Raw genomic sequence first — 112,499 nt, 5'->3', positions numbered from 1 at the left:
CCTGGAAGCCCTCCGAGGGATCGAACAACATGTACCGCAACAGCGTGATGCCGATGTCGATGACGGAGTCGTTCCCGCCCGCGGACGGCCCGAGCGCCACCGAAGAGGGTGTGCCCGACGAGATCAAAGAGGCCCTGCTCAACCCTTACGCCCACCAGGGCCGAGGCTGACCGATCAGGTTCGACGGGAAAGCGACCATGACCACCGGCCTCGACGACGAGATCGACCGCAGCGACCCCGAGGGGGAGATCTCCCGGCGGGCATCCGCCTATCGCAACTGGGGTCGCTGGGGTGAGGACGACGCGCTCGGCACGCTCAACTTCATCGACGACGACAAGCGCGTCGAGGCCGCCGGGCTCGTTCGTCACGGACGGGTGGTGTCGCTCGCCCAGCGCTTCGACACGGACGGGCCGCAGAAGGGCTGGCGGCGTCGCACCAATCCGGTGCACACGATGACCGACACGGGCGTGGACGCCGAACGCGGCAACCAGGGCTTCCCCCACGGGATGGGCGGGGCGGACGACGTGATCGCGATGCCGCTGCAGTGCTCGACCCAATGGGACGGACTCGGCCACATCTTCGATCACGGCCGCGCGTGGAACGGGCGGAGGGCCGGCGACGTGGTGACCAGTGAAGGCGATCTGGTGACCGGTATCGAGCACGCCGCCTCGGTCGTCGTCTCGCGGGGCGTTCTGCTCGACGTGGGCCGGCACCTCGAGCCGGCCACCGGAGAGCTGCCCGACGGCTTCGCCATCACGGCCGCGCACCTCGACGACTGCATCCGGGCCCAGGGGCCGAGCGCGGCCGTCGGCCGCGGCGACATCGTGCTCGTGCGCACGGGCCAGTACGCCCGCGCCCGCCGCGAGGGCTGGGGCGACTACGCGGGCGGTCCGGCCCCCGGGCTGTCGATCACCACGGCCGGATGGCTGCACCGGAGCGAGATCGCCGCGATCGCCACCGACACCTGGGGTTTCGAGGTGCGGCCGAACGAGTTCGACGCACCCGCGTTCCAGCCACTGCATCAGATCGTGATCCCCAACTTGGGGCTGACGATCGGCGAGATGTGGAATCTCGACGAACTGGCCGACGCCTGCGCAGAGCAGTCGCGATGGGACTTCCTGCTCTCGGCGCCGCCGTTGCCCATCACGGGCGCGGTGGGGTCGCCCATCAATCCCGTCGCGCTCCTCTGAACGATCGTCACCACCCACCCACCTGCAGAACAGAGAGGTTCTGAACATGACCGCAGTATCCAAAGTCGCCATCGTCGGCAGCGGGGTCGCCGGACTCGCCGCCGCCATCCAGCTCGCCCGAGCAGGGGTGGCGGTGGATCTGTTCGAGGCGAAATCCGAGCTGAGCGTGCTCGGTTCGGGCATCACGCTGCAGGGCAATGCGCTGCGGGTCTTCGATGCGCTGGGCGCGTGGGACGACATCCGTGCGGCCGGCTATCCCTTCGTGGGTCTGACTCTGCGGGCTCCCGGGCCGGGGGCGCCGGCCGTGGCCGAACTGCCGGACGTGAAGTCGGGTGGCCCGGACTATCCGTCGACCATGGGGATGCCGCGTCCCGAGCTGGCGCGCATCCTGCTCGAGCACGCGGTCGCGGCGGGCGCGGTCGTGCACTTCGCGTCGCGGATCACCGATCTCTCCACCGATGAGGAGGGCGGTGTGGGCGTCGTCATCGACGGTCAGCCTTTCGATCGCTACGACCTCGTGATCGGAGCCGACGGTGTGAACTCCACCGTGCGCGGGCTGATCGGCATCGACACCAAGCCGGAGTCGACGGGCATGGGAATCTGGCGCACGTTCGTCTCCCGCCCCGCATCGGTGGAGCGCAGCGAGCTCTACTACGGCGGCCCGATGTACATCGCCGGCTACACGCCCACGAGTGAGAACACCATGTACGCGTTCCTGGTCGAGAAGGCGCAGGACCGGTTCGGGGTGACCGACGAGGATGCGGCGCGCATCATGATCGAGGAGAGCCGCGCCTACGACGGCCCGTGGAACGACATCCGGGCCGATCTGGAGGCGGGGGCCACCGCCAACTACACCTGGTTCACCAAGCACATCGTCGATGGCGCCTGGAACCGCGGACGGGTGGTGATCATCGGCGACGCCGCCCACAGCTGCCCGCCCACGATCGCCCAGGGCGCAGCCCAGGGGCTCGAAGACGCCCTGGTGCTGACCGAGCTGCTCGTGGCGCGCGACGCCCTCGACGACTCGCTCTGGGCGGAGTTCCACGAGCGCCGGGTGCCCCGGGCCACCGCCGTGGTCGAGGCCTCGGTGCAGCTCGGTCAGTGGCAGATCGACGGCGACCGCGATGCCGATGCCGGTGGCCTCATCTTCGGCATCGCCCAGAAGATGGCGGTGCCTGCGTGAAGATCGCCCGCTGGGAGAGCGCGGCGGCCTCCGGGGAGCTGGTGCACGGCTTCATCGAGGAGGGCCGCGCCATCCCGTTCGGCGGCGGACGCACCGTCGGCGAGGTGCTGGCCGCCGGGCTGGACGGCCTGGCCGGCGAAAGGTCGGCCGCCGATGAGGCGGCCGCGTCGCCGTTGGCCGACGTCGTGTTGCGGGCGCCTCTCGACCCGGCATCCGTGCGGGACTTCGTGGCGTTCGAGGAGCACGTCGAGGGCGTGAGCGCCGGTGTCGAGGGCCGCAGCCACGTGGCTCCGGAATGGTACGAGGCCCCCACCTTCTACTTCACCAACCCGCACACCATCACCGGACCGTTCGACGTGCTGCACCCGCCCGTGACCGAGCGGCTCGATTTCGAGCTCGAGCTCGCGGTGGTGATCGGCGGGGTCGACGGGTCGGACGGAGCGAATCTCGACGCCCCCACGGCGACGCGGCACATCTTCGGCTACACGATCATGAACGACTGGTCGGCCCGCGATCTGCAGGGTCGCGAGATGAAGGTGCGCCTCGGCCCGGCGAAGGGCAAGGACTTCGGCATGACGCTGGGCCCCTGGATCGTGACGGCCGACGAGCTGTCGGGCTACCAGGACGCCGAGGGCTTCCTCGCCGTGCGCGCCGAGGTCTACGTCAACCACCAGCTCATCGGGCACGACCTGGTGTCCAACGCGGGCTGGCCGTTCGCCGAGTTCGTGATGTACGCCTCGCGCAACTCACGAGTGGTGCCGGGCGATGTGCTCGGGTCGGGCACGGTCGGAAACGGCGGATGTCTCGCCGAGCTCTGGGGCCGCAACGGCTCCCTCACCCCTCCGCCGCTCCGCGAGGGCGACGAGGTGCGGATGGTGGTCGAAGGCGTCGGCGAGCTGATCAACCGGGTGGGTGCGCCGGTCGCCGCCCCACCCGTGCCGGCCGCGCGGCCCCGGCCGCGCATCCGCCACCGCGTCTAGAACCACAACCACGAGGAGCAACACCGTGTTCATGTACTTCCCCACCAACTACGTCTGGAGCCTGGCGGCGGTCGCCACGCTCAACAACGGCGGCTTCATCGACGAGGTCGACCGGGCGTGCAAGCCCGTGCTGCTCGCGTCGCAGAACGGCGACGATGCCGGAACGGCCGAGCTCTACGCCTCATGGGCCGCCGTGGCCGACCGCCTGGTGGCCAAGGCGCAGGACGACGAGGCCCGCGGCCGACGCGTCGGTGCCGGCGAGACCTACTACCGCGCCTCGCTCTACACCTCGCAGGCCGAGCGCCTCCAGTCGCCGAAGTGGGAGGGGCGCAATGCGGCCTACCAGAAGTCGATCGACCTGCTGCTGAAGCACGTGGAGCTCTCGCAGATCCCGGTGACCCGGGTCGAGGTGCCGTACGAGGACTCCTCGTTGCCCGGCTACTTCTATCGCGCGCCCGGTGAGGGGCCTCATCCGGTGATCATCCAGTGGAACGGCCTCGACTCCACCAAGGAGATGATGTACTACTCCGGCTTCCCCCGGATGCTGGCCGAGCGCGGTATCTCGACGCTCATGATCGACACGCCCGGCTCCGGCGAGGCCCTGCGTCTGCGCGGGCTGAAGGCGCGCCACGACACCGAGGTGTGGGCTGCCGCGATCATCGACCACCTCGAGGCGAATGCGCAGGCGCTGGCCGTCGACCCGCAGCGGATCGGCATCGTGGGCTGGTCGCTGGGCGGCCACTACGCCCCGCGGGCGCTGGCCTTCGAGAAGCGGCTCGCACTCGGGGTGGCCTGGGGGGCGAACCACAACTGGGCCGAGGTCCAGGAGGCGCGCCGCAACCGTGAGGGCGAGAACCCGGTGCCGCATTACTGGGACCACGTGAACTGGGTGTGGGGCGCCACCGACATGGACGACTTCATCGAGAAGACGAAGGACATGCACCTGAACGGTGTGGTGGAGCAGATCACCGTGCCCTTCCTCATCACGCACGGAGCGGGCGACCGGCAGATCAACGTGAAGTACGCACACCAGTCGTACGACCAGGCCGTCAACAGCCCGAAGCGCGAGCTGCGGATCTTCGACGACCCCGAGGGCGGCACCGAGCACATCTCGATCGACAACATGCCCTACGTCGCGGGGATCATCGCCGACTGGGTGGCCGAGACCTTCGCCGGTCTGCAGCCGCGGTGACGCGAGGGAACTTTGGTCAATTTCAGGCATAAGTCTGATACCCTGGAAGGGACGTCGGGGCTCTGTGAGCCCGTCCCTGGTCGTGATGTGGCGAACAGGGCACACCGAGTCGCGTCGACTGCCCGATCGTTCGGGTGACTCCATGACTCTCACTCCCGTGCGCCTGCGCATCCTCGTCGCCTCGCTGCTCACCGTCTCCTTCCTCGGCGCCCTCGACCACACCGTGGTCTCGACATCCCTCGCCACCATCGCGGGCGACCTGGGCGCGCTCGAACACATGAGCTGGGTCGTGGTGGGCTACACGCTCGCGAGCACCGTGCTGCTGCCCGTCCTCGGCAAACTCGGCGACAGGATCGGGCCGCGCGCGGTCTTCCTCAGCTCGCTGGTGCTGTTCCTCATCGCGTCGCTCGCTTGCGGATTCGCACCCACCATGGAGTGGTTGGTCGTGGCACGCGTGCTGCAGGGGATGAGCTCCGCCGGCCTCCAGCTGATGTCGCAGACGATCATCGCGCAGGTCACCACACCCCGCGAGCGGCCGAAGTACCTGGCGGTGATCGGAGCGGCGTTCCCCATCGCCATCCTGATCGGGCCGGTGATCGGAGGGCTGATCACCGACTTCTGGGGCTGGCAGTGGGTGTTCTGGGTGAACATCCCCGTCGGAGCCGCGGCCCTCGTTCTCGCGATGGTGGCTGTACCGCACGTCGAGGTGCTCGAACGGCGGCGCTTCGACGTCGCCGGCGCGGTGACGTTCACCGTCGCCCTCGTGGCTCTGGTGCTCGCGGTCACCTGGTGGACCGACCCCGCGGCGGCCGTCGCGGCCCTGACGGCGTCGGTGGTCTCCGCCGTGGCGTTCGTCATCTTCTTCATCGCCGAACTGCGCGCCGTCGAACCGGTGCTGCCACTGGCCTACTTCCGTGATCGCACCATCTCGGCCGGTACGGCGCTCTCGGCCATCATCGGCATCGGCCTGTTCTCCATCACCTTCTATCTGCCCACCTACTTCCAGATGGCCTACGGCACGAGCGCCACCATCTCCGGCCTGGTGCCGATCGCGACGGTGTTCGGGATGCTCCTGAGCAATCTCGCCACCGGCTTCATCGTGAGCCGCACGGGGCGGTATCGCGCCTTCCCGATCGCGGGCACGACATTGGCCGCCGTGGGGCTCGTGGTGATGTCGCAACTGCCGGTCGGCCTGCCCCTCTGGGTGCCAATGATCGTGATGTTCGCCGTCGGCGTCGGCACCGGGGCGTTCATGAGCTTGATCGTGGCGATCGTGCAGGGCGCGGTCCCGCGTTCGGAGACGGGCACCATCACCGCCACCCTCAACCTCGTGCGCCAGGTGGGATCCACCGTCACCACCGCCGTCATCGGAGGGGTGATCGGCTTCGGGGTGGCGGCGCTCCTGCCGCCGGGTCTGGACGCCGCGACCCTCACGCCCAAGTCGGTGCTCGCCGCGGACACCGCGACGCAGACCCAGATCGCCGCGATCTATCATGACGTCTTCGCACCGATCTTCATCGCACTCGCCGCGGCCTATGCGATCGGCATCGTCGCCGCCATCCTGTTGCCCGGCACGCCGTTGTCGGACGAGCCGGCGCCCGAGCCGGCCACCGAATCCGCTTCCGTCTGACCCACCGAGGAGAGAACAATGACCAACCAGCCCACCGCCGTCGTCGTCGGCAGCGGACCCGTCGGAGCGGCCTACGCCCGCACCCTGCTCGAGAGCAATCCGGATGTGCGCGTCGTGATGTTCGAGGCCGGGCCGCAGCTCACGGAGATCCCGGGTGAGAGTGTGCGCAACATCCCCGATGCGGCCGAGAAGGAGCGTGCGCGCGAACGTTCGCAGGGTCCGCTCTCGGGTTCCTACCGCGAGTCGCTGGGGATCCCGCAGGCCTTCGTCGTCGAGGGCATGTTCACCGCACGCCAGGGGACGTACCTGCTCGACTTCGGTGGCGAGGGTTCCGCCCACGCCCCGACCTTTCCCGCAGCGGCGGCGGCCACGAACGTCGGCGGTCAGGGAGCGCACTGGACGGCGGCGATCCCCCGCCCGGCGTTCAGCGAGAAGATCCCGTTCATCGGCGACGAGGAGTGGGAGGAGCTGATCGGCCGGGCGGAAGAGCTGCTGCACAAGCAGAGCGCCGCGTTCGCCGACTCGGCGCTCGGTGGCGCCATCCGGTTGCTGCTCGATGAGGAGTTCGGCAGCGAGCTGCCCGACGGATACGGAGTCAGCACTCTGCCGGTCGCAGGCGACCCTCAGCCCGATGGCACGATGCGCTGGGCCGGCGCCGACTCCGTGCTGGGCCCGCTGATCGACCCCGACTCGCCACTGTCCTCCCGGTTCGAGCTGCGCGATCTCTCGCTGGTGCGCCGGGTCGAACTCGACGGCACCCGGGCGACCGGTGTCACGGTGCAGGACCTGAGAACCAGCGAGACCTCGACGTTCCCCGCGGACATCGTGGTGGTGGCTGCCGATGCCTTCCGCTCGCCGCAGCTGCTCTGGGCCTCCGGGGTTCGGCCGGCCGCCCTCGGGCACTACCTCACCGAGCATCCGGTGGTCATCTCGACGGTCGCGCTCGATCCCGCGAAGATGCAGCGCTTCGCCACCGAGACCGATCTCGATGCCGAGAAGGCGCGCCGGGCGCTGAACCCCGCAGACCCGGTGGCGGCGGTGAACCGCATCCCGTTCTCGGAGCCCGAGCACCCCTTCTCCGTGCAGGTGATGTATGCGGATGTGCCGCCCTTCCAGCTCGACCCCGCCAACCCGCTCGCCGGCAATCGGTGGGGCTACGTGAACATGGGCTACGGCATGCGCAAGCACCCGCGTTTCGAAGACGGTGTCACGTTCGACGACGCCGAGCTCGACTTCAGTGGCTTCCCGAACATGCGCATCAGCTACTCCCTCACCGAGCGTGAGGAGGCGGAGATCGCGGAGGCGACCGAGCGTCTCCGCCGCGCCGGCAACGCACTCGGCACCTTCGTTGCGGAGCCCCGGCTGATGCCGAACGGGTCGAGCCTGCACTACCAGGGCACGATGCGCGCCGGCGAGGCGGACGACGGCACCTCGGTCGCCGACCCGTACTCGCGCGTCTGGGGCTACCAGGGCCTGTACGTGGCCGGCAACGGTCTCATCCCGACCGCCACCACGATGAACCCGACACTCACAAGTGTGGCCATCGCGGTGCGCGCGGCGCGGAAGGCCGCTCAAGAACTCTGAGTGCCGGCCGGCCGGTGATCCCCCGGCGGCGAAGATCAGAAGGAGGCGTTCGATGGAGAACGAGATTCAGGGCATCACGGCGGTCGCAGCGGTCGTGCTGGCCCTCGCCGGTGTGTCGTTCCTGCTCCAGCTGGCGTTGTGGCGCGCGCTGTCGGCAGCCGACATCGCCGATGCGCCGGCCTTCCTGCGGTTCGGTCGAGGCCTGCTCCCGTCGGCACTGGTCGCCCTCGTGGCGGTCGCTGTGATCGTGCTGCTCCGACGCTGACGATGCCGAGCTGACATGTCCTTCTTCGAACCCGGGGTCGAGAGCGCTCGATCGGTGAACATGGCCCTCATCTTGCGCGCGGTGGTGACACAGGGCGCGATCTCTCGCTCCGAGCTGGTTCTGCAGACCGGTCTCAGCCGCAAGACCGTCGGAGCCGTGGTGGGCGAGCTGGCGAGGAGGAATCTGGTCGAGGAATCCGACACCGCTGCTCGCGGTGTCGGGAGGCCCAGCTTCACGGTGCGACCGGCCGACTCCGTCGCCGCGCTCTCCGTCTGCCTCACCCTCGGCTCCGTGCGGATCGCGGTCGTGGGGCTCGACGGAGTGGTGCAGGAGCGCGTCGACTACCGGTCGGACAGGTCGGCGACGCCCGACGAACTGGTCAATGCGATCGTCGCGGTGGCAGAGGCCATGGGCCTCTCGCGATCGCGGAAGGTGATCGGCATCGGGCTGGTGGTTCCGGAGCCGGGTCTGGGTGGCGACGAAGCCGTCGGGGACGCCGCCGCATCCGCGCTCGGGATCCGGCTCGGCTTGCCCGTCGTGCTCGCCACCGCGGGGACGGCCGGTGCGCGGGCGGAGAGCATCTTCGGAGCGGCATCCGGGGCGCAGGAGATGATCTATCTCCGCTGCGGCCCCGACGGCCGGCTGGCGGGTGGCATCGTGACCGGGGGCGCGATCGTTCTGGGCCATCGCGGTCGCGCGGGATGCTTCACCCCTGTCGCCGGCCGCACGGCGTCGACGGGTCGGGCGCAATCCGTCGAGGACAATGTGCTCTCGGTCCTCGACGTCCTCGGTCCGGTGCTCGACCCCGAGGTGGTCGTGCTCGGCGGCTCCCTCGTCCGCTCCGTGGAGGCGGTGCGGGCAGGCGTCGAGCGGCGCAGGTCCGCTGCCGACGACACCCGCGGGGCGGGGCCGGCCATCATCGGTTCGGCCCTCGGTGACGACGACCTGTTCATCGGTGCCGCGCAGTCCGTCTTCGAGGGGGTTCTCTCCGACCCCAGGAATTTCGACGCGGGCCGTCTCGGGGCCGAGGGCGCCCATCCGATCGACTCCGCACCCGCCCTCACCCGTGTGTAGTATTAGTTCACACGTACACCTGGACCGTACAGCACAACGGTTGTGCTGCAAGGCGGGTGGGGGAGCGCACCTCGATGACGAAGATCGCTGTGGTAGGAACGGGCGCGAACGGCGCCGGAATCGGTGCCGACATGGCACGGAACGGGCTCGATGTGACGTTCATCGAGCAATGGCCGGCCCACGTGGAGGCCATCCGCGAACGCGGAATCGAGGTGCGGATGCCCGCCGGCCGCACCGAGATCACCCCGGTGAGGGCCTTCCATCTCTGCGACGTCGCCACCCTTCGCGAGACGTTCGACCTCGTGTTCGTGGGGGTCAAGGCTTACGACACCCGCTGGGCCTGCGAGCTCATCAAGCCTCTGCTGCACGAGAAGAGCCTCGTGGTGGGTCTGCAGAACGGGATGTCGATCGATGACGTGGCCGATGTGGTCGGCATCGACCGCACGATGGGCGCGGTGATCGAGCTCGCCTCCAACATGTGGGAGCCGGGAATCACGAACCGCCAGAACCCGCCCGAGGACTCGTGGTACGCGGTGGGCAGCATCTCGCCCGCCACGCACGGGCGGGAGGAGGAGGTCGCTGCGGCGCTCCGCTTCGCGGGCACCGTCGAGATCTCCGACGACATCCGCTCGTCGAAGTGGATGAAGCTCATCGTCAACGCCGCCGAGCTGGTGCCCTCCGCCCTGCTCAACCTCGAGCTCAACACCGCCGCCGAGGTGCCGGGCATGTACGAGTTCATGATGGCCTGCGGCAAGGAGGCGGCCCGAGCCGCTCTCGCCGACGGCAATCGCCTCCGCCCCATCTTCGGCATGGAGGGCGCCCTGCTCGACGACCCCGACGCGTTCGCCGAGCAGCTGTTCGAGATCGTGCTCACGAAGTACTCGCTGCCCGACACCAAGACCACTTCTCTGCAGGACTGGCTCAAGGGCCGCCGCAGCGAGGTCGCGGAGATCAACGGACTCGTGGTGGATGTGCTGACCCGCGCCGGCGAAGCGGCGCCGTTCAACCAGCTCGTCGTCGACCTCGCCCGCAAGGTCGAGTCGGGAGAGCTGCCCGCCGACCCGGCCAATCTCGAACTGCTGCTCACCGGGGTGCCGGTGCGATGACGGGCGCGAAGCGCATCGCCGTGCTCGGCGCGGGGGCGAACGGCGCCTCGATCGGGGCCGACCTCACCCGCGCCGGACTCGACGTGACCCTCATCGAGCAGTGGCCGGAGCACGTCGCCGCCATGCGGGCGCACGGCCTCACCGTGAACATGCCCGGCCGCTCGGAGAACACGGCGGTCTCCGTGCTCAACCTCTGCGAGGTCGCCACCCTCACCGAGCCCTTCGACGTGGTGCTGATGCTCATGAAGGCCTACGACAGCCGCTGGGCCGCCCACCTGATCGAGCCGCACCTCGCCGCCGACGGGCTCCTCGTGGGCGTTCAGAACGGCATGACCGTCGACGTGATCTCGGAGGTGGTCGGCGCCCATCGCACGCTGGGTTGCGTGATCGAGGTGTCATCGACCATGACCGAGCCGGGGGTCGTCGATCGGCACTCCGGACCCGATCGTTCGTGGTTCGCGGTGGGCAGCCTCACGGATGCGACGCGAGGCCGCGAACGGGAGGTGGCCGACCTGCTCGCCCACGCGGGCACGGTCGAGGTGGTCGACGACATCCGGGGCGCGAAGTGGATGAAGCTCGTGAGCAACTGCACGACGCTCGTCACCACGGCGAGCCTCGGCCTGCCCATGATCGCGGGCCTCGAGCATCCCGGCATGCGCGACCTCATGCTGCGCTCGGGCCAGGAGGCGCTCGATGTGGCGCGTGCGGCGGGGTTCCGGATCATGCCCATCTTCGGCCTGACCGCCGACGACGTGAGCCGGCCCGACGCGGTGGTGGAGACCCTCCTCGACACCCTCTACCGCGGGTTCGTGCTGCCGAACACCACGACCACGATCCTGCAGGACTGGACGAAGCGCCGGCACAGCGAGGTCGATGACCTCAACGGCTACGTGGTCGCCGAAGCGGCTCGGCTCGGCCTCGACGCGCCGGTCAACGCCGCGGTCACCGAGGTCGCCCACCGCATCGAGCGCCACGAGCTCGAGCCGTCGCCCGAGAACGCCGCGCTGGTGTCGCGTCTCGCGGGGGTGAGCGGGTGAGGCCGCCCCGCTGGCCATCGCTCAGCGGAAGATGTCGGGATGCTTCTCGAGTTCCAGCCGCGTGCGCTGGATGTGCATGACGAGCACACGCTCGGCGTCGTCGGCGTCTTGTCTGCGGATGCAGTCGACGAGCAGGTGGTGCTCCATGTGCGTGACCCCGATCGACGGGGCCCGCACCAGATTGGCGTACGCGCGGCGGTAGTGCTGCGTCGTGTTCCAGAGCCGGTGGATGAGGTCGGAGAGCATCGACGGAGGAGCACCCGCGTAGGTGGCCAGGTGGAAGTCTCGGTCGGTGCGCATGAAGAAGTCGACGTCGTCGTCGGCCTCCATCGCGTCGACCATCTGCTGCAGGCGGTCGATGTCGTCGTCGTCGAGCGACGGCATGCTCGTGCGCAGCAGAAGCGGCTCCACGCGCTCGCGCACCAGGTAGGCCTCGATGCACTCGGCCAGAGAGAGCTTGGCGACCCAGGCGCCCGAATTGGCCACCAGCGTCACGAGTCCATCGGAGTGCAGCAGCCGCAGCGCTTCCCGCACCGGGATCCTGCTCGCCCCGAACTGATCGGCCAGATCGCCCTGCCGGATCCTCGTGCCGGGCGCGAGTCGACCGTCGAGGATGGAGGTGCGCAGGCTGTCGGCGATGCGGTGGCTGGCCACGTTGTCGAGCGTGTCGTCGATGGTCATGAGTCTCCTCGCCTCGATTGTAGCCACGGGGCGCGGGCGGGCCGGCTCACTCGCCGGGCTGCGCCGGATGCCAGAGCCGCACCGCCGCATCCTGCTCGTAGGCCTTGCCGCCGGGGTAGCTCACGAGTTCGAACTGCATGCCCCAGGGGCTCAGGAAATAGACCCAGCGCTGACCGGCCGAGGCGTTTCCGCTCGCGGTGGGCTCACCGAGCACACGGATGCCGAGCTCGCGAAGGCGGCCGACCGCGGCGTCGAGATCGTCGACGTAGAACGCGATGTGGTGACCGCCGAGATCGCTGTTGCGCGGCTGGGGCCGCTGATCGGGGGCCACCGAGTACTCGAACACCTCGAAGTTCGGGCCGTGGCCGCAGCGGTAGAACCGGATCTCCTTGATCGCCGCGCGCGGATCGACGTTCAGGTGGTCGCGCATCCACTCGGAGTCGTCGTGGCGCATCCCGGGCAGCGAGTAGACGTACTCGCAGCCGATGGTGTCCACGAGGAACCGGTGGGCCTCCTCGAGATCGGGAACCGTGAAACCAAGGTGTTCCGCGCCGCGCAGACCGGGCAATGCCATTCAGGACTCCTTCGTCGAATGTATCCAACCAACGTAGATCATCCGGCTTGAGAGCACAATCAGGCTTGCAATGGATACATTGATGCCGTAGCGTGCCACTCAGAGCGCATCAGTAGCGCCGCCAGCATTTTGCAAAGGAGCAATTCGCATGCCCCGCACCACGCGTCTGAAGCCCGGGTCTCCCTGGGTCGAACTGCAGACGACCGCGGCGGATTGGAAGAACGCCGATCCCGCCCTCCTGACGACCATGCTCGCCCAGCTCCACCTCATCCGTGCCTTCGAGGAGACCGTGCTCGAACTGGCCGGCGAAGGCCTCGTGCACGGCCCGGCGCACTCGAGCATCGGCCAGGAGGGCGGCGCGGTCGGCTCGATCGTGGGTCTTCGCTCCAGCGACGGCGTGAACGGATCGCACCGGGGTCACCACCAGTTCCTCGCCAAGGCGCTCACCCACGTCGCTCCCGAGGGGTTCGACCTCGAATCACTCGTGCCGCCCGCCGTGCAGGAGGTGCTGCAGCGCACGCTCGCCGAGATCCTCGGCCTCGCCCAGGGCTACTGCCGGGGCCGCGGCGGCTCGATGCACCTCCAGTGGTTCGAGGCGGGGGCGCTCGGCACGAACGCCATCGTGGGCGGAGGAGTGCCGCTCGGGGCGGGCAACGCCTGGTCGCAGAAGCACGCGGGAACCACGGATGTCACGGTCAGCTACTTCGGCGACGGTGCCACGAACATCGGCTCGGTGCTCGAGAGCATGAACCTCACCGCCGCGTGGGATCTCCCGCTCTGCTTCTTCATCGAGAACAACCTCTACGCCGTGTCGACCCACGTGAGCGAGGTCACCAAGGAACCGCGCCTGTCGGCGCGCGCCCTCGGCTTCGACATCCCCGCCTGGCGCGTCGACGGCATGGACCCGCTCGCCGTGCACCTCGCCATGGAGCAGGCGCTCGAGCACCTCCGCTCGGGCGGCGGTCCGGTGGTGATCGAGGCCGAGGTGTATCGCTACTTCCACCAGAACGGGCCGTACCCGGGGAGTGCTTTCGGCTACCGCTCCAAGGAGGAGGAGAAGCAGTGGCGCGAGCGCGACCCGCTGCTCCGGATGGCCACCGAGCTCACCCGTCTCGGCCTGATCGATGACGCCGGCGTCGCCGCGGTGCGTGCGCAGGCCCAGGAGGCCATGCGCCTCGCGGCCGCCCAGCTCGTCGAGCCCGACCCCGACGCGAAGCCGGGCATCCGGCGGATCATGCCCGCACTCTGGCCCGACCCCGCCTTCGTCGACATCGGCATCCGCGGCGACCTGTCGGAGCTCTCCGGCGGCACCGTGGTCGAGGAGGCCGACTACACCGGTGCCACCACGACGGGCAAGTTCATCGACGCCGTCGCCGCCGTGATGGACCGGCGCATGGGCGAGGACGACCGCATCGTGGTGCTCGGCGAAGACATCCACCGCCTCAAGGGCGGTACGAACGGCGCGACGAAGGGACTCTCCGAGAAGTACCCCGGCCGCGTGCTCGGCACCCCGATCAGCGAGAACGCGTTCGCCGGACTCGGCGGCGGCATCGCGCTCGACGGCCGCTTCCGCCCCGTGGTGGAGTTCATGTACCCCGACTTCATGTGGGTGGCCGCCGACCAGGTGTTCAACCAGATCGGCAAGGCTCGCCACATGTTCGGCGGAGAGAACCCGGTACCGCTGGTGCTGCGCACCAAGATCGCGATGGGGTCGGGCTACGGATCGCAGCACCTCATGGACCCCGCCGGCATCTTCGCCACGAGCCCCGGCTGGCGCATCGTCGCCGCGTCGACCCCCTACGACTACGTGGGCCTGATGAACACCGCGCTCGACATGAACGACCCGGTACTCGTGATCGAGCACGTCGACCTCTACTCCGAGACGGGTGAGATCCCGGCCGACCTCGATGTGCGCATCCCGTTCGGCACGGCGGCGATCCGGCGCGGCGGCAGTGATGTGACGGTGATCAGCTACCTCTCGATGGTGCGGCACTCGCTCGAGGCCATCGAGCAGACGGGCATCGACGCGGAGCTCATCGACCTGCGCTTCCTCGACCGCGCCTCGATCGACTGGGACACGATCGGAACGAGCATCCAGAAGACCAACAGTGTGCTCATCGTGGAACAGGGTGCCCAGGGCACCTCGTACGGCGGGTGGCTCGCCGATGAGATCCAGCGCCGGTTCTTCGACTGGCTCGATCAGCCGGTGCAGCGCGTGACCGGGTCGGAAGCGTCGCCCAGCATCTCCAAGGTGCTCGAGCGCGCCGCGATCGCGCGCACCGAAGAGGTCGTCAGCGGTCTCGAGCGCGTGCGCGCCGCATTCGGACGGGAGGCCTGAGATGGTGTCGATCGTGCGGATGCCGAGCGTGCTCGCCGGCTCGGAGGAGGCCGCCATCGCGAACTGGCTGGTGAGCCCCGGCGACACGATCGCGGTGGGCGAACCGCTGGCCGAGATCGAGACCGAGAAGGCGATCGTCGAGTACAACGCCGAGGAGTCGGGCGTGGTCGGCCGCCTCGTGCTGGCGGCGGGCGCCTCGGGCGAGATCGGAGCACCCATCGCGGTGCTGATCGCCGACGGCGACTCGGAGGCCGACATCGATGCCGCGCTCGGCGGGGCAGTGGAGGCCGACGGTCCCGCTGGTGCGCCGGATGCCCCGGTACCGGCGCCCGCGCCGGAGTCCGCGGTGGCGACGGATACCGCCGACCCCGAGTCGGGTGCTCCCGTGATCGAGGCCGACTCGGTGACGGATGCGCCTGCCGCCGCCGGTGCCCCGGTGACGAGCGAGCCCACCGCGACCGCCCCGGCGCCGCGGCCCGCCGGAGAGCGCGCCTTCATCAGCCCCATCGCGCGCAAGCTCGCCCGCGAGTCGGGCATCGACCTCGCGAGCCTCACCGGTACCGGCCCGAGCGGCCGGATCGTGCGCCGCGACATCGAGGCGGCCCGCGACAGCGGGGCAGGGGCGTCGGCTCCGGTCGGCACGCCTGCCGCCCAGCCGGTCGCGGTGCCCGCATCCGCACCGTCGTCGGCGAACGACTCCTACGACCTCGTTCCGCACACGGGCATGCGCAAGGCGATCGCGCGCCGGCTCACGGAGAGCAAGGCGACCGTTCCGCACTTCTACCTCACCGCGGAGTGCCGGGTCGACGAGCTGCTCGCGCTCCGGGCGCGGGTGAACGAGACCTCGCCGGTGAAGATCTCGGTGAACGACTTCGTGGTGAAGGCCGTCGCGGCCGCCTTCGCCGATGTGCCCGAGGCCAATGTCACCTGGAGCGACGAGGGGATGCGGCAGCACCGCACCGTCGACATCTCGGTGGCGGTCGCGACCGACGGCGGCCTCGTGACCCCGGTCGTGCGCGACGTCGCCGGATCGAGCCTCTCCCAGGTGAGCGCGGAGATCTCGGCACTCGTGCAGAAGGCGAGAGACAAGCGCCTGAAGCAGGACGAGCTCGAGGGCGGGAGCTTCTCGGTGTCGAACCTCGGCATGTACGGCACGGTCGAGTTCTCCGCCATCCTGAATCCGCCTCAGTCGGGCATCCTCGCCGTGGGCGCGGCGAAGCCCCAGCCGGTGGTGATCGACGGCGAGCTCGCCGTGGCCACCGTGATGCGCTGCACGCTCTCGGTCGACCATCGCGCGGTCGACGGAGCGCTGGCGGCGCAGTGGCTGGCCGCCTTCACGCGGCGCATCGAGAATCCTCTCGGCATCCTGATCTAGGACCCACCCGACCACCATCTCAATGAGGAGAATCATGGCAGCACCAGGTGAGGCGACTCCCGCCTTCGAGGCGGGACGGCCCATCGTCTTCCGCTCGGCCACCGTGGTGACCGTCGACGCGGCCGGCGTTCTCGAGAACTCCGACGTGCTCGTGATCGACGACCGCATCGCGGCGGTCGGGCCGCAGCTGGAGGTGCCCCAGGGCGCGATCGAGATCGACGCGAGCGGGGGCATCCTGATGCCCGGCATGATCGACACCCACCGTCACATGTGGCAGTCGATGATGCGCGGCTACGGAGGGGACTGGGCGCTCAGCCAGTACTTCAACTTCTACTACCTCAACCACGGCTCGGTCTTCCGGCCCGAGGACATCCGTGCGGGCAACCGGCTCAGCGCCCTCGAGTCGGTGGACACCGGGGTCACCACCACGGTCGACTGGTCGCACGGTCTGCGCACGATCGAGCACGCCGAAGCCGCGGTGGATGCGCTGCGCTCGATTCCGGGCCGGTTCGTGCTCGCCTACGGCGACTACCTCGGCGCGCCCTGGGAGTGGTCGACGAGCGCCGACCTGCGCTCGTTCGCCGAGCACACCTTCTCGTCCGCCGATTCGCTGCTCACCCTCGAGCTGGCATTCGACGTCACCGGTCAGCCCGGCTTCCCCGAGGAGGCCGCCTTCCACGCCGCCCGTGACCTCGGGGTGCGGGTGAGCACCCACGCGGGAGTGTGGGGTGCCACCACCGACGTCGCCATCGATCAGATGTACGACGCCGGTGTGATGACCGACGAGGTCGACTACGTGCACTGCGCCACCCTGGCGCCCTCGAGCTACCAGAAGATCGCCGCGACAGGCGGCAGCGCCTCGGTCGCCACCGAGAGCGAGCAGAACGCCGGGCAGGGATACCCGTCGACCTGGCAGCTGCGCAAGTTCGGCATCCCCACCTCGTTGTCGATGGACACGAGCGTGTGGTGGGGCGCCGACTTCTTCTCGGCCATGCGTGCGACGCTCTCGAGCGACCGCTCGCGCGAGCACCTCGAGGCGCAGGCGCGCGACCAGACGGTGGTGGCGAACGCCCTCCGCGCCGAAGACGTGGTGCGCTACGCGACCCTCGGCGGCGCCCGCGCGATCGGCATGGAGGACAGCCTCGGCTCGATCACCGTGGGCAAGAAGGCCGACCTCGTGCTCGTGAAGAACGACGAGTCGCCGGCCATGACGCCCGTCCTCAACCCGTACGCGCACCTGGTGTTCCAAGCCGGCACGGCCGACATCCACACCGTCGTGATCGACGGACGCGTCGTGAAGTTCGCCGGCACGCGCATCGGTCTGCCCCTCGCCCCCGTGCGCGACGAGGTGGCGGCGAGCGTCGAGTACGTGCGCCGGAGCATCGGCGATGCGGCCTGGTTCGAGGGCATGCACCCCGAGCTGCCCGCCGACGAGGAGATCCCGAACCCCTACCTCTACTCCGAGTGGGATGGCGGAGACCAGAAGGTGAAGGCCCAGGCATGAGCGCCACGATGACGGACACGATGACCGCCGCGGTCTTCCGCGGCGCCCACGACGTGCAGATCGAAGCGCGTCCGATCCCGGTCCCCGGGCCGGGCGAGGTCCTGCTGCGCGTGACGGCATCGGGCATCTGCGGCACCGACTCGGCCGAGTGGGCGAGCGGGCCGCACCTCGCGGGCCGCGACCTCTCCGGCGAACCGCGCGACACCGTTCTCGGCCACGAGTTCGTGGGCACCGTTGTCGACCGCGGCGAAGGCGTCGAGGGCTTCCCGGTGGGCGCGACCGCCGTCTGCGGCGCCGGCGTCTCATGCGGGCACTGCGTGATGTGCCGTGCGGGTCGCACGAACGTGTGCCGCACCTACCACTCCCTCGGTCTGCAGGATGACGGGGGGCTGGCCCAGTACACGGTCGCGCCGGTCGGGATCCTCTTCGACGCCACCGACTCCGGGCTCTCCTCCGACACGCTCGCGCTGTCGCAGCCGCTCGCCGTGGCCGTGCACGCCGTGCGGCGAAGCGGCCTGCACGCCGGCCAGGATGCGGTGGTGATCGGGGCGGGCGGCATCGGCGGCTTCCTCGCGTACGTCGCCGCCGCCACCGGCGCCCGCGTGCTCGTGCTCGACCTCGATCCGTCGCGGCTCGACCTCGCCACGCGCCTCGGCGCCTCCGACACCGCGCTCGCCTCCGATGCCCCGCTCGGAGACGTGATCGCCCGGCTCGGCTACGAGCCGGAGGTGTTCTTCGAGGTCAGCGGATCGGCCCAGGGCCTCGCTTCGATCTTCGACGTCGCCGCCCCCGGAGCGGTGATCGTGCCGGTCGGCCTGCAGAAGAAACGCACCGAACTCGATCTCTCGCGCTTCACCCTGGCCGAGTTCACTCTCGTGGGCACCGTCGCGCACGTCGTGGCCGACGACCTGCCCGAGGCCGTGCGGCTGCTGGCCGCGCGCGCCGACGGCTGGAGTGACATCGCCTCCGAGGTGCTGCCGCTCGATCTCCTCGTGGAGCGAGGACTGCAGCCCCTGGCCGACGGATCGCCCACTCAGATCAAGACGCTCGTCGACCCCTGGATCGACGTGCCCCGCCCAGCCGACCACGCGAGCACGCCTTCCGCCACCGACCCGAACACCGCGGAGGCACTCTCATGACCACCCGCCTGCTCATCACGGGTGCATCCGTCGCCACGGTCGACCCCTTGCTCGGCGACCTCGAGCGTGCCGACATCCTCGTCGAGGATGGCCGCATCGCCGCCATCGCGCCCGATCTCGGCGACCTCGACGCCGAGACCATCGATGCGAGCGAGATGATCGCCATGCCCGGCATGGTCGACACCCACCGCCACACCTGGCAGACCGCGCTCCGGGGCATCCTCGCCGACGGGAACATCCCCGACTACCTCCGGGGCATCCGGCTGCAGATGGCCATCCGCTACCGCCCCGAGGACATGTACGTGGGCAACTACGCCGGCGCGCTCGACGCCCTCAACTGCGGCATCACGTCGATCGTCGACTACTGCCACAACATCCTCGACCCCGACTGCGCCCACGCGGCCGTCACCGGCCTGCTCGACTCCGGCATCCGCGGTCTCTACGGGCACGGGATGACGCCGGTGACGAGCAACACCTGGTCGCAGAGCGAGGGCGGCCGCGAGGGCGAGGTCGACCCGGCCGAGTTCGAGCCCCGGGCGCGCCTGGCCCGCGAGATCCGCGATCAGTACTTCCGCGACGAGTCGCAGCCGCTGCGGTTCGGTCTCGTGCCGCAGGAGCTGCCGATCGCGCCGGTCGCCGACGTGGCGGCCGAGTTCCGGCTCGCACGCGAACTCGGCGCCCGCATGACCATGCACGCCAACCAGCTCGCGGTGCGGCAGCTCTTCCAGGACGTGAAGGTGCTGCACGAGCACGACCTGCTGGGGCCCGACCTGCTGCTGGTGCACTGCTCGTTCAACACCCCCGAGGAGTGGGAGCTGCTGCGCGGCACGGGCACCACGGTGTCGGTGTGCGCCGAGACCGAGATGCAGATGGGGATGGGATTCCCCGTCATCCGCGAGGCCACCGAGTTCACCCCGGGGCCGAGCCTCGGCATCGACTGCGTGAGCGGCGACTCCGGCGACATGCTCTCGCACGCCCGGCTCGTGCTGCAGGCCACGCGCTGGCGCGACGACAGCGCCGGCTACGAGCGCCTCGTCGCCCCGCAGCAGATGAAGTGGACCACGAAGGACGCCCTGCGCTGGATCACCGCGAACGGCGCAGTGGCCGCCGGGATCGGCGACCGTGTGGGAACCCTCACCCCCGGCAAGCAGGCCGACATCGTGCTGCTCGACATGAGCGGCATCAGCCAGGCCGGCTGGAACCGGCGCGACCCCTCCGGTGCCACCATCGCGCAGACCAACTCGGGCAACGTCGACACGGTCGTGCTCGACGGGCGCGTGGTCAAGCGCGGCGGCCGGCTGGTGCACGTCGACCTGGAGGCGGCGCTGCGCCGCACCCGCGAGTCCCACGACTACCTCTACGAGCAGATGGACCGCCACGGCGGCTTCATCCCCCAGCCGCCCATCGACATCCCCCTCTACCGGGAACGCGCCTGACGGCGCCTCCCTCCCCTCCATCCCACCCGATTCCGCCCCACCCCCTGAAGGAGCCGACCCACATGACCGACAAGAAAGACATCCTCATCACCGGAGGCACCGTGCTCACCGGCCGGGCCGGCGACCCGGCCGTGGTGAACGATGTCCTGATCCGTGACGGCAAGGTCGCCGCGATCGGACGCGAGCTCGACGCCCCCGGCGCCGAGATCATCGACGCCACCGGCAGCATCGTGATGCCGGGCTTCGTCGACACCCACCGCCACACCTGGCAGGCCATCGTGCGCAACGTCGCGTCGGACTGGTCGCTCGACGAGTACATGGCCGGGCTCCACGTGGGTCTCAGCCGCCACTTCCGGCCCGAGGACACCTACGTCAGCAACTACCTCGGCGGCCTCGAAGCACTCGACTCCGGCATCACCACCCTCGTCGACTGGTCGCACAACCTGCGCACCGAGCAGCACACGGATGCGGCGATCGAGGCGCTGGAGGACACGGGGATGCGCGCGGTCTTCGCCCATGGCGGCGGTGCGGCGCAGTGGGGCGGCGAGATGCCCTCGCCCGTGGTGCACCCGCGCGAGGACGCCACACGTCTGCGCGAGGGCAAGTTCTCCACCAACGACGGCCTCGTCACCATGGCGCTCGCCCTGCGCGGCCCGCAGTTCACCACCCGCGAGGTCAACCGCGAGGACTACCGGCTGGCCAAAGACCTCGACCTGCGCGTGACGGTGCACGTCGGCGACGGCCACTGGGGCAAGATGCGCCCGATCATCATGCTGCAGGAGGACGGTCTGCTCTCCGACACCACGACGTATGTGCACTGCACGACGCTGAGCGACGAAGAACTGCGCATCATCGCCGCCACGGGTGGCTCCGCGTCGGTGGCGCCGGACGTGGAGGCGCAGATGGGCCACGGCTACCCGGCCACCGGGCGGCTGCTGGCCGCCGGTGTGCGCCCGTCGTTCTCGATTGACGTCTGCAGCTCGAACGGCGGCGACATGTTCGGCACCATGCGCACGGCCATCGGGCTGCAGCGGGCCGCCGACAACAAAGAGCTCGTCGACGCGGGTGCCGTGATCGAGCGCATCAGCCTCGAGTGCCAGGACGTCATCCAGTTCGCCACCCTCGACGGCGCGACCGCTGCCGGCCTCGGCGGCATCACCGGTTCGCTCGAGGTGGGCAAGGCGGCCGACGTGATCGTGGTCGACGGCACGACGCTCGCGATGTCCCCGCTCAACAACCCCTTCGGCAGCATCGTCTACAACGCCCACCCGGGCCTCGTGCACACGGTCGTCGTCGACGGAGTCGTGCGCAAGCGCGACGGCAAGCTCGTCGACGTCGACCAGAGGAAACTGCGCGCGGATGCGGCGAACGCCCGCGACTACATCCTGTCGCAGATGCCGACCGCGTCGGTCGACGGCGCCTGGCACCCCGAGGTCGTGCACGCATGACAGTGGACACACCGCGCGCGGCCGAGACCGTGACCGGGCGGCCGACCATCAAGCCCGTCACCCCGTGGGCGCGGGTGGCCTCCTGGCCTGCGGCCCGGGCGCTGCTGGCCGTGCTGGTGCTGTTCGCGATCAGTCCGCTGATCGCGCCGGGCAGCGTCTCCGCCACCGCCATGTCGTCGATGCTGCCGTTCGCGGCGCTCACGGCCGTGGTGGCCGTCGGTCAGACCCTCGTCATCCAGCAGGGCGGCCTCGACCTGTCGGTGCCCGGTGCCATCACGCTCGGTGCGCTCATCGTGGCGAAGTTCGGGGGTCCCGACCAGCTCGGCCTCGGCCTCGCGATCGTGCTCGCCCTCGTCGTCCCGGCGCTGTTCGGCCTCGTGAGCGGCCTCGTGATCGCATTCTTCGGGCTGCCGCCGCTCGTGGTCACCATCGCGAGCAACGCGCTCATGGTCGGCACGGTGCAGGCCGTCTCCGGTGGCTACGGCGCCCAGGTCGTCGACTCGCTGTCGGGCTTCTCGATCTCGCGCTGGCTCGGCATCCCCGTGCTCGTGATCATCGCCACGATCGTGGTCGTGGTGGTGCACGTGGTGCTGAAGGCGCTCCGCACCGGCCGCCGGTTCGAGCTCGTGGGTGCGAATCCCCGCGCCGCCCGGATCATCGGACTCACCACCAACGGCTACGTCGTGGCCGCCTACACGCTCTCGGCCCTTCTCGCCGCCGGGTGTGGAGTGCTGCTCGCCGGCCTGCTCCGCTCACCCACCCTGACCGCGGGAGACGCCTACCTGTTGCCCTCGATCGCCGCCGTGGTGCTGGGCGGAACCGCCCTCACCGGGGGCAAGGGGAGCGTCATCGGCACCGCGCTCGGTGCCCTCTTCCTCGGTCAGCTCGGCCAGCTCGTGCAGACCTTCACCCAGACCACGGCGGCCCAGAACATCATCCAAGCCGTGATCATCGCCGTCGGGATCGTCGTCCAGCTGAAGCTCGGCGGCAACACCTCCCGGCTCAAGGCCATGGTCAACCGCCGAAAGACCCCTGCCCAACCCACCGCACTCAACGAGGAGTCATCCTGATGAAGAAACCCGCACCACGCTCACGCACCACCCTCGCCATCGGCAGCATCGCCACGGCTTCGGCCCTGGCCCTGCTGCTCGGCGGTTGCTCGTCGACCAATGCCAGCGGAGGCGGCTCCACGGCCGGCGCCGCCGACATCGCCGTCGGGTCCGTCGGCACCATGGACCAGTTCGCCGACATCTCGAGCATCTGCCCGAGTGACGGCGACATCTCCCTCGGTGTCGTCGACGGCTACGGAACGAACTCCTGGTCGAAGACCGTGCGCGCCGAGATCGAGGCCGAAGCGGCCAAGTGCCCGGCGATCACCTCGATCGACTACGAGGCCGGCCGCGGTGACCTGCAGGCCACCACCGCCGCCATCACGAGCATGGCGGCCAAGGGCACCGACATCGTGCTCGTGATCCCCGACGCCGGACCCGGCGAGGCCCACCTCTCCGCGCTCCGAAGCGCGGTGCAGTCCGGCTCCACCGTGGTCGCCTTCGCCTCCGACCCCGAGGGTCAGGCCGGCTCCGACTACCTCGACTACACCGACTGGTCCCCCCAGTTCAGCGGCCGGACGTGGGCGCAGTGGGTGGTCGACCAGCTCGGCGACGCCGGCGGCAACGTCGCCTTCCTCGGCGGGCCGGCCGGTAGCGCCGTGTCGTCGCAGGAGCTGGAGGGAATCAAGGAGGTGCTGGCCGACAACCCGCAGGTGACCCTGCTCACCGATGACCCGGTGACCACGAACTGGGACCCGGCCCAGGCCCAGCAGGCGATGAGCGGACTGCTGTCGCAGTACCCGAAGATCGATGCCGTGATCTCCGACTACGGAGCGTCGACCGACGGTGTCATCCGCGCCTACGAGGCGGCCGGCATCTCACTGCCCGCCATCGCGACCACCGATCAGAACAGCCTGAGTTGCGGATTCGAGGCTCTCAAGGCCACGAACCCGAGCTACGAGCTGGCCACCGTGTCGTCGCGCACCTGGGTGGGCCGTGTGGCGCTCCGCAAGGCGCTCGCCTCGATCGGCGGCGTCTCCGACACCGAGCCGTCGATCTACGACCTGTCGCTCGCCGAGGACTCCTCGGGCAAGACGGATGGCGCCAAGACGCCGTCCGAGGTGTGCCAGAGCGGTGCCCCGGATGACGGATCCCCGTCATCGCTGCTCACCGCCGACGAGGTCAAGAAGGCGTTCTCCAACTGATGAATGAAACAGTCGACCAGCCCGTGCCGCTCCTCACGCTCTCGGGCATCGGGAAGCAGTACCCGGGTGTCCGCGCCCTCGACGACGTCGATGTCACGGTCTACGCGGGCGAGGTGCACGCGATCCTCGGAGAGAACGGGGCCGGCAAATCGACGCTGGTCGGCGTCGCCGCCGGGTCGGTCGTTCCCAACACGGGAACGATCGACCTGGCGGGGGAGACGCGCACCCGGATGCATCCGCGCGATGCCCGGGAGCGCGGTCTCGCCATCGTGTACCAGATCCCCGCTCTCGCCCCCTCGTTGACCGTCGTCGACGCGATGCTCCTCCTGCTCCCCGATTCCGTCCGGCCCTCCCGCCGCGCCGCGACCACCTGGACGGCGGAGCTCTTCGCCCGCCTGGGCCTGGACGTCGACGTGCGGCAGCGGGTCTCGGCCATCTCGCAGCGCGAGGCCCACCTCGTGGAGATCGCGGCCGCACTCGCCTCGGAGCCGAAGGTCCTCGTGCTCGACGAGCCCACCGAGGCGCTCGGCGCCGACGAGACCGAGTGGCTCTTCGCCCAGGTGCGGGCTCTTCTCGCGAAGGGCTCCGCCGTGGTCTACATCACCCATCGCATCCCCGAGGTGATGGCGATCGCCGAACGGATGACGGTGCTCCGTGACGGCAAGGTCGTGGGGCGGGGCCGCGTGTCCGACTACGCGGCCGACGAGATCGTCGAACTCATCGTGGGCCGCTCGCTCGAGACGACGTTCCCCGACAAGGCGACGGACCCCGACCGCCCCCTCGTGCTCGCCGCGGCGGGCTATTCGGGCCGCGCCTTCCGCGACGTCGACTTCGTCGCCCGCGGCGGCGAGATCGTGGGTCTCGCGGGCGTCGAGGGCAACGGCCAGCGGGAGTTCATGAAGGCGCTCGCCGGGGTCGTGCGCGGAAGCGGGGACCTCCGGTTCCGAGGCCGCGACATCAGCGGCCTGAAGTCGAAGAGGGCCGCAGCCAACGGCATCGTGTACCTGCCGGGCGACCGGCTCGGCGAAGCCATGTTCGGCCAGCTCAGCGTTCGGGAGAACGTGATCGCCCCCAACATCTCGCTGGCCATGCCCGCGGGCTTCGTGTCGCCCCGCACCGAGAGCTCCTTGGTGCACGAGGCCATGGGCGGCCTCGCGGTGAAGACACCGACGATCGAGACCCCGATCACCTCGCTGTCGGGCGGCAGCCAGCAGAAGGTGCTGCTCGCGCGTGCACGGCTCGGCAGCCCCTCCGTGCTCCTCGTCGAAGACCCCACCCAAGGCGTCGACGCCGGCGCCCGCGTGGAGATCTACGCGTTCCTCCGCGCGATGGCCGACGACGGGATGGCCGTGGTCATCCTCTCGACCGATGCCGTCGAGCTCGAGGGCCTCTGCGACCGGGTCGTGGTGTTCTCGCGAGGTCGCGTGCAGGCCGAACTCGAGGGCGACACCCTCACCGAGCGGCGTATCACCGGCGCGGCCGTGCTGTCGACCGAGACATCCATCAGCGAAGACGCGGATGCGGGTGAGCTCCGGTCGAAGAAGGGTCTCCCGTTCTACCAGCGCGGCGAGGTGCAGACGGTGTCACTCGTCATCATCACGATCGCACTCGTGTTCGTGACCGCGGGCGTCGCGCCGTCGTTCCTCAGCCCGCTCAGCATCGGCCAGCTGCTCGCGGCCGCGGCCATCCTCATCCTCGTGGGACTCGCGCAGCTCGCGGTCGTGATCACCGGCGGCATCGACCTGTCGATCGGGTCGGTGGTGGCGCTGTCGGCGGTGATCGTCTCGTTCTTCGGGGGAAGCGGACCGGGCGTGCTGGTGCTCGGTATCGCCGTCGCCGTCGTGGCCGGGATCGTGGTGGGCCTCGTGAACGGCCTGCTCGTCACACGGCTCGGGATGCCGCCCGTGATCGCCACCCTGGTCTCGTCGATCGCCGTTCTCGGCACCGCCCAGCTCCTCCGTCCCCAGCCGGGTGGACAGGCGAGCGCCGACCTCATGACCGCGCTCGGCACGGCCGTGGCCGGCATCCCGCTGGTGCTCATCGTGGCCGTGGTGATCGCCGTTCTGCTCTGGCTCGGTCTGAACAACACGGCGGTGGGCCGCGGCTTCCGGGCCGCGGGCTCCGATGCGGTCAAGGCCAACCGGATGGGCGTCGACGTCCCCCGGATGCGCCTGCTCGCCACCGTCGCGTCGGGGGTGCTGGCCTCGATTGCCGGTGTCGTGCTCTTCACCAAGACCGGCATCGGCGACGCGGGGGTGGGCCAGGCGCTGACCCTCACCTCGGTGACCGCGATCGTGATCGCGGGCGTGAGCATCTTCGGTGGATCGGGATCGGCGCTCGCCGTGGCCGCCGCCGCGCTCCTGCTGCAGACGATCACGAGCTCGCTGCCCTTCCTCGACGTCGACCTGTCCTGGCAGTACTGGTTGCAGGGCATCTTCGTGCTCGTGGCCGCGGTTCTGCCGATGGCCGTGCGCCTGCGGCGGAGGAGGAGGATCCCGCAATGAGCGACGACAAGCGGAACGACACGGCTGCGGCCGACCGCGAGCGGGTGCTCGCTCTCGACGCGGAGCGGTACGCGGCATTCCTCGGCTCCGACGTCGGCCGGCTGGATCAGCTGCTCGACGATCGACTCGGCTACGGCCACTCGAACACGCTGCGCGACACCAAGGCGGCCTTGCTCGACAAGCTCGCGAGCGGGAGTCTCCGGTACAGCCGGCTCGATCACGGTGTGCTCGACGTCACCGTGGCGAACGCGGACACCGTGCTCGTGCACGGCACCATGAACGCCTCGGCCGTCTCCGCGGGCACGGCGCTCGAGCTCGACAGCGTCACGCTGTCGGTGTGGGTGCGCGCAGATGCCCGCGCGGGCGCCGACTGGCGACTGCTGGCCTTCCAGCCGACGCCGCGGCCGAAGGTCTGACCGCCGGCGCCACGGAGCGCCGCGGTCCTCGAGCGGGGGTGGGGAACTACAGGGGATCCCCACCCCTCCGTTTCGCCTCGCGGGCTGACGTTCCCTCTCGGATACCCTGGGAGACATCGACCTGAGCGAAGAGGTGACATGACACGATCCGGTTCGCCGAAGGAGCGTCTGATCGACGCGGTGCGGGAGAACGGCGCACCCGGCATGGGCGCCGCGATCCGCGAAGCGCGATTGGCCTCCGGCATCTCGCTGCGCGAACTCGGCCGGCGTGTGGGCGTCTCGGCCAGCTTCATCTCGCAGGTCGAGCTCGGGCGCGCGACACCCTCCATCGGCACGCTCTACACGGTGGTCTCCGAGCTCGACCTGTCACTCGACTCGCTCCTGGCCACCGCGGTCACCGGTGCACCGATGGTGCCCGGTTCGGCATCCGCCCCCGAGGCCGAGGCCCTGCCGGCGGCCGAGAGGCTCACCTCGACCGGCATACCGGGGCTGCAACGGGCGGCGACGGCTCCCGACATCCGCGTCGAAGGAGTGCGCTGGGAGCGGCTGACGGTCACCGACGACCCGCTCGTGGAGTTCCTGCGCGTCACCTACTCGGCGGGCAGCGAGTCGAACCCGCCGGAGAACATGATGCGGCACGCCGGGTGGGAGTATCTGCACGTGCTGACGGGTCAGATGGATCTGCAGGTGGGCTTCGACAAAGACACCGTGCAGCCGGGCGACAGCCTGTCGTTCGACTCCACGATCCCGCATCGCATCAGCAACCCGTACGCCGTCGACTGCGTGTCGATCTGGGCCGTCGTGGGGCGCCACGGGTTCGCCCACCCGCGGGACATCGCCGAGCGTGTCGCTCGACTCGGCCAGAACAGCGGCGGCGAGGGTTTCGACTACGGAAGCCACTACGGCGCCACGGACTGAGCCGGGCGATCACGTCGATGACGTGGTCAGGATGCCGTGGGCTCGGTCACCAGGCGCCGCGTGACCTCCGCGATGGCCGACCAGTCCTGGCCACCGAGATCCGACCCGAGAGCCTGCTCGAACACCGAGCGGAGGGCGGGCACGGTCGGCAGGGTCACGCCGTACTGCTCGGCCGCCGATTCGACCAGGGAGAGGTCTTTCAGCCCGAGTTCCACGGTGAACCCCGGCGGGGTGTACCGGCGCTCGGCGATGAGCTTGCCGTAGCCGGTGTACGCCGAACCGGTGTAGGCGGCATCGGTGAGGATCTCGACGAACGTGGAGGGGTCGACACCGGCCGTCTCCACCAGCGTCACCGACTCGGCGAGGGCCTGGAGGGTGTGGATCAGGTTGAAGTTCACCCCGATCTTGACGAGGCTCGCGGTGGCCGGGTCGGTGCCGAGATACCAGGTGCGCTTGCCGATCGCGTGGAGGATCGGGTCGACCTGCGCCACGGCCCCTTCGGGCCCGGCCGTCACGATGTTGAGCTTGCCTGCCGCCGCCACCTCGGGCCGGCCCAGCACCGGCGCCGCCACGTAGTCGATGCCGAGCTGCGCGTGCCGGTCGGCCAGGCGGCGCGAGGCCGAGACGCTCAGCGAGGAGAGGTTCACGTGGATGGTGCCGGGCCTCGCGTGACCGAGTGTCCCGACGGTGAACACGGCGTCGGCCGCCTGGTCGTTCGCCACCATCGACAGCACGGTTGCGTGTTCGAAGGCCTCGCCGGCCGACGCGAGCGGCACGGCGCCGAGGTCGCGCATCCGTTCCACCGGTTCCGGCGAGCGATTCCACACGTGCACCTCGTGCCCGGTCTCGAGCAGGCGTGCCGCGAGGGCACTGCCCATCGACCCGAGGCCGACGAAGGCGACGGACGGCATCAGGCGCCGGGCCGGTTCAGATGCGACTGGCTGCTGCGCAACGGGTTGAGCGGGCCGTTGATCGTGAAGTACCGGTTGCCGCCGGCCACCAGCAGGTCTTCGGCGGGGAACTTGGTGATGACCTCGCATCCGTTCTCGGTGACGACCACCTCTTCCTCGATGCGCGCGGCGCCGATGCCGTCGGCCGAGGGCCAGTAGGTCTCCAGAGCGAACACCATGCCGGCCTCGAGCACCTCGGGGTGATCGAACGAGACCAGCCGCGAGAAGATCGGCTTCTCCCAGATCGACAGGCCGACGCCGTGCCCGTACTGCAGGGCGAACGCGGCCTCTTCGTCGGGGAACCCGAACTCCTCCGCCTTGGGCCACACCGCCACGATGTCGGCGGTCGTCGCCCCGGGGCGCACGAGAGCGATCGCGTTGTCCATGTACTCGCGGGCGCGCACGTACGCATCCCGCTGGGCTCGGCTCGCCGACCCCACCGCGAAGGTGCGGTAGTAGCAGGTGCGGTAGCCGTTGAAGCTGTGCAGGATGTCGAAGAACGCCGGGTCGCCCGGGCGGATGATGCGGTCGGAGTAGACGTGCGGATGCGGGGAGCAGCGCTCGCCCGAGATGGCATTGACCCCCTCCACGTACTCGGAGCCGAGGTCGTAGAGCGTCTTCGCCACGAGGCCCACGGTCTCGTTCTCGCGCACACCCGGCCGGAGGAACTCGTAGAGGTTCTCGTACGCGGCGTCGACCATCGACGCCGACTGGGTGAGGAGGGTGATCTCGTCCTGAGTCTTGACGCGGCGGGCCTCCATGAACACCTGCTGGCCGTCGACCACGGTGATTCCGGCGCGCTGGAGGGCGAACATGATCGGCAGCTCGATGACGTCGACACCGAGGGGCTCGTTCAGGAGCCCGAATTTCTCGAGTTCGCGCTTGATCTTCGCGGCCACCTCGTCGGCGATGCCGGCGTCGGGATGGAACGCGCCGCGGAGGGTGGAGATGCCGGCACGGGCACCGCTCTCGGCCCGCGGGCGGGTGGCGCCGTGATGCGGGGCGTGCGGATCCGCATCCATCTCGGAGTGGGTCTCGTTGAGCCACGGGTTGTGCAGCCGGTGGTGCTTCGCCGCCGAGCCGAAGTCCCATGAGATCGGGTCGGAGTTGCGCGTGAGGAGCGAGAAGCGGATGAGCTTGTCCATCGCCCAGGTGCCGATGTGCGTCGCGGTCATGTACCGGATGTTCGAGAAGTCGAACGCGAGCACCGCGCCGAGGTCGGAGGCCTCGAGCTGCGCCCGGAGGCGGCCGAGCCGCTCGTTGCGGAGGCGATCGAAGTCGGTTCGCGCCTCCCAATCAACTGCCATCGTGCCGGTGGTCGCCGTACTGATCACTGTCAGCCTCCTGAAACGTCGCTGTTTCACCTAGGACTTCACAAGGTGTGTACTAATACTACACACCTCGGGCCGGCGATGATCAGCTGATCAGTCGAGCGCGCCGTCGATGGATCGACCGCCGCGGTCGCGGCGCACGCGGAGGATCCGGCGCACCACGAGCCAGGCGATGAGACCCGCGATCGCCGCGTAGACCGCGTAGTTGAGGTACGACGAGTACTCGTCGATCAGGTCGTACTGGGATCCGAGGGCGGCGCCGAGCCCGATCAGCAGCCCGTTCCAGAGCGCGCTGCCGGCGAGGGTGAACACCGAGAACGTGAGCAGATTCATCCGCGACGCCCCCGCGGGCAGCGAGATCAGGCTGCGTACGCCCGGGATGAGCCGGCCGAAGAAGATCGCGGCCCGGCCGTGGCGCTCGAACCACGACGCCGCCTTCTCGAAGTCGTCACGATCGACGAGGGGCAGCTTCGACAGCATCCGGATGCTGCGCTCGAGCCCCAGCGCAGCGCCCAGCGCGTAGAGGATGAGTCCTCCGACGTAGGCGCCGAGGGTGCTCAGCACGACGACGAGCACGATGTCGAGGTCGCCCTGCGCTGCGAGGAACCCGGCGAGGGGGAGCACGATCTCGCTCGGGATCGGCGGGAACACCGTCTCCAACAGGGTGAAGACGCCCACTCCCCACTCCCCGATGCCCTTCATGAGGGTGGCGGCGAGGCCGACGAGGCCACCCGCCTCGCTGAGATCCGCGGCGGGGTCGGTCGCGGCGGCGGCGGGCGTGGCGAGCGCGGGGGCGGCGAACACAGGGCCTCCAGGAACGTGGGGTGTCGGGTGATCCGTCTCCTCCAGTGTCCCGCACACCGCCGTGCGGACCTGGGTATCGCCTGGATTCAGAGGCCCTGCGGCATAATCGACGCACAGCACCCAACGAAGGAGAGCGGATGTCGTTCCAGGCCTATCTCGACACGATCGAGGAGAAGACGGGGCTCACCCCGCGTCAGCTCATCGCCCTGGCCGCCGAGCGCGGGCTCGACACCCCGCCGGTGAAGGCCGGGCCCATCATCGAGTGGCTGAAAGACGACTACGGCCTCGGCCGCGGGCACGCGATGGCCCTCGTGGCCGTGATCAAGAACGGCGGCACCATCAGCGACAAGCATGTCGGCAGCGAGGGTGTGCACCGAGACGAGTCCACCGAGCTCTGGCTCGACGGCAAGGCCTCGAAGCCCACCCCCGCCTGAACGATCAGTGCTGAGCGGGCAGCTTCTTCACCGAGTCGAAGAGGAAGCGGTAGCTGAAACCCGCGATGAGCGCGCCCACGATCGGGAACACGATGAACACCCAGATCTGCGCGAGCCAGTCGCCGCCGCCGTAGATCGCCGTGGCGATGGAGCGGGCGGGGTTGAGCGACGCGTTGTCGATCGGGATGGTGACGAGCAGCATGATCGTGAGCGTGAAGCCGATCGCGATCGGCGCGAAGCCGGCCACGGCACGGGCGTGGGTCACGCCGAGGATCACCAGCAGGAAGAGGAAGGTGATGATGATCTCGGCCGCGATGGCGGAGCCGAGACCGAAGCCGCCGGGCGAGAGCTCGCCGTAGCCGTTCGACACGAAGCCGCCGGCGAGGGCGTTGTCGAGGAAGCCCGCGGGACCACCCGACGCGAGCGCGAACACGCCGGTGGCGCCGAGGATGGCGCCCACGAGCTGGGCCACGATGTAGAGCGGCGCATCCTTCCAGGCGAAGCGGCCGCCGGCGGCGAGGCCGAGGGTGACGGCCGGGTTGAAGTGGCCGCCGGAGATCGGGCCGAACGCGTAGGCGCCGATCATGACGGTGAGGCCCAGAGTGAGCGCCACGCCGAGGAAGCCGATGCCGAGCGGCGTGCCGTCGGCGAAGCCGAAGGCGGCGGAGAAGGTGGCGGCGCCGACGAGGGCGAACACGAGCAGGAAGGTGCCCGCGAGCTCGGCGATCAGCTTGGCGACGAGCGACGGCTCGGTGGGCTGGGGCGCAGCAGGATAGGACATCGGTTTCCCCCTAGGAGTAGATGGTGATGCGCGCTGAGGCGACATCGCCGGGCCGAACGGATGCGCGCGCCTCCCAGGATATCGTCAGGTTCGGGTCGGTTCAGGCCGACGCGGCGCGCGCCTGGAGTGCTGCTTCGCGCAGCATCCGGAGTCGTCGGTAGTACGCCGCCAGCCGCGAGACCAGGATGGCGGCCAGAACGATCGAGATCGACGAGCCGAGCAGCACGGCGAGCGTGCCCTCGTCGGCCACCTCCGGCGAGTTCGCGAATGCGAGCTCGTTCATGAGCAGTGACACGGTGAATCCGACACCACCGAGGGCGCCCGCCGTGATGAGGCCCTGGAGGGTGAGGTGCGGGCGGCGCTCGCGTGGCCCCACGAAGCCCGACAGCCAGCCGCCGAGGGTGATACCGATGACCTTGCCGACGGGCAATGCGATCAGGATGCCCCAGAACGGCGCGGCGAGCTCGGAGGGCGCGACCTGAGGGATGGCGACCAGCGCCGCGGAGAACGCGAAGAGGGGCAGGACCACACCGTTGGTCACCGGTTCGAGAGCGTGCCGCACGTGCATGCCGGGCACACGGGCCATGGCGAGTCCGAGCGCGACGCCGGCGATCGTCGCGTGCACTCCTGAGAGGTACACGAGCGACCACGTGACCAGAGCGACCGCCACCATCGCGACCGCGACCAGCACGCGCAGTGCGGGGCGTTCGGCGGCCGCGCCGCGGAGGAGCCGGCTGAGCAGACCGAAGGCCACCACACCGAGGGCCGCGCAGGCGATCAGCAGCAGATCGGGGTCGGCCGTGAAGAACACGGCGATGATGAGGATCGCCACGATGTCGTCGAGGATGGCCAGGGCCAGGATGAAGATGCGCAGCCGCGACGGGATGCCCTTGCCGAACACGGCGAGCACCCCGAGCGCGAACGCGATGTCGGTGGCGGTGGGGATGGGCCAGCCGCCCTCGTACCCCGAACCGGCCGTGATCGCGAGGTAGACGAGCGCGGGGACGGCGACCCCGCCGAGCGCCGCGATCGCGGGGCGAACCGCCTTCGACACCGAGTTCAACTGACCCACCGCGAACTCGTTCTTGAGTTCGACGGCCACCACGAAGAAGAAGACCGCGAGCAGGCCGTCGCTGATCCAGTGGCCCACGGAGAGGTCGAGGGGGGTGCCGGGGATGGCGAGGTGCGCATCCTGCAGGTTCATCAGCGCAGGTCCGAGAGGGGTGTTCGCGGCCAGCAGTCCGAGGGCGGCGGCCACGAGGAGCAGAACGGCGGCAACCCGTTCGGAGCGGATGATCGTCATGCGGTGTCCTTGCTGCCGCCGTCGCGGCGCGGTCGAGGGTCTGAGGCGATCGAGCGATCACCTGCCGACCAGACTTCCCGGCACTCCTTCTTCTGATCCTATCCTCAGGGAGCTTCGCGGGATGAGGCCGCCGCTAGACTCCCGTTCGTGGCCGACAGCGAACCGCAACCCGGTATCTACCAGCACTTCAAGGGCGCGCTCTACGAGGTGGTCGGCGTGGGCCGGCACAGTGAGACGGAAGAGCGCCTCGTGTTCTACCGCAAGCTCTACGACGACTACTCCTTCTGGGTGCGGCCGCTCGCGATGTTCGTGGAGCAGGTCGAGCGCGACGGGTATCGCGGCCCGCGGTTCACGCGCGTGGCCTGAGACGGCGGCGCACGCAGCACGCCCATCAGCGCAGGTACGCGTTCACGATGAGGTCGCCGCGCAGGGCGCGCAGGCGGTCGAGCACCGTGTCGACCACCCGGTCGGTGACTCCGGATGCCTCGACGTCGTGCGGACCGAGCGCGCGAAGCGGCCGGCACCGGATGCGCACCACCTCCCAGCGCGCCTCCCGCAGCAGCGCGTCTTTGCGTCGGTCGGAGTGCTCGCGCGGGCCGACGTGCTCGAGACCGAAGCGCCCGGCCGTGTCGTACTCGATGGCCACCCGGAACTCGGCGAGCACGATGTCGGGCCACACCTCGAGCCGGCCGAAGAACGGGCGCCCCACGGCGACCGCGTTCGGGGTGAGGTCGACATCGAGCCGCAGGTCGAGACGGCGGCGTAGTTCGGCTTCGGCGGCCGAGGCTGGCTTCGGCGCGTCGTGGCTGAAGAACGCCGTGCCAGGCGGGATCGAGGTGATGGCGGAGGTGACGACGTCGCGGCGCGCGGGTGGGCTGGGGCGGCGCGCATCCGCCGGCCTGATGCGCGTCGGGGAGGCGAGCTCGCTGCAGGTCGGGCACCACGCCGAGCGCCGGCGCCTGCCGCCCGGCCGGCCGCGCTGCTCGGCCGGCGTGGCCACGAAGAAGTGGCCCGCGTCGCACTGCCACACCAGGTACACCTCGGCCACGGGCGGGATCTGCGAGAGCACGATTCCCCGGTTGAACCCCGGATGGTACTGCCGCACCAGCATCGGAAAACTCGACCACTCCGCACGGTACTGCCCGAGCGGATAGGGCACAGCCCGGCCCTTCGAGCGCTGTCGCCGCGCCCACCAGGCCTCGATGTTCTCGGGCATGCTCCTCTTCGGTGCTCCTCTTCGGTGTCGCCTCCAATGGCGCCGAGATTACGGCCCACCACCGACACGTGAGCCTCCGGCGTCGGTGGTGCCGCTTAGCGTCGCCCCATGGGTGATGATCCGAACCACAGGCGGTGCGGCATCCGGGTGCGGGGTGAGCGCGGTGACGGGTGCGGGCAGCTCGTCGCCGCATCCGCTCCCCTCGACCTCTGCGCCGAGCACCTGCTCGAGGCTTACGAGCACGTGGCCGGCGAGGTGGGGGTCACCGATGTGCTGCCGGTGCCGTGCCCGGCGTGCGCCTCGCGGCTGGGCGTGCGCTACCCGAGCGGGTGGTTGTGCGCGGTGTGCGAGTGGCGCCTCGGCGATCGACCCGATCAGGAGGGCCGTGCGGTGCGGGTCGACGTGGTCTACTACCTGCGCTGGCGCGATCGCGTGAAGATCGGAACCTCGTCGAATCCCCGCGCGCGGCTTGCTCAGCTGCGCTTCGACGAGCTGCTGGCCTTCGAACGGGGAGACAGGATTCTCGAGCACCATCGGCATGTGCAGTTCGCGCCCTATCGCCTGGGCGGGGAATGGTTCGACTGGGCCGCGCCCATCGCGGAGCACGTGCGACTGCTCGCCGAGGGGATGGGCGATCCGTGGGATCTCCATCGGCGCTGGCGGAGCGAGAGTGCGGCGCTCGCGAAAGAAATTCGGGAGATCGTCGAGAAGTGACGTCATGATCCGGTCTGATCTGCGTCTTCTTCAGTGAGAGGCGCGGTCGGTCACTGTTCCATCCCCCCACCCGGCCGGCCGCGCCCCTCAATCCGGCGACGAGGGGGCCACGGCACACATGAACCGAGAGAACTGTTCCGAAGAGGCATCCGATGACTCCGGATTCGGCCTGCCGTATCTGCAGGGTGATGCCCCGGAGCGCTCGATCGCCGCGGTCGGCCACGGGGGCATGCGCGACGTGTCGGCGTCTGGCACGCGGGTGTTCCGTGCGAACCCGTTCCGGCTGGTGCCCTCGGTGTTCTTCGCACTCTTCTCCGACCACAACGAGCGCATCACCCGCATCGAGGTGAGTGAGGTGTGGGTGTACGTCACGCTGGGCTGGCACCAGACCTTCCTGTGGCACCGCGGCCAGGTGCGCTTCCGTGTCGATGCCCGGCGCAAGACCATCACGGTCGACAGCTTCGGTGAGCGCGTGGAGCTGTCGTGCCCTTATTTCTCCCGTGCCCTCATGGCCGAGGTGGAGCAGAGCCTGCCGAATCTCATCTGACGGCCGGCGGTGCTCCGTGCGCGCGCCCGGAGCGCCCGGCGTCAGCCGCGGCTGAGTGCGACCACGACGAGAACGGATGTTCCGCCCACCAGCAGCGCCGCTCCCGCTCCCTGTACCACGCGACTTGCGGCGAGGCGTTCGCCGAGGGAGTGCAGCCCGGGCCGCTGGAAACGCGGCCGTTCGCGCCGGGCGAAGAGCGACCGGCGTGGGGCGGGCCGGGGCGCCCGTGGCTGTACCGAACGTGGCTGTACGGATCGCGGCTGTACGGATCGCGGCTGCACCGACGAAGGGTCGACCAGAAGCGGCTGCACGGGCGGCGGATCAGCCGACGGCGCGTGCGTCCACCGCGCACGGGTGCGTGGATGCGGCGCGTCCGCGCGTCGGTCGGACGCGGCCGGTCTCGGTCGCACGCTCGTCACGTCGAGTTCCCAGAGCAGGTCGTCGAAGGCGTCGTCGGATTCGCTGGCGCGGGACATCCGGTGCTTCCTCACTCTCCCCGCGCCCTGGTCTGGCCGGCCGTCGACGCGTGTGCCGAGCCTAGGCAGGCGCCCGGCCGAGTGCGATGGGGAGAACTCCCCATGCGCCCGATCAGTCGGCGGCCGGTGCGCCGAGCATCGCCGCGTAGGCCGTCATCGACCGTGCGTAGCGGGGGAGGTGGCCCGCGAGCGCGGTGAGGGCGAGCGACACGGCCTCGCGCTCCCGGCCCGCGTCGGTGAGTGCCAGCGCGAGGAACGCCACGACGGCGTCGTCGAGCTCGTCGGATGCGGCCTCCCGCTCGGTCTCGAGCAGGCGCACGCTCTCCTCGACCTCACCGAGGGCGCGCAGCGAGCTGGCGAGCTGGATGGTGGCCTGCCGGCGCCTTGAGGCATCCAGTCCCGTCGCGAGCGCCTGCCGGTAGAGGGGGATGGCGAGCTCGGTGCGACCGGTGGAGTCATAGGCGCCGCCCCGCTCGTAGGCGGCGAGGGCGCTGCCCTCGGGGAGCTCTGCCGTCAGGCGATCCATCGCATCGAGGAACCCCTGCTCGGTGTACTCGTCGAAGGAGTCCCAGAGGCGGGCCGCCCGGTCGTGCCAGTCGCCCGTGCGGGCGTCGTCGGTGCTCATCGGTCCAGTGTCACACGCCCGTGTCACACGAGGCGGCGCGCTCCCGAGCTGCCCTGAGCCCGGCGTGGCCGCTTGGAATGTCGGAGGTGCGGCGCACAATGGCGTCATGGAGAACATGATGATCTGCGAGCGGTGCGACGGTTCGGGTGCCGACCCGATGCAGAGCCACGTCGACGACGACGTGCTGCTGTGCATCGAGTGCCGGGGCGATGGGGTGCAGGTGTGGGTCGAGGCCGAACTCGTTCACGAACTGCGCCTGAGTGCCTGATCGGTTCCCGTGGTGTGCGGGAGCCCTGTCCACATGACACGAACTGATAACGAAGGCTTCGGCGACGTGCGAAATCGAGCCGCACGGGAGACGATTTCTTAGGGGAGGGCACGATGGGATTCAGCAGATATCGCCGATCCCGCCCCGAGAGCGCCGATCCTGTGGCGCCCGACCCGAACGATCCCTACGCGGCCTACCTCTCCTGGGTGGCCGAGGGCAGGCCCGCTCTCGCGGCCGCGGGTGTCGGCAGCGGTGTGGCCGTTCCGCTTCCCGAGGCCTCCACGGTGCGCCTCGCCGATCATGTCCAGGTGCAACAGGTCGGCGCGGCCGTCTCGCAGCCACGGCCATCCGCCTGGCAGCGCGTCACGGGCGCCTTCCGCCGCGACCACTGAGCTGCCGGCGCACCGACTCGTGACGCGGGGCCGTCGCCGCATCCGCGTCGCGGACTTCGCCACTCCTCGCGTCGACCGCGGCCGAGAGCGCCGCGCTCGCCGCGATTCGTGGAGAAGTCCGCACACAGCGCAGCGACCCGCCCCTTCACGCCGGCCCGAGGGCCGGGAGCAGAAGGGACGGGTCGCGGGCGACGCGGTGGCGTCAGACGGTGTGCGCGAGCGAGAAGCGCACGGCGCCCTCGGCGTCGACCTGGGCGTCGAGGATCTTGTCGTCGAGGGCGACGGCGGCCGCCTCGTCGATGTACACGCGGGCTCCCGAACTCTCGACCACCTGGTCGTCGGGCTCCGGATGCGGCGCCACGGCCACCTGGAACTCGTTGCCGTCTTCCGCGCTCGAGATGCGCAGGCCCGTCTCGGTCACGTCGGGGGAGGCGGCCGCCGTGCGGTCCGCGATGTTCTTGACGACTGCTCCGGCGTTGTCGGTGAGGGTGAGCATGGGCTCTCCTTCCGTTGCGATTGGAGGTACCAACCCTTGTCGGGTGCAGAGGAGGCCGCAAGGCGAACCCAGGTGCCTCTGCGGGAACACCCAGGAGAATCGGATGCCGGCCCGCTCGGCGATCGGCCGTGATCGCCTGCGCCCGGCGAGCCGGCGGCGCCGTGCGCCCCGCTCCTTGGAACCGATGCTCACCGGTTGCGGGGAGGGCGTCCTTCGCGGAGGTCGCCCGCTCCGGCGGCGCCTGACCAGCCGGCACTGCCCGACCCGGTCGCGTCGTGCTCCCGGGCGGCCGAGCGCGCGTCGTACTCCCCGATCAGCTGCCACACCGTGCCCGTGAGCCCCGGGTGATCGAGTGCGATCTGACGCAGCACCCGGTAGTTGCGCACCGACGAGGGCCGTTGGCCACCGTTCTCGGTGATGGTGTCGGCGCGCAGCAGGTAGACCACGAGTTCGTCGACGGTCGGCAGCTCCTCCATGAACTCCCACGGGTCTTCTCCCGCGAGCAGTCGCTCGTGCACGATCGTGTCGAGTTCGTCGGCCGCTTCGGCGCGCAGCACCTCGAGGCTCGCGCGCCCACGGGGAAGATGCTCGCTCGTCACCCTTCGAGCCTAGACACGGCACTCGCAGAGTTCGAATCGGCGCCGAACCGCATAAGAAAACGACCCTTCATCGACACTATGTCGATGAGACCCCCGATTCTTATGCGATTCGGAGCGCACGGCGGCAGCTAGAGCTGCGCGGCCGACACCGCGAACGTGTCGCACGCGCCTGTTCCCAACGAGAGCCCCGCCTGGAACCACTTCTGCCGGGACTCGCTCGACCCGTGCGTCCACGACTCGGGGTCGACCCCGCCGCCCGACTGCTGCTGGATGCGGTCGTCGCCGATCACCGACGCCGCGTTCAGCGCATCCGCGATCTGTGCGTCCGTGACGGGCTCGAGGAAGGTGACGCCGTTCTCGTCCTCGATCGTGGAGGCGGCGCCCACCCAGGCGCCCGCCAGGCAGTCGGCCTGCAGCTCGGTGCGCACCGAATCCGAGGCCGGACCGGTGAGCGAGTGGTCGGTGTTCGACAGGATGCCCGACAGCTGCTGGATGTGGTGACCCCACTCGTGCGCCACAACGTACATCTCGGACAGGGTGCCGCCCGATGCCCCGAAGCGGGTGCGCAGCTCGTCGAAGAAGCTGGTGTCGATGTAGATCGTCTTGTCGGGCGGGCAGTAGAAGGGGCCGGTGGCGCTGGAGGCCTGGCCGCATCCGGTGCTCGTCGATCCGTCGAAGAGGATGACCGACGGCGTGCGGTAGTCGACCTGCAGCTGCGGGCTCTCGCCGACCCAGTAGACGTCGAGGGAGTTCGCCGCGCCCACGATGAGGCAGTCGACGTTCGAATTCGCGTCGGCCCCGGTGGAGCATTCGAGCGACTGGTCGGGTTGCGAGGCCGACTGGTCGCTGCCGGTCAGCCCGGCGAGGCCGGTGAGGTCGAAGCCCACCAGCTGCGAGAGGATCACGAGGCCCACCACGACTATCGCGCTTCCGCCGCCGATGGCGGCGTTGCGACCACGTTTGGAGACCTTGCCCGAGTCGAGCTTGGAGTCGGGGTTGAACGTCATACCGAGAAAGCTACTGCGTCACGGCGTGGCCGGCTTGTTGTCGGTGCTGCGCACCACCCAGGCGTCGCCCACGCGCTCGAGCAGGTTCCAGCTCGCGGTGTCGACCACCAGTTCGGTGAGCGACGGGTCGATCGCCTGCAGCACCGGACGGATGACGGCATCGTGTGTGACGACCACGAGCGGCCCGTCGGCCACCACGTCGGCGAGCGCGGGCAGCACCCGCTCGAGCACGTCGGAGGTCGGCTCGACTCCCGGTGCGGCGTCGACGCTGCCGAACTCGGCCACCACGTCGGTCTTCGGATGCCCGGTCCACGCACCGTAGTCGCGGTCGTTGAAGCGCGGGTCGGCTTCGTGCGGCACGCCCAGAGTCGCGGCGATGGCCTCCGCCGTGCGGGTGGCTCGTTGCAGCGGACTCGACAGAACGCGCGTCGCCGTGAATTCCGGGATAGCGGCAAGAGCCACCGCCAGCCGCGACGCCTCGGCCTCTCCGACGCGATCGAGCGGGGGATTCGCGAGTCCCCGGAGACGGCCCTCGGCGTTGAGCGCGGTGCGGCCGTGGCGGGCGAGCACGAGGAGGGTCATGCGCCCACCTTCCCGTGCGGGAGGCGGCACGTCAACCGTTCTCAGATCGTGCCCGGCGACCGGGCCAGGGCCGATACGATCGTGCTCGACACACCAGGGATGCTGCGGCGGAAGGAATCACCATGAGTTCTGCGACCTCCTTCGATGGCCGTGCGTTCCACTTCGAGGTGGAGCAGGATGCGCGGCCCGCGGCCGGGGCGTTCGTCACCTTCACGACGGCCGACGGCGTGCGGCGGCTCGGCCAGGTGCTCGAGTCGGTGCCCGCTGAGTCCGGCACGGTGGGCATCGTGGGGCGCGTGCTCGGCGAGGTCGATGGAGATGGCGCGTTCCTGGGCCTCTCGGGTCTGCCCTTCACGGATGCCGACGTGAACCCGGCTGACGAGGGCACGATCGACCGGGTGTACGCGGCACCCGGTGCCCGCCTGACGATCGGCGCCCTCGAGGCCTCTCCGGGGGTTCCCGCCCGGCTGCTGCCCAACCGCTTCAACCGGCACACGTTCTGGTGCGGTCAGAGCGGATCGGGAAAGACCTACGCCCTCGGCGTCGTGCTCGAAGAACTGCTGCTGCACACCGAGCTGCCCATGGTGGTGTTCGATCCCAATGGCGATTTCGTGCGGTTGCGCGAGCTGCGGGCGCCGAAGGTGCCGCAGGGCGAGGATGGTGGCGCCGCCTTCGACCGCGAGGCTCTGGCGGGCCGCGACATCCGCATCCGCCGGCCGCTGGGCGCGGTCGGGGCCCCGGCAGCCGAGGCCGGCACCGCCCCTCTGCTCGTGCGCTTCACCGAGCTGCGGATGCGCTCTAAGGCCGCCGTTCTCGGCATCGACCCGTTGGTCGACCGCGAGGAGTACAACGCCCTCCTGCACTACGAGAGCCGCATCGCGAGCGAGAACCCCGAGCAGATCGTGGTCGACCTGCAGGCGAGCGCCGACCCGGCGGCGCGGGCCCTCGCCCTGCGGGTCGAGAATCTGCGGCTGATGGACTGGGAGCTCTGGGCGGGGAACGAGGAGGCCATCACCGACACGCTCGACGGGCGTCCCGACGCCCTGATCCTGGATGTCGGCGGCTTCACCTACCCCGATGAACACCTCGTGGCGGCGCTCGCCGTGCTCGACCGGCTCTGGGCCGAGCGGGAACGCCGTCGCCCGGTGCTGATCGTGATCGACGAGGCGCACAACTTCGCGGGTCCCGACGCGGAGTCGCCGCTCGCCCGAGCCGTGCGCGACCGCATCGTTCAGATCGCGGCCGAGGGTCGCAAGTTCGGGCTCTGGCTGCTGCTGTCGACTCAGCGGCCCTCCAAGGTGCATCCGGGCATCCTGTCGCAGTGCGACAACCTGGCGCTGATGAAGATGAGCTCGCCCGTCGATCTCGCCGAGCTCGCCTCCGTCTTCGGCTTCGCCCCGGCTGCCCTGCTCGAGCGGTCGCCGCTCTTCCGCCAGGGTGAGGCCCTGTTCGCGGGCGGCTTCGTGCCCGCGCCCACGATCGCCCGGATGCGCGAACGACTCACGGAGGAGGGTGGCGCCGACGTACCGGTTCCGTTGCGCTGACCCTCCTGTGTATACACGGGACTGCCAGGAGCCTTGATTCGCGGCGCCCACCGCGGTACATTGGCACCAATGTATACACGAGAGGGTCGGGCGTAGTGGCCCGCGCGAGCGACACGGCCTATGAGGCTCTGCGGTCGCAGATCATCTCGTGGGAGCTCGTGCCCGGCACGGTGCTCGCGGAGGTGGAGCTCTCGAGTCGGCTCGGCATCTCCCGGACGCCCGTGCGCGAGGCCCTCGCGCGCCTGGTGGCCGACGGCCTCGCCGAACCCGGCGGCCGGGGGCTCGTGGTCTCGCCGGTCTCGGCCGAGAACGTCACCGAGTTGTTCGAGCTTCGCCAGGCCCTCGAGGCGCAGGCCGCGTCGATCGCGGCCGAGCGTCGTGATGCCGAGCCGTTCCTGGCCCTGCAGCGCGAACTGCGCGAGGTGCCCGCACTGCTCGCCGACCACGATCCGGCCCACCATGCCTACTACGACCTCGTCGCGCGCTTCGACGACGCGGTCGACGAAGCCGTGGGCAACCAGTTCCTCGTGCAGGCCCTCGACGGGGTGCGCACGCACCTCGCGCGCATCCGTCGCCTCTCGCGGGACAACCCCGCCCGCCTGCTCGATGCCGCCCGCGAGCACCTGCTGATCGTCGACGCCATCGTCGACGGCGACGCGCGCCTGGCAGCGGATGCGACCCGGGTGCATCTCCACCGCAGCCTGCACGCCACCCTCGACTCCCTCGTGAGCGACGAAGCCCTCACCCCCGAGGCATCGATCCCAGAAGCATCGACCCCCTCGACATCGACCCCCTAGAGAAGGACGCACCAGCGCAATGAACCTGCACGACGTACGCGTGTACAAGAGCGACGAGAACCTCGCCCGCGAAGACCAGCTCGCCTGGAAGATCGCGGAGGTCGCCGCCGATCCCGTGGCCGTGAGCCCCGAGGTCAGCGAGATGGTGATCAACCGCATCATCGACAACGCCTCCGTGGCGGTGGCCTCCATCACCCGCGGTCCGGGCATCGCCGCCCGCGCCCAGGCTCTCGACCACCCCTACGCCCCGGGCGCATCCGTCTTCGGCGTCACCGGCGGCTACAGCCCCGAGTGGGCTGCCTGGGCCAACGGCGTGGCCGTGCGCGAGCTGGACTACCACGACACCTTCCTCGCGGCCGAGTACTCGCACCCGGGCGACAACATCCCGCCGATCCTCGCGGTGGCCCAGCACACCGGATGCACGGGAGCCGCCCTGCTCCGCGGCATCGCCACGGGCTACGAGATCCAGGTCGACCTGGTGAAGGCCATCAGTCTGCACAAGCACAAGATCGACCACGTGGCCCACCTCGGCCCGTCGGCCGCCGCCGGAATCGGAACGATGCTCGGGCTGCCCGTCGAGACCATCTTCCAGGCCATCGGCCAGGCGCTGCACACCACCACCGCCACCCGCCAGTCGCGCAAGGGCGAGATCTCCACCTGGAAGGCGCACGCCCCCGCGTTCGCCGGCAAGATGGCGGTCGAGGCCGGCGACCGGGCGATGCGCGGCCAGACGTCGCCCACCCCGATCTACGAGGGCGAGGACGGCGTGATCGCCTGGTTGCTCGATGGCCCGGATGCGCACTACGAGGTTCCGCTGCCCGCCCCCGGTGAGGCCAAGCGCGGCATCCTCGACACCTACACGAAGGAGCACTCGGCCGAGTACCAGGCGCAGGCCTGGATCGACCTCGCCCGCAAGCTGCACCACGAGCATCCGGAGCTCGCCGACCCGGCGAACGTGGGAAGCGTCACCATCCACACGAGCCACCACACGCACTACGTGATCGGCTCGGGCGCGAACGACCCGCAGAAGTACGACCCCACCGCGAGCCGCGAGACGCTCGACCACTCGATCCCCTACATCTTCACGGTGGCGCTGCAGGACGGCGCGTGGGACCACGTGGGCTCGTACAGCCCCGAGCGCGCCGGCCGCCCCGACACGGTCGAGCTGTGGAACAAGGTGCGCACCCTCGAAGACCCCGAGTGGACGCGCCGCTACCACTCGAACGACCCCGCCGAGAAGGCGTTCGGCGGCCGGGTCGAGATCATCCTGCACGACGGTTCCACCCTCACCGACGAGATCGCGGTGGCGGATGCGCACCCCCTGGGGGCGCGGCCGTTCGCCCGCGAGGACTACATCCGCAAGTTCCGCACGCTCGCCGCCGGGGTGGTGGAGGATGCCGAGGTCGAGCGCTTCCTCGCCCTGGTGCAGCGTCTGCCCGAACTCACCGCCGACGAGGTGCGCGAGCTCAACGTCGTGGCCGCGCCCGGGGTTCTCGAGGCGCTCGCACTCCCGAAGGGACTCTTCTGATGCTGTACACCACCACACCCGCCCACGAGAAGCGGGCCGCCTTCCGTCAGGCCCTCGACTCGGGCGTTCTTCAGCGGATGCCCGGGGCGTTCAACCCCCTCTCCGCGCGCCTGATCGAGGAGAAGGGCTTCGAGGGCGTCTACATCTCCGGCGCCGTGATCGCGGCCGACCTGGGGTTCCCCGACATCGGACTCACGACCCTCACCGAGGTGGCGGCCCGCGGCGGCCAGATCTCACGGATGACGAACCTGCCGACGCTCATCGATGCCGACACCGGGTTCGGCGAGCCCATGAACGTGGCGCGCACCGTCCAGACCCTCGAAGACGCGGGGGTCTCGGGCCTCCACATCGAGGACCAGGTGAACCCGAAGCGCTGCGGCCACCTCGACGGCAAGGCCGTGGTCGACGCCGATACCGCCGTGAAGCGCATCCGGGCGGCCGTGGATGCGCGGCGCGACCCCAACCTGCTCATCATGGCGCGCACCGACATCCGCGCGAACGACGGGCTCGGGGCGGCGATCGATCGCGCCAAGCAGCTCGTCGACGCGGGCGCCGACGCGATCTTCCCCGAGGCGATGGCCGACCTGTCGGAGTTCGCGGCGATGCGCGCGGCGATCGACGTGCCGTTGCTCGCGAACATGACCGAGTTCGGCAAGAGCGAGCTGTTCACCGAGCAGCAGCTCGCCGACGTCGGCATGAACCTCGTGATCTATCCCGTCTCTCTGCTGCGCATCGCGATGGGTGCGGCCGAGCGCGGACTCGACCAGTTGGTGGCCGAAGGTTCACTGAAAGGCCAGGTGAGCGGGATGCAGACCCGTGCGAGGCTGTACGAACTGCTCGACTACTCGGCGTACAACAGCTTCGACACATCCGTGTTCAATTTCGACGTTCCGACCGCCCGCTGAACGAGCGGCTTCACGAAGGAGTGACTGACATGACCGATGCGACAGAGATCCGCAAGGGGCTCGCCGGCGTGGTGGTGGACTACACCGCCGTCTCGAAGGTGAACCCCGAGACCAACTCGCTGCTCTACCGGGGCTATCCGGTGCAGGAGCTGGCGGCGAACTGCTCATTCGAAGAGGTGGCGTACCTGCTCTGGAACGGCGACCTGCCGGATGCCGATGAGCTCGCCGCGTTCCAGAAGGAGGAGCGGTCGCAGCGGGCGCTGGATCCTGCCGTGAAGCGCGTGATCGACGAGCTGCCGCTGACGGCGCATCCGATGGACGTCGTGCGCACCGCGGTGAGCGTGATCGGCGCGCTCGACCCCGCGTGGGACGACGCGTCGCCCGAGGGCAATCTCGCGAAGTCGGTGTCGCTGCTCGCGAAGCTGCCCGCGATCGTGTCGTACGACCAGCGTCGTCGGCGTGGCCAGGAGGTCGTGGAGCCCGACGAATCGCTCGGCTACTCGGCGAACTTCTTGAAGATGTCGTTCGGCGAGGTGCCGTCGGATGTCGTGGTGAAGGCCTTCGACGTGTCGATGATCCTTTACGCGGAGCACTCGTTCAACGCCTCGACGTTCACGGCCCGGGTCGTGACCTCGACGCTCTCCGACCTGTACTCGGCCGTGGTCGCGGGCATCGGCGCGCTCAAGGGCCCGCTGCACGGCGGGGCGAACGAGGCCGTGATGCACATCTTCGACGAGATCGGGTCGGCGGATGCCGCGGAGGCCTGGCTCGAAGACGCCCTGGCGAACAAGAAGAAGATCATGGGCTTCGGCCACCGGGTCTACAAGAACGGCGACTCGCGGGTGCCCACCATGAAGGCCTCGCTCGACCTGCTGGTGGAGGAGTACGACCGGCCCGACCTGTTGGCGCTGTACGACGCGCTCAACGACGCCATGCAGTCGCGCAAGGCCATCCAGCCGAACCTCGACTACCCGTCGGGCCCGGCCTACCACTTGATGGGCTACGACACCGAGATCTTCACGCCGCTGTTCGTGGCGTCGCGGATCACCGGCTGGACGGCGCACATCATGGAGCAGCTCGCGTCGAACGCGCTCATCCGCCCCCTCTCGGCCTACAACGGAGTCGACGAGCGCCACCTCCCCCACTAACCTCCTCGCGACTCGCCAAAATCCGGTCCAATTCGAACGAGATGGGCCGGATTGTGGCGAGTCGCGAAGAGGGGATCGTGTTTACTTGCCTGAGGGTCGGGGCTAGGGGGAACTGTGGACGGCACGAGTATCGCGGCGATCGTGCTGGTGCCGCTGCTGGCGGTGCTCGCGCCGATCGTGGCGGCGCTCATCGGGCGGGTGGCGAAGGTGCCGCTCGTGGTGTTCGAGATCGTACTCGGGCTGGTGTTCGGGCCGAGTCTTCTCGGCTGGATCCCGGAGAGCGGATTCGCCGAAGCCCTCGCCCAATTCGGTCTCGCCCTGCTCTTCTTCATGGCGGGCAACGAGATCGATTTCACGGCCATCAAGGGCCGTCCCCTCAGGCGGGCCGGCCTCGGCTGGCTGATCTCGCTCGTGCTCGGGCTCGTGGCGGGCATCGCGCTCGCACCCTCGGTGGAGGCGGGCGTGTTCATCGGGATCGCGCTCACCTCCACCGCGCTCGGCACCATCATGCCGATGCTGCGGGATGCGGGTGAGCTGAGCACGCCGTTCGGCCGCGCCGCCACCGCGGTGGGCGCCGTGGGGGAGTTCGGGCCGCTGATCGCCATCTCGCTGTTCCTCAGCGGACGCTCGCCGGGTCTCGCCGCCGTGGTGCTGATCGGCTTCGCGGTGATCTCCGGCCTCGCCATCTGGCTCGCGTCGCGCGGACCGTACAAGTGGCTCCACTCCATCGTCACCGCCACGTTGCACACGAGCGGTCAGTTCGCGGTGCGGCTCGTGCTGCTCGTGGTGGCCGCTCTGGTGTGCCTCAGCATCGCGCTCGGCCTCGACATGCTCCTCGCGGCGTTCGCCGCCGGCATCCTCTACCGGTTGCTGCTCTCGGGCGCCAACAAGCCTGACCTGGAGTTCATCGAGTCGAAGCTCGAGGCCGTGGCCTTCGGCTTCCTCGTGCCGGTCTTCTTCATCTACACGGGTGTGACGTTCGATCTGAACTCGCTGCTCACCGAGCCGAACGCGCTGCTGCTCCTGCCGATCTTCCTCGTTCTGCTGCTCGTGGTGCGGGGGCTGCCGGGCCTGCTGGCGGCACCGGTCGGTGCCTCGGGCAACGATCGCATCGCTCTCGGCCTGTTCAGCGCCACGGGTCTGCCGATCATCGTGGCGGTCACCTCCATCGGCCTCGAGGAGGGCGTGCTGGAGGCGGGCACCGCCTCGGCTCTGGTGGGCGCCGGGATGCTGTCGGTGCTGGTGTTCCCGCTCATCGCGCTCACCCGGCGCCGCAAGTCGCTCGGCGGCGCAAAGCGGCCCCCCGACGTCGACGCGCACATTCCCGTGGAGGGCTGACGCGCATCCGCTGGTCGTGCCCGTCGCTGCGGGCTCGCGGAGCCGCGGCTAAGCGGTCATCGTGTCGAGGATCATGGTGAGGTCGTCGAGGGTGGTGCGCGGGTTGAGGATGGCGAAGCGGGCATTCGTGCGGCCGTGGTGCGCGCTGGGGGTGACGAAGGCGACCTGGTCGTCGAGCAGCCGGGTCGACCAGGCGTTGTAGTCGGCCTTCTCCCAGCCGACGCGCTCGAAGACGACCACCGAGAGCTGCGGCTCGCGCACGAGGGTGAACTCGCGGCGGCCGTCGATGATGCGGGCGATCTGCTGAGCGAGATCGAGGGCGTTCGTGATGGCATCCCGGTAGACCTGGGCGCCATAGCTGGCGAGGGAGAACCAGAGCGGCAGGCCGCGGGGGCGCCGGGTGAGGTGGGCGGCGAAGTCGGAGGGACTCCAGTCGCCGGTCTCGGTGAGGGTGTCGAGGTAGTCGGCGTGCTGGGTGTGCGCCCGCCGGCCGAGCTCGGGGTCGCGGTAGAGCAGCGCGCAGGCGTCGAAGGGGGCGAAGAGCCACTTGTGGGGATCGACCACGAGCGAATCGGCGCGTTCGACTCCCGCGAAGCGAGGGCGGGCGAGAGGGGAGAGCATCGCGGAGAGGCCGTAGGCGCCATCGACGTGGAACCAGACATCGTGGCGGGAGGCGGCATCCGCGATCCCCGCGAGGTCGTCGACGATGCCGAAGTTCGTGGTGCCCGCGGTGGCGACGACCGCGAACACGCTGTCGCCGTGCACGTCGAGGGCCTCCTCCACGGCGGGGCCGCGCAGAACGCCGTCGGAATCGACCGGCACCGCGACGATCTCGATGTCCATCACCCGGGCGGCGGATGCGATCGAGGAGTGCGCTTCGGCGCTGCAGACCACTCGCCACCGGTCGGGAGCCGGCCGGCCGGCCGCGGTGCGGGTGGCGCGAGCCGTCTCGCGGGCGGCGACCAGGGCGGAGAGGTTGCCGAGGGTGCCGCCCTGCACGAACACGCCGCCGGCACCTGCCGGGAGACCGAACTCCGCGGCGAGCCAGCGCAGCACCTCGTTCTCGGCGTGCACCGCGCCGGCACCCTCGAGCCACGATCCGCCGTAGAGAGCGGATGCCGACACCACGACGTCGAACGCGGCGGCCGCCTTCGACGGGGCGCTGGGGATGAACGAGAGGTACCGGGGGTCGTCGGTGGTGATGCACGCGGGGGCGAGGATGTGCTCGAAGATCGAGAGCGCCTTGGCCCCGCCGATGCCGTTCTCGGTGATCGTGGTGCCGGCGAGGCGGGTCAGCTCGGCGGGGGTCTGCGGCTTGTCGAGCGGCGCATCCGCCATCAGCAGGCGCTGCCGCGAGTAGTCGAGCACCCGATCGACGATGTCGCGGTTCTCGTCGGTCACCTCGTGCATGCGGGCCGGGAAAGGGTTCGTGGTCATGGAGTCCTCCGGAGCCTCACCCTACCCAGGGGAATCAGGCGGAATGCAGCGTATCCGCGCGACCTCCGCCGTATTCGGCCCAGGTCACGCGGATTCGCTGCGTAGGGGCCGGTTGCCGCTGTGCCAAGCTGGAGCGGTGAGCGCACTCGACCCCGCCGACCTCGTTCCTGCCGACCTCGCGCATCTCGAGCACGCCGTCGCCCTCGCCCGGGCAGCGCGCGATCGTGGCGATCATCCGTTCGGGGCGATCATCGTCACGGCCGACGGGCGAGTGATCGAGGGGCTCAACGACGTCATCACCGGGCACAACCCCATCGGGCACGCCGAGACCAACCTCGTGCGCGACGCCGGTCAGCAGCTCGAGGTGGCCGAGCTGGCCGGCAGCACGCTGTTCACGAGCACCGAGCCCTGCGTCATGTGCACCGGCGCGATCTACTGGTCGGGCATCCCGCGCGTGGTGTTCGCGCTGTCGGAGGGCGACCTGGGTGCGATGGTGAGCGATCAGTCGGGTGTGCCGACCCTGTCGCTACCGAGCCGCGAGGTGTTCGCGCGCGGCGGGCGCCCGGTCGAGGTCGTGGGGCCCGTGGCGATCCCCGAGGCGACCGACGTGCATCGGGGATTCTGGGACGCCGGATGACGGCGGTGAGACCACGTGCATCCTTCTGGGCGCTCTGTCTGATCGGTCTGGTCGCGGGGTTCCTCTCCGGTCTGTTCGGTGTCGGCGGCGGTATCGTCGTGGTCCCGGCGCTCGTGAGCATCCTCGGATTCCCGCAGAAGCTCGCGACGGGGACGTCGTTGCTCGCCATCGCTCCGGTCACCCTGGTGGGTGCCTTGAGCTACACGGTGCTGGGCACGACCGATTGGGCTTACGGCCTGCTGCTGGCCGCGGGCGCCGTGGCCGGCGGGCTCGTCGGGAGCTGGCTGCTCACCCGGCTGCCCTCCCGCGCGGTGGCGCTGCTGTTCGTGGTCTTCCTGCTCGTGGTGGCTGTTCGCCTGGTCTTCACGCAGCCCTCGAGCGACGCCACACCCGACCTCACCCTCCTGGGCGGCGTCCTGCTCGTGGTCGTCGGCTTCGTGGCCGGAGTGCTCTCCGGGGTGATCGGCGTGGGCGGCGGGATCGTGATCGTTCCGGCGCTCGTTCTGGGCGGGGGTGTCGGTGACCTCGTGGCGAAGGGGAGCTCCCTGATCGCCATCGCCCCGAGCAGCATCACCACGTCGGTCGCCAATCTGCGCCGGCGCAACGCCGATCTGCGGGCCGGGCTGATCATCGGCATCGCGGGCTGCGCATCCACGGTGGCCGGGAGCTATACGGCGAGCGTCACACCCACGCGCGTCGCCGCTGTGGCATTCGCGTGCTTCCTGGTGCTCGTCGCCGCCCAGATGCTGTGGCGGCAGTTCCGCCGGCCGACGGTCGACAACTAGGGCGGCGCACCGCCCGGCTACCCCGTGATCGGCTGCGAGGGGGCATCGAGGTAGGAGAGCCAGCCGCCGAACTCCGTGATGTCGGGGCCCTGCGCCCAGGAACAGCCGAACCCGAGCACCTCGCGGTGGTCGGCCAGCTCGATCCGGCCCAGCGTCATCGGCTGCGGCAGCGCGGCGAGGAATCTGCCGAGCGCGGCAGGCGGCACCAGCCAGGCCTCGCCCGCGAGAGAGCGGCCGGCTCCCTGTTCGACGCGCACCACACCGGGCTTCGGGGTCGGGCCGGGCAGCGCGTGCATCCGGTAGGCGTCCGAAGTCTGCACCGCCGTGAGAAGCCGTGCACCGGCCGACACCAGCTGGTGGTTGAGCGGCTGACCGCTCAGGTGGGCGCCGAAGACCGCGAGCTCGATCCCGCCCGTGGGCAGCACCAGCGGTGTCTCGTCCACCAGGAGGGCGGCGACGTCGATGGCGACCTGGTCGGCGAACGCGCGCACCACCACGGTCACCCCGAAGAGGCCGTCGTGGGTCTCGCCGGCCGGTACCGCGACTCCGGCCAGGTCAAGCAGGTTCATGAAGTTCGTGAAGGTGCCGAGGCGTGAATTGACGGCGACGGGATCGGCGGCCACCTCGGCGAGCGTCGGATGCTCCGGCGTGGTCGGCACGAGCAGCGCGTCGAATCCCTCGAGGAGGGCTGCGGCCTGGAGGCGGTAGCGGGCGACCCGCTCCTGATCGGCGACCAGGTCGGGCCCCCGGCGCCCCTCCGCAGCCGCGACGATGAGGGCCACGGTCGGGTCGGCGCCCTCCGGATGCGCGGCCATGAACGCGCCGTACGCGGCGTAGCGCTCGGCGACGAGCGCGCCCTCGTAGAGCAGCTTGGCGCACTCGAGGAAGGGGCCGAGATCGATCTCCTCGGTCGTGGCTCCGCGGTCGCGAAGCCGCGCGACGGCCGCCGAGAACAGGGCGCGGCGTTCCGAGGAGAGCGACTCGAGGAATTCGGGTCGAGGCACCGCGATCCGCGGCTGGGCCGGCGCGGCGAGCACCACATCGGCGGGCCACTCGCGAGACGCGGGATCGAGCCGGCTGCTGCCCGCGATCACGGCCGTGACCTCGGTGGCCACGGCGAGTGTGCGCGCGAAGACGGTGACGGCGTCGTAGGAGCGGCAGGCGGGGACCACGCCATCCACGGGCACGATCCCGAGGGTGGTCTTGATCCCGACGATGCCGTTCAGGGCGGCGGGCACCCGTCCCGACCCGGCGGTATCGGTGCCGAGCGCGGCGTCGACGATGCCGAGCGCGACCGCGACGGCCGAGCCCGACGACGACCCGCCGGAGATGCGATCGGGGAACCGGCTGTTCCGCACGGCGCCGTAGGGGCTCCGGGTGCCCACGAGCCCGGTGGCGAACTGATCGAGGTTGGTCTTGCCGAGCACGATCGCGCCGGCGTCGATCAGGCGCTGAACGGCCGACGCCGACGTCTCTGCCCGGTGGGCGAATGCGGGGTGCCCCGCGGTCGTCGGCAGCCCGGCCACATCGATGTTGTCCTTGACGGCCACCACGAGGCCCGCGCACGGGAGGGACTCGCCGGCGGCGACGCGCTCATCGAGCGCCGCGGCCTCGGCGAGCACGTCGGCCTCGGGCCGGAGGGTGATCCAGATCTCCGGTCGATCGGTCTCGGCGATGCGGGCGAAGGCCTGCTGCACCCGTTCTGTCACGCGGTCACTCATGGGGTCTCCTGGATGCCCACGTCGGGCGTCGTCGTTACGTGGATTTAACGCAGTTGGTGCCGATGCGGAACAAAACTATCAGATGATAGGAACTCCCCAGAGACCCAAGCGACAGGACCATCACGTCATGAGCACTGCCCCGGCCGAACTCGGCTACACGACCTTGCTGGTGGCGAATCGCGGTGAGATCGCGTGCCGGATCATCCGCTCCGCCCGGTCCCTGGGACTTCGCACGGTGGCCGTGTTCTCCGACGCCGACCGGGCGGCACCGCACGTGACCCTCGCCGACGAGGCCGTGCACATCGGCCCCGCCTCTCCGCGCGAGTCGTACCTCGACGCGGCCCGCATCATCCGGGCGGCTCTGCAGAGCGGCGCCGGCGCGATCCACCCGGGCTACGGGTTCCTCTCGGAGAACGCCGAGTTCGCCCGAGCGGCCGAAGCGGCGGGAATCGTGTTCGTGGGGCCCACGCCGGAGCAGCTGTCGATGTTCGGCGCCAAGGACGCCGCTCGCCGTGCCGCGGCCGCGGCCGGCCTGCCGATGGTGCGCGGTACCGAGGTGCTGGCCGACGTGGAGGAGGCACTCGACGCCGCCGAAGAGCTCGGCTTTCCCATCATCCTGAAGGCCACGGGTGGGGGCGGCGGAATCGGCATGCAGGTCTGCCGCTCGCGCGACGAGGTGGCCGAGGCCTTTCCCGCCATCCAGCGAGTGGCCCAGCAGAGCTTCGGATCCGGTGCCGTGTTCGCGGAGCGGTTCATCGAGAACGCGAGGCACGTCGAGGTGCAGGTGTTCGGCGATGGGCGGGGTGGTGTCGTGAGTCTCGGAGACCGCGACTGCTCGCTGCAACGGCGCAATCAGAAGGTCGTGGAGGAGGCGCCGGCCTTCGATCTCGACGACGCCCTGCGTGAGCGGCTGCACGCGACCGCCCGTGCGCTCTGCGCCTCCGTCGGCTACCGGTCGGCGGCGACGGTGGAGTTCGTCTACGACTCCGAGCGTCAGGAGGCGTCGTTCCTGGAGGTGAACACCCGTCTCCAGGTGGAGCATCCGGTCACCGAGGTGGTGACCGGAGTCGATTTGGTGGACTGGATGCTGCGGCTCGCGGGAGGCGACGACTCCTTTCTCGTTCCCTACCGCGACGGGGGCGTCGTGCCCGTCTCCGGCTTCGCCGTGGAGGCTCGCGTCTATGCCGAGGACCCGAACCGCGGGTATCAGCCGTCGGCCGGTGTCATCACGCAGGCCGTGTTCCCGGAGGCCTCGGCGGCCCGTGTCGACGGCTGGGTGTCGACCGGCACGGAGGTGTCGAGCGTCTACGACCCGATGCTCGCCAAGGTCATCACGGGCGGTTCGAGCCGCGCCGAGGCATGGGACGCCCTCGCCGACGCCCTGGCCGGCACCCGGATCGACGGCATCGAGACCAACCTCGGCCTCCTCCGCGCCCTCGCGGTCGAGCCGCTGGTACGCGAGCGGTCGCATTCCACGGCCACCCTGGCGGGACTCGCCGACCCCGAACCGCGGATCACGGTACTCCGGCCCGGGCTCCTCACGACCGTGCAGGACTGGCCGGGCCGCACCGGGTACTGGCAGATCGGCGTGCCGCCGAGCGGGCCGATGGACGACCTCTCGTTCCGGCTCGGCAACGTGGCCCTCGGAAATCCCGAGGGCGCCCCCGGGCTCGAGTGCACGGCCACCGGCCCGCGGCTGCAGTTCACCCAGACGACGCGGGTCGCGGTGACGGGAGCGCCCGTCGTGGTGACTGTCGATGGCGAGCCCGCGCCGATGTGGGAGCCGGTCGTCGTGCCGGCGGGCGGTGTGCTCGACCTCGGAGCCGCCACGGATGTGGGACTCCGCACCTATGTGCTCTTCGACGGCGGACTCGACGTGCCGGACTACCTCGGCAGCCGATCGACGTTCACGCTCGGGCAGTTCGGCGGCCACGGCGGCCGAGCGCTCGTCGGCACGGACGTGCTGCGGGTCGCTCCCTCACGCGGCGGCGACCCCCGCACCGAGGCCGCCGCCGGCGCCCCCGGGCTCCCCTCCGCCGGAGCGATCGCGATGGACGTGCGTCCGGCGCTCGTGCACGCCTGGGAGCTCGCGGTGTCGGAGGGGCCGCACGCGGCGCCCGAGTTCTTCACGCGCGCGGACATCGACCAGCTCTTCTCGAGCGACTACGAGGTGCACTTCAACTCGGCACGCACCGGTGTGCGCCTGGTGGGCCCGAAGCCGGCCTGGGCGCGCTCAGACGGCGGCGAGGCGGGCCTGCACCCGTCGAACATCCATGACAACGCGTACTCGGTCGGCGCCCTTGACTTCACCGGCGACACCCCCATCCTGCTCGGCCCCGACGGCCCGAGCCTCGGTGGCTTCGTCTGCCCCGTCACCGTTGTGGCCGCCGAGCGCTGGAAGCTCGGTCAGCTGAAGCCCGGTGACACGGTGCGGTTCGTGCCGGTGCCGGCGGAGAGGGCGCCGGCGCTCTCGCAGCTCGGTGTCGCACGGGCGGCGGCGCACCCCCGCGTGGCACGAATCGGGCGCGACGACGACGACGGGGTGATCGCGCGCACCGACGGCTCGCCCGCGGTCACCTACCGCCGAAGCGGTGACGACAACGTGCTCGTCGAATACGGCGACATCGTGCTCGATCTCGGCCTTCGAGCCCGCGTGCACGCCCTCCACCAGCTGCTCGAATCGGAGCGCATCGCGGGCGTGCGCGATCTCACCCCGGGCATCCGGTCGCTCCAGGTGCACGTCGACCCGGAGGTGCTGCCCATCTCCACGCTGATCGGTCTGCTGATGGATCGGGAGCAGCTCATCCCCGATACCGCCTCGCTCGTGGTGCCGAGCCGCCGCGTTCGCCTGCCGCTGTCCTGGGACGACCCCGCCACGCGCGAGGCCATCGAGCGCTACATGAACGGGGTGCGCGACGATGCGCCCTGGACGCCGTGGAACATCGAGTTCATCCGGCGCATCAACGGGCTCGCCGACGTGGATGAGGTGTACCGCACGGTGTTCGACGCCGAGTACCTCGTGCTCGGCCTCGGCGACGTGTATCTCGGTGCTCCGGTCGCCACGCCCCTCGACCCCCGTCACCGCCTGGTGACCACGAAGTACAACCCGGCGCGCACCTGGACGGCCGAGAACTCCGTCGGTATCGGGGGAGCGTATCTGTGCATCTACGGCATGGAAGGCCCGGGCGGCTACCAGTTCGTCGGCCGAACCACCCAGGTGTGGAGCCGCTTCGGGTCGTTCGCCGGTTCCGGGGGCGGGAACGGGCGCGCGGATGCCCCGTCGGGTGACCGCCGACCGTGGCTGCTCGACTTCTTCGACCGCATCTCCTGGTTCCCGGTGTCGGCCGAGGAGCTGCTCGACCGCCGCGCCGACATCGCTGCGGGCCGCGCGGAGTTCGACATCGAGGACGGCACGTTCTCCCTCGCCGAGTATTCGGGATTCCTCGACGAGAACGCCGACTCGATCGCCGCGTTCCGCGCGAAGCAGGCCGTCGCCTTCGCCGAGGAGCGAGCCGCATGGGAGCGTTCGGGCGAGTTCGACCGGGCCGAGGCCGTGGAGGTCGTGGTCGAGCCCGAGGCGTTCGATGCCGTGCCCGAGGGATCCGTCTCGGTGGATGCGCCCTTCGTGGCACATGTCTGGAAGCTCGGGGTGACCGAGGGCCAACGGGTGGAGGCGGGCGACCTGCTCGTGTCGCTCGAGGCGATGAAGATGGAGACGAATCTGCTGAGCCCCGTGACCGGAGTCGTGCAGCAGCTGCGCGTCGGGCTCGGGCGTCAGGTGCGCGCCGGCGAGACGGTCGCGGTCGTCGTGCCGGAGTGACCGGCGCCGGACTGCTCCGGCACGTCGATGCGGTCGAGGAGCAGCTCCCCTCGGTGCGCCAGCACGTCGAGGCCTGCGCTGTGACCGAGCATGCGCAAGCATCCCTCGCCGATGACCACCGCCGTCGCGTCGGCGTCGGTGTCGTCGCTCTGCCGGTCGGCCCGGAGGGCGATGACGCTCTCGACCGTGGCGAACACGAGTTCGGCGAGGCGATCGGCGACCGGCACCAGCTGAGAGGCCAGGGCCGGTTCGATGCTCTCGGCGACGAGGCCGGCGTAGGCCGCCCGCAACCGGTCGCGCTTATGGCGGAAGTCGTCGAACTGGCCACCGCGCGTCTCGGGCAGGTAGTAGAGCGCGCCCACGTTGTGCGGAGCCTCGAACAGCTGCCGCGTGTCGAAGAGGATGAGGGCGTAGAGCCGCGCGGCGGTGTCGCCCGGCTCGGCGGAGAGCCGTTCGGCCACCCTGAGCGAGGGTTCCACCGTGCGCAGGAGCAGAGTGCGCAGCATCTGCTCCTTGCTCGAGAAGTGATAGTAGAGCGAGGCCTGCCGGATGCCCACCAGCTCAGCGATCGAGCGGGTCGAGGTTGCGGCGTAGCCCTTCTCGGCGAACAGGCGGGCCGCCGCGTCGAGGATCTGCTCCGCCGCGCTGAGGTCGGGGCGCTCCGAGACGCCGGAGCGGGGTCGCCCTCGCTCCGATCGCTTCGCCGCCACCGTGGTGGCGTGGGCGGCCCCCTCGTCGATCGTGCTCACAGAGGTCATGCTGTCACATCCAGAGGATCGCGTTACCTGCCTGAAACGTGGCTGGTGTTGGATGACAGTATAAATCTGTCGAGTGATAGATAGTTCGGATACCGGGGAGACGATCGGTGGAGATGAGCGAAACCAGCAAGCCGGAGAGCGCCCGCGCTCACGCCCGCGCCCAGGGCGGGACGGTGGTGGAGGAGATGCCGGTGCTGCCTCCGGCCGCCGCCGGGGAGTGGCCGCCCGAGATCGCCGACGACGACAAGCGGTGGGCCGAGACGGTTGCGGGCGGCAACTACACGGCTCTGCGGCTCGCGGCGGGCACCCACGTGGAGCTGACCGACCTCGCGGGCGACGCCTGCGCGCATCTGCTGCTGTTCAATGCGGCCCAACCCGACGAGCGACTGAACGTGGCCGACACCATCAAGGTGCAGTGGCAGGCCTACACCTCGGCGGGGCAGCTGCTGCTCTCCGATCGGGGGCGCGTGCTCGCCACGGTGGTCGCCGACGACTCCGGCCATCACGACGCGTTCGCCGGCACGTCCACCCGGCTCCGCAACACCGAACGCTACGGCGACGGATCCGCGCACGGGCCGAGTCCGGCAGGCCGGGAGCTCTTCGTTCTCGGAGCGGCCAAGTTCGGCCTCGAGCCCCGCGATCTCCCGCCCAGCATCAGCTTCTTCCAGGGGGTGGTCGTCCACCCCGACGGCACCCTGGGCTTCACCGGCTCGGCAGGGGCGGGCGCGCGCGTGCGACTGCGGATGGAGCTGCCGGTCGTGCTCCTCGTGGCGAACGTGCCCCATCCCCTCGACCCGCGGCCCGACTACGTGTCGACCGCGCTCCGCATCCGGGCCTGGGCCGGACAGCCGGCGACGGAGCGCGCCCCGGAGGCGACCGCGAGTCCCGAGGCCGGCCGAGCCTTCGCCAACACCATCGCCTATGCCCGCCTGGGAGGACTCGTATGAGCACCATCGAAACAGACGACCTCGTCGCCCGGCGCGGGCCCTGGTCGGGCATCGTGCGCGCCGGGCAGCAGCTCAGGATCGTCGACCTCGAGGGCAACCAGGCGGTGGACTGCATCATCTACGACGCCCACGACACGTCCACCCGCTACAGCGCGCCGGACACCATGGCGATGCAGGGCAACATCTACATCACGGAGGGCACCGTGCTGCGCGCCAACACCGGTGAGGCCCTGATGACGCTCGTCCACGACGAGGTCGGTCGTCACGACACCATCGGTGGCGCGTGCAGCAAGGAGTCGAATTCGCTGCGGTACGGCCATCACACGATGCATCAGCACGCGTGCGTCGAGAACTTCCTCGCCGAGGGCGCCCGCTGGGGCCTGGGCAAGCGCGACCTCGTGAGCAACATCAACTGGTACATGAACGTGCCGGTCGAGCCCGACGGGATGCTCGGCATCGTCGACGGGATCTCGGCGCCCGGGCTCGCGCTCACCCTTCGCGCCGAGCGCGACGTTCTCGTTCTCGTGTCGAACTGCCCGCAGATCAACAACCCGTGCAACGGCTTCGATCCCACTCCGGTTCGCATGATCGTGACGGGCGACTGAATGGCCGCACCCGGCTCCTCGGCCCGCGACTGGCGTGCGGGGGAGAGCTTCGCCGTGACGGATGGGCCACTCCGGCTTCATCCGATGATCGTCGGCTTCGAGCCGATCCGGGAGTCGATCTCGGTGCAGGGCGGCGACGACGCCGTGTTCCTCCTCGAACCCGTCACGGCGGCCGCCGTGGTCTACCGCGACGGCTGGGTGCTGCTCGACACGGGATTCAACGTCGACGTCGTCCGCGACCCGGCGGAGCGAGGTCGTCACTTCAACTACGACAGCTACACGGCGCTGCTGCCGCCCGGTGACCCGCTCGCCGACCAGGTGGCCGGTCTCGGGCTCGACTGGGCCGAGCTCCGTGGCTGCGCGGTCTCGCACGTGCACGTCGACCACACGGGTGGCCTGCGGCACGTGCCGCCCGGGGTGCCGGTGGTCTTCCAGCGCGCGGAGTACGAGTTCGGGGCCGAGATCAGTCCCGCGATGGGGGGCGCCTTCGCCGCCATCCCGGAGGACTACCTGCGGCCGGCGCTCGAGATCGCGCTGATCGACGGCGACACGTCACTCGCCCCCGGGCTGCACGCGCTCGACACGGCCGGGCACACGCCCGGTCACCAGTCGTTCTCGATCGAGCTGAGCACGCGCACGATCGTGCTGGCCTGCGATGCCGCCGATCTGCGGCGCAACATCGTCGATGTGGTGCCGTGCGGGAGCCAGATGCGAGCTCAGGATGCGCCGGCCGCGCTCGCCGCCGTGCAGCGGCTGCACGACCTCGACCTGGTGCCCGGGGTGGAGGTCTGGCCGGGCCACGATCCGGACTGGCAGGGCTGGACCGAGCGCACCATGGAATAGCCATCCGAATATTGGATCCATTATCATTGATCAGGGATCCACCGCGGGGTGGCCGGGAGCAGGAGGTCGCATGCGCACCGTCAATGGAGTGAACGGCCCGATCGACGGGGGCGACCTGGGCGTCACGCTGCCTCACGAGCACGTGTTCATCAACATGACCCCCACGACGCCGGCCGATGGGTATCTCAACGTCTGGAGCGACGTGGAGTCGGAGCTCGGCCTGTTCCGCGCCGCCGGGGGCCGCACGATCGTCGACCTCACGAACGGCGAACTGAGCGACCATGCGGCGCCGGTGTTCTGGGGCGACGGCGCGTACGACTTCGCGCAGAACCGGGTGACCGGCTCGCGGTCGCCGGCCAATGTGCTCGCGACCAAGGCCATGGCCGAGGCGACCGGTCTCAATGTCGTTCTGGGCACCGGCCACTACTACCAGCACTATCTCGACACGGAGTGGTGGGACCGCACGTCGACGAATCAGGTCGCCGACTTCCTCATCCGCGACCTGGTGGACGAGATCCCCGGCACGGGTGTGAAAGCCGGCCTCCTGGGTGAGATCGCCTCCGACCTGCCCTGGATCACGCCGGCCGAGGAGCGCTCCTTCCGTGCTGCAGCCCGTGCGCAGCGGGAGACGGGAGTGCTGCTGAGCACGCACGCGCCGACCTTCCCGACGGGGCTCGCGCAGCTGGAGATCCTGCGCGAGGAGGGCGTCGATCCGGAACGCGTGGTGGTGGGGCACGCCGACACCGTGAAGAGCCTCGACTACTCCCTGGCGGTTCTGGCGACGGGTGCGTATGTGCAGTACGACTGCATGATGACCTGCCGGGCGGGTGGTGCTCTGGTGCTCCCCGAGATCGAGCGGCGCATCGACTACCTGAAGGCCGTCGTCGATGCCGGCCACGGGCGCAAGGTGCTGCTCTCGCACGACGTCTGTCAGCGGTCGCACATGGCCTCCCGGGGCGGGGCGGGCTTCACCTTCCTCTTCGAGGAGTTCCTGCCGCGGGCGGTCGCGGCGGGGATCGACCCGGAGGTGATGACGCAGATCGTCTCCGAGAATCCGCGTCGAGCCCTGCTCGGGGAGTGACGGTCGCGAGCGGCGGATGTGACAACACGGCGAATCGGTGTCATGATTGGATCCAATATCTCTGAAATAGGATGCGAAAGGCAGGTCGTCTGATGCTCAAGCGCGAAGACAACGACAAGCTCACCCAGAGCGGCCCCGATACCCCGCTCGGCAGGCTGCTCCGCTCCTACTGGCAGCCCGTCGCGCTCGTCTCGGAGATGCCGGAGGAACGACCGGTCAAGCAGGTGCGCATCATGAGCGAAGACCTCGTGCTGTTCAAGCGCGAAGAGACCGGCGGCTGGGCGCTGATCAGCCGTTTCTGCGCGCACCGCGGCGTCGACCTGTCGTACGGGCGGCTGGAGGACGGCGGCCTGCGCTGTCTCTACCACGGCTGGCTCTACGGGGCCGATGGCCGATGCATCGACCAGCCGGCCGAACCGGAGCACAGCAAGTTCCTCGGCAAGATCCGCATCTCCAACTACGTCTGCGAGGAGCGCAACGGAATCGTCTTCGCGTACCTGGGTGCGGGCGATCCGCCTCCCTTCCCCGACTACGACTGCTTCGTGGCGCCCGAGGCCTACACCTTCGCGTTCAAGGGCCGGTGGGACTGCAACTGGCTTCAGGGACTCGAGGGCGGAATCGACCCCAGCCATGTCTCGTTCCTGCACCGGTTCATCCAGGAGGATCCCCGCGAGGTCTACGGCCAGCAGTTCAGTGAGGAGGTCGAGGGCACCGGCAAGAAGCTCTCCATCCTCGTGGGCGAGAACTACCGCCCCGACATCGAGGTGGAGAGCGATGAGCACGGCCTGCGGGTGTTCGCCATCCGCCAGCTCACCGAGGACATCAAGCATGTGCGGGTGACCAACCTGATGTTCCCCAACGCCTTCGTGGTGCCGTTCGGCAACAGCAAGGTCTTCGTGCAGTGGCATGTGCCCGTCGACGACGAGCACCACTACTGGTTCATGATCCTCTACGACTTCCAGGAGAAGACCGACAAGGAGACCCTGCTCGCCCAGCGGCTCAGCGAGGTCACGCTTCCGGACTACCGGCCCGTGCGCAACCGCGACAACAACTGGGGCTTCGATGCGAGCGAGCAGAAGGAGCTCACCTACACCGGCATGGGACTCGACATCAACGTGCACGACCAGTGGGCGGTCGAGAGCATGGGCCCGATCCAGGACCGAACGGTCGAACGTCTCGGCGTCTCGGATCGTGCCGTCACGGCGAACCGCCGCCTCCTGCTCAAGTCGATCGACGCCTTCGAGGCCGGGGGGCGCCTGCCCTCGCAGCCGATCGACCGGGCGGAGGCGAGCCGCTTGACCGGCCCGCTCGCGGTCGACACCATCTCGCCCTCCGAGGGGTGGCAGGAGCGCTGGCGCGAGCGCGAGCTGGAGCGCCGCAGCACCTCGCCCTGGGCTTCGGGTGCGTCGAGCGAGGTCGTCGATGCGTAACGTCGACGAGCGCGACGTCGCCGACGGCGGCGGAGGCTCCAGCGCCCGCCCGATGCTCGCGGCCGACCGGGGCGGCTTCATCGACCGCCACGACCTCTGGACCGAGGCGCAGTACGCCAGCGCCGCCCAGATGCGGCGGGTGATGGACGAGGTGGGCATCGAGATGGTGCGCTTCTGCTTCGTCGACCAGCACGGCATCGTGCGCGGAAAGACCGTGACCCGCCTGGCGGTCGCGGCGGCTCTCCGCTCGGGTGTGACCGCGCCGTCGTCGCTGCTGTTGAAGGACTCGTCGGGCAAGTCGGCCTTCGCCGTCTTCGAGAGCGCTCCGGTGAGCGATGTGGGCGGCTTCGCGGGAGCGGGCGACATCGTGATGGTGCCCGATCCCACGACCTTCAAGGTCATCCCGTGGGCGGAGCGCACGGCCATGATCCTCTGCGACCTTCGCTTCCCCACCGGCGCGGCGGTGCCCTTCTGCACCCGTTCGCTGCTGCGCGGTCAGCTCGATCGGCTCGCCGAGCGAGACCTCGGCCTCACCGTGGGCGCAGAACTCGAGTTCCATGTCTTCCGGATGCCCGACACCGGTGTCGACGCCACGCACGTGGGTCGTCCCGGAGCGCCGGGCGCCCCTCGTGCGACGACGCCGACCACCGCGGGCTCGCAGCTGCTGCACGACGAGACGCTCGATTCGCTCGACGACCTCGTGCAGCAGCTCTACTCCGGTCTCACCCTGCTCGACCTGCCGCTGCGCTCGATCGAGCTGGAGTTCGGCCCGAGCCAGCTCGAGATCACGATGGAGGCCGGTGACGCGGCCGCCGTGGCCGACGCCGTGGTCTTCGCACGCACGGCCATCCGGCAGATCTGCGCGCGCTCGGGCTACCGTGCCACGTTCATGTCACGACCGGTCGGTGCCGAGACCGCGTCGACCGGATGGCATCTGCACCAGTCGTTGCGCAGTCTGGCCACCGGCGCCAACGTCTTCGTGCCCTCCGACGGTTCGGGAGCGCTCTCGCTCACCGGGTTGTGGTACCTCGGGGGGCTGCTCGCCCATGCGGCGGCGGCCGCGGCCTTCGCGACTCCCACGGTGAACGGCTACAAGCGCTATCAGCCGTTCTCGCTCGCCCCCGACCGAGTGCTCTGGGGGGTCGACAACAAGGGTGCGATGGTGCGCGCGGTGGCGGGCGCGGGCGATCCGGCCTCGCGTCTCGAGAACCGCTCGGGCGAGCCCGGTGCGAATCCGTATCTCTACATCGCGTCGCAGATCGTCAGCGGGCTCCACGGCATGGATGCCCAGCTCGACCCGGGCGACCCCACCGAGAACCCCTACAACGACGCGGCGGAGCGCCTTCCCGCCACCCTCGGGGCGGCCCTCGACGCCCTCGATGCCGACGAGGTGTTCCGTGACGCGCTCGGATCATCGGTGATCGACTGGTACCTGCACCTCAAGCGGTCGGAGTTCGCCCGCTATCTCGCGCACGTCTCCGACTGGGAGCAGCGCGAATACTTCGGGATGCTCTGACGAGATGATCAGCACGAGGCCGGCACCGGCTCAGCGAAAGGGATGTCGATGAACCGGGTTCTCGAGGCCGATGTCATCGTCGTGGGCGGCGGGACCGCGGGCGCGGTGGTGGCGGCCCGACTGGCCGAGCGGGGGCATGAAGTGCTCGTGCTCGAGGCCGGCCCCGACCTGGGGCCGTTCGGCGACCCGAGGTGGCCGGAGGATCTCCTGGATGCCACGCGCCTCGGCGTCTCGTACGACTGGGGTTTCGACTCCGGTGACACCATCGCCGGCAGCCGGATGCGCTTCGAGCGGTCGCGGGTGATCGGCGGCTGCTCCGTGCACAACGGAGCGGTGCAGACCTGGGGTCACCGGGCCGACTACGACGGCTGGGCGGCCGCGGGGAACCCGGGGTGGTCGACCGACGAGCTGCTGCCCCACTTCGAGCAGGCGAGCGAGCGGTTGCGTGTGCACACCTACGAGCCCACCGAGCTCACCCCGTGGCAGGAGGGCTGGTATTCGGCGGGGCCAGCGGTCGGTCTGCCGCAGCTGGCCGACCTCAACGACCTCGACGAGACGGTGGGCATCGCGCCCGAGTCGGTGAACATCGTCGATGGCGTGCGGTTCAACTCGGCATTCGCCTACCTCGACCCGGCGCGTGCCCTGCCGAACCTGCGGATCCTCGGCGACGCCCTGGTCGACCGGGTGATCGTCGAGGGCGGCCGGGCCGTCGGCGTGGTGTACCGCTGCGAGGATGAGGAGCGGGAGGCCCGCGCACCGCGCGTCGTGCTCGCCGGCGGCACCTTCTGCACGCCGGCCGTGCTGCTGCGATCGGGCATCGGCGCGCCGGAGCAGCTGGCCCGCTTCGGCATCCCGGTGGTGGCGGCACTGCCCGGTGTGGGCGGGAATCTGCACGACCAGCCCTTCGTGCTGCTCTCGTGGGAGGGATCGGAGGCGATGACGGCCGCCATGACGGCGGCCCGTGCGGCCGGGTGGGCGCCCGACGAACAGGTGATGGCGAAGGCCGCCTCGCGATTCGATCCCGCGCTGTTCGACATCCACCTTCTGCCCTTCAGTCCCACCCAGGGCCACGAGGGCCGCCTGTGGAACGCGGGGGCCGGTTGCCTGCAACCGCTCTCCCGAGGCTCGGTCACGCTGGCCTCGGTCGATCCCGAGGTTCTGCCGGTCGTCGACCACCGCTTCTACAGCGACCCGGAAGGTCACGACCTCGCCGTGCTCGCCGACGGAATCGCACTCCTGCGCGACCTCGCCTCGGTGCCCACGCTCGCGCCGATCGTGGGGCGCGAGATCGGCGCGATCGCGACCCTCGAGAGCGATGCCGAGATCGCCGCGTATCTGAGCTCTCACGTCGACAGCTACTGGCACCCGGTCGGCACGGCCGCGATGGGGCCGGCATCCGACCCCCTCGCCGTGGTGGATGCCCGAGGCGAGGTTCACGGGGTGAGCGGATGTTTCGTGGCCGACTGCTCGCTGATGCCCGCCGTGCCGCGCGCCACCACGGCGATGCCGGCAACGGTGATCGGGGAGCGCGTTGCCCACCTGCTGATCGAGTCGATGGAGAGAGAGTACTGACATGCCCATCAACACCGTCCTCGGTCCCATCGAGGCCTCCATGCTCGGACCCACCTCCATGCACGAGCACATCCTCAGCGACCTCGGCATCTGGGCCAAGCCGCCGGCCCTCCCGTTCCCCGAAGGGGTCGCGATCGGCCCCTACCTGCAGGGCGCCCTGCGCTGGGACGCTCTCGGGCTGCCCGAGAACCTCGTGCTCCACGACCCCGATGTGGCGGTCGACGAGCTGCGGGCCGTGCGTGCGGCCGGAGGCTCCGCGATCCTGGAACTCACCCTCGGCGGCATGGGCCGGAGGGTCGCCGAACTGCCGGAGATCTCCCGCCGCAGCGGCATCACCATCTGCGTGGGCTCGGGCTACTACGTCGAGGAGACGCACACGGCTGCCGTGAAGAACGCCGATGTCGATCAGCTCACCGAGATGCTGGTCGATGAGCTCACCCACGGGATCGACGGTTCCGGCATCCTCCCCGCCCTGCTCGGCGAGATCGGCACCAGCTGGCCGATCACGGAGAACGAGTGGCGTGTGGTGCGTGCCGCCGGGCGGGCAGGTGCCCTCACCGGCACCACGGTGTACATGCACCTCTCGTTCCGGGGAACGGGTGGGCTCGACGTGCTCTCCGTGCTCCTGGAGGAGGGGATGCCCGCCGACCGCGTCATCATCGGCCACCTCGACGAGCGATTCGACAAGGCCTATCACCGCGAGGTCGCACAGGCCGGAGCGGTGCTCGGTTATGACACCTTCGGGAGCGACTTCTACTACGGGCGCCCGGGGTTCAGGAACCCCACCGACTTCGAGCGCTTCGCCATGGTGGAGTGGCTGATCGAAGAGGGCTTCGCTCACCAGCTCATCATCGCGGGCGACGTGTGGACCCAGGCGAACCTCCGGCAGAACGGCGGCTACGGCTACGAGCACCTCTTCCGCCGCGTCGCCCCGGGCATCACCGCTCTGGCCGGAGGCGACGAGACCCTCGTGCGGTCGATCCTGGTCGACAATCCCCGGCGACTGCTCGACCGCCCCACCCTGCCCCAGACGCACTGATGTGCAGCCACCGAGAGAAAGACCGGCCATGACCGACACCATCACCCCCGCAGCCGAACTCGACGTCGTCGGAAACGCCGTGCTCGTCGTCATCGACATCCAGGGGGGCACCGTTCCGCTCGCCGAGTCGCGCACCGAGATCCCGCACATGGAGGGGCGCGAGGGTCGCGCGCCCCGAGTGAAGGCCTTGATCGCTCGCTGCCGCGAGGTGGGCGTGCCGGTGGTGTTCATCCAGGAGGTGCACAAGCCCGACCTGGTCGACATCGGCCGGGAGCTCGACGGCGCCGAGGGGCCGCACTGCATCGAGGGGTGGGCCGAGACCGAACTGGCTCCGTGGCTCGAGCCTCAGCCGAACGAGTTCGTGGTGCGCAAGCGCCGCTACTCCGCCTTCTTCGGCACGGAGCTCGAGATCGTGCTGAAGGCCTACAAGGCCGAGACCCTCTTCCTGGTCGGCGGCCTCACCGACATCTGCGTGCACTACACGGCGGTCGACGCGCACCAGCACGACTACCGCTTCCGGGTGCTCACCGATTGCGTCGGAGGCTCGAGCGAGCGAGCGCACGACGCGGCGCTGGAGGCGATGCACTACCTCCAGCGCGATTCACTGGTGACGGCCGCCCAGGTCGTCTCCTGGCTCGACGCGCGCGCCTGAGCGAGAACGCCTGAGCAACGACGAGGGCCCGTGCGGATCCGCACGGGCCCTCGTCATCCGGTGCATCACTCCAGCGCGAAGAGCACGGTGGGGGCCGGGGCTGCCTCGCGGCCCTCGAACGGCACGGGAAGGCAGACCATCGTGTAGTCGCCCGGTTCCACGTCGGCGAGGTTCGCGTTCTCGAGGATGACGATGCCGGCGCCGCAGAGGATGACGTGGGTGGGCCACACCTCGGTGTTCGCGGGCGCCTCGATCGTCATGTAGTCGCTGCCGGCGAAGAGCACCCCGTGGTCGGCGAGGTACTGCGCCCCGTCGGGACCGAGCCCCACCCAGGTGGGCGACTTCTCGTTCCGGGTGAGTGCATCCGTCGAGTTACGGGTCTTCATGAGGATGCGGGTGGCATCGCCGATGCCGGCGGCGATGAGGTCGGCGGCCGTGACCTCCTCCTCGACGAAGGTGAGGTCGAGCACGCGGGTCAGGCCCACGGTGGAGTCGAGCGAGAGCTCATCGACGCTCGCGCCGCCGTCGATGAAGTGCGACGGGGCATCGACGTGCGTGCCGGTGTGGGCTCCGATCAGCCAGCGGCTGACGTCGGAGGCGAGGCCCTCTGCGCGGGTCTCCACCATCTCGTAGGTGGGCCGGCGGCCCCAGTGCAGCATCTCGCCGTGGATGGGGATGCTCAGGTTGATCGGCATGCAGGTGTTCCTCTCTGATCGGCTCGCCCAGGATAGCAAGATTGGATTCTGTTTCATATACATTGGATCCAAAAGCGAGCCGCAGTGGTTCGCATCGGTGATCCCGAGCGTGCGCTCATGAGTTCGTCACGAGCCCGAAATGTGGATCTTGTTAGCTGGCCTGACGCGATCGACAGGCGGCGGAGGGAGTGCGCGATGCGCGACAACCGATCTGGGGCGCCGGAACCCGTGCGCGCGACCGGGATCCCCGGCACGAGCGCCGTCGAGCTGGCCCGTTCGGTGGCACGAGGTGAGCGTACGGCCGTGGAGGTCGTGCAGGCGCACCTCGACCGCATCGCCGAGGTGAACGGCGAGCTCAATGCCATCGTCACCCTGGTGCCGGAGCTCGCGCTGGAGTCGGCGGCCGCAGCCGACAAGGAGCATGCGGCGGGCAAGGCTGCCGGACCGTTGCAGGGCCTGCCGATCGCCATCAAAGACCTGATGGACACCGCGGGAATCCGCACCACCTACGGATCGCCGATCTACGCCGATCACGTGCCCACCCACGACAGCCTCATCGTCCAGCGTCTGCGCGCGGCCGGCGCCATCGTGATCGGCAAGACGAACACCCCCGAGTTCGGTGCGGGCTCGCACACGTTCAATCCGGTGTTCGGTGCGACGCGCAACCCGTGGGACCTCACCAAGTCGGCCGGTGGCAGCAGCGGCGGCGCCGGGGCGGCGCTCGCCTCGGGAATGGTTCCGCTCGCCGACGGCTCCGACCTCGGTGGCAGCATCCGCAACCCCGCGTCGTTCGGGAACCTCGTGGGACTTCGGCCCACGCCGGGCCGGGTCGCCTCCGCCCGCCCGGGCAACGCGTGGGATCCCGGGTCGGTGCTCGGGCCACTGGCGCGTTCGGTGGGCGACCTCGCCCTCATGATGTCGGTGATCTCGGGGCCGGAGAGCCGCGCGCCGCTCGGCATCGACGAGCCAGGGGCGGTGTTCACGAACCTGCGCCCGGCCTCGCTCGCCGGTGTGCCGGTGGCCTTCAGCTGGACGGTCGACGGTCTGCCGGTGGAGGACGACGTGACGGTGGTGCTCGCGGAGTTCCGGGCCCGCCTCGTGGAGATGGGGGCCGTCGTCACCGATGTCGAGCCCGATCTCTCGGGTGCCGACGAGGTGTTCGAGACGTTCCGGGCGCTCGAGTTCTTCGATGGGCACGGTGCCGACGTCCTCGCGCATCCGGAGCTCGTGAAGCACACGGTGCGCCAGGAGATCGAGTGGATCGACCAGCTGACCGCTCGCGACGTGGCACGGGCGGGAACGCTCCGCACCGATCTCTTCCGCCGGATGCAGGCGCTCTTCGGCGAATACGAGCTGCTCGTGCTGCCGACCTCGCAACTCGCTCCGTTCGACATCGATCTGGAATACCCGGAGACCGTGGCGGGGGAGCGGATGGAGCGCTACTACACCTGGCAGCGCTCGTGCAGCCGCATCACCGCGACGGCCATGCCGGCCCTTGCGATGCCGGCCGGGTTCACCCCCGGCGGTCTCCCGGTGGGGGTGCAGCTCGTGGCGCGCTATCGGGGCGATGCGCAGCTGCTGGCGCACGGATTGGCGGTGGAGGAGGCCTCTGCCGAGGTGATGGGAGCACGTCCTCCCGGCCGGTTCGGGGAGTGGTGATTTTGGATCCATTTAATGAACTGGAAACATTCGAGAAATCAAACAGGATCCATAGTCCAATAGATTGGATCCAACGCCGAACGGGGTTCCCTACCGAATCGGATGCTCCAGACCTGTCACATTCCCCTCAGTAGTGAGAAAGATGGTTCATCGATGTTGAAAAACTTGGCCGGGACGGCGCGCACACGCCGCTACTCCCGAGTTCTGGCTGGTGGAATCGCCACCGCGGCGACGATCGCTCTGCTCGCCGGGTGCAGCAGCTCCGACGCGGCGCCTGCCGCGAGCGGCACCGAGAGTGCCCTCTCCGGATCCGTGGTGGTCGCCGACTACGGTGGACCGACCCACGATGCTCGTGCGACGGCCTACTTCGACGGATTCACCGCCGACACCGGCGTCACCGTCACGTCGGCCGACTACACCGACGCGATCGCCAACGCGCAGCTCGACGGGGAGGCCGGCGACTACGACCTCATCCAGACCTCGACCGACACGCTGCTCAAGTACCAGGACAACCTCGAGGAGCTGCCCGCCGATGTTCCGCGCGGCGACCTGCTGCCCGAGAACATCCAGGACTACGCGGCCGGCGCCTTCACCATCGGCATCACTCAGGGGTGGCTGACCGACACCTTCTCCGACGGCGGCCCGAAGGACTGGGCCGACTTCTTCGACACCACGAAGTACCCGGGCAAGCGCGCCTGGCCGGGCTCCGCGGGCAGCTACGACGCCTCGTTCGAGATCGCGCTGCTGGCCGACGGCGTCGCCCCCGAGGACCTCTACCCGATCGACTTCGATCGCGCGGTGAAGAAGCTGAACGAGCTGAAGCCCGACATGGTCTTCTACTCGTCCTACCCCGAGGTGCAGCAGCTGTTGAGCTCCGGAACCGCGTCGATCGCCGTCTCGGTGACCGGGCAGTTCACCGCTCTGCAGCGGGCCGGGCTCGATGTCACCGTGCAGTGGAACGAGGCCTTCCTCAGCCCGAACTTCTTCGTGGTGCCCACCACGTCGAAGAACAAGGAGAACGCGTTCGCCCTGGCGAAGGCCATGGCCGACGCCGAGAACGAGGCCACCTTCACCACGGCAACCCACTACGGACCCGCTCTCTCGGCCACCTTCGACCTGCTCGATGCCGACGTGGTGTCGCAGCTGCCGAACGCACCCGAGCACGACAAGGCGATCCAGTTCGACGAGCAGTACCGCGCCGACAACCTCGACACCTATCTCGACACCTACACCGCCTGGCTGGCCCAGTGACCTTGCGCCAGACCACCGAGCCCGGAGCGACCACCGCTCCGGGCTCGGCCCGCGCCCGCCTCACGCGGTTCGCCGCGGCGCTGTCGAGCCCCTCGAGCGAACGGCGGTGGCTCCTCTGGCCGCCGCTGGCGTTCTTCGCGGTGATGCTCGGCATCCCGATGGTGGCGCTGGTCGTCACCGCTCTGAGCGGTGAGGGCAATGCCTTCGCCGAGATCTTCCAACTCAACGTCTTCGTCAGCGCCCTCATCCGCACCTTCGTGCTGGCGCTGATCGTGACCGCCGTCACCGTCGTCTTCGGCTTGATCTACTCCGTCGGGCTGGCCGTGGCGCCCTCCTGGCTCAAGTGGATCCTGCTCGCGTGGCTGTTCCTCTCGCTCTGGACCTCCGTGATGGTGCGCTCGTTCGGCTGGATGCTGATCGAGCTGCCGCTCGGCGCCCTGCATTGGTTCCTCAGCCTGATCGGCCTCTCCGAGGTGAAGATCGAGCTGTATCAGACCACGGTCGGCATGTACCCGGCGATGATCGCCGTGATGCTGCCCTTCGCCGTGCTGCCGGTCGTGGCGGCCATCGAGTCGCTCGACCGTGAGCAGCTTCGCGCGGCCGTGGTCTACGGGGCCGGCCCGCTGCTCGCCATCAGAACGGTCGTGCTGCCCGTGGTGAGGCCCGCCCTCATCAGTGGCGGCGTGCTGGTGTTCGTGATGTCGCTCGGCTTCTACGTGACGCCGCTGTTGCTCGGCGGCCCGAGCAACATGACCATCTCCGGTCTCATCAACACGCAGCTCAACACCGCCAACCGGCCCGACCTCGCCGCGGCCATGAGCATCGTGCTCGTGGCGGCCACGATGCTCATCTACCTGGTGGCCGACCGCCTGTTCAAAGTCAGCGAACGGTGGGGATGACGACATGAAGAACCCTCTCGCCGGTGTGATCGGCGGCTTCCGCTATCCGGTCGTCGTGCTCTCGGTCGCGATCGGCCTCCTGCTCTTCGTGCCGTTCGCGGTGCTCGTGGCGACCTCTGTGACCTCGGGTCAGCTCATCCTCTTCCCGCCCCAGGGCTTCTCGCTCAAGTGGTACGTATCGGTGCTGGGTGACCGGGCCTGGACCGACCCGTTCTGGCTGTCGATGGGTGTGTCGCTCGCCGCGACCGCGATCGCGGTGCTGCTCGGCACGAGCGGTGCCCTCGCGGTGCACCGGATCGTGCGTCCCGGTGTCGGGCGCCTGGTGCGTACCCTCTTCATCCTGCCCATCGCCCTGCCGCCCGTGGCCTACGCCGTGGGACTGCACCGCATCAACATCCTGTTCGAGGGGCTCAACAAGTCGCTGGTGGTACTGGTGCTCGGTGAGGCGATCATCGCCATGCCGTACGTGTTCGTGCTCGTGTCGTCGGCGATGAACCGGGTCGATCCGGCTCTGCGCCTCGCGGCCAGCACGATGGGGGCGTCGTGGCCGATGATCCTGCGTCGCGTGGAGCTCCCGATCGTTCTGCCGACCGTCATCACCGGCGCGATCTTCGCCTTCAGTGTGGTGTTCGACGAGGTCGTGCTCTCGGTCTTCCTGACGCCGCCCGGCACCCAGACATTCCCGCTGGCGATGCTGAGCGCCGCCCGCGAGGCGTTCTCTCCCAACCTCACCGCCGCCTCCACCATGGTCTCCCTGGCCGCGCTCGCGCTGCTCGGAATCGTGACCGTCGTCGGCAATCGCCGGGCGCGCGGCCGCCGACCCGTTCGAAAGGTGTCATCGACATGACCGTAGCTCTCGATATCGACGACGTGCGCGTCACCCTCGGGCACAACGAGGTGCTGAAAGGGGTGAGCCTCTCTGTTCAGCCGGGGGAGTTCGTGACCCTGCTGGGGGCGAGCGGCAGCGGCAAGTCGACGCTGCTCAACGTGATCGCGGGCCTGCAGAAGATCGACTCCGGGCACGTGCTCTTCGACGGCGAGAACGTCGAACGCCGCTCGCCGCAGAAGCGCAACGTGGGATTCGTCTTCCAGTCGTACGCCCTCTTCCCGCACATGACCGTGGGCGAGAACGTCTCGTTCCCCCTTCTTGCGGCGCGGCGCCCGGCCAAGGAGCGGGCCGCCGTCGCCCGGGAGACCCTCGAACTCGTGCAGCTGGGAGGCATGGCCGACCGCGAGCCCGCCTCGCTGAGCGGCGGCCAGCGGCAGCGCGTGGCTCTGGCCCGGGCGATCGCCGCGAATCCCCGGGTTCTGCTGCTCGACGAACCGATGGCCGCGCTCGACAAGCAGCTGCGCGAGCACATGCAGGTCGAGATCAAGAGCATCCAGCGACGGGTGGGCATCACCACCATCGCGGTGACCCACGACCAGACCGAGGCGCTCACGATGAGCGACCGGGTCGCGATCATGCACGACGGATGCTTCGTGCAGATGGCGGCGCCCACCGAGCTCTACCGGCACCCGGCCACCGAGTACGTCGCCAAGTTCCTCGGTGAGGCCAACCTCGTGCCCCTCTACGACGGCCGCATCCTGCCCGTCGACGGGGAGGAGCAGAAGACCGGCACCGCCGTGATCCGCCCTGAAGACCTCGAAGTGCTGCCGCTCGACGCTCCCGCGATGGCATGGTCGTTCGACGGGATCGTGCGCGTGGTGAGCTTCCAGGGCGACCGCTTCCGCATCGAGATGGACACGAGTGACGGCCGGGTTCTCGTGTGCACCCTGCCGTCGACCGCCGACGTCAGCCTGCTCGTTCCGGGGCTCCCCGCCCGGCTCGCCTGCACCGACCCCGAGCGGGTGCACATCATCTTCCCGCCCGAGATCCTCGCGCAACCGCTGGCGGTCGGGAGTGCTGTGTGATCCACACCGTGCTCGGGCCGATCGACGCCGCCACGGCGGGCCCGGTCTCGATGCACGAGCACCTGCTCGCCGATGCGTCGGCCTTGCACCGGCCGGGTATCGAGCCCGCACCCGCTGAGACCACCGTTCAGCCCTCGGTGCTCGGCTACCTGCGCTGGAACCAGCTCGGGCTCGCCGACAACCTCCGGCTCGACGACGACGGCCTCGCGGCGGAGGAACTCTCCCTCGCGGCCGCCCGAGGCCAGGGGATGGTGGTGGAGAGCACCTCGCTCGGGCTCGGCCCCGATCATGCGCGGCTGCCGGGCATCGCGCGCGCGTCGGGCGTGGTCATCGTGGCCGCCTACGGCTCCTACCTCGATGCCGGGTTGCCGGACTGGTTCGCCGCGCTCGACGAAGGGGAGCGCGAAGAGCTCTTCGTCACCGCGCTCACGGAGAGCGTTCCGGGAACCGGGTACCGGGCCGGCCTGCTCGGCATCATGGGCACGAGCGGCGAACTCACCGGGTCGGAGCGCGCAAGCCTGCTCGCGGCCTGCCGGGCGGCGGCCGCGTGCGATGCGTCGGTGAGCATCCGTCTCGATCCGGATGCTCGCACGGGCCTCGACGTCATCGCCCTGTGCGAGGCGGCCGGCCTCGATCCGCGGCGCATCATCTTGACGAACGTCGACGAGTATCTCGACGAGGCCTACCTGCGCGAGCTCGCCGCCACGGGCGCGGTGCTCGAGATGTGCTTCGGCAACGAGGCCTTCCACTTCGGGCGGGTGCGCAATCCCTCCGACCTCGAGCGCCTCGACTTCCTCACCGGATTCCTCGATCGGATGCCGGCGAGCCGCTGGGTGCTCGGCTGCTCGGTGTGGACCAAGGCGCAGTTGCGTCACTTCGGCGGCGGAGGCTACGAGCACCTCCTCGCCCGGGTCGTGCCCGCCCTCGGGTATTCCGGTGTCTCCCCGGAGGTGCTGCACGAGATGCTCGTCGGCACCCCTCGGGCACTGCTCGATCGGGCATCGCCCGTACGCCCCTGACCTCGGTGGGGCGAAACCCGACCGATCCCGACCGATCCCATCTGAACCATCACGCACAACCACGAAGGATCCACCATGAGAGACTCCCTCCCCGCACTCGGCCCCGTCGAGCCGTTCTTCGTCGACGGCGAATGGGACGGCGGCGACGGCCGCGAACTCTTCGACGTGGTCGACCCGGCCACGGAGCAGGTCATCACCCAGGCCGTCCAGGCGTCCGCCGCCGATGTCGATCGCGCGGTCGCTGCGGCCGCCGCGGCACATGCCGACGGGCGGTGGAGCGGCATGAGCCCGCACGACCGCGCGCGCATCCTGGGGCGGGTTGCCGACCTCATCGAAGCCAACCTGGAAGAGCTCGCCGTGCTCGAGACCCGCGACAACGGCAAGCCGATCGAACGCTCCCGCGCCGATACGGCGACCGCCGCCCGGGTGTTCCGCTACTACGCGGGGGCGCCGTCGCGGCTGACCGGAACCGTTGTTCCCGTGGATGCAGGCCTCCACGTCTACACGACGCTCGAGCCCGTGGGGGTGGCCGCGCTCATCCTCCCCTGGAACTTCCCCATCATGACCGGCAGTTTCAAGCTCGCCCCGGCTCTGGCCGCGGGGTGCGCCGTGGTGGTGAAACCGGCCGAGCAGACGCCGCTCACGATGCTGCGCCTGGCGGCGCTCTGCGCGGAGGCCGGCGTGCCCGACGGCGTTCTGAACGTGGTCACGGGCGACGGCCGGGTGGGCGCACGGCTGGTGGCGCATCCGGATGTCGCGAAGGTCTCGTTCACGGGCTCGACCTCGGTGGGCAAGCGGGTGATGGCCGAGTCGGTCGCGGGCCTCAAGCGCCTCACGCTCGAGCTCGGCGGCAAGAGCGCCAACATCGTCTTCGACGACGCCGACCTCGATCTGGCCACGGCCACGGCGATGCGGGCCTCCTTCGGGCACTCGGGCCAGATGTGCACGGCGGGGAGCCGCCTGCTAGTGCACCGCCCCATCCTCGAGGAGATGACGGCCCGCCTCGAGAAGGCGGTGCGCGCGGTTCCCCTCGGCGACGGACTCGCCGGAGGGATCTCGGTGGGCCCGCTGGTGTCGGAGGAGCAGCGCACGCAGGTGCTGGGCTACATCGAGCAGGGCGTCGCGGGCGGCGCCACGCTCGTGGTGGGCGGCGGGGTTCCGGATCGCACCGGCTACTTCGTCGAGCCCACCCTCTTCTCCGGCGTCACCAATGACATGGTGATCGCCCGGGAGGAGATCTTCGGGCCGGTCGTGGGCATCATCCCGTTCGACGACGAGGCCGACGCCATCCGCATCGCCAATGACTCCGACTACGGCCTCGCCGCGGGGGTCTGGACGAACGACCTCGCGCGGGCCCACCGGATGGGCCGTGCGCTGCACGTCGGCACGGTGTGGGTGAACACCTACAACATCTTCGACCCGGCCCTGTCGTTCGGCGGGGTCGGCGACTCCGGGCTCGGCCGCGACCTCGGCGAAGAGGCGCTCCGCGCGTTCTGCGAGTCGAAGAGCGTCGTCGTGGCGCTCTGACGCCTCAGGCCGCCGCGGAGGGGGTGGAGCTGACCGGCCGTGCGGGGCGCACCACGAACGCCGCGACCACGAGGAGTATCGCGATGGCGAGAAAGGCGGTCACCTCTCCCGAGACGGCCGCGAGGATCCCTCCGAAGAGGGCTCCGCACGCGTAGCCGACGCTCGTGAACGCCGAGAAGAGGCCCACCCCGGATGCCCGCCGCGAGGGGTCGAGGGTCTCGGTGGCCAGCATCGTGAGAGCGGGGTAGAGCGGCGAGAAGCCCGTGCCCATGAGCACCGCTCCCACCGCCGCGACGGGGAACGACGAGGCGAAGGCGAACACCACCATCCCGGCGGTGAGCGCCACCAGGGCGAACCGTGCCGTGATGACCGGGCCGAGGCGGTCGGGGAGGCCCCCGAGAACGATCCGGGTCCCGATGACGCACGCCGCGAACACCGTGAACACGCTCGCCGCGCCGAAGATCCCGTCGGGCGGCAGACCGTTGCCCACGAGGTGCACGATGAGGAAGGCGAGCATGAAGCCCTCGGCCGACCAGGCGAGCGCCGCCACGATGCCGGGCCGGGTCACGGCGAGCAGCACGGGCTTCCACCCGGTCTTCGGCGCGGCGGACGTGCCTGCGACCCGCGGGAGCCTGCCGGTGGTGCCCGCGATGGGCAGAACGGCGAGTGAGGCGGCGAACTGCAGGAGGATGCACGCCACCCAGACGGCCTGGAACCCCCAGGCCTGCAGGATGCTCTCACCCACCTGAGGGCCGATCGACAGCCCGAGCCAGACGCTGATGCCGAAGACGCTCAGCGCCCGGCCGCGGTGCGCCGGTTCCATGGTCGCCACGATCCACGCCATGAGCGCGGTGGTGGTCGCCGCGTTGCCGCCTCCGAAGAGCACCCGGCTGGCGATCGCGCCGCCGACCGTCACCGAGGCGATCATCACCACGAAGCCCGAGATGCCGATCGCACCGCAGACGATGGCCACGGCCTTGTAGCCGAAGCGATCGGAGGCCGCACCGGCCACCAACTGTGCCGCGATCGACACGAACGCCGACAGCGACACCACGAATCCGGCGAGGGCGGCGGTGCCGTGCAGCTCGTCTTCGACATAGCGGGAGATCACCGGAGTGCTCGCCGAGTTCGCGATGCCGCACAGGGCCGACGCCGCGAACACCAACCAGAAGCGCCGGCCGAGAGCGCCCGGAGGGGTGAGTCGCCTCAAACGGCTCGACCGCTGACGCTCTCCAGGCTGAGCCAGAGCTCGAAGCAGTTGCCCCGCGAGAGCGCCGTCGAGCCGATCGACGCACGGCCTGCCGAGCCGATCTCGGTGCCGAAGACGTCGAGGAAGACGTCGTTCGCGCCGTTGGAGACGAGGTGCAGGTCTTCGAAGCCGGGAGGGCACACCACGAAGCAGAGCGCGCGCGAGAGCGCCGCGACGTTGTCGAGCGAGCCCAGGGCGTAGCGGATGATGCCGAGCGTGTTGATGGCCGTCATCCGAGCTGCTTCGTACCCCTGTTCGGTGGTGATGTCGACGCCGACGGTGCCGGGGTGCAGGCGCTCGCCGGAGCGGGTCTCCGGAGTGATGCCGGAGAGCTCCACGAAGTCACCCACCCGGTGGAAGGCCTTCATGCGTCCGTACCGGCCGCCATAGGGAGGAGTGGCGTAATCGGGGATCTCGAGGCCGAGTTCGAGAACCCGCTCCTCGGCGGTGGGTACGGACATTCGCGACTCTCATTCTTCGACGATGATTACTGTTTGTATCCATTATTATATAGAGTGGATCCAGTTTCACCGACGGGCTGGCCGAAGCCACCCGACCCTGCACGAGAGAAGGCGATCATGGCCACCGACTACAGCAGTCCCGAACAGCGAGTGCGCGAGCTGGGCATCGTCGTCCCCGATTACGCCAACCCTCCCTACGGGGAGCGCTACGGCACGATGAAGGGGTTCCACCGGGAAGGGCGCACCGTCACTCTCAGCGGGATGACTCCCGAGGCCCGCGACGGCGTCAAGCTCTACCCGGGCCGGGTCGGCGACACCGTCACGGTGGAACAGGGCTACCAGGCCGCCCGCAAGGCCGCCATCAGCGTGCTCGGGCTCATGCGGTACGCGGTCGGCTCCCTCGATGAGGTCGACGCGATCGTGAACACGCTGTGCTTCGTGGTGACCTCGATGGACTTCAGCGACGTGAACCTCGTCACCAACGGCGCGGCAGACCTCTTCCTCGAGGTCTTCGGCCCTGAAGTGGGGCGCTCGACCAGCGCCGGCATCGGTGTAATGAGCCTCTCGGGCGGCAACTGCTTCGAGATGTGGACGACGATCCAGTCGAAGTCCGCCGTCGGCGAGGCCTGATCCCTCCATGAGAATCGACACCCACGTGCACGTCTACGCGACCGCCGAACAGGGCCTGTTCGAGGTGGGCGAGTATCCCATCACCGAATACGGGGAGAAGAGCGACGTGCGGTTCTCCACCCGGGCGGGCACCGTCGACGACGCCCTGGCGGCGATGGCCATGGCCGGCATCGACTACTCGGCCGTGCTCGGCAGTTTCGAGCTGCCCGAGCTGCCCTTCCCGCCCGGTGGAGAGCGGCATTGGCCCGACGACCCGCCCTTCGCCGAACTCGCCGACGACCTCGTCGCCTACAACCGCTGGCTCTGCGAGGTCGGCGAGCAGCACCCGAGTCTCCTTCCGTTCGTCACGGTGAACCCCGCCGTCCTCACGTCGGGCCAGTCGGCGCGACTCGTCGCCGAGCTCTTCGACGAGCGCGGCGCCCGGGGGATGAAGCTGCACAACATCGGTATCCGCACTCATCCCGACGACCCGGGCCTGCTCGGTGTCTACGAGGCCTGCCAGGAGCGCTCCGCCCCCATCGTCGTGCACTGCGGGCCGGATGCCCGCGGCTACGGCTGGGCGACTCCCGCGAGCTTCGTTCCCGTGGCGGAGCAGTACTCGCGTCTCCCGCTCGTGCTCGCCCACCTGGGAGGCGCCTCGTGGCGGGAGCTCGCCGCGGTGGCCGACGCGCATCCGCAGATCTGGTTCGACCTCTCCGAGACGGTGCAGTGGGTGGGAGCGACGAACGGCGCCACCGTGCAGCAGCTCGTGGGCCTCATCGAGCACGTGGGAGTGGAACGGGTGCTGATGGGGTCGGACTTCCCCTGGTACGAGCCGAGCGACACCATCGCCGCGGTCGGTGAGCTCGGGCTCTCCGCCGATGCCGAACGGGCGATCCTCGGCGAGAACGCCGCAACCCTCCTTCGGCTGACATGACGACCGTGAGCGACAGGGAGCGAACCGACGTGCATCCCGAACAGCCCATCGATGTCGCGGCCGAACGCGCCCGCACGCCGGGCTCCACCACGCGGCACCACTTCAATTCCGCCGGAGCCGCACTCCAGACCCGCGAGACGGTCGATTCGGTCGTGCAGCATCTCCGGCTCGAGGAGGCGGAAGGGGGCTATGAGGCGGCGAAGCGCAACAGCGTGCTGACCGAACGGGCCTACACCTCTGCGGCAGCCCTGCTCGGCGCAGAGCCCCGCGAGATCGCGCTCTTCGACAGTGCGACGACCGCGATGACCCGGATCATCGACTCCCTTCGCATCAGGCCCGGCCAGAAGATCGTCGTCTCGCGCTCCACGTATGTGAGCCAGGCTCTGCAGCTGCTCACCTTGCGCGACGAGCAGCACATCGGACTCGTCATCATCGACAACGACGACGACGGCGTGATCGACCTCGTGGCTCTCGAGCGGGAACTGGACGGCAGCACGGATGCCGTCGTGTGCATCGCCCACATCCCCACCTCCTCCGGTGCGATCGAGCCCGTGCATCGGGTGGGCGAGATCGCGGCCGCGCACGGCGCCCTCTACCTCCTCGACGCGACGCAGTCGGTGGGTCAGATCGAGGTCGACGTGACCGCCATCGGCTGCGATGTGCTCGTGACCACCGGCCGCAAGTTCCTGCGCGGCCCGCGGGGCACCGGAATCGCCTACGTCTCCTCGCGACTGCTGGAGCGGCTCGTGCCGGCGTCGCCCGATGTGCGCGCGAGCTCGTGGGTCTCCGAGGGCGAATGGGTGGTGGAGCGTTCGGCCCGCATGCTGGAGAGCTGGGAGCACTCCGTCGCCGCGCGCGTGGGGCTCGGTGTAGCGCTCGGGCAAGCGCTCGAACGCGGGATGGGACCGACCGCGGTCTACCTGGGGACGCTGGCCGGGGAGCTCCGGGCCCGACTCTCCGACCTGCCCGGTGTCGAGGTCACCGACCCCCCGAAAGCACGCTCGGCCATCGTCACGTTCCGCCTCGCGGGCATCGCCGATACTGTCGTCTGCGAGTACCTCAAGGAGCGCAACATCCACACCATCTCCATTCCCGCGGCCCACGCGCAGTGGGATCTCGGAGCGCGCGGACTGGGCTCGGTGGTGCGTGCCTCGGTGCACGTCTACAACGACCGCGGCGACATCGACGCCCTCGTGCTGGCCGTGGCCGAACTCGCGGCAACCGCCGTCGAGTCCGCAGGAGTGGAGCGGTGAGCGCCGCCCGCCCGACGGATGCCCGGGAGCACCTCGACGCCGACGTCGTGGTGGTGGGTCTCGGCATCCACGGAAGTGCCACCGTGCTGGAGTGCGCGCTGCGGGGCCTCCGCGTGATCGGCATCGACCGCTTCGAGCCCGACCACACGCGCGGTTCCTCGCACGGGGCGACCCGCATGATCAGGCGCGCCTACCCGTCGCCCGTCTGGAACCCCCTCGTCGACCGGGCCTACTCCGGCTGGGACCGCTGGGCCGGGCTCGCCGGGCGATCGTTCGTGCACACCACCGGGGGGCTCTACGCCCATGCCCGGCCGGGATCGCTGCAGGGGCCGGGATGCGGGCTCCTCGACCGGGACGACTTCACCACGGTCATGCCCTCGCTCGCCGTGCCCGCCGGCTACGCCGCCGTGCACGATCCGAATGCCGGTGTGGTCGAGGCCGCCCAGGCGCTCGCCTTCGCCCGGTCGGAGGCCGCGGCTCGCGGCGCCGACCTGCGGTTCGGGGTGGCCTACCAGGGGTGGCGGCCGGCCGAGGAGGGAGACGGCATCGTGGTCGACACGGATGCCGGCACGATCACGACGGCCAAACTCGTGCTCGCGGTCGGTCCGTGGGCTGCGGAAGCCGTGCCCGAGCTCGCCGGGATCTTCGAGGTCTGGCGCATCCTCACCGTCACGGCCCGCGCGGGCCAGGAGGTCGCGGCCGCCCCGCTTCTCGGGTCGTTCTCGGTCGACCTCCCCGAGGGTCTCGTCTTCGGGTTGCCCGAGGCGGGTGGCCACGGGCTCAAGCTGGGAGTCGATGCCGGCGAGGTCTGGGACCCTGCGGTGGCCCCCGCCCCACCGACCGAGGAGGAGATCGATCACCTCCGTTCGCTGCTCCAGCGCTTCGTGCCCGCCGCCGACGTCGAGCACCTCGATGCGGTGGCCTGCCTCTACACGATGACGCCCGACAAGCGCTTCGTGGTCGGCGCCCTGCCCTGGGCGCCTGATGTGCTGCTCGCCGCCGCCTGCTCAGGCCACGGGTTCAAGTTCGGGCCGGCCATCGGCGAAGCTCTGGCCGACCTGGTTCAAGGCCTTCCCCGCCCCGATCTCGACTTCCTGGCGGTGGAGCGCTTCGGCGTCGCCGACGGTTCCCTGGAGACCTCATGACCGAATCATCCGCCGCCCTGTCCGTCGGCATCGCCGCGCCGCACGAGGCCGCCGTGCGCGCCGGCGAGGAGGCCGTCGCCGCCGGGGGCAACGCGATCGATGCCGCGCTCGCGGCGGCCGGCGTGCTCGCCGTCGTCTACCCGCATCAGTGCGGACTCGGTGGCGACCTCGTCGCGCTCGTGCGCGGACCCGACGGTGACACCACAGCCATCGTCTCGGTCGGAGCCGCTGCGAAGCGGGTCGACGTCGAGCGACTCGCGGAGCTCGGCGCGATGCCGCGTCAGGGCGGTGACACCGTCACGGTGCCCGGCGCCGTGGCCGGCTGGACGGCCGCCTGGCACCTCGGCGCCCGCCTCCCGCTCGCCGGCGTGTTCGACCGTGCCGCACGCCTCGCTCGCGACGGGTTCCCGGTCTCGCCCGGGCTGGCCCGGGCCATCGAGGTGCGAGCCGAGGGTATCGCCGCCGATCCCGGTCTCGCCACCGTCTTCATGCCGGATGGCCGGCTGCTCGGGTCGGGCGACATCCTGGTGCAGGAACGGCTCGCCGAGACGCTCGACGTGCTCGCGGTCGACCCCGACGAGATGTACACGGGGCGCATCGCGGAGTCCCTCGCCGCCGGCCTCGAGGAGCGCGGCAGCGCGCTCCGCGTCGACGACTTCTCCGCGCATCGCGCCGAGACCGGCTCCGCCATCACGCGCAGCATCGGCACGGCTCGATGGTGGGTGGCTCCGCCACCGACGCAGGGCGTGGTGCTCCTCGGCATCCTGCCGACCGCGCTCGAGTCGAACGTCTCCGTCGACGGAGACGCGGCGCTGCTCGACGTGGTGCTCGATGCCGCCGTGGCCCGGCAGGACAATCTCGGCGATCCCCGCACCGGCCCCATCGACGTCGAGCGGATGCTCGACCCCCGTGCGAAGCCACCCCTCGAGCCCGCTCCGCCGGGTGGGCGGGCCCTGGGCGACACGGTCGCCATCGTCGCCGCCGACTCGGAGGGGCGGGTGGTGAGCATCATCCAGAGCGTCTACCAGCTGTTCGGCTCAGGAATCCTGGAGCCTCGAACCGGCATCGTGCTGCAGAATCGGGGCTCGGCCTTCAGCGTCGACCCGCGCCATCCGGGGCGCATCGCGCCGGGCTCCCGGCCGCCGCACACCTTGTTGCCCGTGATCGCCGAGACCGATGGCCTGCGCTACGGCCTCGGCTGCCAGGGCGGAAGCGCACAACCGTGGATCCTCGCCCAGGTCGCAGCCGACCTGCTCTCGTCGTTCACCGATCCCCTCGAAGTGCTCGCGCGGCCGCGCTGGGTGATCGGCGCCCGCGACATCGGGCACGCCGAACTCACCCTGCTCGCCGAACCCGGCTGCACGGTGGCCGTCCGCGCTGCGGGCGAACGCGGGGTGCCCGTCGACCTGCGTGACGGCCCGCTCGACGAAGCCGGCCACGTGCAGGTGGTTCGGCAGTACGTCGACGCCCGCGGCCGCGAGCAGATGGATGCCGCCAGCGACCCGCGGGCCGACGGCACCGCCCGAATCGTGACCCCGCCCCCGAAGGAGAAATCATGACCCAGGTTCCCACCGTCACCCCGGCGCGGCTCGATCCGCTGACCGTCGCCGAGATCGCCGGCGTGGTCACAGCCATTCGAGCCGACCCGCGCATCGGCGACAACCCGCGCTTCTGGGGTATCGCGCTCGACGAGGCCCTCGCGCCTGCGGGACTCGAGGGTTCGCCCCGACCGGTTCGGGTCGTGGTGATGAATCCGGATGCGCACGCGGCCTGGGAGGTCTCCGCCTGGACGGCACCCGCGGGTGGTCAGACGGGCGCCGCAGTGGTGAACGGGTGGCGCGACGTCGACGCGCGCCGGCCCGGTGTCTCCTCGGAGGAGGCCCGCATGGTGGCCGCGGCGGCCCGCAAGGACCCGGGTCTCATCGCGGCGCTCGCGAAGCGCGGGATCACCGACGTCTCGCTGGTGTGGGTCGATCCCGAGTCGATCACCGGCTTCGAGCCCGACGACCTCTCCGACCGGCGGCTCTCGTGGGGAACCGTCTGGTACCGCGAGTCGGTGGAGGACAACGGCTATGCCCGGCCGGTGGCGGGGCTGGTGCCGATCATCGACCTGGAGACCCTCGAGGTCGTGCGTCTCGAAGACCACGGCGTCGTCCCGATGGCGACGGAGACCGGGATGTACTCCTCGGGAACGTGGGGACCCGACCGAACGGTGGCGCCCCTCGAGATCGTTCAGCCGCAGGGCCCGGGCTTCTCGGTCGACGGCCAGCTGGTGCGGTGGCAGAACTGGAGTTTCCGCATCGGTTTCACGCACCGGGAGGGCCTGGTGCTGCACGAGCTGAGCTACCGGGACGGCGACGTCGAGCGGCCCGTCGTGAAGCGCGCAGCCGTCAACGAGATGTACGTGCCGTACCTCGACAGCGATCCCACCGCCTATCGCAAGAACTTCTTCGACTGGGGCGAGTACGGTGCCGGTCCGCTCACGGCCTCGCTCGAGCTCGGCTGCGACTGCTTGGGCGAGATCCGCTACTTCGACGCCGCCGTGCTCGACGGCCACGGCGAGGCGAAGACCATCGCCAATGCCATCTGCCTGCACGAGGAGGATGCGAGCATCCTCTGGAAGCACGTCAACACCCGCACCGGTTCGGCCGAGGTGCGGCGTTCACGACGGCTCGTGATCTCGGCGTTCGCCACGGTGGCGAACTACGACTACGGCTTCTACTGGACGCTGTACCAGGATGGCGCGATCGAGCTCGAGATCAAGCTCACGGGCATCATGTCGGTGTCGGGTATCGCCGACGGAGAGCGGCCGCGCTACGGCCGAATGATCGCCCCCAACGTGCAGGCGCCCACGCACCAGCACTATTTCGGCATCCGCCTCGACATGGCCGTGGACGGGGAGCTCAACCGGCTCGTCGAAGTGCACGCGGAGGCCGAGGAGGACGAGGAGCTCAACCCCTACGGCAACGCGTGCAAGCTCGTGGAGACGGTCATCGGCTCCGAGTCCGTCGGCGGCAGGAAGGCCGATCCGGCCCGGGCGCTGCACTGGCGGATCGAGAACGACCACAAGGCGAACCGCTACGGCGACCCCACCGCGTATCGGCTGGCCATCAACAACACCACAGGGCTGTTCGCCCGGCCCGGCAGCGTGGTGGAGCGCAAAGCCCCCTTCGTGTCGAAGCACCTCTGGGCGACGCCGTACGCCGCGGAGGAACGGTTCATCGCCGGCGAGTACCCGAACCAGGCGCCGCTCGGCGAAGACGGGGTGCAGGCCTGGCAGCAGGCGGACAGGCCGCTCGAGAACAGCCGGCTGGTGCTCTGGCCCGTGATCGGTGTGCATCACTTCCCGCGCCCGGAGCAGTGGCCGATCATGCCGGTCGACACCATCAGCTTCCGGCTCGAGCCCGACGGCTTCTTCGACCGCAATCCCTCGCTCGATGTGCCGCCCGCGGAGCCGGACGGTGATCACTGCGCCGTGCCGACCGGTGCGGCGGGCGATCACGGGCACGGCGGCCACGACCACGATCACGGTCACCACGGCCACTGAGCGCGGCCGCCACTCCCTTCCCACCCACCCACCGACAGGAGCTGTCACCATGACCGTCACCATCCGCACCATCGAGGTCCCCTCATCCGACCTGGCCGAGAAGCCGCTCGGTCAGCCGAGTGCAGAGCCGCTGAGTGGCGAGATCCTCGTGCGGAGCCGCGTCGACTTCGCCACCGACGATCGCCGCGTGGTCTCGGGGATCTGGGAGAGCGAGCCCGGCACGTCCCGCTGGGAGTTCCTCACCCGGGGCGAACTCATCCACGTCGTGGCCGGGAGCATGACGGTGCAGGAGGATGACGGCGAGCCCGTCGAGATCGCCGCAGGAGACACGGCGTACTTCCCCATCGGGTGGGTCGGCACGTGGACGGTGCACGAGCTGCTGCGCAAGTTCTTCGTGGTCTACAAGCCGTAGCCGCACACGGGGAGCTCGCCCCCGTGGGTGGGGCGGGCGGGCTCAGCCGTGGAAGACGGTGGATGAGCGCCGTTCGTACCAGTGGGCGAGGTGCTCGCCCGCATTCAGCACGTGCGAGCGCATGGCATCCTGAGCGGCATCCACGTCGCCGGCTTCGAGTGCGTCGACGATGCGCTCGTGCTCCTGGAAGTTCTCCTCGCGGTGACGCGGGTCGTCGGCCAGCACGAGAGCGGAGACGTTCCGGGGGAAGCGTTCGTTGATCTCGAAGATCGCGCGAGCGAGGTGCGAATTGCCGGAGGCCTCGTAGATGATCGTGTGGAACGCGTCGTTGCCGCCCCCCGTGCCCGGATCCGGCGTCTGGCCCGTCGTCGCGGTCGACATGCGCTTGTTGGCCGCGCGGAGCTCGGCCAGGGCCTGCTTCGAGGCCCGGGTCACGGCACGACGGGTGGCGAGTGCTTCGAGCTCGGCCCGAACCTCGTAGGCCTCCCGAACCTCCCACGGCACCGGAACCCGCACCACGGCTCCTCGGTTGGGGAGCACTTCGATCAGTCCGCCGTTCTGCAACTGGCGCAGTGCTTCACGCACCGGTGTGCGGCTCACCCCGAAGGCCTCGGCGAGGGCGGCTTGGCGCAGCTGCGAACCGATGGGGATCTCGCCGGACATGATGCGAGCGCGGATCTTCGCGGCCAGGTCGTCGACGAGGGCGTTGCCACTCGAGATGATGCCTTCGGATCTCGCGAGCGTCATGTCTCCCACCCCATCGCAATCGCGCCTCGGCGCCCGGATCTCTGCCGGTTCATCGGGGATCCAATGTGACCGGATTACGGATACAACTCTACCGGTGTCGGCGACGTCCGCGGACGCCCACCCGCCGGTGTGGATACCAAGAACACAAAATGGGATCCAATAATGTACTCTGGTGAGACCATCATCTGGAGAGGATCCGAGTCGTGACCGCCACTTCCGACGCCGACAGGCTCGACCTCATCGTCACCTCCATGGCACTCGAAGCCGATGGCGTGCTCTCCGTCGAACTACGTGCTCCCGATCGCGGGACGCTGCCGAGCTGGAGCCCCGGCGCCCACCTCTCGCTGCAGTTCGGGGGCGCACCCGTGCGCCAGTACTCGCTCTGCGGCGACCCCTCGGATTCACGCCGGTACCGCGTGGCCGTGCTGCGTGAGCCGGCCAGCCGAGGCGGGAGTGAATTCGTGCACGCGACGCTCCGCGTGGGCGACCATGTCGCCGTCGCACCTCCTCGCAACCACTTCCCGCTCGACGTCGCAGAGCGGTACGTGTTCGTGGCGGGGGGTATCGGCATCACGCCGATCCTGCCGATGATCGCCGAGGTGTCAGCAGCTGGCAAGCCGTGGAGCCTTCACTACTACGGCCGTTCACGCTCCTCGATGGCCTTCCTCGACGACCTCGAACGCTACGGCGAAGCAGTCTCCGTCGTGGTGCCGGGCGAGCCGGCGTCGGTGCGGCCGGCCGATGCCGTCGCCGCGGTGGGTGCCGACGGCCGCCTCTATGCATGCGGTCCCTCGCGGTTGATGGCGGAGCTCGACGAGCTCGCCTCGGAGCACGGCGTGGCCGAACTGCTGCGCACGGAACTCTTCGCAGCGCCCGAGCCGGATGGGACGGAGCCCCTCGACACCGACGCGTTCACGGTCCGCCTCGAGGAGTCGGGGCTCGAGTTGGTGGTACCGCCCGAGCGTTCGATCCTCGATGTCGTGCTCGAGGCGGGCGTCGACGTGCTCCACGACTGTGCGGAGGGCATCTGCGGGAGCTGCGAGACCTCCGTGGTGAGCGGAACCCCCGACCATCGCGATCACGTCCTGACGGCTCAGGAGCGCCAGGAGAACTCCTGCATGATGATCTGCGTGTCGCGGTCGACGTGTCCGGTTCTGGTGCTGGGGCTCTGATCGCGCCCTTGTCCATGGGGGCGCCGGGCGGTGCGAGTGTTGTCGTGACGCTTCTGGACGCCGGGGCGATCCTCGCGGCACTGGTCGCCTTCGGGCTCGCGCTGCACCCGTCCGGGCGGATCGGCCGTGTGGCGAACGTGCTCTGCGACCTGCTCATGGCCGCAGCGATGATCGACACGTCCTCGTTCGGCGGGAGATGGGTTCCGCCCCTCGCCTGGGTGGGTGGGCTCGTCGTGCTGGCCTTCGCCAACAGCATCGGCGCATCCGTCACCCGCAGGCGGGTCGAGGCGCTGCCCGCCTCGCTCGGTCTCGTGGGCATGGCGGCGCTCATCGCGATCGGCAGCGGCGGGGCCTCGATCTCGGAGGCGGGGGGCACGGGTCACGCTCACCTGTCACAGGGCATGAATGGCGGCATCCTGGTCTTCACCGCTCTCGCGACCGTCGCGCTCGCCGTGGCGATCGGCGCGTGGCGGCATCCGGCCCGCGAATCCCGGCGCGCACCGATGGCCCACGCGGCGGCATCCGCTCTCGCGGTCTCCCTCATGGGAGTGGCCTGCCTGTCGTGATGCCGTGCTCGGCCGCGGCGCTCTCGGCTACGACGACCGCGGGGCGCCGGTCGATGTGCCCCGCACGTCGGCCCAGACAGAACCGGCCGCCATGTGCTCGACGCCGATCAGGTGGTCGAAGATGATGTTCGTCTGCGTGGAGGCGACGGATGAATCGAGGCTCAACTCGGTGGCCACGAAGTCGCGCAGCTGCCCGGTGGAGGAGCAGGCCACGTGGATGAGGAAGTCGTCGGCGCCACCGAGGAAGAACACGTTCAGAACGTTCGGCAGAGTGATCACGCGCTGCGCGTAGGTCTTGATCTGCGCCCGGGCCTGGGCCTTCAGGCGAACGGCGACGATCGCCTCGATCGGCAGCCCGAGCGACGCCCAGTCGGGCTGTGCGTGGAACGACCGCAGCACTCCGCTCTGCTGCAGCGCGCGCACCCGCACGAGACAGGTCGAGGGCGCGATCCCCACCCGCTCGGCGAGCTCCTTGTTCGGGATGCGGCCCTCGCGGCAGAGCTCCCACACGATGCGCTCATCGATTTCATCGATCGCCGGCATGGGCGCCCTCCTCAGAATGAATATGCCTTCAGCTACAAAGTCACCGAATTATATTCGGATCAGATGACAGCGATCCAAATCCCTTCGATAATTCAAGCCAGGACGGCGAAGCCGGGCACACCCGTGAAGAATCCGCGAAGAAGGAGACCCCCGTGATCATCGGAGTTCCCAAGGAGATCAAGAACAACGAGTTCCGCGTCGCCATGACGCCCTCGGGTGTGTTCGAACTGGTGCGGCACGGGCATTCGGTGCTCGTGCAGTCGGGCGCCGGTGTCGGCGCGGCGATCACCGACGACGAGTACGCGGCAGCGGGCGGATCCCTCGTCGATCTCGACACGGTGTGGTCGGCCGACATGATCGTGAAGGTCAAGGAGCCCATCGCGCCGGAGTACGAGCGGATGCGCGAAGGCCAGCTCATCTTCACCTATCTGCACCTCGCCGCGGCCGAGCCGCTGGTCGAGGCGCTGCTCGCCTCGAAGGCCACATCGATCGCGTACGAGACCGTGCAGCTGGCGGATGGCTCGCTCCCGCTCCTGGCCCCCATGAGCGAGGTCGCGGGCCGACTCTCCGTGATGGTCGGCAGCTATCACCTGATGGGGTCGAAGGGCGGCCGCGGTGTGCTGCTCGGTGGCGTTCCCGGCGTGCGCCCCGCCAAGGTGACGGTCATCGGCGGAGGCATGGCGGGCGAGAACGCGATGGCGCAGGCCCTCGCGGCCGGAGCCGACGTCACGGTGCTCGACCTCAGCATCCCGAGGTTGCGGCACATCGACGAGGTGTTCGGCGGCCGGGTGAAGACCGTGGTGTCGAACGCCTTCGAGGTGGAGCGCAGCGTGCTCGAGGCCGACCTGGTGATCGGGGCCGTTCTGGTGCCCGGGGCGAAGGCGCCGAAGCTCGTGTCGCACGAGCTGGTGAGCCGCATGAAGCCCGGCTCGGTTCTCGTCGACATCGCCATCGATCAGGGCGGCTGCTTCGAGGATTCGCGGCCCACAACGCACGACGACCCCACGTACGTCGTGGAGAACTCGATCTTCTACTGCGTGGCCAACATGCCCGGTGCGGTCTCGTCGACCTCGACGGCGGCGCTCACGAACGCCACCCTGCCCTACGTGGTGCAGCTCGCCGACCACGGATGGCGCGCGGCGGTGGCCCGCAACGCGGCGCTGGCGGCGGCGGTCTCGACGGTCGACGGGCACCTCACGCACGCGGGCACGGCCGAGGCGTTCCCGCGATTCGGGTACACGCCGTTCTCGGAGCTGGTGACCGTCTCCGTGTGAGAGTGCCTGTGCTCACGGGCTGAGACGCCGTGATCAAGGCGTGATGACGGGATCCCGTCCGGTCGCGACATGTGCTTACACTGGTGGTCCATGTCCCCGTCGTCAGCTGTAGACGCTCTGAGAGCTGCCCTGAGCGCGCACGAGTGGGATGCGGTGCTCGAGACGATCGAGAAGCACTGGGCTGTTCTCACCCAGACCGATCAGGCTCTGCTCGTCGAGGCCATCAATGCGCTGCCCGGCCCGGTGCTCGAGGCGAATCCCCGTTTCGTCGCAGCGAAGACCTACGCCAACTATCTCCCCATCAACGGCGACGTGCGCCCTCTCCGTTTTCAGCACACGGTCGCCGCCGGCCCCGGGGGCCTCCTCGACCAGCTGGCCGACCTCACGAGCCGGAGCGTGTCTGCTCGATTCCAGGGGAATCCGGCCCAGGCGGTCGCCTTCGTGCGAGAAGCGCACGCGGCCATCGCGGAGGTCTCCGATGACGCGTTGGCCGCCATCCGGCCGGTGCTGCCCGACATCCGTCTGCAGTGGGCGATGTCGCTCGAGCTCGGAGGCGAGCTGGTCGACGCGGCCCGCGCCTACGAGCGCACGTTCGACGAAGCGCTGACGTTCGACAACAGGCGGATCGCCGTGAAGGCCGCGGGTGCTCTGGCGCTGAACTACGCCCTCGCCGGCAACCAGACGGCCGCTGAGCAGTGGCTGAGCCGCCGGCCGAAGATCCTCGACGAGAGCCGGTCGGCGGTCATCGACACCGTGCTCACCCGGGGCGATCTCGCCCAAGCCCTGATGGCCGCTCACGATCTCCGTTTCGACGACGCCCGGGCGGCGCTGGATGCCGCCCCTTCGGCCGACGTCGATCGCGAGGCCTGGGCACTGAGGCTCTTCGTGGAATCCGTGCTCGCTCGCGCCTCGGGACGAGCACGGCAGCAGCTGTCCCGGGTCGGCGCAGCGATGGCGAGTCAGCCGGAGAGGGTGCGCACCACCGGTCTCAACGGGTGGCTGACCACGATGGCCACGGCGGAGCTCCAGCTGGCGATCGGCGACGTCGAGGCGGCCGGCCGGACGATCGGGCACCTCCGCGTGCTCGACCTCCCCGCCGCCAACGACCCGGTCCGGGTTCTCCGGGCGTGGGCCGCGCTCCGCCGCGGAGATGCCGAGGGGGCGGTCGTGCTCGTGGGCCCCGGTCTTGCGGAGCCACTGACGAGTGCGCGGATCACCGTCGAGCTGCTCATGATCGCGGCGGCAGCGAATCTCCAACTCGAACAGCCCGCGGAAGCCCAGGCGTACTTCCAGGCGGCCATGGACCTCATCATCTCGGAGGGCCTCTTCATCGTGCTGCTCCGCCTGACCGCCGCCGAGCGCACGACGCTCCTCGCCGGCCAGCCGGCGAGCCTTCCTCCGCGGGTGGTGCAGGAACTCGATTCGCTGGGTGGTGCGCCCACCCCGCCCAAGGTGGTGCAGCTCAGTGAGCGCGAGCGGGTCGTGCTGCGCCACCTGATGGCCGCACCCAGCCTGCACGCGATCGCCGCCGCCGAACACGTGTCGCACAACACCGTGAAGTCGCAGGTGAAGTCGATCTATCGCAAGCTCGGAGTGACGAACCGCGACGACGCGATCAGAGTGGTCGCGTCGGCTCCCCACCTGTTGGCCTGAGCGCCTCGGCCGTCGGTTCGTGCCGCGGTTCTCTCCCCGTCAGGCGAGCAGGGTGCGGATGTCGTCGGCCGTGAGGGTCTGGGCGAACAGCGCGTCATCGTCGAGCACCGCATCGAAGAGACGCGCCTTGTGCTCCTTGAGCTGCATCACCTTCTCCTCGATGGTGCCCGAGGCCACGAGCCGGTAGACGTTCACCGGACGGGTCTGACCGATCCGGTGGGTGCGGTCGATGGCCTGGGTCTCGGTCGCCGGGTTCCACCACGGGTCGAGGAGGTAGACGTAGTCGGCCTCGGTGAGGGTGAGGCCGAAGCCGCCCGCCTTGAGGCTGATGAGGAACACGGGCGCATCCCCCTCGCGGAACCGCTCGATCACCTCGGGTCGCCGCCTCGTGGAGCCGTCGAGGTATTCGTGCGCGATGCCCTCCGCGTGCAGGCGCGCGGCCACGAGCGAGAGGTAGCTCGTGAACTGGCTGAACACGAGCACGCGGTGCCCTTCGGCCACCACCTCGTCGAGGTGCTCGATCAGCGCGTCGAGCTTCGACGACGGGATGCTCGCGTGCGCCTCGTCGATGAGCGACGCGTCGAGGCTCAGCATGCGCAGCAACGTGAGCGAACGGAAGACGATGAAGCGGTTGCGGTCGAGATCGTCGATGAGGCCGAAGAGCTTCTGCCGCTCGCGTTGCAGCACGGTGTCATAGAGGTGCCGGTGCGCCGGGGCGAGCTCGATCCGAAGCACCTGCTCCTGCTTCTCGGGCAGTTCGGGGGCGACCGCCTGCTTGGTGCGGCGGAGAAGGAACGGACGGATGCGCTGCCGGAGCTTCCGGAGCGCGCCCGGATCGATGCCGCGCTCGATCGGCCGCTGGTACTTCTCGGCGAAGCGGGTGGCCGACGGGAAGAGACCGGGGGCCACGATGTCGCAGAGGGCCCACAGCTCCATCAGGTTGTTCTCGAGGGGCGTGCCCGTGATGGCCAGGGTGAAGTCGACCTCGAGCTCGCGGGCGCAGGCGTGCAGCCGCGAGGTGTGGTTCTTCACGAACTGGGCCTCGTCGAGGATGAGGCCCGACCAGGCGACGCGGGAGTACGAGTCGAAGTCGAGGCGGAAGAGCGCGTAACTGGTGACCACGATGTCGGCTCCGGCGGCCTGCTCGGCGAGAGGAGGTGCCGCAGCCGCTCTGCGGTTCTTGGCCTGGGTGGCCGTGACGGTGCGCACGACGAGTCCCGGGGCGAAGCGCGCCGCCTCGTCGGCCCAGTTGGCCACCACGGAGGTGGGGGCGACCACGAGGAACGGATGTTCGGCGCGGGGCGGGAGGGCGACATCCGTTACGGCGGGGGTGCTGCTGCGGCTTCCGGCGCCCCGGGCGTGCGCGATCAGCGCCAGCGTCTGAAGCGTCTTGCCGAGACCCATGTCGTCGGCGAGGATGGCGCCGAGGCGGTGCTGCCAGAGGAACGCGAGCCAGTCGAATCCGGCCTTCTGGTACGGCCGGAGGGTGGCATCGATGGTGGAGGGCACCGGCGTGGGGGGAACCGCATCCGTGTCGCGGAGGCCCTCGACGGCGGCGCGCCAGGCCACCGCCTCGGTGCTCTCGTCGGCGAGATCGTCGAAGTCGCTCCAGAGGCTGAGCTGGTGGCGGGCGATGCGCACGCCGGTCTCCCACTCGTCGAGCGTGCCGGCCTCCTCGAGCAGTTCGCGCAGACGGTCGAAGGCAGGATGATCGAGGCGCAGGTAGGTCTTGTCGACCATGAGCATGCGCTTCTGGCCCTTCGCGAGGGCCTTGAACAGGGGGCCGAACGGGATGCGGTAGCCGTTCAGGTTCACCACGACGCCGAGGTCGAACCAATCGCGCTTGAGAGTCTCGACGGTGGTGATGGTGACGTCGGGATGGCCCGTGAGCTCGGTGTAGACGGGCTGCGCGCCGATGACGTCGACGCGCACATCGAGGCGTTCGCCGAGCATCGGGAGGGCTTTCTCGGCGAAGGCGGCCGCATCCACGCCGCGCAGCACGAGCGATGGCGTGAGCGGGTCGATGACGGGTGGGAAATCGCGCAGCACGGCGTCGAGCTCGATGGCGACGTCGGCGAGGATGGCGCGCTCGGCGGCGTCGTCGCGGTGGCCCACCCAGTCCCAGTCGAGCTGCAGCACGTCGGAGGGCCGGAATCGGGCGGTGAGCACGAGCGTGGGGGGAGGCACATCCGGGAGCTCGACGGATGCGTCGCGCGAGGTGAGGGTGACGCTCTGGCGCAGGCTCGGGTAGTACTCGTCGAAGAACTGGGCGCGGTCGGCTTTCGGTATGACGAGGGTGGCCTGGCCGAGCAGGCGCAGCTCTTCGGGGCTGAGGGGGTGGGCGGTGGGGGCGAGGGTGATGGTGGGGCCGGGGCGGCGGGCGAGGGTGTACCGGTAGGCGCCGTGGTCGCCGATGGCTCCGGCGTCGAGAGCGGCCTGGGGCTCGGTCTCGGTCTGGGGTTCGGTCTCGGTCTCGTCGATGCTGAGCTGCGGGGTGAGGCGGAGTGTGCCGCGGGCGTCGTGGCGGGCATCCAGGCTCACGGATGCGACGTGACCCACTGTGACGGTGCCGCCCTTCGCCGACGTGAGCAGTTCGATGCCGAGGCGGCGGGCCTCGTCGAGGAGGCCCCAGAGGAGGGGGCTGGCGAAGTCGTCGAGGGTGATCCAGTCGGTCTCGGGGGTGGTGAGGGCATCGCGGGTGGCGCGGTGCAGGGCTGCGAACTGGGCGAACCAGCGGTGGTGGCGGGGGTCGAGGTTGAGGCGGTTGATCTGGTGGGCGAACGAGCCCCAGGTGACGTTTGCCTTGACGAACGCTCCGGATGCCGCCCGTACGACGGGTCGCACGGCGAGGCGGCGGGGGGCGCGCTCGGCGTCGCTGGCGTTGCCGTTGTGGCTGGCGTTGCCGGGAGCGGCGTGCGTGTGACCGGCGTCGCCCGTGGCGACCTTCTCGGGTGGGGCCGCGGTGCCGGCTCCGGCCGTGCGGGTGACGGGCCCGCGCCAGCGGTCGTGGGTGCGCGGGGCGAGCTCGCGCACCTCGAACTGCAGGCCCATGGGGGTGGAGGCCTCGGTCTCGGAGACACCCTGCTTCGCGATGGCGCCAACGACGGCCTGCCAACGGCGCCCGCGGGCGGGGGAGGTGTCGGCGGGCATGACTCCATGCTCCCACCGGTCACCGACAACGCCGTCGCGACTGCGCATCCGCTGCCCGGCCGGCTCCGCGAGCGTCACGGAGCCTCCGTCGGGCCGAGTTGGAACCTCGTTTCCGGCCGTGATAGGCTCTGATGTCCGCGCGGGAAACCGTGTGGAAGATGCGCCCTTAGCTCAGCTGGATAGAGCGTCTGACTACGGATCAGAAGGCCAGGGGTTCGAATCCCTTAGGGCGCACAGATTCTCCCCCGTCATCACCATGGCGGGGGAGTTTTCGTTACCCGCCGCTGCGTTCGCATGCACAGTCCGCAGGCCAGCGACGGCGGTGGGATCGTTGTCCCGCCTCGCCGTCGGCGAACACGCCTCGATGCGCTTGCCGTTTCCTTCACCGCGGACATCACCGTGCCGAGCGCGGCCAGGAGCGGTGTGGGGGCATTTCTCTGCTCTACAGCGGGAATAGTCCAGACAGGATCGTCAGCACTCCGATGAGGATGAATCCACAGCCGGTCAGGATCGTGAACCTTATCCTGCGCAGGATACGAATCGTGAGTTCCGTGTGCTCACCAACATCGCGTAGCTGGGCATCGCGGTCCCTTTCCCACGATTTCCGGAACACGATGAGAAGCACTCCGAGCAACGTGCTGATGGCACCCAGGACGAATGGTGTTGCGTTCACTTTGAGTCGTCACTTTGGTAGCTTGGGCGCTGACTCTCAGGACCGGGATAGCGCGTTCCCATGTACCGGGAGAACCACCGGAGACCGAAGGCGACGATTGCAATTGCGATCGTGACCAGTACGACCCACACGAGAAGCCACACGCCCCCTAGGAACAGTCCAGCGAGCGTCGGATCACCGTTCGGGTCAACGAGCACCAACATGACTTGACCTTATCGGCACGGGTGCCAACGGCCACCGCGAAAATCTTCCGGACGCACGTCGAGCTTCACTAATTCGGCTACCGGCGCAGCCTCGCGTGGGTCGTTCCCATTCTTATTTGTCCCGAGTGTTCTTGAGGACACTTCCGTAGAGATCTTCGGATGGGCCAGTCTGCGTGCGCTCAGTACGGCGGCATGATGTCGATGACTTTGGCCGCTCGCTCGAGGATCGCCTCAGCTGCGGGAATTGCCTGGTCGACGTCATCGACCCGCGCTGTCGGCCGGTCCACGTCCGGATACTGGGTGTCGTTGCGGAGCCGGCGCATCCAGTCGAACTCGCGGATCTCCTTCTGCTTCGGTGGCTCCAGTTGAGCGAGCACCGCCTCGAGGAGCACCGCGTGGGCGCCCTCGCCACGAGGGCGGAGTCCCTGATTCACGAGGGTCGCGGCAAGCGACAGCCGTGCGGCGTCGTAGGCGAGAGTGAATGCACCAGCAGGATCGATGGTTCGAAGAGTCGCTGCCGCGGCGAGGTGTAGTCGGGCCTGGGCAATGAAGGACTTTGCCAGATCACGGTTGGGCTGGACGCGGGTGAGTCGCGCTTGCTGGATCAGCTGGTCGATCTCTGCGCGACCACGGTCCCATCGGGTGATCGAGTCATTCGAGCTGGTCATTCGGAGATCTCCTGGAGGTTGAGCTGGACGAGGGGGCGTTCCCTGATCGTCTGAAGAAACGGGTCGTCGTCAGACGATGTCCAGGCATCAGCACTGATCACCCGCACATTGACCTCGCGAGCGAGAACCGAACCGGCACGCTGGGCCGCCTCGTAGATCTCTGATCGGGCCGGATTGCCGATGACGAGAAGATCGACGTCACCCGGGGAGCCTCCGGGTTCGCCCAGCCGCCGTGCCGCCCAAGAACCGTAGATGTAGGCGTCGGTGATTCCCTCGATACCCGCCAGCATGGCCGGAAGCACTGCTGCCGGACCGTAGGAGATTCGGAGAAGTTCCGAGAGGGGGGCGAAGACCGCAGAGTCGACTCGGGCACTGATCTCGAGGGCCTGACCGCGTTTCTCGCCGCGCACGATACCCATCTGCAGCAACCGCCTGACCTCGCGATGCACGCTCGCGTAGGGCGCGTGCGTCGCTCGGGCGAGATCCGAAACCGTGAACGAGCGATCCGGGTTGAGGAAGACTCGCGCCAAGATCTCGCCCTGCATATCTGAACGAAACAGCGGCGAGAGCGTCGGAGCTGCATTGTTCATATTCGCGATAATACTATCGTGAATATGGATAGGTCAACATCGACTGCGCCTAGTCGCTAGGGCCCCCTGCGATGCGTCCGGCCTCTACGAAGGGGGCACTCGGTCTGAGCGTACAGAATGTGTGCATGGTGTGGGGAGTGGCTTTCCGGGATATGGGATGCTGGCTTCGTGGGGGAGGGGACTGCTGTGCTGCGCATCCGGAAGACCCGGTGGAAGGTGGCGTACTTCGTCGCGTTCCTCGTTGTTGCGAATGTCGTGAGACTTGTTCTCTGGCCGATCGTCCCGCTGTGGGCTGCCTCGCTGAGCGCCACCCTGCTCGCGTGGCTGGTGCTCGGGGTCGCTGTCCGGTGCTTCCGAGGCAGCGGCGAAGCCATTGCTCCACCCCGACCGTGGTGGAGGATGACTGCGCGGCCGACGGCGGGCTTCGTATTGGGTTCCCTATTCATCGTGAGCCTCGTGTGGGGCGTCGTCTCGACGATCATCGGATTCCCGGGCGTGACCCCTCTGTCGTTCTGGGACGTGATCCCACTCGCGATCGGTGCTCTCTTCCTCAACTCGTCGATCCGCTTGGTGCGCTTCCCGCCCCCGGCCGTGCCTGAGCCGGCTTCCCTGCCGAAGTGGAAGCCGATCAAGCCGTAGCCGGCAGGGTCGGAGAGGAGCGGGCGGATGTCGCAGATGGTGCTGGTCTTCTTTGATCAGCCCGCACGCCTCGGGGTCTGTGCGGCGGGATTCGCCGCTTCTCTCGCATCCCTCATCGTGGTGCCCACGCGGCTGCGGTTCCCCTTGCCCGCTTCCGCTCGGCGGCGATGCGAGCTCGCGACGGCGCGTGAGCTCGTGCGCGCCGATGGCGCTGCGGGCGAATCACCTCTCGAATATGTGACGGTCTTCGCGCGTGGCTCGGTGCTCGACCGACTCGGGGTCGGCCCGGATCCGGTGTCACTCGGTGACCTCACCCGGGCCGCCGACCCGGGCGGCGGTCGCCTGAGCCTCGCGACAGGCTCGTTCGACCTCGTGATGCTGCTGCCGTGAGGTGGTGACGGCTGAATCGGTTCGCGCGCATTCAGTGTCCGATCAGTGCAAGGGGAACCACGGCGACCCCATCCGATCTCCTGTAGGCATCTCGACTCGTGGCGAGCAGCACCACGTGACGCAAGGTGGCGTCATTCGTTGCGGCAGATAGCGGTCCTGTCGTGGAGGCGGAAGCCGGCTGGAGTCTGCTCTATCAGGCCTTCTACCACGCAAATTTCACGTCGACCAGCGTACAAATCTCGCACTCCGTAGACGGCAGATTTCCCGTGCACACCTGCAGCCGGCTGCAGGATGTCGCCCGCCCGCATCCATGTCCCACCGCTCCCGGTTCGCCGAGTGGAGGGGTTTCGTGGTCGAATAGTCGGGACGGAATGAGGCGCTGTGGTCGGATGGATCGGGTTGGTGATCCTCGGTGTCGCGTTCGTCGTGGCCGGCGGGGTGCTCATCGTGCGGCGAGTCGGTATCGCCGCTCGCCCGGTGCACCGCAACAAGAAGTTCCAGGGTGGGGATCGGGACGCGGCGCCCGAGCACTCGTCGCCCGTCGTGATCGGGGTCATCGGGGCCGTGTGGATCGTGGTCGGCATCGCGTTCGCCCTCTACGGGGCTGCTCAGTTGATGGCAGCATAGGCGCAGGTCACACGGCCGAGGCACGTCGCGCGGCAGTGCGCCGCGCGACGAATCACGCGGCGTTCGTGCTCCTCGCCGCCTTCTCCACCGCGGCCACCGCCGCCTCGACTCCGCGGTTCCACGGTGCTCCATGGCCCGGCAGCACCCACGTCGCTCCCGTCGGCAGCAGCGCGCGGAGTGAGGCGAGCGCTTGCGCGGGCTCATCCGTGAAGGGGGCAGGCTGCGGGCCCGAGGAGCCCGTGAGCACGTGCCTCGTCGTCAGGCCGTCGCCCACGAAGACCGCGTCTGCGATCGGAACGTGGATGGCGATGCTGCCCTCGGAATGCCCCGGCAGGGCGATGATGCGCGGTGATCCGGGGAGCGCCAGCGTCTCGCCGTCGCGAGCATCCACCGTGGAGGTGAGGTAGGTGGTGCGGGCCCCGCCCTTGCGGAGCGTGTAGCCGAAGAAGCCGAGGGTTGCGCCGAGCCGCATCCGCTGCTTCGCATTGGCGGGCTTCGGGCCGCCCTTCGCGCGTGCCGCGTCGGCCGGGTGCACGAAGACAGGGACGCGGTGGTCGCGGCGGATGCGCTCCGCGAAGCCCAGGTGGTCTCCGTCGCCGTGGGTGAGGATGACGCCCTTGACGTCGGCGAGGGTGCGCCCCATCGAGGCGAGCTCGGCGAGGAGTTCTCGCCAGTGGCCGGCGAGACCGGCGTCGATGATGGTCACCCCCTCATCGGTGTCGACGAGATAGACGGCGACGATGTCATTGCCGATTCGGTGGAGGTGGGGTGCGAGTTTCATGATGGCTACGATACATAGCCTTTATGGCTACGGTCAATAGCTATACTGGGATCATGCCCACCCCCGAACGAACGACGCTCGACGAGATCGTGCACACCGCATCCGCTCTTCTGGAGACCGAGGGGGTGCAGGGCGTCACCATGCAAGCCGTTGCCGAACGCGTCGGCGTGCGTGCGCCCTCCCTCTACAAGCGCGTGCACAGCCGTGATCGGCTCATCCAGCTCGTGGCGGAGGGGTCGCTGAGCGAGCTCGCGAGACGGCTCGAGGGCGTCGACGACCCGCGGCTGCTCGCCGACACCCTCCGGGCGTTCGGCCACGAACGGCCCGCCGCCTTTCAGCTCGTGATGTCGCCGGGGGCGGAAGCGCAGACGGCCTCGGCGCAGTTCGGAGAGGCGGCGAGCGCGTCGATCCTGCGCGTCGCGAGCGCGCTCGCCGGGCCGGATGACGCGCTGGAGGCGGCGCGCACGCTGACCGCGTGGGCTGTGGGGTTCATCGGCATGGAACTGAACGGCACGTTCAAGCTCGGCGGCGACGTGCAGGCCGCGTGGGAGTTCGGCGTGGCGCGGATCGTGGCGGCGATCACGCTCGACTAGCTCCGCGGCGTGGGGCGGTGTGGCTTGAAGCGGCTCTGCTCCACCCGGCTCTGCTCCACCCGCCTCTGCTCCGCCCGGCACGGCGACGAGCGGTGCGGCGCAGAGCGGAGCTGCGTTCCGGGCCGCTCAGTCGGCCTTCGGGTCGACGATCTCCCCCACCGCGTCGTCGCGCGAGGTGCCTGCCGTGACGTCGCCGTCGGCATCCGGATGCGGGTTGTCGGCATGTTCGTCGGCCTCGACGGGGTCGGCGCCGGTGCCGTCGCGCTCCGGGTCGCCGTAGTCGGTGTCGGTGTCGTACTCGTGTTCGTCGACATTCGGATCCATGTCCCGTTCACCCGTCATCGCGTGCTCCGATCGTCGTATTCTCGTGGTGGGTCAGTTCCCATGGTGCGCCGATCCGGCCCATCCGCCAAGGCGCACGGCTCAGTTCGGCAGGCCGAGTGTGCCGAGCCAGGTCATGACCGCAGGCATCGCGCGGTCGGCCACGAGACCATGACCCGTTCCTTCGATGGTCTCAGCGGTGACAACCGTGCCGATATCGCGCTCGTGCTGCACGAAGGCCGCGGTCACCTCCGGGTGCACGAGGGTGTCGCTGTCGCCCTGTGCCACGAAGAGCGGGACGGTGAGGTGCGTGGCTCCCGGCGTGTTCTGGGTCAGCAGGGTGGCCCACGGCTCGGTGGTGGCGGGGTCGGCGGCGAGATAGTCGCCGATGAGCGGCTCTCCGAGGGTATGCAATTCCTTGTTCTCGCCCAGCAGGCAGAGCGAGTTCATCTGATCGGTGAGCGCTGCGGCGGGAGGGGTGAGGATGGTGTTGAGCTCGGCACCCGGGGTGGTCGGACCGTAGACCGAGGCGAAGGCCGCGAAGGCGTATTGGCCGATGGTGACCCCCGAGATGTCGGAGATGTCGGCCTTGAGCAGCGCCGCGAGCCCGGTTGCGGGTGCGGCTACCGCCACGCCCTTGAGGTCGAACTCCGGCGCGTAGGCCGGTGCCAGCTGAGCGGCGAACAGGGCTGCCTGGCCGCCCTGCGAGTGACCCCAGAGCGCGAGCGCGGTGCCGGCGCCCGCCCCGTCGAGGGCCCGCGCGGCACGGGCCGCATCGAGGATGTTGTTGCCCTCGGTGACGCCGATCAAGTAGGAGTCGGGCGTCTGGGACGCGGGACCGTCGACGCCGAGCCCGGAGTAGTCGGTGGCCGCCACGACGTAGCCCGCGTCGAGGAGCTGTTTCAGGCCCTCGATGAGGTCGAAGGGATCGATGCCGACCGAAGGCGCGCACTTCACTGCAGTGCCCGTGGTCGGATGCCCCCACGACACGATCGGCCGACCCCCGGGCGGGGCGTCGCCGTCGGGTGCGACCACGACGCCCGACACCACGATGTCGGTGCCGTGCACGTCGGTGGAGTGGTAGAGCACCCGCCAGGCGGTCGAGCCGGCGGGCGCGTTCGCGATCGGCTCCGAGCGGATGAGGGTGCCGGGTGCCGCGGCCGCCATCGGCGCGTCGACGCGGTAGAACGACCCTTCAGTCTGCTGCTCCGCCACGCCTTCGGCGAGCCGCCCACCGATGTTCCAGAACGAGCTGGCAAGGGCGAGCCCGACGACGACGGCGACGGTGAGCCCGATCGCCGCGAGGCCGAGGCCGACTCTCCGCCGGACTCGGCCCCGGCGGGGATGAGGCGGCTCGACGGTACCGCCGGGCGCGGCGTCGCTTGCGAGCGGCGCCTGCGCCGCGGGAGGAGTGGCGCTCGACGGCGCGCCTCCGGAGGGGATCTCATTCTCCGTCGACATACGTCCACCGCCCCTCGGCCCGCTCGAAGCGGCTGCGCTCGTGCTGGATTCCCACAGCCGGGCGTGACTCGTCACCACTGTTGCCGGCAGGGGGCATGCGGTACCGCGCTTCGAACTCGACGATGCCGGTGCTGTCGAGCAGGCCTCCGGCGACGCGGTCGAGGATGTCGAGCCGGAACCAGCGGATGCCGGGCTCGAGCTCGAGCGTTGCCGGGCGCGTGCTCGGGTGCCAGCTGTGCAGGAGATAGGCGGCATCGCGCACGGCGAAGGCGGTGTAGCGCGAGCGCATCAGACGCTCGACCGTGGGTGGCGAGGCCTGACCGCTGAGATACGGCCCGCAGCACGAGCCGAACGCCTCGCCGCTCTGGCAGGGGCAGCGCGCGGAGTCGTCGAGCGAGACCGTTTCGGCGCCCGAGCGCGCGACCGCCCCGGCCGGGGAGTCGGCGTGGGGCGCGGGGTCGGAGAGGGCGGGCACGGATTCATTATCGCGAGTGGAGGGCGCACATAGGGAGTGCGATACGGGAGGTGTGGAGAACGACGGCGAGCAGTGGGGCTGTGCAGGAGTGGCCCGCCTCGCGCCTTAGGCTCGACGGGTGCCGGAACTCGTGTCGGGTGGCGTCCGCATCGCCTACGAGACGTTCGGCGACCTCGCCGATCCGCCCATCCTGCTCGTGCACGGCTTCGCCTCCGATCGCAGCGCGAACTGGATCCGGGCGCGCTGGCCCGCACCCCTCACCGAAGCCGGGTTCTCCGGTGTGGCCCTCGACCTGCGCGGTCACGGCGGCAGCGATCGCCCGCGACGCCTCGACGCCTACGACGTGCCCCGGTTCCACGGCGACTTCGTGGCCGTGCTCGACACCCTCGGGCTCGCGAGCGTCCACCTGCTCGGCTACTCTCTCGGCGCCCGCCTCTGCTGGGACTTCGCCCTCCGCCATCCCACGCGCGTGCGCTCCCTCGTGCTGGGCGGCGCACCGCTCGCCGGGTCGTTCGCGGGCTTCGACCACGCCCGGGCCCGGCAGCTGCTGAGCGCCGGGTCGGCTGACGCCCTCCGGTCCGCCTCGACTCCGGATGACCCCACCTCCCACTTCCTGGCCATGACCACGGGGCTCCCCGGCAACGATCCCCAGGCGCTGTTGCGAGTGGCCGAGGCCGTGCGCCGACGGCCGTTTACGGCCCGGAAGCGGGTGCCGCAGCATCCGATGCTCCTGGTGGCCGGCGGCGACGACCCCGTGGCTCCTCACTCACAGGCGCTCGCCGAGGAGCTGCCGAATGCGCGCTCCCTCGAGCTGCCCGGCCGCACTCACGTGACCGCGGTCACGTCGCGCCTCTTCCAGGCGGAGGCGGCCGCCTTCTTCCGCACCCAGGAGGACGCCCGCGCGACCGCGTGAACCGCGCCACTGCCGGCCCGTCGCGTGGGGCGGCTTCGAGCGCCTTCGCCTGGGCCCAAGAGCGGAGAGCAGAGAGCGGAGAACGGAGGCTAGTCGGCGCGCGTGTCGACGATCGTGAGACCGTGGCCCCGGAGGCGACGGCGCTCGGCCGTGAGAAAGCTCACGAGCCGCTCGTTGGTGGCCCGGATGTGCTCGCCCACCAGTCGGGCCGCGAGCTCGGCATCGTGGGCCGCGACCGCGTCGAGCACGGCCCGGTGCTCCGCCCAGGCCTGGGCCCGCGACTCGGGGGTGCGCACCTCGAGGAATCGGGTGCGCGCGAGACGGTTCATCGCATCCCGCACCGAGTCGGTCATGAGGGTGTTGCCCGAGAGCGCCGCCAGCGACACATGGAAGTCGTGCCCGGCCCGCACCCCGGCCGACTCCGACTCGGCGACCTCGCCCCGCGCGGCGTCGAGCTGCGCCCCGAGCGCGTCGATCTGCGGCGCGGATGCCCGTGCCACCGCCAAGCGAACGGCCGACGTCTCGACGGCTTCCCTCAGTTCGGCCAGCTCGCGGATCTGGTCGACATCGATCGGCGCCACGATCCACCCCCGCCCGTTTCGGCCTTCCCGCTGCACGAGACCCTCGCCGAACAGGGTGCTGAGCGCGGACCGCACGGGAGTGCGCGACGCGGCGAAGGCCGACTCGAGCCCGCGCTCGGTGAGCACGGCGCCGGGCGCGAGATCGAGCTCCAGGATCGCCGACCGCAAGCGTGTGACGAGCTGCTCGGTCTGAGACGCGAGCGGCACCGGGTCTGAAGTGGATGTCACGCTGCCCCTGTCGAATATTGGGATACCAAATTGGTGTACCGTAACTCTACATGACCGACCATGCCGTGAAAGCAGAGCGCACACCGCGGGCTCCGATGCCCCGCCCGGGCCGGGCGTGGACGGTGCTCGGCCTCGGCCTCGGCGCCCAGATCTCCGGCACGGTCTTCGTCACGGCGCCCGCCTTCCTCATCCCGCTCCTGCACACCGAACGCGGCCTCTCCCTCGCCGAAGCGGGCCTGCTCGCGGCCGTGCCGAACATCGGCCTCGTCTTCACCCTCATCGCCTGGGGCGCCCTGGCCGATCGCATCGGCGAGCGCTGGGTGATCGCCGGCGGCATGGCGCTCACGGCCCTCGCCGCGGCCGGGGCCGTGGTGGCGAGCGGCTATCTCGAGCTCGGCATCTTCCTCTTCCTCGGCGGTGCGGCGTCGGCGAGTTCGAACGCGGCCAGCGGTCGTGTGGTGGTGGGCTGGTTCCCGAAAGACCGCCGCGGTCTCGCCATGGGCATCCGGCAGATGGCCCAGCCGCTCGGGGTCACGATCGCCGCTCTGCTCGTTCCCGGACTGGCCGCGAGCGCGGGAGTCGGGGCCGCGCTCGTCGTCCCCCTGGTGCTCTGCGGTGTCTTCGCGATCGCGTGCGCGATCGGCATCCGCAACCCGCCGCGAAGCGCGCCCCGTGCCGCCGCCGCATCGACGCAAGGCGTTCCGGATGCCGCAGTCTCCACGAACCCGTACCGCTCGAGCGGCTTCCTCTGGCGCATCCACGCCGTGTCGGTGCTGCTCGTGGTGCCCCAGTTCACGCTGTCGACCTTCGGGCTGGTGTGGCTGATCACGCAGGTGGGCATGGATGCGCTCACCGCGGGCATCCTCGTCGGTGTCGCGCAGTTCGTGGGTGCCTTCGGCCGGATCGCCGCCGGGGTGCTGAGCGACCGGGTGGGCAGCCGGGTGCGGCCGCTCGCCTGGGTGGCGGTGGCGGCCGCCGTCGCGATGCTCGCGCTCGCCGGCGTCGCGGCGCTGCAGCCCGGCCAGTCCGTCGAGGCGGGCGGGGCGCTCGTCGTGCCCCTGCTTGTCGCCGCAGCCGTGCTCTACGTGCTCGCCACCACCGTCAGCGTCGCCGACAACGGGCTCGCCTTCACCTCCGTGGCCGAGGTCGCCGGATCCGCGTGGGCCGGCCGCGCTCTCGGCGCGCAGAACACAGCCCAGTTCATCGCCGCGTCGGTGGTGGGCCCCGGGGTGGGAGCGGTGATCGGTGCCATCGGATTCCCGTTGGCGTTCGTGATGGTGGCGCTCTGCCCGGCGATCGCCGTACCGATCATCCCGCGCGCATCGGCCGAACGCGACCGGCTCTGAGGAAAGGGATCACGGGCTGCCGGGCAGGCGGCATCTCAGGGTGCCGCGGTGCCGGCATCCGAGCGCCGCGCGAGCCGTCTCGTGATGGCCTGGAGCGGTCCGGCCAGCAGAAGCAGCAACAGGGTCAGCAGCCCCAGCTGCGGCAGTAGAGCGGTGGCGATGAACACGACGACCATCATCGCCGCGGTCGAGATGGCCGGCCCGATGCGAATGGTTCCGCGTGCCTCCGGCGCCTGCAGCTCAGGGTGCCGGATGACGATCCACTGCTGCCAGGCGCCGGACATGCTCGTGACCACCATCGTGCCCACGTAGAGCAGGCTCGTGGTGGGGTTGTCACCACCGCTCGTGGCGATCAGCTCCGTGGGGAACGGCAGGAACACGATGCTCATCAGCCACAGCAGGTTCACCCACAGCAGCCCGCTGTTGTAGCCGTTGATGCTCTCGTACATGCGGTGGTGGGCGAGCCAGAACCGGCCGATCACCACGAAGCTGATGACGAACACCAGGAGTTTCAGCCAGTCCTCCTGGAGCAGGTCGAGGATGTTGTCGCCGGTGAACTCCGTCGCCGTGTCGACGAGTGGCAGGATCAGCAGTGTGATCGCGATCGCGACCACGGCGTCGCTGAAATTGACCAGCCGGTCGAATCCGCGCTCCGTGTGCATGGGGTTCATTATCGCGGAATGGATTCCAGGTGGCCGCGGTTGTACTGGCGTAAAGTAGTTGACGGGGGCTAACAAAGTCGCCTCCGCCGGGCCCCAGCGTCGTGTGCCCGCACGGACGCGAAGGGACCATTTTCACGTGACATCACTCGACGAGAAGAACGACATCGACCGACCCTGGCTGACCGACGCCGAACGGGCCGAACTCCAGCGGCCCGTGAACCAGCGCGCCGTCGTCGTGACCCTCGCATTCACGGGTCTCGTGGCCGCGTTTATGATGACGCTGCTCACGCCGTTGGTGCCCGAACTCCCCACGATCCTCGGCGTCTCGACCTCGGATGCGCAGTGGGCGGTCACCGTCACCCTGCTCGCGGCGGCCATCGCGACGCCCATCACGGGCCGGCTCGGCGACCTCTACGGCAAGCGCCGCATGGTGCTCATCGTGCTCGCCCTGGTCGTGGCCGGCTCGGTCGTGGCCCTGTTCGCGACCTCGCTCATCCCCCTCATCATCGGCCGGGCGCTGCAGGGCATCGGCATCGGCGTGATCCCGCTCGGCGTCAGCATCCTGCGCGATGTGCTGCACCGCGATCGGCTCGGCGGCGCCATCGCGCTCGTCAGCGCCACGCTCGGTGTCGGTGGCGCGGTGGGCCTGCCGCTCGCGGCCGTGATCTCGCAGTACCTCGACTGGCACTTCCTGTTCGTGGTCTCCGGTGCGCTGGCCCTCGTGGGCGGTCTGCTGGTGTGGAAGTTCATCCCGGTGAGCACACTTCGCAGCGAGGGCCGTTTCGATGTGCTCGGCGCCATCGGCCTCGCCGTCGGGCTCACCGGCATCCTGCTCGCCGTCTCGAAGGGCGGCAGCTGGGGGTGGGGGAGCCCGGTGACCCTGGGGCTGCTCATCGGTGGTCTCGTCATCCTGATTCTCTGGGGCATGTTCGAGCTGCGCTCCTCGAGCCCGCTCATCGACCTGCGGATCGCCCGGCGGCGCAGTGTGCTGCTCACCAACCTCGCCTCGATCATGGTGGGTTTCGGCTTCTTCGCGAGCACGGTCGTGCTGCCGCAGATCCTCGAAGCCCCACTCGGAACGGGCGTCGGGCTCGGCCAGTCGATGCTCATCGCGAGCCTCTGCCTGATGCCGAGCGGTCTGGTGATGTGGGCCATGTCACCCGTTGCGGCGCGCCTGACCCGGGCCCGCGGAGCGCGCACCAGCCTCGTGCTCGGCATCTCCATCACGGCGGTGGGCTACCTGCTGGCGCTGTTCCTGATGACCGAGATCTGGCACATGATCCTCATCGCGACCGTCGTGGGCTTCGGCGTGGGCTTCGCCTACGCCGCCATGCCCACGCTCATCATGGGAGCCGTCCCGGCCACCGAGACGGCCGCGTCGAACGGTCTCAACTCGGTGATGCGCACGCTCGGCTCCACGGTGGCGAGCGCGGTGCTCGGGGTGGTTCTCTCCACCCACGTCATCACCGTGGGCGAGGTCACCACGCCGAGCCCCGAAGGCCTGCAGCTCGCGTTCATCATCTCGATGTCCGGTGCGCTCGTGGGCGTGGTGTTCGCGCTGTTCATCCCGCGCCACCACAAGGCGTACGCCGGGTCGAGCATCCCCGACCGCGACGACCTGACCGTCCAGAGCTGAGCCGCGCGACGCCCTCAGACGAGGGCGGCGATGCTCCAGGATGCGGTGGTCGAGGCATCCGGATCCAGCACGATGAGGTCGCGGCCCGAGTTGAACGCATCGGGCGGGCAGGTCATCGGCTCGACGGCGAGGCCGGCCCGGTGGTAGTCGGCGACGACGTTGTCGGCCGTGCACACCTGCAGCCAGTCGCAGGAGCGCTCGAAGCGCATCGCCACGCCGGAGCCGTCGGGGGCGGTGAGCCGCACGGTGGCGATGCCGTCATCGTCGCGCTGCAGCGCGGTGAAGGCGTGGTCGATGACGGTGGCACCGATGAGGTGCGGTGTGCGGAAGTCGAATCTGCCGCTCTCCTCCACCGAGACGTCGGAGATGCCGATCGGCAGCAGTCGTTCGGGCGTCACGGTGAGGATCTCGCCCGCGGGGAGGTCGAGCACCCACCCGTCGAGGGGGCCGGAGCCCGCCACGAGATACGGATGCGGGCCGGTGCCGAACGGGGCCGGTGAGTCGCCCGTATTGCGGGCGACGACGCTCTGGTGCAGCCCGTCGTCGTCGAGCCGGCACTCCACCTCGAGCTCGATGCGGTGCGGATACCCGGTCTGCGGCTCGACCGTGGCCGTCAGCACCACGTGGTCGACCGAACGGGAGACCGGCGCGAAATCGAGCCAGAGCGCGAGCCCGTGCAGGGCGTGCCCGCGCGCGGGCTCCGTGAGCGGGAGCTGCTGCGCGACATCCGCGAACCGGTAGGCGCCGTCGGTGACGCGGTTCGGCCAGGGGGCGAGCACCGCGCCCCGGAACACCGGTCGCATCTCGTCGAGCCCGAACGGAACCACGAGGTCGCGGCCGTCGTGCTGCAGCAGTCGGAGGCTCGCGCCGATGCTCGCGATCGAGGCGCGGTAGGGGCCGTGTTCGAGGTCGAAACGGGCCCCGGAGAGCGGGCGGCGTGCGGCCACGGTGGCCTCCTTCAGACAAGCGGATGCGGCGGACGGCCTCCACGCTACCGTCTCGCCGGTGCAGGGCGGGCCGAAGAAATCCGAGCTTCGACGGGTGCTTCGCGGTAACCTTCGAATCACCTTGGAATTCTCCGTATGAGAATCCTCGCATCGGGAATCCTCCACTCAGAAGGGAAGTCGCGTCATGACCGACGAGAACCAGCCCCCCGTACCCCCGCAGCAGCCGGTTCCGCCGGCGCCGCCCGCCGCCCCCCAGTACCAGGCCGCTCCGCCGGCGCCGCCCGCAGCCCCGCAGTACCAGCCGGCTCCGACCTCGGGTGGCTCGCCGGCCACGTTCCCCGGCAAGGGGCTCGGTATCGCCGGTCTGATCGTGGCGATCGCCGGATTCTTCGTCTTCCAGATCATCGCGCCGATCGCCGGTCTCATCATGAGCATCATCGCGCGCAAGCAGTCGAGGGAGGCGGGCTTCGAGAACGGCCCGGCCAAGGCGGGAATCATCGTCTCCATCATCGCGCTCGTGATCGGCCTGATCATCGTGATCATCGTGATCATCGCGATCGCGGCCGGTGCCAGCGCCATCGTCGAGGCGTGCCAGGGTCTCGGTCCGGGTGTGCACGAGGTCAATGGAGTGCGTTACACCTGCAGCTGAGCGAACCCGCTCATCCGGAGAAGGCCTCCGTCGTCACCCCGACGACGGAGGCCTTCTCCGTGGTCCCGATCAGCGTCGACGCCGTCATAAACCGTCTCATCCCGGCGCCCCGAACTAGAGTTGAGCACGACGCTCAACGATCTGATCCCGAAGGACACATCCCATGGCTGCACGCATCTACGACGACGTCACCGCGCTCGTCGGCCGCACCCCGCTCGTTCGCATCAACCGCCTCGCCGAGGGCGTCGACGCCACCGTGCTCGGCAAGCTCGAGTTCTACAACCCGGCCAACAGCGTGAAAGACCGCATCGGTGTGGCCATCATCGACGCCGCCGAGAAGGCCGGCGCGCTGAAGCCCGGCGGCACCATCGTCGAGGGCACGAGCGGCAACACCGGCATCGCGCTCGCGATGGTGGGCGCGGCCCGCGGCTACAAGGTCATCCTCACCATGCCCGAGACCGCGTCGGCGGAGCGCCGCGTGGTGATGCGCGCCTACGGCGCCGAGCTCGTGCTCACCCCGGGCCCCGAGGGAATCAAGGGTGCGCTCGCGAAGGCGCAGGAGATCGTCGACTCCACGGAGAACGCCATCCTGGCCCGCCAGTTCGAGAACGAGGCGAACCCGGCCATCCACCGCGCCACCACCGCCGTCGAGATCTGGGACGACACCGACGGCGCCGTCGACATCTTCGTGGCCGGCATCGGCACGGGCGGCACCATCACGGGCGTCGGCCAGGTGCTCAAGGAGAAGAAGCCCTCCGTGCAGGTCATCGGTGTCGAGCCGCTCGACTCCCCGCTGCTCACGCAGGGCGTCGCCGGGCCGCACAAGATCCAGGGCATCGGCGCCAACATCGTCCCGCCGATCCTCGACCGCGAGGTCTACGACGAGATCGTCGACGTGACCCTGGATGACGCCCTCGACGTGGCCCGCAAGCTCGCCAGCGAGGAGGGCATCATGGCCGGTATCTCCTCGGGAGCCATCGTCTGGGCCGCCCTGCAGGTCGCCGCTCGACCGGAGAACGCGGGCAAGACCGTGGTGGCCATCATCTGCGACCTCGGTGAGCGCTACATCTCCACGCCGCTCTGGGCCGGCCTCGCCGACTGAGCGGCGGATCCGAACCCGTGAGCACGGCCCGGCGGCCGGGACTCTTCGCGCGCCTGCGTGAGGATGTCGCTGCCGCGCGCGCTCACGATCCGGCCGCGCGGTCGTCGCTCGAGGTGGTGCTCGCGTATCCGGGAGTCCACGCGCTCTGGGCGTACCGGGTGGCGCATCGCTGGTGGCGGGCGCCGGGGCTGAGGCTGCCGGCCCGGCTGCTGTCGCAGTTCGCGCGGTTCCTCACGGGGATCGAGATCCATCCGGGGGCGCGAATCGGGCGTCGCCTGTTCATCGACCACGGAATGGGTGTGGTGATCGGGGAGACCGCTGTCGTCGGCGACGACGTCATGCTCTATCACGGGGTGACGTTGGGTGGGAAGAGCGCCCGGCGGGAGAAGCGGCACCCGACGCTCGGCGACCGTGTCGTGGTGGGAGCGAATGCGACCATCCTCGGTCCGATCGTGATCGGCGCCGACTCGAGCGTGGGCGCGGGCGCCGTCGTGGTTCGCGACGCTCCTGCCGGCTCGGTGCTCGTCGGCATCCCGGCGCGAGACGTGTCGCGTCGGGGAGCGGATGCGCCCGACTCGTCGACGCCACGCGAGTCCCTCACCGACCCGGCCTTCTACCTCGACCCGGCCATCTACATCTGAGGCCGCCGCCGTGATCCGCCGGGTGGGGGCCCGTATCGCGTTGCTCGCGTCGATGCTCTGGTTCACCGTGCGCACGAGCCTGAGCGAACCGCCCTCGGAGTCGCCCGAGGGCGAGTCCAGCGGGAGGCCTCATCCGGTCTCGCCGGAGGGGAGACTGCGCTCCCAGCGACGTAGGCGGGTGGCGCTCCAGGTGGCCGGCGTCGCCGTGATCCTGGTGGGGGTACTCGCCTTCTTCGTCTCCCGCGTGCAGTAGCGGGCACGGGGGCGGGCGCTTCGGCCGCGGTTGCGGGCGAGCCGCGCCTTCGCCTAATCTTCGGGTGTGGCGCTCCGGGGGAGCGCCGGGAGCGGGGCCGATCTCGCGCAGTCAGGGGCGGGTGTGTTCGCGAGGTCAGCGGTGTTCTCGGCGGGAGCTGCCGCCGTGCTCGCCGCCCTGATCGTGGCCGGCCCTGCCACAGCGGCATCCGCCACCGAGCAGCCCGCGCCTCCCGACCCGTCGCCGGTGACGGTCGAGCCCTCCGATCCGCTGTGCATCTGCGCGACCACCCCCGACGACGGTGACGCGGACTTCTCGAACGAGCCCGGACTCGACCTGCCGCCCCAGCCGGGCACCGAACCGGCTCCCTGGGTGCTCGATCCGCCGCCCACTCCCGATCTGAGCGAGTACATGCATGCCCAGTGGGACGCGCAGCGCGCTGCCGGATCGACGCAGGTCGGTGCGGGCGCGGGATGGAGCGAGGGCGATGCCGATGCCGCGATGGGCGGTGCGGCGACAGGTGATGCCCTCGCTGCATCCGCTGAGGTCGTGGTCGCTGCGCCGCGCGTGACCGCGCTGCCGAGGGACGCCTCCGCCTGGCGCTGGCTGCAGCAGGCACCGGGTACGCTGCGGTCGGTGCCCGAGCCGGCGACGGCCGCGTTCTCCGCGAAGGGCGTCGAGGTGGAGCGCGATGCCGCTGCCGAGGAGGCCGACTCGCTGCGCAACCGCCTGCTGATGGTGGGCCTCTTGGTGGTACTCGTCATCGTGTCGATCGTGCTCCTGCAGGTTCGGGCGCGAAAGGTGAGACGCGATGCAGGATCAGCCGATTCGGATGATGATGCCGGCGGAGACGCCTGACCGGCGGAGACGCCTTGCCGGCGGAGACGCCTGACCGGCGTCACCGAGTGGTGAGCGCCTGCCCGATGATGGGCGCGCGGGCGTCGACGACGTCCATGCCGGCCGCGAGGCACGCCAGCCCCCGGTGGTTCCGGGTGGTGAACACCAGCACGAGGGTGCCCACCACCAGGGCTGCCGCGATCAGGTCTCCGACCACCGGCACGAACTCCGACAGGGCGATGGCTCCTCCGAGACCTGTGCCGGCCCGGATGATCCGGGCGAGCACAGTGGGGACCCGACCCCCGGTGCCGAGCAGCAGAACCGCGGACTCGCCCGGACTGGTGCCTGTCAGCAGGAGTGGAACGAGATAGGCGAGCAGTCCGGCCACGGTACCGATCGACGTCTCCGCGGGATCGCTCACGGATCCGGCGCCTGCCAGGCCGACGACCAAGCCGGCCAGAACCGAGACCACTCCGACGAGGAGCACGTCGCACAGCATGCCCAGCAGGCGTCGCGTCGCGGTGACACGAGCGGGAGGCCGCACATCCTCACCCGCGGTCGGACGGCCCGCGCGACGCCGGGTGACGAGCAGCGCCAGCGCCGAGCCGAGGCCGGCGCCGAGGGTGTTGTGCAGCAGGTCGCCCACGGAGAAGAACCGGTACGAGCAGGGGTAGATGCCCCAGAGACCCGTGAGCTGGGTGGTCTCCACGAGAAGGGAGAGGACGAAGCCCACGAGCAACGCGGTGGGGATGCCGCGACGGAACAGGATCCGCACGAGAAAGCCGATCGGGACGAACAGTGCGACGTTCAGAACGGTCACCTGCAGCGCGGCGTTCGCGATCAGGGAGCTGCCGCCCTGCTGGATCGCGATGATGTCACGGAGGTCGCGCAGGAGATCGAGGTTCGCGGTGGTGCAGGTGTAGTCGTCGGTCGGCAGCGGTGCGGGCAGGATCGTGTAGGCCCAGATGGCCAGGAACGAGATCAGCAGGGCGAACCACGCGGCCGCACGTCGCCAGCCGAAGCCGCCCCGGGCGCGGAAGCTCGCGGCCACGAAGGGCACGAACAGGATCAGAGCGACGGCCGCACCGATGAGGATGGCGAGCAGGCCGGGGGTGACGCGGGTCACGGCCGCGGCGCCGGGCCCG

At 69.7% G+C, this 112,499-nt stretch carries 108 protein-coding genes, 1 tRNA gene and 1 pseudogene (1 of these 110 cut by a window edge); 77 read left to right on the top strand and 33 right to left on the bottom strand.

The window, feature by feature from the left end:
• The 11 genes from EPO52_RS08265 to EPO52_RS08215 all read left to right on the top strand — a co-directional run.
• Nucleotides 1-170: the 3' end of a VOC family protein gene (locus tag EPO52_RS08265; RefSeq protein ID WP_290804544.1), read on the top strand. Its footprint begins 853 nt before the window's first position; 170 of the gene's 1,023 nt are visible here — the last part of the coding sequence; its start codon lies off the left edge, out of view; its stop codon occupies nt 168-170.
• A 27-nt stretch (nt 171-197) separates the two neighbouring features.
• Nucleotides 198-1,190, top strand: coding sequence for a cyclase family protein (locus EPO52_RS08260; protein ID WP_290804542.1), 993 nt, complete (start codon nt 198-200; stop codon nt 1,188-1,190).
• A 46-nt stretch (nt 1,191-1,236) separates the two neighbouring features.
• Nucleotides 1,237-2,373: an FAD-dependent monooxygenase gene (locus tag EPO52_RS08255; protein ID WP_290804539.1), complete on the top strand. Its 1,137-nt coding sequence runs from the start codon at nt 1,237-1,239 to the stop codon at nt 2,371-2,373.
• Nucleotides 2,370-3,353, top strand: coding sequence for a fumarylacetoacetate hydrolase family protein (locus tag EPO52_RS08250; protein WP_290804537.1), 984 nt, complete (start codon nt 2,370-2,372; stop codon nt 3,351-3,353). Before EPO52_RS08255 ends, EPO52_RS08250 begins: the two co-directional genes overlap by 4 nt.
• Before the next feature lie 31 nt (nt 3,354-3,384).
• The gene (locus EPO52_RS08245) at nt 3,385-4,545 is read left to right on the top strand and encodes an alpha/beta hydrolase (protein WP_290806159.1); all 1,161 of its coding nucleotides are present in this window, start codon (nt 3,385-3,387) and stop codon (nt 4,543-4,545) included.
• Between the two features lie 142 nt (nt 4,546-4,687).
• Complete coding sequence (locus EPO52_RS08240) at nt 4,688-6,175, top strand: MDR family MFS transporter (RefSeq protein WP_290804533.1); 1,488 nt, start codon at nt 4,688-4,690, stop codon at nt 6,173-6,175.
• Nucleotides 6,176-6,193: 18 nt separating this feature from the next.
• Nucleotides 6,194-7,759: a GMC oxidoreductase gene (locus EPO52_RS08235; RefSeq protein WP_290804531.1), complete on the top strand. Its 1,566-nt coding sequence runs from the start codon at nt 6,194-6,196 to the stop codon at nt 7,757-7,759.
• Nucleotides 7,760-7,811: 52 nt separating this feature from the next.
• Complete coding sequence (locus EPO52_RS08230; protein WP_290804529.1) at nt 7,812-8,024, top strand: hypothetical protein; 213 nt, start codon at nt 7,812-7,814, stop codon at nt 8,022-8,024.
• A 15-nt stretch (nt 8,025-8,039) separates the two neighbouring features.
• The gene (locus tag EPO52_RS08225) at nt 8,040-9,098 is read left to right on the top strand and encodes a hypothetical protein (protein WP_290804527.1); all 1,059 of its coding nucleotides are present in this window, start codon (nt 8,040-8,042) and stop codon (nt 9,096-9,098) included.
• Nucleotides 9,099-9,172: 74 nt separating this feature from the next.
• Nucleotides 9,173-10,204, top strand: coding sequence for a 2-dehydropantoate 2-reductase N-terminal domain-containing protein (locus tag EPO52_RS08220; RefSeq protein ID WP_290804524.1), 1,032 nt, complete (start codon nt 9,173-9,175; stop codon nt 10,202-10,204).
• Nucleotides 10,201-11,241, top strand: a complete 1,041-nt coding sequence (locus tag EPO52_RS08215; RefSeq protein WP_290804521.1) for a 2-dehydropantoate 2-reductase — start codon at nt 10,201-10,203, stop codon at nt 11,239-11,241. The genes EPO52_RS08220 and EPO52_RS08215 overlap by 4 nt, the downstream gene beginning before the upstream one ends.
• A 21-nt stretch (nt 11,242-11,262) precedes the next feature.
• Here EPO52_RS08215 and EPO52_RS08210 read toward each other — a convergent pair whose 3' ends face one another.
• Together EPO52_RS08210 and EPO52_RS08205 are read right to left on the bottom strand one after the other, a co-directional pair.
• Nucleotides 11,263-11,922, bottom strand: a complete 660-nt coding sequence (locus EPO52_RS08210; protein WP_290804518.1) for a GntR family transcriptional regulator — start codon at nt 11,920-11,922, stop codon at nt 11,263-11,265.
• Between the two features lie 46 nt (nt 11,923-11,968).
• The gene (locus EPO52_RS08205) at nt 11,969-12,496 is read right to left on the bottom strand and encodes a VOC family protein (RefSeq protein WP_290804516.1); all 528 of its coding nucleotides are present in this window, start codon (nt 12,494-12,496) and stop codon (nt 11,969-11,971) included.
• A 148-nt stretch (nt 12,497-12,644) separates the two neighbouring features.
• Between EPO52_RS08205 and EPO52_RS08200 the strand changes: the two genes are divergently transcribed.
• The 11 genes from EPO52_RS08200 to EPO52_RS08150 all read left to right on the top strand — a co-directional run bounded on the left by EPO52_RS08200 (nt 12,645) and on the right by EPO52_RS08150 (nt 27,828).
• Nucleotides 12,645-14,834: an alpha-ketoacid dehydrogenase subunit alpha/beta gene (locus EPO52_RS08200; protein WP_290804513.1), complete on the top strand. Its 2,190-nt coding sequence runs from the start codon at nt 12,645-12,647 to the stop codon at nt 14,832-14,834.
• Between the two features lies 1 nt (nt 14,835).
• Nucleotides 14,836-16,209 carry a dihydrolipoamide acetyltransferase family protein gene (locus tag EPO52_RS08195; protein ID WP_290804510.1) on the top strand — a complete coding sequence of 458 codons (1,374 nt, stop codon included), beginning with the start codon at nt 14,836-14,838 and terminating at the stop codon, nt 16,207-16,209.
• 34 nt (nt 16,210-16,243) lie between these two features.
• On the top strand, nt 16,244-17,713 hold the full coding sequence (locus EPO52_RS08190; protein ID WP_290804507.1) for an amidohydrolase family protein: 1,470 nt from the start codon (nt 16,244-16,246) through the stop codon (nt 17,711-17,713).
• Nucleotides 17,710-18,852, top strand: coding sequence for an alcohol dehydrogenase catalytic domain-containing protein (locus EPO52_RS08185; RefSeq protein WP_290804504.1), 1,143 nt, complete (start codon nt 17,710-17,712; stop codon nt 18,850-18,852). The genes EPO52_RS08190 and EPO52_RS08185 overlap by 4 nt, the downstream gene beginning before the upstream one ends.
• Complete coding sequence (locus tag EPO52_RS08180) at nt 18,849-20,288, top strand: amidohydrolase family protein (RefSeq protein ID WP_290804501.1); 1,440 nt, start codon at nt 18,849-18,851, stop codon at nt 20,286-20,288. Before EPO52_RS08185 ends, EPO52_RS08180 begins: the two co-directional genes overlap by 4 nt.
• 62 nt (nt 20,289-20,350) lie before the next feature.
• Nucleotides 20,351-21,736: an amidohydrolase family protein gene (locus tag EPO52_RS08175; protein WP_290804499.1), complete on the top strand. Its 1,386-nt coding sequence runs from the start codon at nt 20,351-20,353 to the stop codon at nt 21,734-21,736.
• Entirely contained in the window at nt 21,733-22,806 is a 1,074-nt protein-coding gene (locus EPO52_RS08170; protein ID WP_290804496.1) for an ABC transporter permease, read from the top strand. The genes EPO52_RS08175 and EPO52_RS08170 overlap by 4 nt, the downstream gene beginning before the upstream one ends.
• A complete protein-coding gene (locus EPO52_RS08165; RefSeq protein ID WP_290804493.1) occupies nt 22,806-23,990 on the top strand; it encodes a substrate-binding domain-containing protein in 1,185 nt (394 codons plus the stop codon). The genes EPO52_RS08170 and EPO52_RS08165 overlap by 1 nt, the downstream gene beginning before the upstream one ends.
• Entirely contained in the window at nt 23,990-26,494 is a 2,505-nt protein-coding gene (locus EPO52_RS08160) for an ATP-binding cassette domain-containing protein (protein WP_290804490.1), read from the top strand. Before EPO52_RS08165 ends, EPO52_RS08160 begins: the two co-directional genes overlap by 1 nt.
• Nucleotides 26,491-26,910 carry a nuclear transport factor 2 family protein gene (locus tag EPO52_RS08155; protein ID WP_290804487.1) on the top strand — a complete coding sequence of 140 codons (420 nt, stop codon included), beginning with the start codon at nt 26,491-26,493 and terminating at the stop codon, nt 26,908-26,910. Before EPO52_RS08160 ends, EPO52_RS08155 begins: the two co-directional genes overlap by 4 nt.
• Nucleotides 26,911-27,048: 138 nt before the next feature.
• A complete protein-coding gene (locus EPO52_RS08150) occupies nt 27,049-27,828 on the top strand; it encodes an XRE family transcriptional regulator (protein ID WP_290804484.1) in 780 nt (259 codons plus the stop codon).
• 26 nt (nt 27,829-27,854) lie between these two features.
• On the opposite strand, the gene EPO52_RS08145 is transcribed toward EPO52_RS08150, so the two are convergent.
• From EPO52_RS08145 to EPO52_RS08135, 3 genes are all read right to left on the bottom strand, one after another.
• Nucleotides 27,855-28,739 (bottom strand): NAD(P)-dependent oxidoreductase, encoded by an 885-nt coding sequence (locus tag EPO52_RS08145; protein ID WP_290804481.1) that lies wholly within the window; start codon nt 28,737-28,739, stop codon nt 27,855-27,857.
• Nucleotides 28,739-30,112, bottom strand: coding sequence for a Xaa-Pro peptidase family protein (locus EPO52_RS08140; RefSeq protein ID WP_290804479.1), 1,374 nt, complete (start codon nt 30,110-30,112; stop codon nt 28,739-28,741). Before EPO52_RS08140 ends, EPO52_RS08145 begins: the two co-directional genes overlap by 1 nt.
• Nucleotides 30,113-30,202: 90 nt before the next feature.
• The gene (locus tag EPO52_RS08135; RefSeq protein WP_290806156.1) at nt 30,203-30,811 is read right to left on the bottom strand and encodes a DedA family protein; all 609 of its coding nucleotides are present in this window, start codon (nt 30,809-30,811) and stop codon (nt 30,203-30,205) included.
• 239 nt (nt 30,812-31,050) lie between these two features.
• On the opposite strand from EPO52_RS08135, the gene EPO52_RS08130 reads away from it, so the two are divergent.
• Complete coding sequence (locus EPO52_RS08130) at nt 31,051-31,347, top strand: DUF4287 domain-containing protein (RefSeq protein ID WP_290804476.1); 297 nt, start codon at nt 31,051-31,053, stop codon at nt 31,345-31,347.
• 4 nt (nt 31,348-31,351) lie between these two features.
• Here the strand turns inward: EPO52_RS08130 and EPO52_RS08125 are convergent, their stop codons facing one another.
• Together EPO52_RS08125 and EPO52_RS08120 are read right to left on the bottom strand one after the other, a co-directional pair.
• On the bottom strand, nt 31,352-32,128 hold the full coding sequence (locus EPO52_RS08125; protein ID WP_290804473.1) for an aquaporin: 777 nt from the start codon (nt 32,126-32,128) through the stop codon (nt 31,352-31,354).
• Nucleotides 32,129-32,228: 100 nt separating this feature from the next.
• The gene (locus tag EPO52_RS08120) at nt 32,229-33,431 is read right to left on the bottom strand and encodes a Na+/H+ antiporter NhaA (protein WP_290804472.1); all 1,203 of its coding nucleotides are present in this window, start codon (nt 33,429-33,431) and stop codon (nt 32,229-32,231) included.
• Between the two features lie 147 nt (nt 33,432-33,578).
• Between EPO52_RS08120 and EPO52_RS08115 the strand changes: the two genes are divergently transcribed.
• Nucleotides 33,579-33,797, top strand: coding sequence for a DUF1653 domain-containing protein (locus EPO52_RS08115; protein WP_290804470.1), 219 nt, complete (start codon nt 33,579-33,581; stop codon nt 33,795-33,797).
• Between the two features lie 25 nt (nt 33,798-33,822).
• On the opposite strand, the gene EPO52_RS08110 is transcribed toward EPO52_RS08115, so the two are convergent.
• A complete protein-coding gene (locus EPO52_RS08110) occupies nt 33,823-34,647 on the bottom strand; it encodes a hypothetical protein (RefSeq protein WP_290804467.1) in 825 nt (274 codons plus the stop codon).
• A gap of 108 nt (nt 34,648-34,755) precedes the next feature.
• On the opposite strand from EPO52_RS08110, the gene EPO52_RS08105 reads away from it, so the two are divergent.
• Nucleotides 34,756-35,361 carry a GIY-YIG nuclease family protein gene (locus EPO52_RS08105; protein ID WP_290804465.1) on the top strand — a complete coding sequence of 202 codons (606 nt, stop codon included), beginning with the start codon at nt 34,756-34,758 and terminating at the stop codon, nt 35,359-35,361.
• A gap of 118 nt (nt 35,362-35,479) precedes the next feature.
• Nucleotides 35,480-35,908 carry a hypothetical protein gene (locus tag EPO52_RS08100; RefSeq protein ID WP_290804462.1) on the top strand — a complete coding sequence of 143 codons (429 nt, stop codon included), beginning with the start codon at nt 35,480-35,482 and terminating at the stop codon, nt 35,906-35,908.
• Nucleotides 35,909-35,949: 41 nt separating this feature from the next.
• On the opposite strand, the gene EPO52_RS08095 is transcribed toward EPO52_RS08100, so the two are convergent.
• Nucleotides 35,950-36,384: a hypothetical protein gene (locus EPO52_RS08095; RefSeq protein WP_290804459.1), complete on the bottom strand. Its 435-nt coding sequence runs from the start codon at nt 36,382-36,384 to the stop codon at nt 35,950-35,952.
• A 112-nt stretch (nt 36,385-36,496) separates the two neighbouring features.
• Nucleotides 36,497-37,009: a tetratricopeptide repeat protein gene (locus tag EPO52_RS08090; protein WP_290804457.1), complete on the bottom strand. Its 513-nt coding sequence runs from the start codon at nt 37,007-37,009 to the stop codon at nt 36,497-36,499.
• Between the two features lie 106 nt (nt 37,010-37,115).
• On the opposite strand from EPO52_RS08090, the gene EPO52_RS08085 reads away from it, so the two are divergent.
• The gene (locus EPO52_RS08085) at nt 37,116-37,277 is read left to right on the top strand and encodes a hypothetical protein (protein WP_290804455.1); all 162 of its coding nucleotides are present in this window, start codon (nt 37,116-37,118) and stop codon (nt 37,275-37,277) included.
• Between the two features lie 113 nt (nt 37,278-37,390).
• Nucleotides 37,391-37,669: a hypothetical protein gene (locus EPO52_RS08080; protein ID WP_290804452.1), complete on the top strand. Its 279-nt coding sequence runs from the start codon at nt 37,391-37,393 to the stop codon at nt 37,667-37,669.
• Between the two features lie 202 nt (nt 37,670-37,871).
• Here the strand turns inward: EPO52_RS08080 and EPO52_RS08075 are convergent, their stop codons facing one another.
• The 4 genes and pseudogenes from EPO52_RS08075 to EPO52_RS08060 all read right to left on the bottom strand — a co-directional run bounded on the left by EPO52_RS08075 (nt 37,872) and on the right by EPO52_RS08060 (nt 40,353).
• Nucleotides 37,872-38,165: a Fe-S cluster assembly protein HesB gene (locus EPO52_RS08075; protein ID WP_290804449.1), complete on the bottom strand. Its 294-nt coding sequence runs from the start codon at nt 38,163-38,165 to the stop codon at nt 37,872-37,874.
• 308 nt (nt 38,166-38,473) lie between these two features.
• Nucleotides 38,474-38,764 (bottom strand): annotated as a pseudogene (locus tag EPO52_RS08070) (tryptophan synthase subunit alpha); the annotation flags it as partial.
• Nucleotides 38,765-38,892: 128 nt separating this feature from the next.
• The gene (locus EPO52_RS08065; RefSeq protein ID WP_290804447.1) at nt 38,893-39,771 is read right to left on the bottom strand and encodes a neutral zinc metallopeptidase; all 879 of its coding nucleotides are present in this window, start codon (nt 39,769-39,771) and stop codon (nt 38,893-38,895) included.
• A gap of 18 nt (nt 39,772-39,789) precedes the next feature.
• Nucleotides 39,790-40,353, bottom strand: coding sequence for a histidine phosphatase family protein (locus tag EPO52_RS08060; RefSeq protein ID WP_290804445.1), 564 nt, complete (start codon nt 40,351-40,353; stop codon nt 39,790-39,792).
• Between the two features lie 122 nt (nt 40,354-40,475).
• On the opposite strand from EPO52_RS08060, the gene EPO52_RS08055 reads away from it, so the two are divergent.
• From EPO52_RS08055 to EPO52_RS08030, 6 genes are all read left to right on the top strand, one after another.
• A complete protein-coding gene (locus tag EPO52_RS08055) occupies nt 40,476-41,897 on the top strand; it encodes an ATP-binding protein (protein ID WP_290804442.1) in 1,422 nt (473 codons plus the stop codon).
• 95 nt (nt 41,898-41,992) lie between these two features.
• The gene (locus EPO52_RS08050; RefSeq protein ID WP_290804439.1) at nt 41,993-42,694 is read left to right on the top strand and encodes a GntR family transcriptional regulator; all 702 of its coding nucleotides are present in this window, start codon (nt 41,993-41,995) and stop codon (nt 42,692-42,694) included.
• Between the two features lie 19 nt (nt 42,695-42,713).
• The gene (locus tag EPO52_RS08045; protein WP_290804436.1) at nt 42,714-44,222 is read left to right on the top strand and encodes an MmgE/PrpD family protein; all 1,509 of its coding nucleotides are present in this window, start codon (nt 42,714-42,716) and stop codon (nt 44,220-44,222) included.
• The gene (gene prpB, locus EPO52_RS08040; RefSeq protein ID WP_290804433.1) at nt 44,222-45,127 is read left to right on the top strand and encodes a methylisocitrate lyase; all 906 of its coding nucleotides are present in this window, start codon (nt 44,222-44,224) and stop codon (nt 45,125-45,127) included. Before EPO52_RS08045 ends, prpB begins: the two co-directional genes overlap by 1 nt.
• A gap of 29 nt (nt 45,128-45,156) precedes the next feature.
• Complete coding sequence (locus tag EPO52_RS08035) at nt 45,157-46,275, top strand: bifunctional 2-methylcitrate synthase/citrate synthase (protein WP_290804431.1); 1,119 nt, start codon at nt 45,157-45,159, stop codon at nt 46,273-46,275.
• A gap of 114 nt (nt 46,276-46,389) precedes the next feature.
• Nucleotides 46,390-47,613: a cation:proton antiporter gene (locus EPO52_RS08030; protein ID WP_290804429.1), complete on the top strand. Its 1,224-nt coding sequence runs from the start codon at nt 46,390-46,392 to the stop codon at nt 47,611-47,613.
• A 48-nt stretch (nt 47,614-47,661) separates the two neighbouring features.
• Here the strand turns inward: EPO52_RS08030 and EPO52_RS08025 are convergent, their stop codons facing one another.
• A complete protein-coding gene (locus EPO52_RS08025; RefSeq protein ID WP_290804427.1) occupies nt 47,662-49,050 on the bottom strand; it encodes an aminotransferase class V-fold PLP-dependent enzyme in 1,389 nt (462 codons plus the stop codon).
• Nucleotides 49,051-49,186: 136 nt separating this feature from the next.
• Between EPO52_RS08025 and EPO52_RS08020 the strand changes: the two genes are divergently transcribed.
• Nucleotides 49,187-49,687, top strand: a complete 501-nt coding sequence (locus tag EPO52_RS08020; protein WP_290804426.1) for a nucleoside deaminase — start codon at nt 49,187-49,189, stop codon at nt 49,685-49,687.
• Nucleotides 49,684-50,472, top strand: a complete 789-nt coding sequence (locus EPO52_RS08015) for a sulfite exporter TauE/SafE family protein (RefSeq protein WP_290804424.1) — start codon at nt 49,684-49,686, stop codon at nt 50,470-50,472. The genes EPO52_RS08020 and EPO52_RS08015 overlap by 4 nt, the downstream gene beginning before the upstream one ends.
• A 17-nt stretch (nt 50,473-50,489) precedes the next feature.
• Here the strand turns inward: EPO52_RS08015 and atzF are convergent, their stop codons facing one another.
• Nucleotides 50,490-52,193: an allophanate hydrolase gene (gene atzF, locus EPO52_RS08010; protein ID WP_290804421.1), complete on the bottom strand. Its 1,704-nt coding sequence runs from the start codon at nt 52,191-52,193 to the stop codon at nt 50,490-50,492.
• A gap of 127 nt (nt 52,194-52,320) precedes the next feature.
• On the opposite strand from atzF, the gene uca reads away from it, so the two are divergent.
• The gene (gene uca, locus EPO52_RS08005; protein WP_290804418.1) at nt 52,321-56,013 is read left to right on the top strand and encodes an urea carboxylase; all 3,693 of its coding nucleotides are present in this window, start codon (nt 52,321-52,323) and stop codon (nt 56,011-56,013) included.
• Here the strand turns inward: uca and EPO52_RS08000 are convergent.
• Nucleotides 55,968-56,762, bottom strand: a complete 795-nt coding sequence (locus EPO52_RS08000) for a TetR/AcrR family transcriptional regulator (protein ID WP_290804415.1) — start codon at nt 56,760-56,762, stop codon at nt 55,968-55,970. The genes uca and EPO52_RS08000 overlap by 46 nt on opposite strands.
• Before the next feature lie 122 nt (nt 56,763-56,884).
• Between EPO52_RS08000 and EPO52_RS07995 the strand changes: the two genes are divergently transcribed.
• The 9 genes from EPO52_RS07995 (at nt 56,885) to EPO52_RS07955 (ending at nt 66,456) form a co-directional block, all read left to right on the top strand.
• The gene (locus EPO52_RS07995; RefSeq protein WP_290804412.1) at nt 56,885-57,718 is read left to right on the top strand and encodes an urea amidolyase associated protein UAAP1; all 834 of its coding nucleotides are present in this window, start codon (nt 56,885-56,887) and stop codon (nt 57,716-57,718) included.
• Nucleotides 57,715-58,323, top strand: a complete 609-nt coding sequence (locus EPO52_RS07990; protein ID WP_290804410.1) for an urea amidolyase associated protein UAAP2 — start codon at nt 57,715-57,717, stop codon at nt 58,321-58,323. Before EPO52_RS07995 ends, EPO52_RS07990 begins: the two co-directional genes overlap by 4 nt.
• Entirely contained in the window at nt 58,324-59,166 is an 843-nt protein-coding gene (locus tag EPO52_RS07985) for an MBL fold metallo-hydrolase (RefSeq protein ID WP_290804407.1), read from the top strand. It abuts the gene before it with no gap.
• A gap of 70 nt (nt 59,167-59,236) precedes the next feature.
• Nucleotides 59,237-60,247 carry a hypothetical protein gene (locus EPO52_RS07980; RefSeq protein WP_290804405.1) on the top strand — a complete coding sequence of 337 codons (1,011 nt, stop codon included), beginning with the start codon at nt 59,237-59,239 and terminating at the stop codon, nt 60,245-60,247.
• A gap of 92 nt (nt 60,248-60,339) precedes the next feature.
• Nucleotides 60,340-61,677 (top strand): Rieske 2Fe-2S domain-containing protein, encoded by a 1,338-nt coding sequence (locus EPO52_RS07975; protein WP_290804402.1) that lies wholly within the window; start codon nt 60,340-60,342, stop codon nt 61,675-61,677.
• Nucleotides 61,670-63,193 carry a glutamine synthetase family protein gene (locus EPO52_RS07970; RefSeq protein ID WP_290804399.1) on the top strand — a complete coding sequence of 508 codons (1,524 nt, stop codon included), beginning with the start codon at nt 61,670-61,672 and terminating at the stop codon, nt 63,191-63,193. The genes EPO52_RS07975 and EPO52_RS07970 overlap by 8 nt, the downstream gene beginning before the upstream one ends.
• Nucleotides 63,194-63,241: 48 nt before the next feature.
• Nucleotides 63,242-64,765 (top strand): GMC family oxidoreductase, encoded by a 1,524-nt coding sequence (locus EPO52_RS07965; RefSeq protein WP_290804396.1) that lies wholly within the window; start codon nt 63,242-63,244, stop codon nt 64,763-64,765.
• A gap of 1 nt (nt 64,766) precedes the next feature.
• Nucleotides 64,767-65,804, top strand: a complete 1,038-nt coding sequence (locus EPO52_RS07960) for a hypothetical protein (protein ID WP_290804393.1) — start codon at nt 64,767-64,769, stop codon at nt 65,802-65,804.
• 28 nt (nt 65,805-65,832) lie between these two features.
• On the top strand, nt 65,833-66,456 hold the full coding sequence (locus tag EPO52_RS07955) for an isochorismatase family cysteine hydrolase (protein WP_290804390.1): 624 nt from the start codon (nt 65,833-65,835) through the stop codon (nt 66,454-66,456).
• Nucleotides 66,457-66,521: 65 nt separating this feature from the next.
• Here the strand turns inward: EPO52_RS07955 and EPO52_RS07950 are convergent, their stop codons facing one another.
• Nucleotides 66,522-67,151, bottom strand: a complete 630-nt coding sequence (locus tag EPO52_RS07950; protein ID WP_290804387.1) for a cyclase family protein — start codon at nt 67,149-67,151, stop codon at nt 66,522-66,524.
• A 195-nt stretch (nt 67,152-67,346) separates the two neighbouring features.
• On the opposite strand from EPO52_RS07950, the gene EPO52_RS07945 reads away from it, so the two are divergent.
• The 7 genes from EPO52_RS07945 to EPO52_RS07915 all read left to right on the top strand — a co-directional run bounded on the left by EPO52_RS07945 (nt 67,347) and on the right by EPO52_RS07915 (nt 75,420).
• Nucleotides 67,347-68,810 carry an amidase family protein gene (locus EPO52_RS07945; RefSeq protein ID WP_290804385.1) on the top strand — a complete coding sequence of 488 codons (1,464 nt, stop codon included), beginning with the start codon at nt 67,347-67,349 and terminating at the stop codon, nt 68,808-68,810.
• A 153-nt stretch (nt 68,811-68,963) separates the two neighbouring features.
• Nucleotides 68,964-70,061, top strand: a complete 1,098-nt coding sequence (locus EPO52_RS07940) for an extracellular solute-binding protein (RefSeq protein WP_290804382.1) — start codon at nt 68,964-68,966, stop codon at nt 70,059-70,061.
• A complete protein-coding gene (locus tag EPO52_RS07935) occupies nt 70,058-70,960 on the top strand; it encodes an ABC transporter permease (protein ID WP_290804379.1) in 903 nt (300 codons plus the stop codon). Before EPO52_RS07940 ends, EPO52_RS07935 begins: the two co-directional genes overlap by 4 nt.
• A gap of 4 nt (nt 70,961-70,964) precedes the next feature.
• Nucleotides 70,965-71,807, top strand: coding sequence for an ABC transporter permease (locus tag EPO52_RS07930; RefSeq protein WP_290804376.1), 843 nt, complete (start codon nt 70,965-70,967; stop codon nt 71,805-71,807).
• Complete coding sequence (locus tag EPO52_RS07925; RefSeq protein WP_290804373.1) at nt 71,804-72,874, top strand: ABC transporter ATP-binding protein; 1,071 nt, start codon at nt 71,804-71,806, stop codon at nt 72,872-72,874. The genes EPO52_RS07930 and EPO52_RS07925 overlap by 4 nt, the downstream gene beginning before the upstream one ends.
• Entirely contained in the window at nt 72,871-73,893 is a 1,023-nt protein-coding gene (locus EPO52_RS07920) for a hypothetical protein (protein ID WP_290804370.1), read from the top strand. The genes EPO52_RS07925 and EPO52_RS07920 overlap by 4 nt, the downstream gene beginning before the upstream one ends.
• A gap of 75 nt (nt 73,894-73,968) precedes the next feature.
• Complete coding sequence (locus EPO52_RS07915; RefSeq protein ID WP_290804367.1) at nt 73,969-75,420, top strand: aldehyde dehydrogenase family protein; 1,452 nt, start codon at nt 73,969-73,971, stop codon at nt 75,418-75,420.
• Nucleotides 75,421-75,424: 4 nt separating this feature from the next.
• On the opposite strand, the gene EPO52_RS07910 is transcribed toward EPO52_RS07915, so the two are convergent.
• Nucleotides 75,425-76,630: an MFS transporter gene (locus EPO52_RS07910; RefSeq protein WP_290804364.1), complete on the bottom strand. Its 1,206-nt coding sequence runs from the start codon at nt 76,628-76,630 to the stop codon at nt 75,425-75,427.
• Nucleotides 76,627-77,130, bottom strand: coding sequence for a RidA family protein (locus EPO52_RS07905; RefSeq protein WP_290804361.1), 504 nt, complete (start codon nt 77,128-77,130; stop codon nt 76,627-76,629). The genes EPO52_RS07910 and EPO52_RS07905 overlap by 4 nt, the downstream gene beginning before the upstream one ends.
• Before the next feature lie 117 nt (nt 77,131-77,247).
• On the opposite strand from EPO52_RS07905, the gene EPO52_RS07900 reads away from it, so the two are divergent.
• The 7 genes from EPO52_RS07900 to EPO52_RS07870 are packed head-to-tail and all read left to right on the top strand — an operon-like array spanning nt 77,248 to nt 85,033.
• Nucleotides 77,248-77,760 (top strand): RidA family protein, encoded by a 513-nt coding sequence (locus EPO52_RS07900; protein ID WP_290804359.1) that lies wholly within the window; start codon nt 77,248-77,250, stop codon nt 77,758-77,760.
• A 7-nt stretch (nt 77,761-77,767) separates the two neighbouring features.
• On the top strand, nt 77,768-78,676 hold the full coding sequence (locus EPO52_RS07895; RefSeq protein WP_290804357.1) for an amidohydrolase family protein: 909 nt from the start codon (nt 77,768-77,770) through the stop codon (nt 78,674-78,676).
• Nucleotides 78,673-79,929, top strand: coding sequence for an aminotransferase class V-fold PLP-dependent enzyme (locus EPO52_RS07890; RefSeq protein WP_290804354.1), 1,257 nt, complete (start codon nt 78,673-78,675; stop codon nt 79,927-79,929). Before EPO52_RS07895 ends, EPO52_RS07890 begins: the two co-directional genes overlap by 4 nt.
• On the top strand, nt 79,926-81,074 hold the full coding sequence (locus EPO52_RS07885) for an FAD-dependent oxidoreductase (RefSeq protein WP_290804349.1): 1,149 nt from the start codon (nt 79,926-79,928) through the stop codon (nt 81,072-81,074). Before EPO52_RS07890 ends, EPO52_RS07885 begins: the two co-directional genes overlap by 4 nt.
• Complete coding sequence (locus tag EPO52_RS07880; protein ID WP_290804347.1) at nt 81,071-82,633, top strand: gamma-glutamyltransferase; 1,563 nt, start codon at nt 81,071-81,073, stop codon at nt 82,631-82,633. Before EPO52_RS07885 ends, EPO52_RS07880 begins: the two co-directional genes overlap by 4 nt.
• Nucleotides 82,630-84,621, top strand: a complete 1,992-nt coding sequence (locus EPO52_RS07875) for a primary-amine oxidase (protein WP_290804345.1) — start codon at nt 82,630-82,632, stop codon at nt 84,619-84,621. The genes EPO52_RS07880 and EPO52_RS07875 overlap by 4 nt, the downstream gene beginning before the upstream one ends.
• A gap of 49 nt (nt 84,622-84,670) precedes the next feature.
• Entirely contained in the window at nt 84,671-85,033 is a 363-nt protein-coding gene (locus EPO52_RS07870) for a cupin domain-containing protein (RefSeq protein ID WP_290804343.1), read from the top strand.
• 42 nt (nt 85,034-85,075) lie between these two features.
• Here the strand turns inward: EPO52_RS07870 and EPO52_RS07865 are convergent, their stop codons facing one another.
• Nucleotides 85,076-85,780, bottom strand: coding sequence for a GntR family transcriptional regulator (locus EPO52_RS07865; protein ID WP_290804340.1), 705 nt, complete (start codon nt 85,778-85,780; stop codon nt 85,076-85,078).
• Between the two features lie 203 nt (nt 85,781-85,983).
• Between EPO52_RS07865 and EPO52_RS07860 the strand changes: the two genes are divergently transcribed.
• Together EPO52_RS07860 and EPO52_RS07855 are read left to right on the top strand one after the other, a co-directional pair.
• Nucleotides 85,984-86,952 carry a PDR/VanB family oxidoreductase gene (locus tag EPO52_RS07860; protein WP_290804337.1) on the top strand — a complete coding sequence of 323 codons (969 nt, stop codon included), beginning with the start codon at nt 85,984-85,986 and terminating at the stop codon, nt 86,950-86,952.
• Nucleotides 86,953-86,996: 44 nt separating this feature from the next.
• Nucleotides 86,997-87,518 carry a hypothetical protein gene (locus EPO52_RS07855; protein WP_290804335.1) on the top strand — a complete coding sequence of 174 codons (522 nt, stop codon included), beginning with the start codon at nt 86,997-86,999 and terminating at the stop codon, nt 87,516-87,518.
• 27 nt (nt 87,519-87,545) lie between these two features.
• Here EPO52_RS07855 and EPO52_RS07850 read toward each other — a convergent pair whose 3' ends face one another.
• Nucleotides 87,546-88,061 carry an Lrp/AsnC family transcriptional regulator gene (locus EPO52_RS07850; RefSeq protein WP_290804332.1) on the bottom strand — a complete coding sequence of 172 codons (516 nt, stop codon included), beginning with the start codon at nt 88,059-88,061 and terminating at the stop codon, nt 87,546-87,548.
• Nucleotides 88,062-88,213: 152 nt separating this feature from the next.
• Here EPO52_RS07850 and ald point away from each other — a divergent pair, with 152 nt between their 5' ends.
• Together ald and EPO52_RS07840 are read left to right on the top strand one after the other, a co-directional pair.
• Entirely contained in the window at nt 88,214-89,335 is a 1,122-nt protein-coding gene (gene ald / locus EPO52_RS07845) for an alanine dehydrogenase (protein WP_290804330.1), read from the top strand.
• 90 nt (nt 89,336-89,425) lie between these two features.
• Nucleotides 89,426-90,988, top strand: a complete 1,563-nt coding sequence (locus EPO52_RS07840; protein WP_290804327.1) for a LuxR family transcriptional regulator — start codon at nt 89,426-89,428, stop codon at nt 90,986-90,988.
• Nucleotides 90,989-91,027: 39 nt separating this feature from the next.
• Here EPO52_RS07840 and EPO52_RS07835 read toward each other — a convergent pair whose 3' ends face one another.
• On the bottom strand, nt 91,028-94,138 hold the full coding sequence (locus EPO52_RS07835; protein WP_290804325.1) for a DEAD/DEAH box helicase: 3,111 nt from the start codon (nt 94,136-94,138) through the stop codon (nt 91,028-91,030).
• A gap of 160 nt (nt 94,139-94,298) precedes the next feature.
• Between EPO52_RS07835 and EPO52_RS07830 the strand changes: the two genes are divergently transcribed.
• A tRNA-Arg gene (locus tag EPO52_RS07830) sits at nt 94,299-94,372 on the top strand.
• 821 nt (nt 94,373-95,193) lie between these two features.
• Here the strand turns inward: EPO52_RS07830 and EPO52_RS07825 are convergent.
• Both EPO52_RS07825 and EPO52_RS07820 read right to left on the bottom strand, forming a co-directional pair.
• A complete protein-coding gene (locus EPO52_RS07825) occupies nt 95,194-95,682 on the bottom strand; it encodes a HEPN domain-containing protein (protein WP_290804322.1) in 489 nt (162 codons plus the stop codon).
• A complete protein-coding gene (locus EPO52_RS07820; protein WP_290804319.1) occupies nt 95,679-96,227 on the bottom strand; it encodes a hypothetical protein in 549 nt (182 codons plus the stop codon). Before EPO52_RS07820 ends, EPO52_RS07825 begins: the two co-directional genes overlap by 4 nt.
• 492 nt (nt 96,228-96,719) lie before the next feature.
• Between EPO52_RS07820 and EPO52_RS07815 the strand changes: the two genes are divergently transcribed.
• The 3 genes from EPO52_RS07815 (at nt 96,720) to EPO52_RS07805 (ending at nt 97,928) form a co-directional block, all read left to right on the top strand.
• Nucleotides 96,720-96,911 carry a hypothetical protein gene (locus EPO52_RS07815; RefSeq protein ID WP_290804316.1) on the top strand — a complete coding sequence of 64 codons (192 nt, stop codon included), beginning with the start codon at nt 96,720-96,722 and terminating at the stop codon, nt 96,909-96,911.
• Nucleotides 96,912-96,938: 27 nt separating this feature from the next.
• On the top strand, nt 96,939-97,301 hold the full coding sequence (locus EPO52_RS07810) for a hypothetical protein (protein ID WP_290804313.1): 363 nt from the start codon (nt 96,939-96,941) through the stop codon (nt 97,299-97,301).
• Between the two features lie 381 nt (nt 97,302-97,682).
• Nucleotides 97,683-97,928 (top strand): hypothetical protein, encoded by a 246-nt coding sequence (locus EPO52_RS07805; RefSeq protein WP_290804311.1) that lies wholly within the window; start codon nt 97,683-97,685, stop codon nt 97,926-97,928.
• A gap of 52 nt (nt 97,929-97,980) precedes the next feature.
• On the opposite strand, the gene EPO52_RS07800 is transcribed toward EPO52_RS07805, so the two are convergent.
• Complete coding sequence (locus EPO52_RS07800) at nt 97,981-98,709, bottom strand: MBL fold metallo-hydrolase (RefSeq protein WP_290804308.1); 729 nt, start codon at nt 98,707-98,709, stop codon at nt 97,981-97,983.
• A gap of 53 nt (nt 98,710-98,762) precedes the next feature.
• Between EPO52_RS07800 and EPO52_RS07795 the strand changes: the two genes are divergently transcribed.
• Nucleotides 98,763-99,302 (top strand): TetR/AcrR family transcriptional regulator, encoded by a 540-nt coding sequence (locus tag EPO52_RS07795; RefSeq protein ID WP_290804305.1) that lies wholly within the window; start codon nt 98,763-98,765, stop codon nt 99,300-99,302.
• Between the two features lie 126 nt (nt 99,303-99,428).
• Here the strand turns inward: EPO52_RS07795 and EPO52_RS07790 are convergent, their stop codons facing one another.
• The 3 genes from EPO52_RS07790 to EPO52_RS07780 form a co-directional block, all read right to left on the bottom strand.
• The gene (locus EPO52_RS07790) at nt 99,429-99,644 is read right to left on the bottom strand and encodes a hypothetical protein (RefSeq protein WP_290804302.1); all 216 of its coding nucleotides are present in this window, start codon (nt 99,642-99,644) and stop codon (nt 99,429-99,431) included.
• A gap of 81 nt (nt 99,645-99,725) precedes the next feature.
• Entirely contained in the window at nt 99,726-101,084 is a 1,359-nt protein-coding gene (locus tag EPO52_RS07785) for a lipase family protein (protein WP_290804299.1), read from the bottom strand.
• Entirely contained in the window at nt 101,068-101,559 is a 492-nt protein-coding gene (locus EPO52_RS07780) for a YchJ family metal-binding protein (protein ID WP_290804297.1), read from the bottom strand. Before EPO52_RS07780 ends, EPO52_RS07785 begins: the two co-directional genes overlap by 17 nt.
• Nucleotides 101,560-101,677: 118 nt before the next feature.
• Here EPO52_RS07780 and EPO52_RS07775 point away from each other — a divergent pair, with 118 nt between their 5' ends.
• Complete coding sequence (locus tag EPO52_RS07775) at nt 101,678-102,472, top strand: alpha/beta hydrolase (protein WP_290804294.1); 795 nt, start codon at nt 101,678-101,680, stop codon at nt 102,470-102,472.
• Nucleotides 102,473-102,561: 89 nt separating this feature from the next.
• On the opposite strand, the gene EPO52_RS07770 is transcribed toward EPO52_RS07775, so the two are convergent.
• Entirely contained in the window at nt 102,562-103,281 is a 720-nt protein-coding gene (locus EPO52_RS07770; protein ID WP_290804291.1) for a GntR family transcriptional regulator, read from the bottom strand.
• A 50-nt stretch (nt 103,282-103,331) separates the two neighbouring features.
• Between EPO52_RS07770 and EPO52_RS07765 the strand changes: the two genes are divergently transcribed.
• Nucleotides 103,332-104,627 (top strand): MFS transporter, encoded by a 1,296-nt coding sequence (locus EPO52_RS07765; protein ID WP_290804288.1) that lies wholly within the window; start codon nt 103,332-103,334, stop codon nt 104,625-104,627.
• 35 nt (nt 104,628-104,662) lie between these two features.
• Here EPO52_RS07765 and EPO52_RS07760 read toward each other — a convergent pair whose 3' ends face one another.
• A complete protein-coding gene (locus tag EPO52_RS07760) occupies nt 104,663-105,289 on the bottom strand; it encodes a TMEM175 family protein (protein WP_290804285.1) in 627 nt (208 codons plus the stop codon).
• Between the two features lie 136 nt (nt 105,290-105,425).
• On the opposite strand from EPO52_RS07760, the gene EPO52_RS07755 reads away from it, so the two are divergent.
• The gene (locus tag EPO52_RS07755) at nt 105,426-106,925 is read left to right on the top strand and encodes an MFS transporter (protein ID WP_290804281.1); all 1,500 of its coding nucleotides are present in this window, start codon (nt 105,426-105,428) and stop codon (nt 106,923-106,925) included.
• A 14-nt stretch (nt 106,926-106,939) separates the two neighbouring features.
• On the opposite strand, the gene EPO52_RS07750 is transcribed toward EPO52_RS07755, so the two are convergent.
• Complete coding sequence (locus EPO52_RS07750) at nt 106,940-107,872, bottom strand: aldose 1-epimerase family protein (RefSeq protein WP_290804278.1); 933 nt, start codon at nt 107,870-107,872, stop codon at nt 106,940-106,942.
• Nucleotides 107,873-108,056: 184 nt separating this feature from the next.
• Here EPO52_RS07750 and EPO52_RS07745 point away from each other — a divergent pair, with 184 nt between their 5' ends.
• The 5 genes from EPO52_RS07745 to EPO52_RS07725 all read left to right on the top strand — a co-directional run bounded on the left by EPO52_RS07745 (nt 108,057) and on the right by EPO52_RS07725 (nt 111,375).
• Nucleotides 108,057-108,521 carry a DUF4190 domain-containing protein gene (locus EPO52_RS07745; RefSeq protein ID WP_290804275.1) on the top strand — a complete coding sequence of 155 codons (465 nt, stop codon included), beginning with the start codon at nt 108,057-108,059 and terminating at the stop codon, nt 108,519-108,521.
• 163 nt (nt 108,522-108,684) lie between these two features.
• Entirely contained in the window at nt 108,685-109,623 is a 939-nt protein-coding gene (gene cysK / locus EPO52_RS07740; protein ID WP_290804274.1) for a cysteine synthase A, read from the top strand.
• Between the two features lie 17 nt (nt 109,624-109,640).
• Nucleotides 109,641-110,264, top strand: coding sequence for a serine O-acetyltransferase EpsC (epsC, locus tag EPO52_RS07735; protein ID WP_290804271.1), 624 nt, complete (start codon nt 109,641-109,643; stop codon nt 110,262-110,264).
• Between the two features lie 10 nt (nt 110,265-110,274).
• A complete protein-coding gene (locus EPO52_RS07730) occupies nt 110,275-110,517 on the top strand; it encodes a hypothetical protein (RefSeq protein WP_290804268.1) in 243 nt (80 codons plus the stop codon).
• Nucleotides 110,518-110,583: 66 nt separating this feature from the next.
• Nucleotides 110,584-111,375 (top strand): hypothetical protein, encoded by a 792-nt coding sequence (locus EPO52_RS07725; protein WP_290804266.1) that lies wholly within the window; start codon nt 110,584-110,586, stop codon nt 111,373-111,375.
• 40 nt (nt 111,376-111,415) lie between these two features.
• Here EPO52_RS07725 and EPO52_RS07720 read toward each other — a convergent pair whose 3' ends face one another.
• Complete coding sequence (locus tag EPO52_RS07720; protein ID WP_290804263.1) at nt 111,416-112,480, bottom strand: VanZ family protein; 1,065 nt, start codon at nt 112,478-112,480, stop codon at nt 111,416-111,418.
• Nucleotides 112,481-112,499 lie beyond the last annotated feature (19 nt).

The organism is Herbiconiux sp. (assembly GCF_004297105.1).
Classification (GTDB): Bacteria; Actinomycetota; Actinomycetes; order Actinomycetales; family Microbacteriaceae; genus Herbiconiux.
Note: the sequence above shows the minus strand (reverse complement) of the source record. Positions and strands in the feature narration are given on the sequence as shown.

What these genes read in the sequence shown, in the direction of transcription:
- EPO52_RS08260 (WP_290804542.1), top strand. Translation starts at nt 198, where the DNA reads ATGACCACCGGCCTCGACGACGAGATCGACCGCAGCGACCCCGAGGGG.
- EPO52_RS08255 (WP_290804539.1), top strand. Translation starts at nt 1,237, where the DNA reads ATGACCGCAGTATCCAAAGTCGCCATCGTCGGCAGCGGGGTCGCCGGA.
- EPO52_RS08245 (WP_290806159.1), top strand. Translation starts at nt 3,385, where the DNA reads ATGTACTTCCCCACCAACTACGTCTGGAGCCTGGCGGCGGTCGCCACG.
- EPO52_RS08240 (WP_290804533.1), top strand. Translation starts at nt 4,688, where the DNA reads ATGACTCTCACTCCCGTGCGCCTGCGCATCCTCGTCGCCTCGCTGCTC.
- EPO52_RS08235 (WP_290804531.1), top strand. Translation starts at nt 6,194, where the DNA reads ATGACCAACCAGCCCACCGCCGTCGTCGTCGGCAGCGGACCCGTCGGA.
- EPO52_RS08230 (WP_290804529.1), top strand. Translation starts at nt 7,812, where the DNA reads ATGGAGAACGAGATTCAGGGCATCACGGCGGTCGCAGCGGTCGTGCTG.
- EPO52_RS08225 (WP_290804527.1), top strand. Translation starts at nt 8,040, where the DNA reads ATGTCCTTCTTCGAACCCGGGGTCGAGAGCGCTCGATCGGTGAACATG.
- EPO52_RS08220 (WP_290804524.1), top strand. Translation starts at nt 9,173, where the DNA reads ATGACGAAGATCGCTGTGGTAGGAACGGGCGCGAACGGCGCCGGAATC.
- EPO52_RS08215 (WP_290804521.1), top strand. Translation starts at nt 10,201, where the DNA reads ATGACGGGCGCGAAGCGCATCGCCGTGCTCGGCGCGGGGGCGAACGGC.
- EPO52_RS08210 (WP_290804518.1), bottom strand. Translation starts at nt 11,922, where the DNA reads ATGACCATCGACGACACGCTCGACAACGTGGCCAGCCACCGCATCGCC.
- EPO52_RS08205 (WP_290804516.1), bottom strand. Translation starts at nt 12,496, where the DNA reads ATGGCATTGCCCGGTCTGCGCGGCGCGGAACACCTTGGTTTCACGGTT.
- EPO52_RS08200 (WP_290804513.1), top strand. Translation starts at nt 12,645, where the DNA reads ATGCCCCGCACCACGCGTCTGAAGCCCGGGTCTCCCTGGGTCGAACTG.
- EPO52_RS08195 (WP_290804510.1), top strand. Translation starts at nt 14,836, where the DNA reads ATGGTGTCGATCGTGCGGATGCCGAGCGTGCTCGCCGGCTCGGAGGAG.
- EPO52_RS08190 (WP_290804507.1), top strand. Translation starts at nt 16,244, where the DNA reads ATGGCAGCACCAGGTGAGGCGACTCCCGCCTTCGAGGCGGGACGGCCC.
- EPO52_RS08185 (WP_290804504.1), top strand. Translation starts at nt 17,710, where the DNA reads ATGAGCGCCACGATGACGGACACGATGACCGCCGCGGTCTTCCGCGGC.
- EPO52_RS08180 (WP_290804501.1), top strand. Translation starts at nt 18,849, where the DNA reads ATGACCACCCGCCTGCTCATCACGGGTGCATCCGTCGCCACGGTCGAC.
- EPO52_RS08175 (WP_290804499.1), top strand. Translation starts at nt 20,351, where the DNA reads ATGACCGACAAGAAAGACATCCTCATCACCGGAGGCACCGTGCTCACC.
- EPO52_RS08170 (WP_290804496.1), top strand. Translation starts at nt 21,733, where the DNA reads ATGACAGTGGACACACCGCGCGCGGCCGAGACCGTGACCGGGCGGCCG.
- EPO52_RS08165 (WP_290804493.1), top strand. Translation starts at nt 22,806, where the DNA reads ATGAAGAAACCCGCACCACGCTCACGCACCACCCTCGCCATCGGCAGC.
- EPO52_RS08160 (WP_290804490.1), top strand. Translation starts at nt 23,990, where the DNA reads ATGAATGAAACAGTCGACCAGCCCGTGCCGCTCCTCACGCTCTCGGGC.
- EPO52_RS08155 (WP_290804487.1), top strand. Translation starts at nt 26,491, where the DNA reads ATGAGCGACGACAAGCGGAACGACACGGCTGCGGCCGACCGCGAGCGG.
- EPO52_RS08150 (WP_290804484.1), top strand. Translation starts at nt 27,049, where the DNA reads ATGACACGATCCGGTTCGCCGAAGGAGCGTCTGATCGACGCGGTGCGG.
- EPO52_RS08145 (WP_290804481.1), bottom strand. Translation starts at nt 28,739, where the DNA reads ATGCCGTCCGTCGCCTTCGTCGGCCTCGGGTCGATGGGCAGTGCCCTC.
- EPO52_RS08135 (WP_290806156.1), bottom strand. Translation starts at nt 30,811, where the DNA reads ATGAAGGGCATCGGGGAGTGGGGAGTGGGCGTCTTCACCCTGTTGGAG.
- EPO52_RS08130 (WP_290804476.1), top strand. Translation starts at nt 31,051, where the DNA reads ATGTCGTTCCAGGCCTATCTCGACACGATCGAGGAGAAGACGGGGCTC.
- EPO52_RS08125 (WP_290804473.1), bottom strand. Translation starts at nt 32,128, where the DNA reads ATGTCCTATCCTGCTGCGCCCCAGCCCACCGAGCCGTCGCTCGTCGCC.
- EPO52_RS08120 (WP_290804472.1), bottom strand. Translation starts at nt 33,431, where the DNA reads ATGACGATCATCCGCTCCGAACGGGTTGCCGCCGTTCTGCTCCTCGTG.
- EPO52_RS08110 (WP_290804467.1), bottom strand. Translation starts at nt 34,647, where the DNA reads ATGCCCGAGAACATCGAGGCCTGGTGGGCGCGGCGACAGCGCTCGAAG.
- EPO52_RS08105 (WP_290804465.1), top strand. Translation starts at nt 34,756, where the DNA reads ATGGGTGATGATCCGAACCACAGGCGGTGCGGCATCCGGGTGCGGGGT.
- EPO52_RS08100 (WP_290804462.1), top strand. Translation starts at nt 35,480, where the DNA reads ATGAACCGAGAGAACTGTTCCGAAGAGGCATCCGATGACTCCGGATTC.
- EPO52_RS08095 (WP_290804459.1), bottom strand. Translation starts at nt 36,384, where the DNA reads ATGTCCCGCGCCAGCGAATCCGACGACGCCTTCGACGACCTGCTCTGG.
- EPO52_RS08090 (WP_290804457.1), bottom strand. Translation starts at nt 37,009, where the DNA reads ATGAGCACCGACGACGCCCGCACGGGCGACTGGCACGACCGGGCGGCC.
- EPO52_RS08085 (WP_290804455.1), top strand. Translation starts at nt 37,116, where the DNA reads ATGGAGAACATGATGATCTGCGAGCGGTGCGACGGTTCGGGTGCCGAC.
- EPO52_RS08080 (WP_290804452.1), top strand. Translation starts at nt 37,391, where the DNA reads ATGGGATTCAGCAGATATCGCCGATCCCGCCCCGAGAGCGCCGATCCT.
- EPO52_RS08075 (WP_290804449.1), bottom strand. Translation starts at nt 38,165, where the DNA reads ATGCTCACCCTCACCGACAACGCCGGAGCAGTCGTCAAGAACATCGCG.
- EPO52_RS08065 (WP_290804447.1), bottom strand. Translation starts at nt 39,771, where the DNA reads ATGACGTTCAACCCCGACTCCAAGCTCGACTCGGGCAAGGTCTCCAAA.
- EPO52_RS08060 (WP_290804445.1), bottom strand. Translation starts at nt 40,353, where the DNA reads ATGACCCTCCTCGTGCTCGCCCGCCACGGCCGCACCGCGCTCAACGCC.
- EPO52_RS08055 (WP_290804442.1), top strand. Translation starts at nt 40,476, where the DNA reads ATGAGTTCTGCGACCTCCTTCGATGGCCGTGCGTTCCACTTCGAGGTG.
- EPO52_RS08045 (WP_290804436.1), top strand. Translation starts at nt 42,714, where the DNA reads ATGAACCTGCACGACGTACGCGTGTACAAGAGCGACGAGAACCTCGCC.
- prpB (WP_290804433.1), top strand. Translation starts at nt 44,222, where the DNA reads ATGCTGTACACCACCACACCCGCCCACGAGAAGCGGGCCGCCTTCCGT.
- EPO52_RS08035 (WP_290804431.1), top strand. Translation starts at nt 45,157, where the DNA reads ATGACCGATGCGACAGAGATCCGCAAGGGGCTCGCCGGCGTGGTGGTG.
- EPO52_RS08025 (WP_290804427.1), bottom strand. Translation starts at nt 49,050, where the DNA reads ATGACCACGAACCCTTTCCCGGCCCGCATGCACGAGGTGACCGACGAG.
- EPO52_RS08015 (WP_290804424.1), top strand. Translation starts at nt 49,684, where the DNA reads ATGACGGCGGTGAGACCACGTGCATCCTTCTGGGCGCTCTGTCTGATC.
- atzF (WP_290804421.1), bottom strand. Translation starts at nt 52,193, where the DNA reads ATGAGTGACCGCGTGACAGAACGGGTGCAGCAGGCCTTCGCCCGCATC.
- uca (WP_290804418.1), top strand. Translation starts at nt 52,321, where the DNA reads ATGAGCACTGCCCCGGCCGAACTCGGCTACACGACCTTGCTGGTGGCG.
- EPO52_RS07995 (WP_290804412.1), top strand. Translation starts at nt 56,885, where the DNA reads ATGAGCGAAACCAGCAAGCCGGAGAGCGCCCGCGCTCACGCCCGCGCC.
- EPO52_RS07990 (WP_290804410.1), top strand. Translation starts at nt 57,715, where the DNA reads ATGAGCACCATCGAAACAGACGACCTCGTCGCCCGGCGCGGGCCCTGG.
- EPO52_RS07985 (WP_290804407.1), top strand. Translation starts at nt 58,324, where the DNA reads ATGGCCGCACCCGGCTCCTCGGCCCGCGACTGGCGTGCGGGGGAGAGC.
- EPO52_RS07980 (WP_290804405.1), top strand. Translation starts at nt 59,237, where the DNA reads ATGCGCACCGTCAATGGAGTGAACGGCCCGATCGACGGGGGCGACCTG.
- EPO52_RS07975 (WP_290804402.1), top strand. Translation starts at nt 60,340, where the DNA reads ATGCTCAAGCGCGAAGACAACGACAAGCTCACCCAGAGCGGCCCCGAT.
- EPO52_RS07970 (WP_290804399.1), top strand. Translation starts at nt 61,670, where the DNA reads ATGCGTAACGTCGACGAGCGCGACGTCGCCGACGGCGGCGGAGGCTCC.
- EPO52_RS07965 (WP_290804396.1), top strand. Translation starts at nt 63,242, where the DNA reads ATGAACCGGGTTCTCGAGGCCGATGTCATCGTCGTGGGCGGCGGGACC.
- EPO52_RS07960 (WP_290804393.1), top strand. Translation starts at nt 64,767, where the DNA reads ATGCCCATCAACACCGTCCTCGGTCCCATCGAGGCCTCCATGCTCGGA.
- EPO52_RS07955 (WP_290804390.1), top strand. Translation starts at nt 65,833, where the DNA reads ATGACCGACACCATCACCCCCGCAGCCGAACTCGACGTCGTCGGAAAC.
- EPO52_RS07950 (WP_290804387.1), bottom strand. Translation starts at nt 67,151, where the DNA reads ATGCCGATCAACCTGAGCATCCCCATCCACGGCGAGATGCTGCACTGG.
- EPO52_RS07945 (WP_290804385.1), top strand. Translation starts at nt 67,347, where the DNA reads ATGCGCGACAACCGATCTGGGGCGCCGGAACCCGTGCGCGCGACCGGG.
- EPO52_RS07940 (WP_290804382.1), top strand. Translation starts at nt 68,964, where the DNA reads ATGTTGAAAAACTTGGCCGGGACGGCGCGCACACGCCGCTACTCCCGA.
- EPO52_RS07930 (WP_290804376.1), top strand. Translation starts at nt 70,965, where the DNA reads ATGAAGAACCCTCTCGCCGGTGTGATCGGCGGCTTCCGCTATCCGGTC.
- EPO52_RS07925 (WP_290804373.1), top strand. Translation starts at nt 71,804, where the DNA reads ATGACCGTAGCTCTCGATATCGACGACGTGCGCGTCACCCTCGGGCAC.
- EPO52_RS07915 (WP_290804367.1), top strand. Translation starts at nt 73,969, where the DNA reads ATGAGAGACTCCCTCCCCGCACTCGGCCCCGTCGAGCCGTTCTTCGTC.
- EPO52_RS07905 (WP_290804361.1), bottom strand. Translation starts at nt 77,130, where the DNA reads ATGTCCGTACCCACCGCCGAGGAGCGGGTTCTCGAACTCGGCCTCGAG.
- EPO52_RS07900 (WP_290804359.1), top strand. Translation starts at nt 77,248, where the DNA reads ATGGCCACCGACTACAGCAGTCCCGAACAGCGAGTGCGCGAGCTGGGC.
- EPO52_RS07895 (WP_290804357.1), top strand. Translation starts at nt 77,768, where the DNA reads ATGAGAATCGACACCCACGTGCACGTCTACGCGACCGCCGAACAGGGC.
- EPO52_RS07890 (WP_290804354.1), top strand. Translation starts at nt 78,673, where the DNA reads ATGACGACCGTGAGCGACAGGGAGCGAACCGACGTGCATCCCGAACAG.
- EPO52_RS07880 (WP_290804347.1), top strand. Translation starts at nt 81,071, where the DNA reads ATGACCGAATCATCCGCCGCCCTGTCCGTCGGCATCGCCGCGCCGCAC.
- EPO52_RS07875 (WP_290804345.1), top strand. Translation starts at nt 82,630, where the DNA reads ATGACCCAGGTTCCCACCGTCACCCCGGCGCGGCTCGATCCGCTGACC.
- EPO52_RS07870 (WP_290804343.1), top strand. Translation starts at nt 84,671, where the DNA reads ATGACCGTCACCATCCGCACCATCGAGGTCCCCTCATCCGACCTGGCC.
- EPO52_RS07865 (WP_290804340.1), bottom strand. Translation starts at nt 85,780, where the DNA reads ATGACGCTCGCGAGATCCGAAGGCATCATCTCGAGTGGCAACGCCCTC.
- EPO52_RS07850 (WP_290804332.1), bottom strand. Translation starts at nt 88,061, where the DNA reads ATGCCGGCGATCGATGAAATCGATGAGCGCATCGTGTGGGAGCTCTGC.
- EPO52_RS07840 (WP_290804327.1), top strand. Translation starts at nt 89,426, where the DNA reads ATGTCCCCGTCGTCAGCTGTAGACGCTCTGAGAGCTGCCCTGAGCGCG.
- EPO52_RS07835 (WP_290804325.1), bottom strand. Translation starts at nt 94,138, where the DNA reads ATGCCCGCCGACACCTCCCCCGCCCGCGGGCGCCGTTGGCAGGCCGTC.
- EPO52_RS07825 (WP_290804322.1), bottom strand. Translation starts at nt 95,682, where the DNA reads ATGACCAGCTCGAATGACTCGATCACCCGATGGGACCGTGGTCGCGCA.
- EPO52_RS07820 (WP_290804319.1), bottom strand. Translation starts at nt 96,227, where the DNA reads ATGCAGGGCGAGATCTTGGCGCGAGTCTTCCTCAACCCGGATCGCTCG.
- EPO52_RS07810 (WP_290804313.1), top strand. Translation starts at nt 96,939, where the DNA reads ATGTCGCAGATGGTGCTGGTCTTCTTTGATCAGCCCGCACGCCTCGGG.
- EPO52_RS07800 (WP_290804308.1), bottom strand. Translation starts at nt 98,709, where the DNA reads ATGAAACTCGCACCCCACCTCCACCGAATCGGCAATGACATCGTCGCC.
- EPO52_RS07795 (WP_290804305.1), top strand. Translation starts at nt 98,763, where the DNA reads ATGCCCACCCCCGAACGAACGACGCTCGACGAGATCGTGCACACCGCA.
- EPO52_RS07790 (WP_290804302.1), bottom strand. Translation starts at nt 99,644, where the DNA reads ATGACGGGTGAACGGGACATGGATCCGAATGTCGACGAACACGAGTAC.
- EPO52_RS07785 (WP_290804299.1), bottom strand. Translation starts at nt 101,084, where the DNA reads ATGTCGACGGAGAATGAGATCCCCTCCGGAGGCGCGCCGTCGAGCGCC.
- EPO52_RS07765 (WP_290804288.1), top strand. Translation starts at nt 103,332, where the DNA reads ATGACCGACCATGCCGTGAAAGCAGAGCGCACACCGCGGGCTCCGATG.
- EPO52_RS07760 (WP_290804285.1), bottom strand. Translation starts at nt 105,289, where the DNA reads ATGCACACGGAGCGCGGATTCGACCGGCTGGTCAATTTCAGCGACGCC.
- EPO52_RS07745 (WP_290804275.1), top strand. Translation starts at nt 108,057, where the DNA reads ATGACCGACGAGAACCAGCCCCCCGTACCCCCGCAGCAGCCGGTTCCG.
- cysK (WP_290804274.1), top strand. Translation starts at nt 108,685, where the DNA reads ATGGCTGCACGCATCTACGACGACGTCACCGCGCTCGTCGGCCGCACC.